This is a genomic window from Gluconobacter oxydans DSM 3504, from assembly GCF_000583855.1.
GTDB lineage: Bacteria > Pseudomonadota > Alphaproteobacteria > Acetobacterales > Acetobacteraceae > Gluconobacter > Gluconobacter oxydans.
The window spans coordinates 270001-383344 of sequence record NZ_CP004373.1; the positions used below are offsets into that span (position 1 = coordinate 270001).

The window sequence follows — 113344 nt, forward strand, 5'->3', positions numbered from 1 at the left end:
TTCACGCCCGCTACGCCCGATAATGTCGCCAAGAAACAGCAGTCTCAACAGTCAGTCTTTCATAGTGATTTTGGAAGGATCGGTCCTGATGATCCCGCGCTCGGTCACGATCGCCGGGATCGGAATATCGTAAGGACCTCTGGGAACACGATCGATCTGCTGTCCGGCGAAGCCGAAACCGATTGCCGGTACATCCAACATGGCCAGAGTACGATCGTAGTAGCCACCGCCATATCCGAGCCGATAGCCGGAAGCATCGAAGGCCAGAAACGGCACCAGAACCAGATCCGGAATATCGATTTCACCCTCGGGATGCGATGTCCCAAAGCGGCCGGCCGTCATGAGGCTGGCAGGCGTCCATCGCCGGAAGATCAGGGGAGAGCCTTTGGGCGTGGTTTCCGGCAGCAGAACCTGCCGTCCGGACGCCGAAAGAGCGTGGCAGAGAGGTCGGAGATCCACTTCTCCGGCCAGTGGCCAGACCGCAGCGATCCTGTGAGCCGGTCGTGCCAGAATTTCTTTCAGGAGAAATTTTCGCAACGCCGCCTCGTCATCAGGAGAAGCGGCCTGCCGCAGCTGGGCCATTTTCAGGCGCAGGTCTTTTTTCAGAAGGTCGAGGTCGGAAATCTGTGGAGCCGCCAAAGCCGTTGGTCTTTTCAGCCCTCCTAGACCTGCAAGTGCAGGTGGGCACCGGTTAACGTGACCAGGGCCACGACAGAGCCAGTTCCCTAAGGAATGCTTATCGGCCCGGGGGATGATTTGCCTGACGCACCAGGCAGCTCCATGACCTATATTAGACTGTCCGGCCCGATGTTCAATGTAAACGTTGCAGAATCAGGACGCGCGCTCGAGTTCCGCAGCCAGAAGCTCCGCCTGCCCCGCCAGACGCGCCAGGCGGTCCTGCCGTGCACCCTCAAGCCGAAGGAGCTGCTCGGCCTGCTGGATCTGCGTTTCGGCCTGGGGTGAGATCTGCCGGCGTTTCAGCTCGAAAATCTCATCGGCCATCAGCAGGGCGGCCATCATGAGCGTCTTGGATTCGCTTGCGGCCCCACCCAGGGTCCGCGCCCGCTGGAGCCAGCCTTCCACATGACGGGCCATGTCATAGAGATGGGCTTCTTCGCCATCCTGACACCCGACATTGTAGACGTAACCATTGAGACGAATGGATACCTGTCCCATCGGTCAGCCCTCCTTCCTGTCAAGAACGCCCTGAATGCGGGCGCACAGCGCGTCGATATTGGCCGCGAATTCCGAAAGATCAGGAGCGGAATGGAGCGCACGCTCGCAGGCTTCCTTCGCCAGCAGATGACGCTCGGACGCAGCAGCAATCCGCATCATCGCTTCCTCAAGACGTTCAACCGCCTTATCGTCCTGCCCATTACCTGTCTCGTTTACCGCCACGATCTTTCCGTTCATGCACTCATTCTGCCAGTAAATGCCCGATTAAAATGCCCAATACAGACCCGCTCCGGCAAGACCATCAGGAAAGACCCGATCCCGGCATGGGGTCAAGGACATCCCTGCCCGTTCACTACCCTGTTTTTATGATTCCGTCCCGTCAGGAGATGGATCAGCTGCTTCTGTCCTGGGATAAACCGTTTCTTGCCCTCTCCGCCGAAAGTGCGGGAAACGCGTTCGGCGTCCCATGGTGGCTCGAAGTCGTGGGATCACGAGCAGGACAATCCATTCTGGACTGCGGCGCATCGCCCGCAATCGCCCGGCAGGCGCTGGACGCCGGGATCGGCTGGGCCATCTGCCGGGTCAACCCTGCCCAGTTCCGCGCCCTGGAAACATATAACGATTATCGCGGACGTATCCTGACTTTCCGTCCGCCTAGCTCCCGCCGCCACAATCTGCGAGAACGTCCCCATGACAGCCTGTGATCTCTACCCCGTTCTGCCCGCCGGTTTTAAGACGGACGCTGCCCTTGAGGTGCTCCGCGACATCCTCGTACTGCCCGAAATAACGGCTCTTCGCATCCCCGCCGGATGGACCCCGGAGGCAACGCAGCTTTCACAGCTCGTGGACCTGCTGCATGCCAATGGTGTCGCCATGATCCTGGAAGTCGCAGGATCGCTGGCTGACACGCCGAAATCCCTTCTGGGGATCTGTGACGGACTTCACGTGGCCAACGTCGAGGACCTTGTAAGCCTGCGCAAAACGGTTGGAAGCGACATGCCGGTCGGCTGTCTGTGCACCAATCGCGACGACGCCATGAAGTCTGGCGAATCGGGTGCCGATTACGTCGCGTTTCCGCCCGGCGATCTGGAGCTCGTGAAATGGTGGAGTTCCGTCATGGAACTGCCAGGCGTCGCCGAAAACATCCGGAACACGGAAGACGCCTCGTCCGCCATCACGGCAGGCGCCGACTTCCTTGCCATCCCACTTCAGTTCGATGGCAAGGATGCGGAGCGGTTTTCAGCGATGGCCGTTCTTGCTGCCGGCTGACCCCGGTTTCAGCACCGGCACGGGCAGAAGCGTATCCTGCGTGAAGTAGAGAACGCCGTTGGACTGGGGGAAAGACCTGCTCCCCAGACGATTGGTCTGACCCGCCGTATTCTCCAGGATCAGTTCGCCCGTCTGCGGGGAAAGCTGCACACCCAGAAGATCCCCGTACAGGGTCTTCAGCCCGATGGCGCGACCATGATTGCGCTGGATGGCCTTGCGCAGAGCCGCCTCATCCCATTTCCCGTATGCAATCGTGTAGCCCAGAATATGAGTGAGCTGCCCGCGATTGGCCGGAGCGAGAAGTCCACCCGGCCAGCGGGCGCTCAGGCGCTCCATGGCGGCATTGGGAATGGCAAAGAGCGTATAGGGACCCGGACCACTGATCCAGGGATCCAGTTTCGCAACCTGAATGGCTTTGACGTAATCGGCGAGTTCCAGCGATCCCGCAATGTTCTCATTGAGCGGATGGTCTTCGTAAGACAGCATCGGCGGCGCATGATAGGCCACCGGACTGTTGGGCGTGCCGTCCGGGCTGGGCTGATAGGCCTGGTCGGTGCTTCCGGGCATGAGGGCTGCGCGGGCGCTGATCTGGGTCTCGAAGTTGTCCTGGTAGTTCTTCGTCCAGTCGGTGCCCTGCCAGTCAGGATCGCCACAGGCGGAGAGCGAGGCCCCCAGAAGAAGCCCCACGCCGAGTTTCAGTCCCTTCCCCCAGCGTGGAAACCGTCCTGAAGAGAAAACATCGAGTCGCACATCCATGCCTGATCGCACCATCCTGTGAGCGGGAGAAACGACCATAGAGCAGGTTGACCGAATCAGCACCCGTCCCCGCGCATGGTCCATCCGACGACCTTGCCGCTGACCAGCTCGAATGTCGTCTGACAGCTGGTGTTGTAATAGGTCGACGGGAAACCGCCACCCCATCCACCCATGCCGCCCCAGCCGCCACCCCAGCCGCCCATACCACCCCAGCCGCCGCCCCAGCCGCCCATACCGCCGCCCCAGCCATCCCAGCCCCAGCCACCGCCGGGAGAATACTGCGTTTCGTTATCGATATAGGCGAGGAACGTATGGCCCTGGGCATCGTAGTTACGGGTCGGAACGCCGAACTGACGCAGCACGTCCACTTCGGACTTGCCAACCATGGAATCCAGAACCTTGCGCTGCTGAAGGGTGGGGACTTCGCAGGCTGAAAGGCCCAGCAGCGCCAGGACAGACAGCAATCCAACTTTTTTCATCATCATCTTCCCCGACTGTGCCGCGGCAATGCGGTCATGTTCCTCTTTCGACACGTTCTAGCCCTTCTGACGCAAAAGAAGGATTAAAACTCCTGCAAGTTCCGAAAAGATCAGGCCAACCACAAAATGTCACTGATCCGCGGTGCTCCGGTTGCCAGCATGACCAGCCGGTCGAACCCGAGCGCAATTCCTGAACAGAGCGGCAGATCCGGCAAAGCCGCCAGAAACGCCTCGTCCACTGCCCAGTCCTGATCCGGCGACAGTTCCATACGACGCTTACGATCCGTTGCAAAACGCTCGCGTTGCTCCACCGGATCGGTGAGCTCTTCAAAGGCGTTCGCCAATTCCAGCCCGCCCACATACAGCTCGAACCGCAGCGCCGCGCGCCCGTCTTCGGGGTCCCGGCGTGCGAGTGCCGCCTGTTCCGCCGGCCAGTGCGTCAGGAATGTGGGACGCTCACGCCCGATTACGGGCTCGACACGCTCCAGAAGAAGCCGGAAAAACAGATCCTCCCAGCTCTCCCCGTTCCGCAGGCCAACATGCGCCTGCCTGGCGAGGGCTTCGGCATTTCCCGCCGTCCCCAGCAGATCTGCCCCCACATAGCGCGCAAATGCAGCCTGCATCGTCAGCCGCTCGAAGGGTAGTGACAGATCAATGACATCCATCCCCCGATGCACCACAGGCGGCAGAAGCGCGCGCAGGAAGGCTTCGGTTTCATCCATGAGCGACGACAGATCCGCGCCCGGACGATACCATTCGAGCATCGTGAACTCCGGGGCATGCGTATTGCTGGCCTCACCATTGCGCCAGACACGCGCCATCTGGAACACCGGCCGCCCCGTCGCCGCGACAATCCGCTTCATCGCGAATTCCGGACTCGTATGCAGGAAACGCGCCTCACGGGAGCCGTCCGGCCGCTCAAGCTCCGTCCTGAAACAGCGCAGATGGACTTCTTCACCCGGAACAGGAACCGCGAATGGCGTTTCGACTTCCAGATATCCGCGCTCTTCAAAGAAGGTCCGGACCGATCGGACCATCTGCGTACGCCGCTCAAGCAGAGGCAGGCGCTCGGCGATCCGGCCCGGATCAGCAGACAATACGGTCATGACGTCTCTCGCTCCTGTTGCAAAACCGGGACCCGCACCGCTAGAGGCATCACATGGATGATATGGTCAAGACAGCCCCGCAACATTCCGCGGGACCTTCTGCAAAACGTCACACGCTTCGTACACCGTCCGACCTGATCGACGCAGGTCTGGCGACGGAAGCCGACCGCGCAACGCTCGAAGCGGTGGGCGAGCGCTTCACGATGGCCATTCCCCCCGCCTTCCGGGATCTGATCACACATCCGGACGACCCCATCGCCCGACAGGTCATTCCCGATAGCCGCGAACTGGTCACGCTGCCCCACGAAGATGCGGACCCGATCGGCGATGATGCCCTGTCCCCCGTCCCCGGCATCGTGCACCGCTATGCAGATCGTGCCCTGCTCAAGCCGTTGCTGGTCTGCCCGCTTTACTGTCGGTTCTGTTTCAGGCGCGAACATGTCGGCCCGGGTGGTGGTCTTCTCAGCGATGCACAGCTTGAAACCGCGCTCGGCTGGGTGCGACAGCATCCGGATATCCGCGAAATCATCCTGACAGGTGGCGATCCCCTCATGCTGGCTCCGCGCCGGCTGAAGCATATCGTGCAGTCCCTGTCCGGCATCCCGCATATCGAGACCATCCGCATCCATTCCCGCGTGCCGGTCGCCGACCCGGCCCGTATGACGGAAGAGCTTCTGGATGCCATGGAAACGGACCGAGCCATGTGGTTGGTCGTTCACGCCAACCATGCCAGCGAACTGACCCCGCAGGCCACAAAAGCCATCCGCGCCGTTCTGTCCCGCGCCATTCCGGTGCTCTCGCAGTCCGTCCTGCTGCGCGGGGTCAATGATACGGTTGAAAGTCTGGAAGCCCTGCTGCGGGCGCTCATCAAGGCACGGGTCAAACCCTATTACCTGCACCATCTCGATGCCGCCGCCGGAACGGGGCATTTCCACGTCCCGGTCGCGGAGGGTCAGGCCCTGCTGAGACAGCTACGCGGGCGCGTCACGGGACTGGCCTGGCCGACCTATGTTCTTGATATCCCGGGCGGTCGGGGCAAAGTCCCGATCGGGCCGGAATATCTGGACCCTGCGTCTCCTGGCACCGTCTCAACGCCCGACGGAGAGGCGTGCAGCTTCACCTGACACGCCCCATAAAACTGAAGCCGCTTTATTTGGCGTCGAACATGTGAGTGGCATGGGTGATGGCCCCGCCCGCACGGATGGCGGCGGCCACAAGGGCGATCTCGGAGAGCTGCGCATCCGTCGCGCCGGCCTCGCGGGCAGCCTTGACGTGAAGCTCGATACAGTACGGGCACTGCGTCGTCAGCGCGACAGCCACGGCGGCGAGCTGCTTGGTCAGGGCGCTGACTTCGCCTTCCTCGAATGCGGCACGGTCGAACTGCCAGAAGGCGTCCATGCCCTTGGAGGCATTGGCTTCAAGATGGGAAATGCGCGAGAGGTTCTTCATATCGTACATGCGGCTTCTCCTTGCGGTTCGCCCTGACCTTCAGGACAGACACACACTCTGACATGACCTGTCCGCCGTCATGTCCCAAGCCCCCTGCCCTTCACAGTTTCCTGAAGCTGCAAAGCGTCACGCGCCCCTTGGCCTTGCTTCCAGCCCCTGTGCGGCGCTAGAAGCCCACAAGACGTGACAGAAAATCCCTACCCCAGGGTCATCAGGACACAAGCATGAAACAGCAAGCCAACCTTATCCGGGCCGGCCAGGTCATCGAGCACGATGGCCGCCGCTGGACGGTTCTCAAGCAGCAGATCATCACCCCGGGCAAGGGTGGCGCCTTCATCCAGGTCGAAATGCGCGACCTCAAGACGGGCAACAAGACCAACGAGCGCTGGAGAACGGCGGATTCCGTCGAGCGTCTGGTCACGGAAGACAAGGACTACACCTATTCCTACATGGACGGTGACAATGTCGTCCTGATGGACCCGGAAACGTTCGAACAGCTGATCCTCGCCAAGGACATCTTCGGCGACCAGTTCGCCTTCCTGCAGGACAACATGCCGCTGAACGTCAAGCTGGTCGAAGGCGACCCGGTGGGCGTGGAACTGCCGCCGCACGTGACGCTGGAAGTCACGGAAGCCGACCCGGTGGTCAAGGGCCAGACGGCCAGCTCCTCCTACAAGCCCGCCATGCTGTCCAATGGCGTCAAAACGCTGGTCCCGCCGTTCATCGAAGCCGGTGAGCGCATCGTTGTCCGCACGGAAGACGGATCCTACGTCGAACGCGCGAAGGACTGATCCAGCATGCGTCTTTCCCCGCACATGGCCGTCATGCAGGGCGCGGCACAGAAGGCCTCACGCCGTCTGCTCCGTGACTTTGCAGAGGTCGAACAGCTTCAGGTCAGCATCAAGGGGCCCGGAGATTTCGTTTCCCAGGCAGACCTGCGCGCCGAAACCATCCTTCGCGAGGAACTGAGCCGCGCCCGTCCCGGCTACGCCTTCCTGATGGAAGAAAGCGGTGCTTCGGGCGGGGACAACTGGACCTGGCGCTGGATCGTCGATCCGCTGGACGGCACGACGAACTTCCTGCACGGCATCCCGCACTGGGCCATTTCCATCGGCCTTCAGCGCAAACTGCCGGACGGAACGATCGAAATGGCTGCCGCGGTTGTCTACAACCCCGCTGCCAACGAGATGTTCTGGGCCGAAAAAGGCGTGGGCGCATTCCTCAACGAACGCCGCCTTCGTGTCTCCGGTCGCCGCAACATGCACGAAGCCCTGTTCGCAACCGGCATTCCGTTTGCGAAGGTGCCGAGCAGCAGCCGTCTGCCGTTCGCGCGCGTCCTCGGCGCCCTGATGCCTCAGGTTGCCGGGATTCGCCGCTTCGGTGCCGCAGCCCTGGATCTCGCCTGGGTCGCAGCCGGCCGTTACGACGGTTACTGGGAATTCGGCATCAAGCCCTGGGACTGCGCAGCCGGTCTGCTTCTCGTCCGCGAAGCCGGTGGTTATGCGACCGATCCGGACGGAACCGAACTCCATGACCTTCCCGACGACGTCAATGTCGTTGCCGGAAACACCAACCTTCACGGCCCCCTGCGCGCCCTTGTGCACGAGGCCCTGAACCGGAGCTGACGAAACTGCCCTCACTTCCCATTGCGGGAGTCGTGAGGCCTCGTCTAGGATCGGCCTGACATGTACAGGCCGATCCCCTTCTCCCTTCCTCTGGCGGCCTTTCTGGCCTGCCTTCCGCTGTCCGCCGCACAGGCGCAGGTCACCAGCAATCTGGATGATCTGCCTCAGGCCAAGACCGCCCCCTCCGCGAAAAAACCAGCCCCGACGCCGCATCCGGCAGGACACGCCGTCCAGAAATCCGCGGCAAAGGCCCCGGCCCCCGTGGCAGCACCGCTCGCCGCGGCAACATCCTCTCCGGCAGAGCCCGTCCGGAGCACGCCGACGCACACGACCGTTCCCGGTGTTCCTCCCGCTCCACCGCCGCCGGTCGTCCTGCCCCCACCTTTCGTCCCCGTCCAGATTCATCCCCCCGTCCCGCCTGCCGAAGTCACGGCCGTTGCCGACGCGGCCAGCCACACAGCGCCGCTTCCTGAGGGCGGGATGCGGATCCTGTTCCCGAGCGGAAGCGAAGCGCTGAACGCAGACAGCCTCAAGGCGCTTCAGGACTACGGGACCGGGCTTTCCCACCATCCCGAGCAGCGCGTCGTGCTGATGGCTTACGCGGCGCTGCCCGGCGATGACGTGTCCATGCCGCGCCGCATCGCCCTGGCACGGGCGCTCGCTGTCCGCTCGATCTTCATTCACGCAGGTGTCGCCACGACCCGCCTCTACCCCCGCGCGCTGGGGCGTCCGGATGCGGGAGACACTGCACCTGCTGACCGGCTGGATGTTGTCATCGAGACAAATCCCACCGACACCCCCGCCTCTTCCGCAAACGGCATGCCATAATAAAATCAGGAAAGACACGCCGTGACACGTCCTACGACCTACCTGCTGCGAATGGCCGTTTTCCTTGTCGCGGTCGGCCTTCTGGCCGCGACAATGGGCACGACCCTGCTCCATGCTTTCAACGCGAACCCCAAGCTCGACGCCATCATCCTGGGCGTGCTCCTGCTGGGGATCCTGTGGAACCTTCATGTCGTCCAGCGCCTGATGCCGGAAGTACAGTGGGTTGAACTCCTGCGTCAGCCCCGCGCCGGTCTGGCCGCGCCCAAGGCCCCGCGCCTTCTCGCTCCCATGGCCAGTATGCTGGCGGCCCGCAACCGCACGGATCGCCTGACGCTCTCGACCCAGACGACACAGGCCATGCTCGACAGCCTGTCCTCGCGTCTGGATGAAAGCCGGGAAATCTCCCGCTACATGACGCAGCTCCTGATCTTCCTGGGTCTGCTGGGCACGTTCTACGGGCTTCTGCTGACGGTCAGTTCCATTGCGTCCGTCATCGGCGGCATGTCCGCAGGCGGCGGAGACATGGACGTCATGTTCAACCAGCTCAAGACCGGACTGGCCGGACCGCTGGCTGGCATGTCCACGGCGTTCTCTGGCTCGATGTTCGGTCTGGCCGGCGCACTGGTTCTCGGCTTTCTGGATCTCACAGCTGGACAGGCCCAGACCCGTTTCTTCAACGAACTCGAAGAATGGCTGGCTGGTGTCACGCGTGTCAGCGGCAGCACGTCCATCGACAGCGACGGCGCACCCGTTCCGGCCTATGTTCAGGCCCTGCTCGAACAGACGGCCGAAAATCTGGAAACGCTACAGAACGCCGTCTCCCGCAGTGAGGAAAACCGCGTCCGCGAACTGCACATGCTCGACAGCCTTCAGGAGCGCCTGCGTGGCATGACGGATCTGCTTGCCGCCAACCAGACGCTCATGACCCGCACGGCCGAAACCCAGACCGCTCTTCTGCGTCACATGGGCGATGAAGGCCCGGGTTCGCAGGGCACGGCGCTTCTGCGGATCGAGACGCATCTCAGCCGCCTGATCCAGGAACTGCATGAAGGCCGCGCCCAGACGATCGGAGAGCTTCGCAACGATCTCCGCGTTCTGGCCCGCACGATTGCGGCGGCCTCCGGCAGCACGACGCCCCCTCCCGGCAGGCAGGGCTGATCCATGGCCCGGCGCAGACGCGGATCCCACAACGCCCTCGATGCCTGGCCCGGCTATGTGGACGCCCTGTCCACCCTGCTGATGGTCGTCACCTTCGTCCTGCTGGTGTTCGTCGTGGGGCAGCAGTTCCTCTCGGTGTCGCTGTCCCGACGCGAGCATACGCTCGATGCCCTGCAAAAGCAGCTGGCCGAACTGTCGCACATGCTGTCGATGACGGAAGACAAGAACAAAAGCCTGTCTTCCACCGTGGCCACACTGGCAGACGAAAAGCAGCATAACCAGGCCCAGCTCCAGACCCTTTCGACCCAGATCGCCGCCCTGACAGGGCAGCTTCAGTCAAAGGATCAGGCTCTGGCTTCGGCTGATGACACCCGCAAACAGCAGAACAGCAAGATCTCGGACCTTCAGGCCCAGATCGAGGAACTGACCCGCCAGCTTCAGGCGATCAGCAACGCCCTCGACATTGAAAAGAAGGCCGAACAGGGCAAGGACGCCCAGATTGCGGACCTTGGCAGCAAGCTCAATCTGGCGCTGGCGGACAAGGTCAATCAGCTCAAACGCTATCGCTCGGAGTTCTTCGGACGCCTGCGCGACCTGCTGAAAGACCAGAAGGGGGTAAACGTCGTGGGAGACCGCTTCGTCTTCCAGTCGGAAATCCTGTTCCCGCAGGGGAGTGCCGACCTGACACCGGAAGGCCGCAAGGAAATCACGACCCTTGCGCATACCTTCAAGCAGGTCGCCTCAACGATCCCGACGGATCTTCCATGGATCCTTCGGGTGGATGGCCATGCTGACCGCCAGCCCATCCACAGCGCCTTTCCCAGCAACTGGGAACTGTCATCCGAACGTGCCATCACCGTGGTCAAGCTGCTCATTGCCGAAGGTGTGGACCCGCACCATCTGGCGGCGACAGGCTTTGCCGACTACCAGCCTCTGGACGCTGCCAGCACACCGGCGGCCTATGCCAGAAACCGCAGGATCGAGTTCCGTCTGACGGACCGCTGATCCTTCTTCCGCCTGCCTTTTCACAAAGGCAGGCTTTTGCGCAGATCTACTGACATTTCTGCGATAATCCCTTATGTAGCAGCCATGACCGATACCCCGCTCTCCCTTATCCGCAATTTCTCGATCATCGCTCATATCGATCACGGCAAATCGACGCTGGCCGATCGCCTGATCCAGGCCTGTGGCGCGCTGACCGCGCGTGAGATGAAAAACCAGGTCCTCGATTCGATGGAGCTCGAGCAGGAGCGCGGGATCACCATCAAGGCGCAGACCGTCCGCCTGACCTATCCGGCCAAGGACGGCAAGGTTTACACGCTGAACCTGATGGACACGCCGGGCCATGTCGACTTCGCCTATGAAGTCAGCCGCTCACTCGCCGCCTGTGAAGGCTCGCTGCTGGTGGTGGACGCCTCGCAGGGTGTGGAAGCCCAGACGCTGGCAAACGTCTATCAGGCGCTCGATGCCAATCACGAGATCGTCCCGGTCCTGAACAAGATCGATCTGCCGGCTGCCGAACCCGAGCGCGTCCGCGCCCAGATCGAAGACGTGGTCGGCATTCCGGCCGATGACGCCGTCGAGATCAGCGCCAAGACCGGCATCAATATCGAAGGCGTGCTCGAAGCCCTCGTCCAGCGTCTCCCCGCTCCCACCGGCGATGCCGAAGCCCCACTTCAGGCCCTGCTGGTAGACAGCTGGTACGATGCCTATCTCGGCGTCATTATTCTCGTCCGCATCAAGGACGGCCGTCTCAAGCGCGGTGACCGCATCCGCATGATGCAGACCGGCGCGACCTATCATGTCGATCAGGTCGGCGTGTTCCTGCCCAAGATGCAGTCGGTCGAGAGCCTCGGCCCGGGCGAGATGGGCTACATCAACGCCGCCATCAAGACCGTCGCGGACTGCAATGTCGGTGACACCGTCACGCTCGACAAGCGCCCTGCCGAGAAGGCCCTGCCGGGCTTCAAACCCTCCATTCCCGTGGTGTGGTGCGGCCTCTTCCCGATCGACGCCGACGATTTTGAAAAGCTGCGTGACAGCCTTGGCAAGCTGCGCCTGAACGACGCCTCGTTCCACTTCGAGGCCGAGACTTCCGCTGCGCTGGGTTTCGGTTTCCGCTGCGGCTTCCTCGGCCTGCTGCATCTGGAAATCATTCAGGAGCGTCTGTCCCGCGAGTTCAATCTGGACCTGATCGCAACCGCACCGTCCGTGGTCTACAAGATGCACATGACGGACGGCACGGTCGAGGAGCTGCACAACCCGGCCGACATGCCCGAGCTCAGCAAGATCGAGATGATCGAAGAGCCGTGGATCAAGGCCACGATCATGGTGCAGGACGAGTATCTCGGCCCTGTTCTCACGTTGTGCTCCGAGCGTCGCGGCATTCAGGTCGATCTGACCTATGTCGGCAACCGCGCGATGGCTGTCTACCGCCTGCCGCTGAACGAAGTGGTGTTCGATTTCTACGACCGCCTGAAATCCATCAGCCGCGGCTACGCCTCGTTCGACTACCAGATGGACGGCTACGAAGAGAGCGATCTCGTCCGCATCTCCATTCTCGTGAATCACGAGCCAGTCGATGCGCTGTCCTTCATCTCGCACCGCACCGTCGCCGAACAGCGGGGCCGCTCGATCTGTGCCAAGCTCAAGGACCTGATCCCCAAGCAGCTGTTCAAGATCGCCATTCAGGCGGCCATCGGCTCCAAGGTCATCGCCCGTGAAACGATCGGCGCGCTGTCCAAGGACGTGACGGCCAAGTGTTATGGCGGTGACATTTCCCGCAAGCGCAAGCTTCTGGACAAGCAGAAGGAAGGCAAGAAGCGCATGCGGCAGTTCGGCAAGGTCGAAATCCCCCAGAGCGCCTTCCTCGCTGCCCTGAAGATGGACTGATCCCTGCCTTATGTCGAAAAGCGCTGCCATCCTGTTCGTTCACAATGAAGTCGACACGATCGGATGGTGGCTCGCGCATCATGCGACCATCGGGTTTTCAACCCTGATCGTCTGTGATGATCATTCGACTGACGGAACAGCCGCGGTTCTCTCCAACGCGGCCACGCTTTACGACATCCGCGTCCACTCTTCCGATACGACCCTGACCGAACGGCTGGACCGTCAGACCCGCTTCCACGAAATGGCTCTGGAGCAGGGCAAAAACGAATTCGACTGGATGATGATCCTGGCAGTAGATGAGTATCTGCATTTTGAATCCGCCCGGTCCGTCGCCGAGTTCACTGCCGCCGCATCTGCCTCCATACTTCCGGTAAACTGGTGCCTGTTTGGCTCGTCAGGCCGCACGGTTCCGTCCCCCTTCTCTCCGGTCGAGACCTTCACGCGGCACGGTCTGCTGAGCCTGCCGGATCATCGCGTCGTCCGCCATCTCGTCCAGCCCCGCCGAATCGGCAGCACTCTGCCCGATCCGTTTTCCGCGCTTGAGAGAAACGCGACCTGGTCCGACAGCCGTATCCTTCATTTCGCCGCCGGCGATCATGAAAGCTTCCTGCGGCGCAACTCCAGCGCCACGCCGGACAAGGCCTGGCAGAACTTCGACCGCAACGACGCCGAATATACAGGCGCGAGCCGCTGGCTGCCCGAAAGCCGCCGGATTGCCTCTTCCATCGTACAGGCGTCGCTGACGGATCTGTACTGGCGCCTCAAGGCCACTGTCACCCATGCAGACCGGACCGTTCTGCAGGATCTCGACCTGACACCCGCACAGCTTTCCGCGCCGTCATCCCGCCGGACACCCCCGCAGTTCCATTTCTGCATGCTCGGCCAGACGAAGCAGCTGATGAGGGACATGCAGACGGGCTCTCTCGTGTCGGTCGGGGCGGGAGAGATGAACTTTGGCCGTTACAATCCCCTGATCATGGCACTCGAGGTGTCGGACGGGGATGTCTGGAACGCCTGCCTCTTCACGGAAAACCCCCTCCCAGGGCGCTACCTTTCCCTTCCCGGTTCGCCCACGCTTCTGCCGATGGTGCCGCTTCATGTCATGATCGCGGAAAATACGGTCCTGTCGCCCGTCAGTGGCGAAGAAATCCGGATCGCCATTCCCGACCATGCCCTGACCAAGATCGACGCCACTCCGGCACTCTACACGCGGATGACATCATTCATGGTACTGACGGCGGAAGGCCATGGTCTTGCCGATCTCCTGCGGGGGATCGACCGGCTGCCGGCGCCAGACGCCAGCGCACTGGGCTGTGCCATTGCGATGCTTGACCCCGAAGACGCAGAACGCCTTGCACAGACCTTTCCCGGCCTGATCCCGCGAAGCCTCATGCCGGTGCGTCCGCATCAGTCCTGACGTTCGGCACTCTTGCGGAACAGCGCAAACGTCGCGACCGCGCCCTCCGTCACAGCCTGCCGGCGCACCGCATCACTTTCATCCAGATACTGCCCGAGCCGCTCAAGAAACGCCGGCCATTCTCCCTTCTGGTGAAACGCCGACAGATAGGTCCGGGGCAGCCCTTCTGCCACGCGCGCGGACAGAACACGCCCGCCAAGCCGCGAGCCCTCCAGCACATACAGAACACCCATCGCCGTGCCCTCACGTCCCGGCAGGCACTCCGCATGCACGGCAGGGACAGGCAGCCCCATCTGAAGCAGATCATTCTTCAGAAGCGCCGCCCGCGGACGCCAGACCGGCAGTGACGCCGCATGTCGGCTAAGATACGCCTCCGCAGCCCCAAGCACACGCGCATGGGCCGTCAGAAAATCCCCATAGGATTGCGGATCCGCAAGCTCGAACCGGGAAAATGCCTCATCGACCGCCTCATGGGCCTTCCGGCTGACACGCCGCAGTTCCACCAGACCAGAGTTCTTCTGCTCATCGGCGCCTCCAACTGTCTCCATTCGTGCTGATCTTCCCATGCGCTGTGAAACCGTTCCCGGTTCTGTCCGTAATTAGAGTGACTTGCAACGACCAGATTCTTTCTGACACGCCCCCGGATTTCGGAGAATACCCCGTTGAGCAGCACCCCACCCCGACCCGCTTCCCCTCCAGATGGCCACGCTACCCGCCCGGGAAAGCGGCATCTGATCCTGAAAACCGTCGGGGGGGTGCTGGGAACACTGGTGGCTGCCATCGTCATCCTGATCCTGGTCTGGCAGTGGGACTGGTTCGTTCCCTATATCGATCGCAAGGGCACCGCAGCCCTGCACCGTCCCGTCAGCATCGCGCATCTGCATGTCGGCCTCGGTTTCAAAACCACCGTCACTGTCGATGACCTGAAAATCGGTCAGCCGGAAGGTTTCGAGAAAGAGAAGGACGATTTCGCCTCCGCCAAGGCGATCACAGTTACTGTCGATGTCTGGCGTTACCTGACGGGTGGTGGTCTCTCCCTGCCGCTGATCCGCGCCGACACCCCAAAAGGCGATATCGTCTCGCTGCTCAACGGCACGAACAACTACAGTTTCGCATCCTCTTCCGATCCATCGTCGCAGACATCCTCATCGTCCACCACGACCCTGCCGAAGCTCGGCAAGATCGAAATCAATGACGGCGATATCCGCCTGGCTCTGGCGAAGCTCAAGACGGACATGCATGTCCTCATCCATACCGAAGAGCCGAAAAACGGAGATGACGGACATCTCGTCATCGACCTCAAGGGCCGATACGCGCAGGCCCCGATCACAGGCCATATCGTCGGCGGTGCCCTGCTCGGCCTGACAGATGCAACACACCCCTATCCGATCGACGGACGCCTCGCCAACGGCCCGACCTATGTCACGCTGCGCGGCACGGTTGACGATCCGATCCACTTCCAGGGCACCAATCTGGCACTGCATTTTGCCGGCCCTGACATGGCGCTCCTCTACCCGCTGACAGGCGTCCCCATACCTCAAACCCCGGCCTACAGCGTGACCGGCAATCTGGCCTATTCCGACCGCGCAATCCGTTTCCAGAAATTTGAAGGGCACATGGGCTCTTCGGATATCGGCGGAGACATCAACGTCGATCCGCATCAGAAGCCGATCTTCGTGGAAGCAGCGCTTCATTCGCACTCAGTTGATCTGGCGGATCTGGGCGGCTTCATCGGTGCGCAGCCCGGCGAGGCAAAGAAAGCCGAACCGGCCAGCGCACGCGTCCTGCCTGACAAGAAGATCAATGTCCCCAAACTCAATGCCGCCAACGTCCATCTGACCTATCACGGCGATCACATCCGCAACAAAAACTGGCCGCTGGACAATATTGACGCGGAGCTGAACGTTCGCGACGGCGCCATTGACCTCAAACACCTGACCTTCGCAACCGGAACAGGCACCATCTCCGCGAATGCCACGCTGGAGCCAACGAAAAACGAGCAGTTCCACACCCGCTTCCGCCTCGATGTCTCGCGCCTGCCACTGTCCCGCGTCATGACGTCGAAGGACATGTTCCAGGGCGAAGGCACCATCGGCGGTCACGTGACCCTCACCTCGACCGGCAATTCGGTCGCAACCCTCGTCGAAAATGGCGACGGCGGCACGACCCTCGTTCTGGATCGCGGCGGCGATGTTACGGCACTGCTGCCAGATCTTCTGGGCCTCAAACTGGGCTCTGCCGTCCTCTCCGCCCTCGGCATCCCGGACCGCTCCAAGCTGGAATGCCTCGTGGCCGATCTGCCGCTGAAAGACGGCATCGTCCACACCAACTCCATGCTCCTGCAGACCGGCACCACCCGGACGATGGGCACGGGAACCGTCAATTTCCACAAGGACACGCTGGACTACGCGGTCACGACACGCTCGATCGGACCTCAGATCCTGTCCCTGCCCGGCGCCGTCCATATCTTTGGTTCCATGAAAAGCCCGACGATCCTGCCTGGCGCGGAACTGCTCGGGCGCGTCGCGGCCTCCGTGGGCCTGGGGATCGTCTTCCCGCCCGCAGCCCTGATCCCGACGATCCAGCTTGGCGTCGGCAAAGGCTCGGCTTGTGAAAAAGCCATTCTGGAAGCCAACGAGCATCCGGCTGCCGGTATTGCTCCCGGCAAAACCACAGGTGCTGGCCCTAGCAGCGTTCCGCACCCGGCACAGGCACAGGCACAGGCACAGGCACAGGCACAGGCACAGGCACGGAGTGGAACCCACACCGCTGGAAAAGCTGCAAAAACCCCGCACCGCCGCCTGTCACCAGCTGAAGTCCGCAAGGCCTGGGAGAAAAAATCGAACCCGAAATGAAAAGATATGATCCGGCCCGTGGCAGGAACGGCTTTTTTGACTATAGCTTGGCCCAGCCATTCCCTGCCCCCGGAGCGTCCGCTTGCTGCTATCCAGACTCGACCGCTGGTTCCATATCACGGCCCGCGGTTCAACGATCCCGCGTGAGATCATTGCCGGACTGACGGTTTTCGGGGCCATGGCCTATATCGTGGCCGTCAATCCCGCCATTCTCTCGGCGGCGGGTCTGGACCGCCATGACATGGTCATGACGACCATCGCCGGTGCAGTCGCCGGCACATTGCTCATGGCGCTCTGGGCCAGACTACCCATCGCCTTGGCTCCCGCCATGAGCAGCAACGTCCTGTTCGCGCAGGTCGTCGTCCAGCAGGCCCATGTCAGCCCGCGCACGGCCTTCACGGTCGTTCTGTTCAGCGGCCTGTGCTTTACGGCTCTTTCCCTCAGCCAGATCCGCCAGCGCATCATCCGCGGCTTTCCGCCTTCGATCGTCCTCGGCATCCAGATCGCCCTCGGTGCCTTCATTGCCCGGATCGGCCTGACAACAGGCGGGATCGCCGTCCCCTCATCCGAAGGTCTGACGTTTGGATCCCTGAGCAACCCGTCCGTTCTGCTCAGCATGGCAGGTGTCGTCCTGAGCGCCATCCTCGTGGTGCTACGCGTCCCCGCAGGTCTGCTCATCGCCATTCTGGCCATCACCATGGCCGGCCTTTTCATCCAGACGCCTTCCGGCCCGATCACGCATCTGCCCGCGCAGCTTCTGGACTGGCCGCACTACCCGACCAACCTCTTCCTGCCCTTCGATTTCCACGAATATTTTTCCCATCTCGGACTGCTCGTCCCCATCACCCTGTACTTCCTGCTAAGTGATTTCTTCGACGCGACCGCAACAATGATGAGCGTCGCCCACCGTGCCGGTCTGGACGGAACGGTCGAGAAACCCGCTCTCGATCATCGTGCCTTCGGTTCCGACGGTGCCGCGAGCATCATTGGCGCCTCGCTCGGAACCTGCACGGTCTCCGCCTATGTCGAGAGCCTTGCAGGGGTTGAAGCCGGTGGTCGCACAGGCCTGAGCGCGCTGGTCGTCGCCGTCCTGTTCGCCCTGTCCTCGGTGTTCTGGCCGCTCATCACCGCCATTCCGGCCATTGCCACAGCCCCCGTGCTCATTCTCGTGGGACTGAACATGCTCGGCAGCCTCAGCCGGGTCGCGGAAACACCCGCAGAAGCCATCCCGCCCCTGACAATGCTGCTCATCGCAGGTGTAACGGGAAATTTCATGCTGAGCCTGTCGTGCGGCCTGCTGATCTACACCGCCATCGCCATCGCCATGCGCCAGTTCCAGCGCCTGACACCCATCGTTCTCGGTCTGGATGCCGCCTTCGTCTTTTACATGATCCTTCAGGCCCATATGGGCGCATGATTACTTTCCAGACGCAGTTTTAATCCTTTTTTCATGCCTTCCGGGCAGGCTGTCTTGCATGACTTCCTGCTCCGCCACACCCCGCCACGTCTTCATTGCCACGCCCTGCTTCGGTGGCACCGTCACACTGAGCTACATGCAGTCCCTCATCGGCTGCATGGCCGCCGCCCCGACCCATAACCTGCAACTGACGCTCTCGACCATCGGAAGCGATGCCCTCATCACCCGGGCACGGAACACGCTGCTGCATCAGTTCGTGACCATGACCGATGCGTCCCATCTTCTCTTCATCGACAGCGACATTGGCTTTTCCGTCACCGATATTCTCGCCCTTCTGGATGCAGATCGTCCCCTGATCGGCGGGACTTACCCTCTGAAATCCCATTATTGGGACCATGATACGGACCGTTTCATCGCCGCAGGCGAACCCGCCGCCACGGCCAGCCTGCGCTATGTCGGCGACTGCACCGCACTTCACGATGGCAGCGCACCGGGCGGAATCGCGACCGTCTCCTATATTGGCACCGGCTTCATGCTCATGACGCGCCAGATGGTGCTCGACATGATCGCCCATTATCCGGAAACGCGTTACAGCCGCATCGACGCCAGAACCGAAGGCAGCAGCCCAGGCGCCCCGTCCTCAGACGCCTACGCTCTTTTCGACTGCCTGATCGATCCCGAAACCCGTACCTATCTTTCCGAAGATTTCGCGTTCTGCCGCCGCTGGATCGCAATCGGCGGAAGCGTCTCGCTGCACCGCGGCCTCTCCCTGACACATACCGGCAGCACGACATTCAAAGGCGACCTGGCCATCCGGACCCTGCCCCTTTCCTGATCCCCAAACCGGCCCGATCCGATTTCCGACGCCACTTGCCACTATTCGGTCATATTGAAACGGTTTAAGCACTCATGCGGTGTCGGGAGCGTGATGCATACATTCCCCGACACCGCTCCCCCATATTCAGACCATGACCGCCTGCCGGAAATACGGAATATTACTTAACGGGTCCGCCGCACCCGCAGCCGTATTGTAATACTGCTTGTGAAAACGGCTGAGAGCGGCCGGATCACTCGTCGCCGGCAAGGGTGCCGAAACCCGGTAATACCGGATACGCGCCATCGCGGACGCATATCTCAGGTTTGAAACCAGCTGCGCGCTCCTGGGCAGATCCTGCGAAAGCATCCCCTGCAGAATCCGCTCAAACCGCTTTCCAACCGGATAACACAGAAAATTGACCCAGCAGTCGTCATGCGTCGCAGGCTCCATCTGCCACAGCCCCAGAGCCGGTCCCCCACCGATCTGCCTGACATAAGTCCCCCGGCTCTCCGCCAGAGCCGTTCCCGTCACCAGATTGACCGCAACATCCCCATCAAGTCCCAGCGCCGCCAGCGCCGGAGCAACCACCAGATGCTTGAGCTGGCCCGCATCAATTCCGCTCATGCCGCCCCCTCACTTCGTGCTCAGGGACAGGGCAAAATGCACCATTCCCGTCCCAAGAATGGATGTTGCCAGCGTGATGATCCCGGTAATGACCGCCCGCCCCCCGATCAGGCGATCCAGCTTGCCGTTGACGACACGATTCCCCTCGTCAACCTTCGCTTCCAGCAGCTTCATCTGATCCCGCAGAGACGAAATTTCCTGCCGCATCTCGGTACGCAGTTCCTCGTATCGATCAGACAGTCCACCTGCGATCGTCTCCAGCCGCAGAACCCGGTCCTCAAGCATCCGAAGCGTATAAGCGCGTCTCTCATTTCCATCAGCCAGACTGATTGTCAGGCCTTCCCTGTCCGACATGCCGTCCCCCAAATAAAAAAAGCGCTCCCCGAGGGGAACGCTTTTTGTGGCATTAAGCCATTAATATAGAAACAAACACGCCGTTTTTCAACGAAAACCTGAAAACCACCATCTGGCACAGGAAAACCCGCCTTGGCCCTCCTGCCGGATAGGCGCATAATAGTGCCCCATGAGCGCTCCCCCGACAGAAACACTCCTTGACCTGCGTGGCCTGGCCTGTCCGATGCCTGTTCTCAAAGCCAACCGCGCCCTTCGCGACATGCCGCCCGGTGCCAGACTGCGCATCCTCGCGACGGACCGCGCATCGGTGGCCGATTTCCAGTCTTACTGCCGCGAAACCGGCCATGCGCTCATTGCGTTTACGGACACCGCAGGCGTTCTTTCCTTCATGATCCGGCGACGTGCAGAAACGTCACCGTCCTGAAGAAACTCCAGCGTTCCCATGCTCGGGGCTGGCAAAACCTGTCTTCTGCCTGTAATCCCCTCGCTACCTTGTTCCAAAGTGTGCCTTGAGGCTTTTCATGCCCGAACCCATTGATGCCATGTCTTTCGAGGATGCCCTCTCCGAACTGGAGCGGATCGTCCGCGGCCTTGAAGGCGGCCAGATGAAGCTCGAGGACGCTATTTCCGCCTATGAACGCGGTGCTGCTCTGCGCAGGCACTGTGATGCGAAGCTGGGAGAGGCCGAGATGCGTGTCCGCGCCATCGTGCAGAACGATGACGGCACGACAGGCACGGAGCCTCTTGCCGATACCGGAGAGTCCGGCCGATGAATGCCCCTACCACGTCTGTTTCCCTGAAGGACGCGCTCGCCCGCGCCTGTTCCGAGATCGAAAACACGATCGACACCCTGCTGCCCATGGTGCCGGGAGACGAGTCCGTTCTTATTGAAGCCATGCGTTACGCAGCCCTCGGTGGCGGCAAGCGTCTGCGTGGCTTCCTGGCTGTCGAAGTGGCAACGCTGTTCGGCGCAGACCGCAAGGCCGCCCTGCGTGTCGCCGCATCGGTTGAACTGCTTCACGCCTATTCGCTGGTGCATGACGATCTGCCGTCCATGGATGATGACGATCTGCGGCGCGGCCAGCCGTCCACGCATAAGCAGTTTGACGAAGCCATCGCGATTCTGGCCGGTGACGCTCTTCAGACCCGCGCTTTCGAAATTCTCGTCGAGCCTGAAACCAGCCCCAACGCGACCGTCCGCGCCAATCTGGCCCTTGCGCTTGCACAGGCTTCCGGATCAGCCGGCATGGTCGGCGGTCAGGTCATCGACATTCGCGGCGAAGGCCGCGCCCTCCCGCTGGACCAGGTCCGTCGTCTGCACGCCCTGAAAACCGGTGCCCTCATCCGCTATGCCGCCGAGTCCGGCGCCATTCTCGCCGATGTGGACGACGCCCGCCGTGCCGCCATCGTCGCCTATGGCCGCGATCTCGGTACCGCCTTCCAGGTTGCGGACGACGTTCTGGACTCCACAGCAACCGCCGAGGAACTCGGCAAAACCGCAGGCAAAGATGAAGCCAGCGGTAAGTCAACCTATGTCTCCCTGCTTGGCATTGACGGTGCCCGCGCCGAAGCCCGTCGCCTGAGCGACCGGGCCCGGGAGGCCCTTTCATCTTTCGGTGCACAGGCCGACGCCCTCAGGGCTCTGGCAGATTATGTCGTCGAGCGCAGGAACTGATCCCATGAGCAAGAAGTCCTCCACGATTCCCACCTATGGCCGCTATCCGGAGCTGGATCGCGTCCGCTTCCCTGCCGACATGCGGAACCTGTCCGTCGACCAGCTCAAGCAGCTTGCCGACGAACTGCGCTCTGAAACCGTTGATGCCGTCTCCACCACGGGCGGCCATCTCGGCGCGTCTCTCGGCGTGGTCGAACTGACCGTCGCCCTGCACGCCGTCTTCAACACGCCGGATGACCGCATCATCTGGGACGTCGGACACCAGGCCTACCCGCACAAGATCCTGACGGGCCGCCGCGACCGCATCCGTACCCTGCGCCAGCCCGAAGGCCTGTCCGGCTTCACCCGCCGCGCAGAAAGCGAATACGACCCGTTCGGCGCTGCCCATTCCTCCACGTCGATCTCGGCTGGCCTCGGCATGGCCGTGGCGCACCACCTGCGCGCGGAAGAAGACCCGAGCTATCATGAGCGCAACGTCATCGCCGTGATCGGCGACGGCTCGATCTCTGCTGGCATGGCCTATGAAGCCATGAACAACGCGGCTGTCGCAGGCCCCGGCGCAAACCGCCTGATCGTGGTGCTGAACGACAACGAAATGTCGATCGCACCGCCGGTCGGTTCGATGTCGGACTACCTGTCCCGCCTGATGTCCTCGCGCCAGTTCTTCAGCCTGCGCGATCTGGCCGGCAAGGTCGCCAAGCGTCTTCCGGGCAAGATCGAGCGCACCGCCAAGCGCGCCGAGGAATATGCCCGCGGCATGATCACGGGCGGCACGCTGTTCGAAGAACTCGGCTTCTACTATGTCGGTCCGGTCAACGGTCACGACATGAGCCAGCTCGTGCCGATCCTGCGCAACCTGCGCGATGCCGACGATCAGGGCCCGATCCTGCTGCACATCATCACCGAGAAGGGCCGCGGCTACAAACCCGCAGAAGCCGCCGGTGACAAGTACCACGCCGTCAGCAAGTTCAACGTGGTTACGGGCGAGCAGAAGAAGGCTCCCGCCGGTCCGCCGAGCTACACGTCCATCTTCAGCCGCGAACTGATGCGTCGCGCCAAGACCGACGACAAGCTGATCACCATCACGGCCGCCATGCCGTCCGGCACGGGCCTGAACGCTTTCGCCAAGGCCTATCCGGACCGCTTCTTCGACGTCGGCATTGCCGAGCAGCACGCCGTCACCTTCGCCGCCGGTATCGCGTCCGAAGGTCTGCGCCCGTTCTGCGCGATCTATTCGACCTTCCTGCAGCGCGCCTACGACCAGGTCGTCCATGACGTTGCCCTGCAGAACCTGCCGGTCCGCTTCGCCATTGACCGTGCCGGTCTGGTCGGTGCCGATGGCGCCACCCATGCCGGTGCCTTCGACCTGAACTATCTGTGCTGCCTGCCGAACATGGTGGTCATGGCACCATCCGACGAAGTCGAACTGCTGCACGCCACAGCCACGGCCTGCGAATACGATGCTGGCCCGATCGCTTTCCGCTACCCGCGTGGCAGCGGCATTGGTCTGGATCTTCCGGAAAAAGGCGAAGTTCTGGAAATCGGCAAGGGCCGCATCGTGCGTGAAGCACGCCGGGCCCCGAATGCCCGCGGTGGCGTTGCCATCCTGTCGCTTGGCCCCCGCATGCACGAATCCCTGCGCGCAGCCGATCAGCTTGCCGCACAGGGCGTTCCTGTCACTGTTGCCGATGCCCGCTTTGCCAAGCCGATCGACAAGGCACTCGTCGAGGATCTCGCGCGCCAGCACGAAGTCTTCATCACGATTGAAGAAGGCGCCATTGGCGGCTTCAGCAGCCTCGTCGTGCAGCACCTCGCCGAGACCGGCCTGCTGGACAAGGTGAAGTTCCGTCCGATGGCCCTGCCGGATCGCTACATCGATCACAACACGCAGGACGCCCAGTACGAAGACGCAGGCCTGACCGCACCGCATATCGTACGCACCGCGGCAGACGCCCTTGGCGTCGAAGTCGCCCAGCAGTCCGCCTGAACGACTGATGGCCAAACGCCGTGCCGACCAGCTCCTCGTTGACCGGGGGCTGGTTGAAAGCCGGACACGGGCGCAGGCCCTGATCATGGCGGGCCTCGTCTATACGAGTGACCGCCGGATCGCGAAGGCCGGCGACCAGCTCCCCGAAGACGCGCCCCTCGCCCTCAAGGGGCAGGATCATCCCTGGGTGTCACGTGGCGGCCTCAAGCTGATCCACGCCATCGAGCATTTCGGGCTGGACCCGAAAGGCCGCATCGCAATCGATGTTGGCGCCTCAACAGGCGGCTTCACGGACGTCCTGCTGACCCATGGGGCCGAGAAGGTCTATGCCGTGGATGTCGGACACGGTCAGCTTGCCTGGAAAATCCGCTCGGACGAACGCGTCGTCGTCCTGGAAAAGACGAACGCCCGCGCCCTGACGGCCGAGCAGATCCCCGAACCCGCCGGGATCGTGGTCTGTGATGCCAGCTTCATCGGCCTGCGCACCGTCCTGCCTGCCGCCCTTGAACTCACGACGCCGGATGCCTGGACCGTCGCGCTCATCAAGCCCCAGTTCGAAGCAGGCCGTGGGGAAGTCGGCGCAAAAGGCGTCGTCCGGGACCCGGCCGTTCACGACCGTGTCTGCGAAGAAATCCGGGAATGGTTCGCAGCCCTCCCCGGCTGGGAGATCCTCGGGATCGAGGCCAGCCCCATTACTGGCCCCGAAGGCAATCGCGAGTTCCTGATCGCAGCCAGAAAAATCGGCACGGCACAGGCCACTGCGGAATAGTTTTCTAAAATAGTTTTACGGGGAAGACCGCGCTTTTCCTTTGGAACTGCGGGTCTTCCCCGTGCTATGGCTCCGCCGCCATGACAGCCGTAATCCATCCCGATATCCGCCCCCGAATCAATTCCGTCGCCTCTGACGACCTGAACGCTGCCGAGCGCGAGCGCATCCACGCGAAATCCGCCCTGTTCGCGCCGCCCGAGGCACGCCTTGCGGACGGACGGCGCGATCTGGTGGGCCTGTCACGCGAAGAGCTGGCCACACTCATGACGGAAATCGGCGAGAAGCCCTTCCGCGCCAAGCAGCTCTGGCACTGGATCTACCATCAGGGCGCGACCGATTTCTCGGCCATGACGACCATCGCCAAGCCCATGCAGGCCAAACTGGCCGAGCATTTCGTCGTCAGCCGCCCCACGACCGCGACCGAACAGACCTCCGTGGACGAGACGCGCAAGTTCCTCTTCCGCTTCCGCGACGGTCAGGAAGCCGAAACCGTCTACATCCCAGACCGTCGGGAAGACCGTGGCGCCGTCTGCATTTCCTCACAGGTCGGCTGCACGCTGTCCTGCACCTTCTGCCACACCGGGACGCAGAAGCTCGTCCGCAACCTCGGCCCGGCCGAGATCGTCGGCCAGTTCATGGCAGCCCGCGACAGCTACGGCGAATGGCCCAGCCCCAGCGCAGACATGCCGCGCTACCTGTCCACCATCGTCCTGATGGGTATGGGCGAACCGCTCTACAATTACGAAAATGTCGCCAAGGCCATGCGGATCATTATGGATGGCGAAGGCATCGCCCTGTCCCGCCGCCGCATCACGCTCTCGACGTCCGGTGTGGTCCCGATGATGGACCGTTGCGGCGATGAGCTTGGCATCAACCTCGCGATCTCGCTGCATGCCGTCACCAACGAATTGCGCGACCAGATCGTGCCGCTCAACCGCAAATACCCGATCGAAGAGCTGATTGCCGCCTGCCGCCGCTATCCGGCCGCGTCCAACTCCCGGCGCATCACCTTCGAATACATCATGCTCCGTGGCGTGAATGACAGCGAAGCCGATGCCCGCGAGCTCGTGCGTCTGATCCGTGACCTGCCTGCCAAGGTGAACCTGATCCCGTTCAACCCTTGGCCCGGCTCGGATTTCCAGCCTTCGACCCGCCAGCAGCTCGCGAAATTCGCCAACATCGTGATGGATGCCGGCTTCGCTTCTCCCATCCGCACGCCGCGCGGTCAGGACATCCTCGCGGCCTGCGGTCAGCTCAAGACCGAAAGCGAGCGCCAGCGCCGGTCCGCCACCCCCGACGCCTGACATTCGCCCGGTTTCCCTCTTCCCCCCGAGATGCTAGAAACGCTTCTCAAACGAAACACACCAAGGACCACGCAGTTATGAGCGCCCACCAGGACGTCAAGAAAGTTGTGCTCGCCTATTCTGGCGGCCTGGACACTTCGGTAATCCTCCGCTGGCTCCAGAAGACCTATAACTGCGAGGTCGTCACCTTCACCGCCGATCTCGGCCAGGGTGAAGAGCTCGAACCCGCCCGCAAGAAGGCTGAGATGTTCGGCGTCAAGGAGATCTTCGTTGAGGATCTGCGCGAGACCTTCGTCAAGGATTTCGTGTTCCCGATGTTCCGGGCCAATACGCTTTACGAAGGCCAGTACCTGCTGGGCACGTCCATCGCCCGCCCGCTGATCGCACAGCGCCAGATCGAGATCGCCGAAGCCGTCGGCGCCGATGCCGTGGCCCATGGCGCAACCGGCAAGGGCAACGATCAGGTCCGCTTCGAACTCGGCTATTATTCGCTCAAGCCGGATGTGAAGGTCATTGCCCCGTGGCGTGAGTGGGACCTGACGTCCCGCACAAAGCTGCTCGCCTTCGCCGAGGAGAACCAGATCCCGGTCACGAAGGACAAGCGCGGCGAAGCCCCGTTCTCCGTGGACGCGAACCTCCTGCACTCCTCCTCCGAAGGTAAGCTGCTCGAAGACCCGTCGATCGGTGCCGAGGAAATCGTCTTCCAGCGCACGATCTCGCCGGAAGCCGCACCCGACGTCGCAACCGAAATCACCATCGATTTCGTCAGCGGTGACCCGGTCGCCATCAACGGCGTCGAGATGACCCCGGCAACCCTGTTGACCCGTCTGAACGAACTGGGCCGTGACAACGGTATCGGCCGTCTCGACATCGTGGAGAACCGCTTCGTGGGCATGAAGTCCCGCGGCATCTACGAGACGCCGGGCGGCACGATCCTGCTGGCGGCCCACCGCTCGATCGAAAGCATCACGCTCGACCGCGAAGCTGCCCATCTGAAGGACAGCATCATGCCGCGCTATGCCGAGATCATCTATAACGGCTTCTGGTTCTCGCCCGAGCGCCGGATGCTTCAGGCCCTGATCGACACCAGCCAGCATTCCGTGACCGGCCGTGTCCGCATGCGCCTGTACAAGGGCAATGTGACCTGCGTGGGTCGTGAAAGCCCGCACAGCCTGTATGATACCCGCGTCGTGACTTTCGAGGACGACGAAGGCGCCTATAATCAGCAGGACGCCCAGGGCTTCATCAAGCTCAACGCCCTGCGCCTGCGGCTTGGCGGCCAGATCGGCCGTCGCGGCGGTACGCTCTGATTTCTCAACAGACTCCCCGGGGGACCATGACCAGTCTGATCCGTCTTACATCCGCTTTCGCCCTGTGTGGCGCCCTCGCCCTGACAGGGTGCGCCGGTGGCCACAAGCAGGTGGATGATTCCGACCTGACGCCCGAGCAGTTCATGGCGAAAATCCATGCTGAACCCGGCGTCAAGACCCTGCCGGACGGCCTGTCCTACAAGGTTCTCCAGTCGGGTCCCAAGGATGGTGAAAGCCCGCATCATGGCTCCACCATCATGGTCATCTACGAAGGCCGCCTCCCCGATGGCGGCATCTTCGACAGCTCTGACCAGCATGGCAGCGGCGCCTATATGGAAATGCCGCTCGACGGCCTCGTGCAGGGCTGGCTCGAAGCGCTGCCCATGATGCATGTCGGTGACGAATGGATGCTCTACCTTCCGCCGAATCTCGGCTACGGCAAGCGCTCCATGGGCATTATCCCGCCCAACAGCCCGCTGATCTTCAAGATCCGTCTCCTGGGCGTCAATAACGGCGGCCAGCAGTAACAGCCGTCTTCCTTCCGGATCAGGCCTCAGGGTCTGTCCGGAAGGGTCCAGTGCGCATCACAACGCGCCTCATAAAGTTCCTGATCGCCCGTCTCCAGCAGATGCCCGGTCTCGTGGGTCTTCGCGGTCCAGGCCGCAGGCGCTCCACAGACATGGCAGCGCGCCGTCAGGGCAATGACCTCATCCGCCTCATCCATCAGGCGTGTCATGACGTCGAACGGCACACGCCGGTAATCGGTATCCAGTCCCCCGACCGTCACATCCGCACCCCGCGCACGCGCAGCCCGGATATCCTCAACGATATCGCCATGATAGTGCGGCGCCACCCAGAACTGCCCCTCATCCAGAACGATATGACTGTAGCGGTCCGCATCCTCGGGCCAGGCATTCGCGGAAACAGCCGCAAGATGCGACCCGTCCCGACTCACCAGTTCCGAACCATCGCGCGTATCAAACCCGGGCTTGAGCGCCAGAACATCCGTCTGCCGCTTTGCCGCGGCAATCAGATGCGCGGATTTGCCCGCAAACATGGGCCCCACATACAGTACAAGACGTCCTCTGACGGTCATGATTGCTCCTTCCGATAGCGCCATGAGCCCTATTCCGACCGTTTTGCCAAGCCCGCCCTTGCTGAAACGCCTCTGAAAATGCCACAACGACAGTGTGATCAGAATTGACCCCGCTGTCCGGCTTCCCCTGTTTCTCGCCATTTCCATGGTGATAGTCTTCGTGATCGGCCATGCCTGGGAAAATCGTATCCAGGCCCCGCGCGAATACTCCAATGAATGCAGTATCTGCCATCATGGCGGCCATGGTCAGGTCTCTGAAATCGCCCCAATTTTCGGACGCGTCGGCCCGATTGCGCAAACGCCTGCGGGTCATCACTATCTCGTCGATGTCCTGCTTTACGGACTGGATGGCTCCATCACAGCCGGTGGCGGCCATTACAACGGTGCCATGCCGTCTTTCCAGCGCCTGCCTGATGACGAAATCGCCCGTATCCTGACCTTCGTCGCGAGCCAGGAAATGTCCGGCAGTGCTCCAACATTCACTGCTGCGGACATTGCCTCCGCCCGCACACATCCGATGTCGGCATCCGAGGTTCTGCAGGAACGCCAGAAGCTGGACCTGCAGACGCCCGTTCGATGAAACGCATCACCCCTTCCCTGATTTTTTCAGAAACTGAAGACTGAATTCATGCAGCGCGTATTTTCCGGCATCCAGCCAACCGGCATTCCCCATCTGGGCAACTATCTCGGAGCGATCCGCAACTGGGTCACGCTGCAGGCAGATCATGACTGCGTCTTCTGTCTGGTGGACCTGCATTCCATCACCATGCCCTGGGACCCGCAGACCCTGCGCGAGCAGACGCTGGGTTCAACAGCCTGCCTTCTCGCCGCCGGCATCGAACCCACCCGTCTGTACAACCAGTCTGCCGTCAGTGCCCATGCCCGCCTCGGCTGGATCTTCAACTGCGTCTCCCGCCTCGGCTGGCTCAACCGCATGACGCAGTTCAAGGACAAGGCCGGCAAGAACCGCGAGAACCACTCGGCCGGACTGTATGTCTATCCGAACCTGATGGCTGCCGACATTCTGGCCTTCCACGCGACCCGCGTGCCCGTGGGCGAAGACCAGCGTCAGCATATCGAACTCACCAACGATATTGCCCAGAAATTCAATCACGACATGGGCGTGGAATTCTTCCCGCAGGTCGAGGCATTCATTCCTCCTGCCGCAGCCCGCGTCATGAGCCTGCGTGACGGCAGCAAGAAGATGTCCAAGTCTGACCCGTCTGAACAAAGCCGGATCGTCCTGACCGACACGGCGGACGACATTGCCCTGAAAATCCGCCGCGCCAAGACCGATTCCGAACCGCTTCCCAGCGAAATGGAAGGCCTGAGCGAGCGTCCGGAAGCCCGCAATCTCGTCTCGATCTATGCCGCAATGTCGGATGAAACGCCGGCTGCTGTTCTCAGCCGTTTCAGCGGTCAGGGTTTTGGCCCGTTCAAGAACGCCCTCGCCGATCTTCTGGTCGAACGTCTGGCGCCGGTTGCCAGCGAAACACAGCGCCTGCTTCAGGACGAGGCACATCTTCTGTCGGTTCTGCGCGCTGGCGCCGAACGCGCCAACAGCATCTCAGAACCGATCGTTCAGGAAGCCGAACGTCTCGTCGGCTTCCTGCGCTAAAATCTCAGCTTCTGGACGACCGGGAAACCGGTTCGTTCAGAAGGTCCATGATCTCGGCCGCCGCCGCATCCGCAGGCGTCCCCACAGGCGGCGAGAGCTTATCGAGCACATCGGCAAACGCCATACGCTGCTTTTCCACCATCTGCGGATCGCTCAGCAGCTTCGAGACCGTCTCGGCCAGTTTCTTTGGCGTACAGTTTTCCTGAAGCAGTTCAGGCACGACCTCCCGCCCTGCCAGCAGATTGACCATCGCCACATGCGGCACCTTGATCAGACGCCGCGCAATCGTCGCCGTCACCGGGTTGACGCGATACGTCACCGCCATCGGCACATTGCCCATCGCAAGCTCAAGCGTGGACGTCCCTGACTTGGTCAGGGCGCACTGTGCCGCTGCAAACGCATCATGCTTGTCATGAATGTCAGTGACGATATGCGGCTGGATCGGCCATTTGCGGATTAGCTGGCGGATCGTCGGCGCAATCACGGGCGCCACCGGAATAACCGGACAGATATCCGGATACTGCACCCGCAGGATATCCAGCATCTTGCGGAACACTGGCAGAAGCCGGGGCGCTTCCGAACGCCGGCTGCCTGGCATCAGGATCACGACCGGCGCATGAGCCGGAATATTGTGCCGCAGCCGGAAACGCTGGGCATTCCCCTGCCGCACACCGGACTGAAGCACCGGATGCCCGACAAACCGCCCTTCCAGCCCACGCTGTGCAAACCACTCCGGTTCGAACGGCAGGAGGCAAAGCAGCCTGTCCCAGAGCCCCGGAAACTCCTTGACCCGGTTTTCGCGCCAGGCCCAGACCTGCGGCGCGACATAGTGCACGCGCTTGATACCTGAGCGCTCGATTTTCTGAAGCAGACGCAGGGTAAAGCCCGGGCTGTCGATTGTTACAACCAGATCCGGCTTGCGCAGCTCGATATCCTGCACGGCTTCGAGCAGACGCTGAGAGAGCTGCCGCAGACGGGGCACGACCTCAACCAGTCCCATGACGGCCAGATCGCTCATGGGAAACAGGCTGTGCAGCCCGAGCGCTTCCATGCGCCCGCCCCCGACACCGGCAAACACCAGCGACGGGTCCTGCGCATGGAGTGCCTGCATGAGACGCGCGCCAATAACGTCCCCGCTGGCCTCACCCGCCAGAATCCAGATCACCCGCCCGTAACGGGGCAAAGGCGTGGCCTTTTGGGAAGGGTCCGCCGAGGACTGTCCGTCAGATCCGGATTCTGGAAGAGAGTTCATCGACGCAGCACAGCCCCTGTTGCCTTGAGAACCGCAGCTTCCACCGATTTGGAAACCGCTTCAAGCTGCGTATCCGTAAGACTCTCGCTCTGTGGCTGCAAGACCACTTCCACGCCGAGCGAACGATGTCCTTCCGGCAGACTGCCACCCTCGAACACGTCAAACAGTCGGACATCCTGCACCAGATTGCGATCCGCCATCCGCGCGGCCTTCAGAACCGCCTGGATTTCCACATCCGGCCCCGCCACGAAAGCGAAGTCACGCCGGACAGGCTGCAACGGCGACAGAACAGGCGCAGCTTTGCGCTTGGCCTTCGGCAGCGGCACCTGATCCAGATAGACCTCGAACGCCACCACGGTTCCGCTCAGTCCCAGCGCCCGCGCAACACGCGGATGCAGTTCGCCGAACGTCCCCAGAACCATCTTCGGCCCCTGCCGTACCTGACCCGAGCGGCCCGGATGATAGAATCGCGGGGCATCAGCCGTGACCGACAGCGCCGCTTCCGGCACTCCCAGTGCCACCAGAGCGGCGGTCAGATCCGCCTTCGCCTCCCAGAGCGTCGCTTCATGCGCCGCAACACCCGGCTCACGCGCCGTCAGACCGGCCCGCAGACCCGCCAGACGCAGATGCTGCCCGGTCGCATCGAAGCTCGGCCCAACCTCGAACAGCGCACCCTCGCCCGACAGACCCAGGCCACGGGCCAGATTGCGTGACAGGGCCCGTGCCAGATTGATCAGTGGCGTCGGACGGAGCTGATCCAGATCAGTGGCAATCGGGTTCAGCAGATGCTGCGTTTCCGGCACATCGCCGAACAGGGCCGCATCATCCTGCGCCACGAACGAGAACCCGACCGTCTCGGTCAGCCCGCGTGCCGCACAGACACGACGCAGCAGAGCCGCACGCGCCTGAAGCGGCGTGACGGCCGGAGCCGGCACAACCGTCGTCTGCGGCAACGCAACCGCCGGAACATTGTCCAGCCCGTAAAGCCGCAGCACTTCCTCAAGCAGATCGCATTCCGCTTCCATCGCCTGAACGTGGCTGGCAGCGCGAATGGCCACGTCTTCATCCAGCGTCGGGGCCTGCGCCAGCACCTGTCCCGAGGCAATGTCATTACGCCAGGACGGCACCAGGAACGTCGCGGCGTCTTCCGTCCGTTCCGTGACCTCAAAGCCCAGATGCTCAAGGGAGCGCACGGCAGCGTCAGCCGCGATATCCACACCACCCAGCGTCTTCAGGCGCTCGAACCGCAGCCTCGCCGTCCGTTTCCAGTCCGGCAGGGCGCCAGCCTCGGTGATCTCGCTGACTTCACCGCCACACAGATCGCGGATCATGACCGTCGCGGCTTCAAGTCCGTTGAGAACCTGCGCCGGATCAATCCCGCGCTCGAAACGCTGCCGCGCATCGGTGTGAATGGCCAGACGACGTCCCGTCAGGGCAATCCGCACAGGATCAAAGAGGGCTGATTCCACGAACACATCCGTCGTGTTCTCATCCACGCCACTGCTCTCGCCGCCGATCAGACCGGCAAGCGACTGCACACCGGCTTCATCGACAATGACCATGTCCTCGGTGCCGAGCACATATTCGCGCCCATCAAGCCCCGTAAAGGTCTCACGGGCCGCATGCGTCACCGTCAGTGTATCGCCTTTAAGTTTTGCAACATCAAAGACATGCAGCGGACGGCCGAGATCATAAGTGAGGTAGTTCGTCACATCGACAAGCGCCGAGATCGGCTTGACCCCGACCGATTCCAGACGACGCTGCAGCCAGTCCGGGCTCGGCCCGTTCTTCACACCCCGGATCACACGTCCGACGATATACGGGCAGGCCGGGTGCTCGGTCTTCCACGTCAGCGGCGAGGGGAAATCGCCTTCCACCGCTTCCGTCAGCCAGGGCTTCAGATGCCCGATCCCGCCAGCAGCCAGATCCCGCGCAATGCCCCGGATGCTGAGCGCGTCACCACGGTTGGGCGTAATGGCGATTTCGATGACCGGATCATCCAGCTCAGCATAAGCGGCGTAGGACTCTCCGATCGGCGCCGTTTCGGAAAGTTCGGCAATGCCATTGCTTTCCTCGCCGATCCCGAGCTCACGGAGCGAACACAGCATGCCGCCGCTGTCCTGCCCGCGGATCTTGCCCTTCTTGATGGTAATATCGAGCCCCGGAACATACGTCCCCGGCGTCGCAAAGATCACATGCAGACCGGCCCGCGCATTCGGCGCACCGCAAACGACCTGCACATCTTCAAAGCCGGCGCCCGCAGCAACCCGGCAGACCTGAAGCCGGTCCGCATCCGGATGGCGGTGCGCTTCGACGATCTTGGCGGTCCGGAAACCCACCAGACGGTCAGCAGGGTTCTCAACACCCTCGACCTCAAGCCCGATGACATTCAGCCGGGCACAGATTTCTTCAACAGAAGCCGTAAAATCAAGATGTTCGCGCAGCCAGGAAAGAGAGAACTTCATGTCACACGCCCTCCGTCAGCGTGGCAGGCGAGAACGCCGAAAATCCGTAATGACGCAGCCAGCGCAGATCGCTTTCATAGAAAGACCGCAGATCGGGAATGCCATTCTTCAGCATCGCCAGACGCTCAATGCCCATCCCGAACGCAAAACCCTGCCATTCGGCCGGATCAAGCCCACAGTTCGCCAGAACGCGCGGATGGATCATCCCCGATCCCAGAACTTCAAGCCAGTCGGACCCACCACCGATCTCGCCACTCGCCTTCGACCAGCCGATATCGACTTCCATGGAAGGCTCGGTGAACGGGAAATAGGACGCCCGGAAACGGACAGGCAGGTTCGGCTTGTCAAAATAGACGCGCAGGAACTCGATCAGACAGCCCTTGAGATGGCCAAGCGTAATATTGCGATCAACCACAAGACCTTCGCACTGATGGAACATCGGCGAATGGGTCGCGTCATGATCGGCACGATAGGTACGGCCCGGGGCGATGATCCGGATCGGCGGCTTTGAGCCGAGCATGGTGCGGATCTGCACACCAGAGGTCTGCGTGCGCAGAACCCGCGGCTCTCCGTCCTCATTCTTCGGCGGCAGATAGAACGTGTCGTGCTCGGTCCGGGCAGGATGATGCTCGGGCGTATTGAGGGCCGAGAAATTATGCCACTGGCTCTCGATGTCCGGCCCTTCGGCGACGGAGAACCCCATCGCGCCGAAAATGGCCGTCATTTCCTCAATGGTCCGGCTGATGGGATGGATGGTGCCCGTCACGACCGCAGGCGCCGGCATCGTCACGTCCACACGCTCGGAGCGCAGACGGGCCTGAAGCGCCTCTTCCTCGATATCGCGGCCACGGGCCTCGATAGCAGCCGTCAGCTCGTCGCGCAGACGGTTCAGCGCCTGACCGCGCTCCTTGCGCTCCTGCGGCTCCAGCCTGCCCAGCTGTTTGAGCAGACCGGTCAGCGCACCGGACTTGCCCAGCGTTCCGACGCGGATCGCATCCCACTGGGCGCGGTCCTGCGCTCCGGCCAGCGCAGCCAGCGTGTCATTCCTGAGTATATCGAGATCGTCAGCCATACCGCCCATCCCCTGCAGCACAAAACAAAACGGGCCGTCCTGATAACAGGACGGCCCGCCAGTCACCAGACCCCCGGAGGGATCAAGCCGGAAAAGCTCAGCCGAGAGCGGCCTGGGCCTTCTTCACGATTTCACCGAAAGCGGCGCTATCGTCAAAAGCGATGGCAGCGAGGACCTTACGGTCGATCTCGATGCCAGCCTTGTCCAGACCATTGATGAAGCGGCTGTACGTCAGACCATGCTCGCGGACGGCAGCGTTGATACGCTGGATCCACAGGGCGCGGAAATCACGCTTCTTGTTGCGACGGTCACGATACGCATAACGCAGCGCCTTCTCGACGCGCTCCAGGGCAATGCGATAGTTCGTGGACGAACGGCCGCGATAGCCCTTGGCGAGCTCGAGAACCTTCTTGTGACGGGCGTGCGACGTTACGCCCCGCTTGACACGTGCCATTTACCTTATCTCCTTACGAAAGCCCGTAGGGCGCCCACTGCTTGATTGTCTTCGCATCCATGTCCGTCATGGTCTGGGGACCACGGTTGGTGCGCTTCATCTTCTGCGGACGGTTGATAAGGCCATGGCGCTTGTTGCCCGGGCCGCACATCACTTTGCCGGTCGCGGTGATCTTGAACCGCTTCTTGACCGACGACTTGGTCTTCATCTTGGGCATTTCGGTCTCCCTCGCCGTAAACGATTGGTCCTGCATCCTGCAGAGACTCTGCACGGCCGGGCATGCCACTCGTGGCCCGGACGCGTGCGCGGAAGCGGTGTCCTTATCGTAAGCCCAAGTGGCCTGCAAGCGCATTATTTTCTTGAACGCTCAATCATAAGTCCTTCCTTTCCTCAAGTCACGACGACGTGAAAGTCCTCACAGTGACGTGAGCAAGATGAACCTTCTGACATCTTGACCCTTGACGCCCATCCATGTGCTTTGTCCGGAAGTCACCGTGATGCATCAGAACAACAGATCCAGGAACATCATGAGCACAACATCCCGGCCAGGGCTCTGGGCCCTGATAACGGCCGCGGTATTCGCGCTTTGCGGCGCGATCCTTACCGTAGGCGGCGCATGGGTCGCTGCCATCGGCGGCCCTCTCTATTATGTCATCCTTGGCTTGGCACTTCTCGCCACGGCTTTCCTCTCATTCCGGCGCAACCCGGCTGCCCTCTACCTGTTCGCAGTCGTCGTCTTCGGAACGGTCATCTGGGAACTCACCGTTGTCGGTCTCGACATCTGGGCCCTGATCCCGCGCTCGGACATCGTCATCATCCTCGGCATCTGGCTGCTGCTGCCGTTCGTCTCCCGCCAGATCGGCGGCACGCGGACGACCGTCCTGCCGCTCGCCGGCGCCGTTGGCGTTGCTGTACTCGCCCTGCTCGCCAGCCTCTTCACCGACCCGCATGACATCAGCGGCGAACTGCCGACGCAGATCGCAAATGCCTCCCCCGCCGACCCGGACAACGTCCCGGCCAGCGAGTGGCACGCCTATGGCCGTACGCAGGCCGGTGACCGCTGGTCCCCGCTGAACCAGATCAACGCGTCCAACGTCAGCAACCTCAAGGTCGCATGGCATATCCACACCAAGGATATGATGAACTCCAACGACCCCGGCGAAGCGACGAACGAAGCGACCCCGATCGAGTTCAACAACACGCTTTATATGTGCTCGCTGCACCAGAAGCTGTTTGCAGTTGATGGTGCCACCGGCAACGTCAAGTGGGTCTACGATCCGAAGCTCCAGATCAACCCCGGCTTCCAGCATCTGACCTGCCGTGGCGTCAGCTTCCACGAAACGCCGGCCAATGCCACGGATTCCGATGGCAATCCCGCTCCGACGGACTGCGCCAAGCGCATCATCCTGCCGGTCAACGATGGCCGTCTGGTTGAAGTCGATGCCGACACGGGCAAGACCTGCTCCGGCTTCGGCAACAATGGCGAGATCGACCTGCGCGTTCCGAACCAGCCTTACACGACGCCCGGCCAATATGAGCCGACGTCCCCGCCGGTCATCACGGACAAGCTGATCATCGCCAACAGCGCCATCACCGATAACGGTTCGGTCAAGCAGGCTTCGGGCGCCACGCAGGCATTCGACGTCTACACTGGCAAGCGCGTCTGGGTGTTCGATGCGTCCAACCCGGATCCGAACCAGCTTCCGGATGACAGCCACCCTGTCTTCCACCCGAACTCCCCGAACTCCTGGATCGTGTCGTCTTACGACAGGAATCTGAACCTCGTGTACATCCCGATGGGCGTGGGTACTCCCGACCAGTGGGGCGGTGACCGCACGAAGGATTCCGAGCGTTTCGCTCCGGGTATCGTTGCTCTGAACGCAGACACGGGCAAGCTCGCCTGGTTCTACCAGACCGTTCATCACGATCTGTGGGACATGGACGTTCCGTCCCAGCCGAGCCTCGTGGACGTAACGCAGAAGGACGGCACGCTTGTTCCGGCCATCTACGCTCCGACCAAGACCGGCGACATTTTCGTCCTCGACCGTCGTACCGGCAAGGAAATCGTCCCGGCTCCGGAAACCCCGGTTCCCCAGGGCGCCGCTCCGGGCGATCACACCAGCCCGACGCAGCCGATGTCGCAGTTGACCCTGCGTCCGAAGAACCCGCTGAACGACTCCGATATCTGGGGCGGCACGATCTTCGACCAGATGTTCTGCAGCATCTATTTCCACAGACTGCGCTACGAAGGCCCCTTCACGCCGCCGTCGCTCAATGGTTCGCTCATCTTCCCGGGCGATCTGGGAATGTTCGAATGGGGTGGTCTGGCCGTCGATCCGCAGCGTCAGGTGGCTTTTGCCAACCCGATCTCCCTGCCGTTCGTCTCCCAGCTTGTTCCCCGTGGACCGGGCAACCCGCTCTGGCCTGAAAAGGACGCCAAGGGCACGGGTGGTGAAACCGGCCTGCAGCACAACTATGGCATTCCGTATGCCGTCAACCTGCATCCGTTCCTGGATCCGGTGCTGCTGCCGTTCGGCATCAAGATGCCGTGCCGCACGCCGCCCTGGGGCTATGTCGCCGGTATTGACCTGAAGACCAACAAGGTCGTCTGGCAGCACCGTAACGGCACCCTGCGTGATTCGATGTATGGCAGCTCCCTGCCGATCCCGCTGCCGCCGATCAAGATCGGTGTCCCGAGCCTCGGTGGCCCGCTCTCCACGGCTGGCAACCTCGGCTTCCTGACGGCGTCCATGGATTACTACATCCGTGCGTACAACCTGACGACGGGCAAGGTGCTGTGGCAGGACCGTCTGCCGGCTGGTGCCCAGGCAACGCCGATCACCTATGCCATCAACGGCAAGCAGTACATCGTGACCTATGCAGGCGGACACAACTCGTTCCCGACCCGCATGGGCGACGACATCATCGCCTACGCCTTGCCCGATCAGAAATGATCTGACAGGACCCTCGGGGCCATGAAAAAGGGGAGATGCCATCAGGCATCTCCCCTTTTTTCGTTCCGGCAGACTGGCGGAAGATACAATCGTTACATAGGGTAACAAATTCATTTCCCGATGAGAGACACATCATGAGACGGTCCGTCATCCGCCCGCTTCTGGCCCTGACCCTTTTTCTTGCGGGCGGCAGCCTGTCCGCGCAGGCCGAAGACCATCCTCTCGGCGCGATGCTGGATCCCCATCATCACAGCCCTCTCATCTACCCGCCCGCTGAACTTGAGTTTCACAAAAGCGGAACGGCCCATGTCCGCTGCACCATCAGCGCTGCCGGAATAGCCACCGACTGCCAGTCTTCCGCCTCACAACCGGATTTCGGCCTCGCAGCCGAGCAGATGGCCTACAGCTCGACATTCCTGCCCGCCTACCAGAACAGCGTGGCCGTGCCCGGCACCTGGGAGAAGACCTACACCTTCCATGCCTCGCCCGACCTGACGACGCCGATGCTCGACAAGGCCCATACGCCCCCACCCCATTATCCCGAAGCCGCCGACGCTGCCGGAATTGGCGGTCACATCACTGTCCTCTGTCAGATCGACCCAATGGGCGCCGCGCATGACTGCACCGTCAGTGACGGTCCGCCCATCCTGCAACGCGCTTCGCTCGCCTATTTCAGCCTTGCCAGATACTACCCGGCTCTTAAGGACGGACAGCCCGTCGCGGCACAGTACCGGGGGAACATCACCTGGGACACGACCCATCCCGTGGACCAGCAGGGTTTCCGCTAGTCTCCAGCTACAAGACAGCTTGCACGCCGCTCACAACGTATTGCATTCTTTTCTGAAAGCCGGGACGCGTTCCCCGTAACCCGGCACCGCTCTGGAGATCATATCCCATGCCGTTCCGCCGCCTCTCCGTTGCCGCCCTCGCCGTTCTGGCGCTCGGTACCCAGATGGCCCACGCCAAGCCCTGTCGCGACGACAAGGGCAAGTTCACGAAATGCGAAGCTCCCCAGAAGCCGAAGCCCTGCCGGGACGCAAAAGGGAAGTTCACGAAGTGCCCGACAACCGCCAGCGGCACGACAGCTGCGACCAGCGCCACTCCGTCGGCAAGTCACCCGCAGTAAGATTATAATCTCTGCAATAAAAACCCCCGCCGGCTTTGAGCCTGCGGGGGTTTTTCATTTCTAGTGTGACGCACGCTTCTGAATGGCCTGCGCCATGGCCTCGACCCCGTTGCCACGGTTCGTCGAAAGCGCCTTGACCAGTCCCATGTCATGCAGAAACACAGGGCTTGTTCCCAGAATTTCCGATTTCGGACGGCCGGAATAAACCCTCAGCAGAAGCGCCACGAGCCCCTGGACGATCGCGGCATCCGACGCCCCGGCGAAAAACAGCTTTCCATCCCGTTCGACCGCTTCAAGCCAGACCTGGCTCTGACAGCCCGGAACCCGATGGGCATCATCCTGCCACTCTTCCGGAAATGGCGGCAGCTTGCGTCCCATCTCGATGATGTACTGATACCGCTCCATCCAGTCATCAAACAGACCCAGCTCGGCCTCGATCTCCTCGATAGCCGCAGCGGCCGTGTCCTCCTGGGGAACAAGATAGGCATCACTCACGTGTCACAATCTCCAATTCACAGGCCCAATGCCGCCAGCCGGCGCAGAACCGGCTTCTTATGACGCACCACCGTCAACAGAACGCATGGTTTCGGCAACGGCCCTCTGCAGGCTTTCCTGCGTAAAGGGCTTCGGCAGAAGAAGCCCGTTTCCAGGGGCCGGCATATCATCTGTGTGCCCACTGATAAACAGCACCCTCAATCCGGGTATGGCCTTCAGCAATGCTTCCGCACAGGCCAGACCATCATGATCCGGCATCCTCATATCAATGATCGCAAGCTCGAAGGGGGACGCCGGATCAACACGCTTCAGCGCATCTGCCAGTGAGGCCACAGCCGTCACCTCATGGCCATCCTGGGCCAGAAATCCGGCCGTCACCATCCGGACCGGCGCTTCATCATCCAGCACCAGAACCTTCAGGCGCCGTTCAAGCTTCGCACCCTGAAGCTCCGGCACAGCAACCCGTTCCTGACTGCCCCGCGCCACGGGAAGCAGCAGCGTCATACGCGTCCCCCTGCCCACGACACTGTCAACAACGATTTCGCCATAACTCCGGCTCAGAAAACCATATACGCTGGACAGACCCAACCCGGTCCCACGCCCGACATCCTTGGTCGTAAAGAAGGGATCAAAAATCCTTGCCGCCACCTCCGGCGGCATGCCTTCGCCTTCATCCACGACCTCCAGCGCCACGGCCCGGTCAGGACAGCACTCCGCGGGAAGACCCGTCCGCTTCTGCTCGACGACATGCGCGCTGATCCGCACCGTCCCACCATCCGCCATGGCATCCCGCGCATTCACACACAGGTTCAGGAGCGCCATTTCAAGCTGGTCCGCATCCGACCAGACCAGCGGCAGATCCGGCGGCACGTCTTCCACACACAGCGCGCACGGAGCCGCCGATGCCGGGACACCCCGCTTTTTGAGGCTCTGACGCAGAAGATCCGTCAGCCCCGGCAGCAACTGCCCCAGCGACACAGCCGACAGACGCGCCTCGCGCGGACGTCCGAACTGAAGCAGCCGCCGCGTCAGAACGGCCCCGCGCTGGGCGGAATCTGCTGCATTGCGAAGCAGCGCCAGAGAGGCCTCATCAAACTCCGCGATATCCTCCAGAAGCTCGAGAGACCCTGAAATCGCCGCCAGCAGATTATTGAAATCATGCGCGATACCGCCAGCCAGCGTCCCGAGCGACTGAAGCTTTTCAGCCTGACGCAGCCGTGATTCCATAACGACACGGGACGTCACATCCCGGTCCATGCTGACCTGCCAGGCATCTGCCCTGGAGGCGCCTTCCGGCCAGGCAAGAGCCAGCCGCGTCAGCTCATGCCAGCGCGTGACAGAACGGCCCTCTCCTTCCGTAAGAACTTCTCCGACCAGACGCTCTTCCTGCCCCGAAACGCGCACATCCTCGCGCATGGCCGTGATTTCGGGCCAGAGATTCTCGGGAAAATGGGCCTGCTCGTTCTCGGCCCCGCTTTCGGATTCATCCCGGACATTGCTGCGGATGCACCGCCCGTTCCGGTCCGAAAAGACGAGCCCGATCGGAAGCGCTTCCATCAGCCCCCGCAAAAGCGCCTGCTCCGTCCTCAGGGCACGCTGCGCCAGACAGTGCTGCGTGACTTCCCCGACCAGCGAACGCAGGGCATCCGAATCCCACGGTTTGTGCACATAGGCCTGCACCTGCCCCTGGTTCAGCGCGGAGACGACAGCCTCCAGATCGGCATATCCCGTGAGTAGAATACTGCGGGCATCCGAAAACGCCCGGGCTTGCATCAGCAACTGGTCTCCGGTCAGACCGGGCATCCGCTGATCGGAAATGATGGTCGCGACATCCCTGTGCGCCCGCAGCAGATCCAGCGCCTTCAGCGGGTCCGTGGTGGACAGGATTTCATACTGGTCTTCCAGCAAATCCGTCAGGGCGACGAGGATCTCCTCCTCATCGTCAACCAGCAGGATCAGCGGGCGCGACGGCCCCTTGGCACTCCAGAAAGTCATGCAGCACGACCAGTCGCCACCGGCCCCTCCTCGGTCATGCGAACGGGCAGACTCATCCGGAAACACGCTCCGATCCCGCGCCCGTCCGGCAGATTGGCGTCCGTTACCTCAATCACCCCGTCATGCGCCTCCATGACGCTATAGGCAATGGCCAGCCCCAGACCTGTCCCGGTTCCCACGGGCTTGGTCGTGAAAAACGGATCGAAGATCCGCGTCCGCAGGTCAGGCGGCAGCCCCGGTCCGTCGTCACTCACACTCATTTCGTAGCGCCCGTTTTCCAGACGCGAGGCAATGACGATCCTGCCGCGCACGATATCTCCGTCCGTGGACATGTCCGCCAGCGCATCGGCCGCATTGGAAATGATGTTCATGACAACCTGATTGAGAAACGCTGGCTGACAGACCAGTTCGGCCGGCGCTTGAAGATCCTTCTGCACGATGATCCCCGGCCCCAGCTTGTGCGCCAGAAGAGCCAGCGCCGTTTCCAGCGCTGCCGGAACATCAACCTTCTGGAACGAGCTCTCATCCAGTCGTGAAAACCGCCGCAGGCTCAGCACCAGATTCTGGATCCGCTGCAAACCGAGCTTCATGGACTCCAGCCGCGACATCCCTTTTTTCGTCAGAGACATCGCCTCGTCGGAGGCATTCACACCCTGCAACCGCTTGAGGGTCCGCGTCACCGTATCCGCATGTGCGATCGTAAAGGCCAGCGGGTTGTTGATTTCATGCGCAATGCCCGCCACCAGCTCACCCAGCGACGCCATTTTCGCCGTTTGCACGAGCTTGGACTGCGCCTGGAGAAGCCGCTCGTTCGTCCGCGCCAGCTCCATATTGGCCTGGGCCAGTGCCTCGGCCATTTCCGCCTTGGCGCGCGCGGCTTCAAGCGTCAAGGCATTCTGCTGACGCTCGATTTCCTGCTGACGGAACTCGTCCTGCGCCATCCTCCGCTGCGCCAGCGTCCGGATCCGCATGGCCAGCGCCTCAAGCGCAATATCGCTTGGCACAAGATCATCAATCCCGGCCTCGAAGAACTCACCGGAAGACTGCCTTCGGAAACGCGACGCCTCCACAATGCCCAGCGTCCGAAACGGAATCCCGCCCGCTTCCAGTACCGCCTGCCGACGCGCATCCAGAAGACGGCAGAATTTCAGATCCTCGTCCCCGCTGCCCAGTTCCAACACCAGACAGTCCGGACTGTCCGCCCCACGAAGCCAGCCGCCCTCGATCAGATCATCGGACCGCTCGATGGAGGTGACGGTATGCCCGTCACGCCAGAGCAGTTCTCCCAGAGTGGTTTCGGGGACATCCTCGACAACTTCTTCCTCGTCTTCATCCTCACGCGGAGAATTGACGATCACGATCCGGGCCCGGCGCAAACGGGATGCCTCATCGACCTGAAGGAGTTCCGGCCCTTCCCGCAGCAGAGCCCGCATCCGCAGCACCATGAGATCCGGATGGGCCGACTTGGAAATATAGGCGTCCGCGCCGCTCTCCAGCCCCTCACGCTCCACCCCCGGCGACGCATCCTCCGTCAGCATCAGGATCGGGATGTTCCGGGTCAGCGCATCCAGCCGCAGCCGCCGCGCCAGCTGGCCACCACTCATGCCCGGCAGTTCGGTACAGGCGACCACCAGATCCGGCATGGTCTCCTCGATCGTGCCCAGCGCCTCCTCGCCACTCGTGGCGCAGGTCAGGGCAAACCCCTCCTTGACCAGAACCTGGGCAATCTGCCGGGCATGGTCGCAATCGGGCTCCACAAGGACCACCCGGGGCATGTTGGACGTCACCATAGGCATCTCGAACTCAGGAAAAGGCATGACAGCACGGGAAAGTTTGCATTGGCGTTCTCTTGCAGCTAGTCCGAGGTGAACCATTCGTCCGTTTTCAGGGGCGAAGACTAACTCCCGTTGCCGGACCACTGGAAGCCATATCTATGGACATGCAGCCCCCATCCCATATCACGGACCGCCTTCTGGGCCGCAGCAGCCGCAGCGATTCATCGCTCACCACGTCCTCCATGATCCGGACGGGTATCTGGTCGGTCTGCTATTTCGCCTTCTATCTGGCCCAGCAGATCGCCGAGCTTCTGGCGCCTCTCCTGCTGATTCTGGGAGTAGGCTGGTACATCCTGCCACATATCGTCAACGCGATCACCACGAGCGCCGCCACGGCCGATCCGCAGGCCCGTGACATCATGAACCATGTTGCCGGGACTCTCCCGAACCATCTGCAGATCGGTTCTCACCTCATCACGCCGGGCTCCCTGATTTTCGACGGTATCCTGCTCATGGCCATCGCCGCGATCGGAGCCACGGTCTCGGCCCTCGCCGCCCGCAACATGTAAAATGCGCAGGGGTCAGGAGAAATGCCCGGCCCCAGGCAGAAACCCGAAAACGCCAGCGCCCTTGCAATACCACAGCGCGGCAACCCCGCCCCCCGCCAGAACCAGACTGGCGCCCCAAGCTGCAATCCAGGCTCCGGTAGACCCGATCATCGACGGACCAGCCGTATCTGCGGGCGCCTGTACCTCTCCGGCCGAGCGCGAATGCAGAACCGCGGAACGGCGGGCATTGCTGCGGCTGGCCATGGCCCCGGTCGCCCGGAACGCCCCTTCTGTTCCGGAAACCGGCGACTCCGCAACGACAGGCGCAGCCTCCTCTTCCGGGACCTCGAAAACTTCAGGCGTGGCGACAGCCCCCTCGGACGCCTCCTCCGGTTTCGAAGCTGCAGGCGCGCCCAGCTCCCAGCTGTCTCCGCAGTTGGCGCAGCGCAGACGCTTGACCCCTTTTGCCAACGCCTCCGGGACCTCAAAGACTGCATGACAGTGGGGGCATTCAATGCGCATTCAATCAATCCCTTCGACAGCCGGCTCCGATCCGGCCTAGCCTGATCCGTGTGCTTGCCTGTTATGACGAAATGATCGTTATTAAATGGTTAATAGATTGGCCGCCTTTTCAATGAAAGCCTCATGATCCGCCTCCTGAATGTCTCGATGATGCCCCCCGACGTGGGACAGCCCGTTCTGCGGAATCTGACGCTCACCGTCCCGCAGGGGGAGTTCCGCTGGCTGCTCGGCCCCTCCGGAGCCGGCAAATCGAGTCTGCTGCGCCTCCTGACGCTCGAAACACGTCCCTCGGCCGGTCAGATGGACCTGCTTGGCGTATCCGTCAGTCAGGCCAGCCGGGCCACGCTACGGAACCTGCGGCGAAGGATCGGGTTTGTTCCCCAGGACTATCGCCTGATCGGGGAATGGACTGTGTTCGACAATGTGGCTCTCCCGCTGAGACTGCGCGGCGCCTCCGAACGCGACACCAGACGTGAGGCCTTCGCCGTTCTGGAATGGCTGGACGTCGCGCATCTCGCTGACAAGCGCCCCGGAACCCTTTCCGGCGGTGAACAGCAGCGCGCCGCCATTGCCCGCGCCTTGATCGGCCGTCCGGAAGTCCTGCTGGCCGACGAACCCACCAACGCCCTCGAGGACGCTCAGGCCCGTCGCCTGCTGGCCACGTTTCAGGAACTGGTGGAAATGGGCACGACCGTCATCGTCGCCACCCATAATGAAGCGCTGGTTCGCGAAGCTCCGGCCGCGTCCATCGTCCTTCAGGACGGCACACTCTCGGGGGCCGATCCTCAGGACGGAATCGCCGCACGCGGGAGCAACAGAGCATGAGCGCGCCTGTCTCCCCCGGCCTGCGCTCCGGCAGCCTGCCGCTTCTGGTCGCACTCATGACCCTGCTGGCCGGGCTCTCGCTCGCCGGGCTGACAGGCGTTCAAACCCTGGCCGAAGGCTGGGCCGGTGCTGCACGCAACGCCACTACGATCGAGATCCCGTCCGACACGCCCCAGCTTGAAGACCGCACCCGCACGCTCATCCAGACGCTCCATAAAACGCCCGATGTCACCACCGTCCGGGAACTTTCCCCGCAGCAGGTACAGACCCTTCTCGCCCCCTGGCTCGGACAGGTCTCGGACAGCGGGCATCTCCCCGGCCTTTCCCTGCCCGTCGTTCTGATCGTCGCCCATACCGGAACACCTGATCTGGGCAAGGTCGTCCATGAAGCCCTGCCGGAAGCCGTCGTGGAAGAGGACCGCCGCTGGGGAGAGCGCCTCAACGGTCTGGGGAGCAGCCTCGTCGCCTGCGCCTGGCTTGCGGTCAGTCTTATCGCTGCCATCGCGGTCCTGTCGGTTGGCATGACCGTCCGCCGCTCCGTAATGGCCCAGCGCAAGGCCGTCGAGATCGTCCATTTCCTCGGTGCCGGAGATGTGACGATCTCCAGTCGCATTGCTAGCAGGGCCGCCCTTCTGAGCCTCGCCGGCGGCCTCGCCGGACTGTTCTTCCTGAGCCCGGTCATCACCATGCTCGCGCGGAAACTGGCACCCTTCTCACATGATGCAGGGCCGGCCGCACTGCCTGCGACCACATGGCAGACCATGCTGGCCAGCTGGTGGAACACCCTGCATGTCCTGCCCCGTCTCCTTCTCGAAGAGCTTGGCGCCCTGCCTCTGATTGCCGCCTGCCTGGGCTGGCTCACCGCACAGACCGTCGTGCTCGTTTGGCTCCGGCGGCTGCCATGAAGCGACTGTTCCTGACATCTCTGGCTCTGGGCGGGCTCTGGCTGGCGGGATTCGCATGGTTCATTCAGGACGCGAGCAAGGCTTCCGTCACGGCCCCCGTCTGCGACGGCATCGTCGCCCTGACCGGCGGAGAACAGCGCGTCGATACGGGCATCACGCTTCTGCGGGGCGGATACGGGCACCTGCTCCTGATCTCGGGGGTCGGCCCGCATGTCACGCTGCAGCACATCCTGCATCTCCAGCAGGAGTCCCTGTCCTCCCCCTTGGCAGAACGCATCACGCTCGGCCGACGCGCCACCAGCACGATCGGTAACGCCCACGAAACCGCCCAGTGGGCCCGTGACAATCACCTCCACCGCCTTCTGGTCGTCACAGCCGGCTACCATATCCGCCGGGCGGTTCTCGAAATCCATCGCGTGGCTCCGGATCTGGCTCTCGTCCCCTATCCGGTCGTGCCCCTCGCCCTTCAGGCGCCCCTTTCCCGCCGGACCCTGTTCCTGATGTTCCGCGAGTACAACAAGTTCCTCGGCGCGGAAATCTGCATCCTCACCGGCCTTCCGGATGGCCGGGAAGGACTAGACGGCGCCTGACAGCCCTTGTGTCCGGACCGCTTTTCTGGTGTGCAGAACAGCATGATGAGCATTCTGCGCGGCGTCCTTTTCAATCTCTATCTTTTCTGGATCACCCTGTTCATGGGCCTCGGAACCATTCCGATCCGCCTGATGAAAAACCAGGATCTGGCCCTGTCCTACGCGAAGCTCTGGGCACGGGCCGTCCTGGCCGGCTTCACCCGGATCTGCTCGGTCCGCATCGAAGTCACGGGGCGTGAGAACCTGCCTCCCGGTCCGCTGCTGATCGCCTCGCAGCACCAGTCCTTCTTCGACGGCTTCATCTGGATGACCCTCGTTGACCGGCCCGACTACATCATCAAGTCCGAACTGACCCGTATTCCCGTCGTCGGCCCGATGCTGCTCCTGACCGGCATGATCGCCATCGACAGGAAGGCCGGATCGAAAGCCCTGCGCAACATGATGCGGGACACCAAGGCGGCCCATGCCGATGATCGCCAGATCATCATTTTCCCCGAAGGCACCCGTACCCTTCCCGGAGAGCGCCACCCGATCCAGCCCGGCATCGTCGCCCTGGCACGACAGACAGACGTTCCCATCGTGCCCGTCGCCACCGATTCAGGCCTGTTCTGGGACCGCAATGCGTGGCTCAAACGTCCGGGAACCCTGCACGTCGTCATCGGCCAACCTCTGCCGCCCCAGCAGGAGCGCAAGGCCTTCACACAGGCTCTGGAGAGCGCGTGGGATGAACTGTGCACAACCCATACCCTTCCCCGCGATCCTGTGGATAACTCTGTGGACCCGGAAAACGCATGACCGGACTGCAAAAAACTGAAATCTTTCAGGACTATTCCAGACCCGACGTGTTCCTGACGTCCCACCTCTGACAGAATCTTCGTATCTCTTGGTTTTCTGCCATTTTCAGCGTTTCACACTTCCAGAAGCTCCACTTAAGATCACACGTTCGTGAGCGCTTTCCAACGTTTTGGAGCTTCTTTCAATGGCTGGGGATAAAACAGATGGGACTTGACCAATCCCGCAGCCACACCTGAAAAGACATGCTCAATGGCTCGTCCATTCTTTACTGTGCGTTACGGCCGATCTGCTCTGGTATTGATTGCCGTCCTCGCAATATCCACGGCGCTGGATACAGTCTTCTGGCTCCGCACAGTCCACAGGCTGGACGCCACGGCCCGAACCGCCCTCACCGCCGCGCACGAAAATGGCTGGAGGGTTGAGACGACTCCGCTGCACAAGGGCGGCTGGCCCTTCGGGGCCTGGGTGGAACTTGACCGCCTGAACGGCACACACCCTGCCTCGGCGGCGTCGCCTTATGATGCGGGATGGGCCGGCGAGAAAATCCGTCTGGGCGGATCATGGCTCTCCCTGCTCCAGGCAGGGCTTCCACTCTCCCTGACAGGACATCAAGCCACCCGCCTCGTCGTAAATGACAATGTTCTGACCATGCTGGCTTCCGGCGTGCAGATCCGCTTCCGCAATCCGGAAAACCTGGTCTTTTCGGCGCCCCGGCTTCAACTGGCTTTCTCCGGCAGATGGCCGAACAGACAGTTCTCCACCCAAACCCTGTCCGGACGCCTCATCCGTTTTCCCGCTGCCAGCCCGGACGCCACACGCCTCGGCCTCATCGCGCATGCCGCCACAGTCAATGGCTTTCCGCTGCCCTACGGCCTCTTCAGCGACCTGCGCAACGCACGCCTGGCAATCGCCCTGACAGCATCGCAGTCATCGCAGGGACTTTCGCTGCTCGACCCCACCTCCTACGGACGCCTCATTCTGCAGGATGCCTCAGCCACTCCTGTCCCGGCCTCTCCAGACAACCGGATCACCCTGACAGGCGCCCTCGCCCTGCCGGAACAGAACGGCACGCTCACCCTCACCATGACCCACTGGCAGGAACTGGCTTCCCGTCTGCTCGATCGTCCGGAAATAGAGTCGCATCTCGCTCCCGACCTTCAGGCCGCGCTGCAGAAACTGCTGCAGAAAGCATCCAGCATCCCGGCCATAAAGGAGCGCCCCTTTTCGCTCTCCATGCCCGTCGTCAATGGCCAGATCCTCCCGGATGCGCAGGCGGTTTCAGCACTTGTCAGCCAGGGTTTCAGAACCCCCTGAACGCCCGGAAAAATCCCGGATGCCGCATTGATTTTTGTCAAAATCATGTCCGGAGTATCAAACTTTTTCTGGCAAAATACGTTTAGAGGGTTCAAAAGACGGCAACACGCGAAGAGATCACAACTTCGTTACCCTGTTGTGCGTGCGTGAGGCCCCCGGGGAGCCGACATCCTTCCTGCCGGTCTCTGCGTTTCGCCATCTACCCAGAAGGCAATCGACATGTTTGGCTTGTCGGCTCTATTCTTGGCGCGTTTCCAGTTCGCGTTTACGGTCGGGTTCCACATCGTGTTCCCGGCATTCTCGATCGGTCTCGCAGCCTATCTCGCAGTCCTCGAAGGCCTGTGGCTCAAAACGGGTCGCAGCGCCTATCTCGACCTTTTCAAATACTGGCTGAAAGTTTTCTCCGTCGTCTTCGGCATGGGCGTGGTCTCCGGCCTCGTCATGTCCTACGAGTTCGGAACCAACTGGTCGTCGTTCTCCCAGAAAGCCGGTCCGATCCTCGGTCCGATGCTGGCCTACGAGGTCATGACGGCCTTCTTCCTGGAAGCCGGCTTCCTCGGCGTCATGATGTTCGGCCTCAACCGCGTCGGCAAAGGCCTGCACTTCGCAGCCACCTGCATGGTCTCGATCGGCACGCTGATCTCCATGAGCTGGATCCTGTCGTCCAATTCCTGGATGCAGACCCCGCGCGGCTACCGCATCGACGAGGCCACCGGTCGCTTCCTGCCGGTTGACTGGTGGCAGATCGTCTTCAACCCCTCCTTCCCGTACCGCATCGTGCACATGGGCCTCGCAGCCTTCCTGTGCGTGGCGTTCATCGTCGCGGGCGTTGCCGGATGGCATCTGCTCAAGGCCCGTCGTGAAGGCCGTCAGGCGTCCGAACAGGTCCGCCTGATGTTCTCCATGGCCATGTGGATGGCTGCCATCGTCTCCCCGATCCAGGTTCTGGCCGGCGATACGCAGGGCCTGAACACGCTGGAATACCAGCCGGCCAAGATCGCAGCCCTCGAAGGCGACTGGGAGTCCGAAAGCCGTGCGCCCGAGCTTCTGTTCGGTATTCCGGACATGAAGAACGAGACGACGCATTTCAAGATCGCCATCCCCTATCTGGGTTCGCTGATCCTGACGCACAGCCTCGATGGCAAGGTGCCGGGCCTGAAGGACTATCCAAAAGAAGACCGCCCCTACTCCCCGCTGCTGTTCTTCTCCTTCCGCATCATGATCGCACTTGGCATGCTGATGGTGCTGGTCGGACTGTGGTCGCTGTATCTGCGCTGGAAGGGCAAGCTTTACGATACGCCGCTTCTGCACCGTATCGCGCTGTTCATGTCGCCTGCGGGCTTCCTGGCCCTGCTCTGCGGCTGGATCACGACTGAAGTCGGCCGTCAGCCCTTCACGGTCTATGGCCTGCTGCGGACCTCCGACAGCGTCTCGCCGATCGCCCTGCCGAACATCGCGACGTCGATGATCGCTTTTGTCATCGTCTATTTCATCGTGTTCACGGGCGGCATCACCATCCTGCTGCGGACCTTCGCCGAAGAGCCCCATCCGGATCAGCATGGCCCGGCCGAAGATCAGCCCCAGCGCGCTGCGGGTACAACACAGGTCTCCCATCAGCCCCAGCCTGACGCTGGCATGGCGGAGTAAGAACCATGACAGAAACAGCCGGCTTCTGGCTCCCGGTGGTCTGGGCGCTGCTCGCAGCAACAGCCATCTTCCTCTATATCTGCCTCGATGGCTTCGACCTCGGGATCGGCATCCTCTTCCTCAAGGAAAAGGACCACGATCACCGCAACCTCATGGTCAACACCGTCGCCCCTGTCTGGGACGGCAACGAGACCTGGATGATCTTCGGTGGCGCCGCGCTCTACGGCGTCTTCCCCGTGGCTTACGGCACGATCCTTCCGGCGCTCTACCTGCCGGTCCTGTTCATGCTGCTGGCCCTGATCCTGCGTGGCGTGTCCTTCGAGTTCCGCTTCAAGTCGGAATCGCCCATGAGCCAGTTCTTCTGGGACACGGCCTTCTGCGGCGGCTCCTTCGTGGCGGCCTTCATGCAGGGCGTCATCCTCGGAACGCTCGTCCAGGGCATCAAGGTCGAGAACAACGTGTTCGTCGGGTCCAGCTTCGACTGGCTCTCCCCGTTCGCCCTGTTCTGTGGCCTTGCCGTGGTCATCGGTTACGCGCTTCTCGGCGCAACCTGGCTCCTGTGGCGCTGTGAGGGTGAACTGCACGACACGATGCGCAGGGTTTCCTTCGGTCTCGGCGCGCTGATGCTGATCACGATCGCACTGGTCTCCATCTGGACGCCCATGCTGCACACCACCTATATGCAGCACTGGCTCGCCATGCCGCAGTTTGCCCTGGTCGCTCCGGTGCCCGTCGCTGTCATCGTGCTGACGGGCGTCCTGTTCATGGGACTGCGCAACCCGCGCTCGCACCTGCTGCCGTTCGTCGCAACGCTGGGCCTGTTCTTCCTGTGCTTCAGCGGCCTTGGCATCAATGTGTGGCCCTACATCGTGCCCCCGACCATCACCATCTGGCAGGCTTCCTCTCCGCCGGAGAGCCAGACCTTCCTGCTGGTCGGCACGATGTTCCTGCTGCCGCTGATCCTCTCCTACACGGCCTATTCGTACTACGTGTTCCGCGGAAAGATGTCCGCCGGACATCACTACCACTGAGAACAGGGAGGCCGGCCCATGCGGATCGAATACGGACAGCCCGAACAGAAACCGGGTTTCCTGAACTGGATGAAACGTGTGGGCTGGTTCGTGGCGATTTGGGCCGGCGGCGTTGTCGTCGTCGGCCTCGGCGCCGAACTGCTCAAGAAGATCATCTTCGGTTGGTAACGGCCTGACGATCCTTCACAAGGAAAGCCCCGCCTCTTTCGAGCGGGGCTTTTTTTTGTGCCTTCAGAACGTATCCTTTTCCCTGCGCAGCCGCGCAAACGTCGCGACATCCGGCGCCAGCAGGAAAGGATTGGTCCTGCGCTCCACACCCAAGCTGACCGGGAGCGTCGGCCGCCCTGCTTCCAGCAACCGCTCGACTTCCCCGGCCCGAGCCTTCAAAGCCGCATTGTCCGGATCGACATGCAGCGCGAAAGCCAGATTGGAGCGGGTATATTCATGCCCCGCACAGACAAGCGTCTGGTCCGGCAGGCTGTCATAGCGATGCAGACTGTCGAACAGCTCCTGCGCCGTCCCTTCCAGCAGCCGCCCGCATCCCAGGCTGAATAGCACATCCCCGCAGAACAGCGCCGGAACCTCGGGCACGACATACGACACATGCCCTACCGCATGGCCCGGCGTGGACAGAACCCGGATCTGCGCGCTGCCCAGCGAGAAGCTGTCCCCGTCCTCGACGTCGTGATCCAGCCGGGGCAGCCATTCCCTTTTCTGCCGCGGTCCATACACCTTCGCGCCATAGCGCTCCCGCAGCGCATCCGTCCCTGCTGTATGATCGGCATGATGATGGGTCAGCAGGATCATGTCGAGCCGCCCTTCCCCGATTTCGTCCATGATCGGCCCCGCTTCACCGGGGTCCACGACGGCGCGCTGCCCCTCCGTCGCGGTCAGCAGCCAAGCATAATTGTCGGAGAGAACCGGAATCGGCTTGATATCGAGTGGCATGACTGTTCCCCTTGGAGTGTCCTGCTGATGAGGTAGCTGCATGCTGACGTCCCTGGCCCGCATCCGTTCCGATGATGCCGCCACTTTCTATGAAAGCCGACAGGGCCAGCGTACGGCGCTGCTTCTCAACGACCGCCTGCAGAGCATCATGCCCCCCATGCGCGGCCGAAGGATCCTCGGGATAGGCTATACAGCCCCCTATCTTCCGGAAAGTGCGGAATTCGCCGTTTCGGGCCGCCTCCTGCACCCACAGACGCAGCGAACCACCCGAAGCCAGACCCGGAACATCCCCTGGGCGGACTGCATCGTCAGCAGCGGACGCCTGCCCTTCGACGACCTCTCGATGAACGCCGTCCTCGTGGTCCACGGCCTCGAATTCACCCGTTTCGCTCCGGATTTCCTCCGCGCCATCTGGCGCACTCTCAGCGATGACGGCGTCCTGACGCTGGTCGTTCCCAACCGCTCCGGCTACTGGGCCCACACGGATGCCACACCCTTTGGCCACGGCATCCCCTACAGCAGCGGCCAGCTGACGCGCCTGCTCGATCAGGCCCTGTTCCGGATCGAACATCATTCCAGCGCCCTGATGACCCCACCCGCCGCGCTGTCAGTCACGCAGGGCCGCCTGATGGAACGGGCAGGCCGCACACTACGCCTGCCTTGCGGCGGAGTGCATGTCGTCACGGCCCGCAAGAACGTCTATGCAGGAACGCCCCTGATCGACGAAAAACTGTGCGTCCCGCTCCCCCGACAGGTGGCCGAGCCCGCCTGAAGGCGGCGGAAGCAGAAAACCTGCCCGAAAAACGCCTTCTTTGTGGCGAATTCTTGACCCTCCCGCCGTGTGCCGTAAGAGTGCGTTCCATGTCGCTGATCCAGTCCCTCAAGCTTGTCCTGTCGCCGCCGCATCGCGCCGCGACTCCCTTCCTCCTCGCGGGTTCGCTCGTCGGGCTGCTCGGACGGGCCACGCCCTGGCGTCCCACGCGCCTGCTGGGCAATGCGGGCATCGCCTTTACGGCGTTCTGCCTCTACTTCTTCCGCGACCCCAAGCGCGTCCCGCCGCCGCGCGCCGATCTGGTTCTGGCCTCCGCTGATGGCCGCGTGACCTCGGTCGCGCTCGTCACCCCACCTGCCGCTCTGGAAATGGGCCACACCCCGGTCTGGCGCGTCTCGACGTTCCTGTCCGTGCTGAACGTCCACATCAACCGCATGCCAGCGGCCGGTGAAGTGACGAAGATCGCCTATCACGCCGGCAAGTTCCTCAATGCCAGCCTCGACAAGGCCTCCGAGCATAACGAGCGCAACGAACTGCGTCTGACGCTGCCGGACGGTCGCAACATCGGCGTTGTCCAGATCGCCGGGCTGATCGCCCGCCGCATCCTGTGTTTCGTCGAGGAAGGCGACCGCGTGGAAGCCGGCGAGCGTTTCGGACTGATCCGCTTCGGCTCCCGCACCGATGTCTATCTGCCGCCCGGCGTTGAACCTCTGGTTGTGGAAGGGCAGACCATGGTTGGTGGCGAAACTGTCCTGGCGAAGCTCTGAGCCAGACGCCTTTCATGACCACACCGCCAACGGTTGAACCCATCCGCCCCGCCAAAAGACGCCGCATCCGACGCAGGCTCCGACGCATGGGGCGCAATCCCCGCACCCGCGTGCGGGGGCCGTCGTTCAACCGCCTCATCCCCAACATCATGACGATGCTCGGCCTCTGCGCTGGGCTCAGCGGCATGCGGTTTGCGCTCGAACACCAGTTCGAGCCCGCGGCCGTGGCCCTGCTGATCGCCGCCTGTATCGACGGCCTGGACGGGCGGATCGCCCGCCTGCTCAAGGGCGCCACCCGCTTCGGCGCGGAATTCGACAGCCTGTCGGACTTCGTGTGCTTCGGTGTGGCACCATCCTTCGTGCTGCTGATGTGGTCGCTCGAACATGCCGGCCGCTACGCGTTCGTCCCCTGCATCCTGTTCACGGTCTGCATGGCGCTGCGTCTCGCCCGCTTCAATGCGAGCCTCGATGACGACGACAAGCCGGAATATTCCTACAGCTTCTTCACGGGTGTTCCCGCCCCTGCCGGAGCTGGACTGGTCCTGTTCCCGGTTTTTCTGGGCCTTGAAGCCGACCGCCTTCATGCCGAGGGACTGGCTGCCTTCGCCCGTCTGCCCATCGTCTCGGCCGTCTGCCTGATCTTCACGGGCCTGCTTCTGGTCTCGACCCTGCCGGTCTGGTCCTTCAAGAACTTCAAGGTCCCGGCGCGCTACGTTCTGCCCCTGATGCTGGGAACCGGCCTCTACGCCGCCCTTATGGTCGCGGACCCCTGGGGCGCTCTTGCGGGAGCCGGACTGCTCTATATTGCGATCCTGCCCTTCTCCCGCCGCTCCTATCACCGCCTGAAACAGGCGGCGGAAGAAATGTCGGAAACGGTGGAAGAAGAGCCCGCCTGAACCAAAACGAACCAACAAAAAAGGCCGCCCGGTCATCCGGGCGGCCTTTTTCATATCCAGTGCGCGACGGACTTATTCCGTCACGTCCCACAGCCATGCCGCACCACGCACGCCGGAGCTGTCACCATGCTTGTTGCGCACGATCGGCGTCGTGCAGACCGGCGTGATGACATGCTTGGCCAGAAGCGGCGGCACGCGCTCATACAGCGTATGCAGGTTGGACACGCCACCACCGAGGACGATCACATCCGGGTCAAGGAAGTTGATGACCATCGCGCAGGCCCGGGCGAAACGCTCGGTATAACGGCCCAAAGCTGCGATGGCAGCCTGATCGCCATTGGCAGCCGCATCCTCGATCCCGGCCGTATTGCGATGCCCCGGACCTTTCCAGTCTGCCGCCAGCGCCGGACCGCACAGATAGCGCTCCATGCAGCCCTTGTTGCCACAGAAGCACTCACGCGCGGGCATATCTTCTTCCGTCGGCCAGGGCAGAGGCAGATGCCCCCACTCGCCCGCAATATGATGACGGCCTTCAAGGACGCGGCCGTTATTGACGATGCCCGCACCCATGCCCGTGCCGATGATGACACCAAAGACCGTCAGCATGCCCTTGGCCGCACCATCAGCCGCCTCGGACAGGGCAAAACAGTTCGCGTCATTTTCCGTCCGGACCGGACGCGCCAGCGCGGATTCCAGATCATGACCGAAAGGCTGGTTGTTCAGCCAGGTCGCATTGGCGTTCTTGATCAGCCCGGTCTCAGGGGAGATCGATCCCGGAATGCCGATGCCCAGCGTGGACGTATGCTGCCCCGCCGATACACGGTGGCTCGGCACCGCACCCAGACGGCGGTCCACATCCGTCACCAGATCACGAATGGCCAGAACGGCTTCATTATAGATACCGGGATTGGGAATGCGTTCACGCAGGACGAGATCGCCCGAACGGTTCAGAACGGCAATTTCGATCTTCGTGCCACCAAGATCAATTCCAAGGCGATAATCAGCCATCTCTAGCCCTGTGCTCTATACGGTGACCTGAAAGACAGGCGACCGAACCTCATGGAAAACGCATCCAGTGCGTCCATCTGCTTTAACGCGAAACCGTGTCACGGCAAGCCGTCGGGGGACAAAACTTCGTTGTTTCAGGAAAATTCCCACGCCCGGCCAAACCGTTCAGACCTGCGCCAGTTCCTGCAAGGCCCGCAGAATATCGTCCGGCGACGGCGGACATCCCGCAATCGAACGCCGCACCAGCGTCAGCGCCTCCAGCCCCCCCAGCATCGCATAACCGGCCGGAAAAGGCCCGCCATCCACCGCGCAGGCGCCCACAGCAATCAGGCTCCGGCCCGGCGGCATCGCCCGCCACACCCGGTCCACCATTTCGGCGCAGACCCGCGTCACCGCCCCGGTCAGCAGCAGCCAGTCCGCATCCGCCGGATCGCTCACACAGACAAAACCCGCCTGCTCCAGCGCGAACGCACTGCCATTGAGGGACTCGATCTCCATGAAGCATCCCTCACAACCACCGGTCTCAAGGACATACAGCCCGATCGGCCGCTCCCGGCGCGGAACTTCTCCTTCCACGAACGCCCGCCCGCGCGTTGCATCCATGAAAGCGTAAAGCAGGCTCAAAGGCCCCGTCCGTTGCACAGTCTTCACAGCGCAATCCCCGCCGGTGAAATCCCGATCGAGCCCAGAGCAGCCGGCACCCGGCTGACGGGATAGCCCCGCAGCATCGCGCCCAGAACCGGCAGAAGCGATACGCCCGGGTCCCGCACATGCAGGCTCTCGATCCGCCCGTCTTTCAAGCGCACCCAGTACCACACGTCTCCGCGCGCGCCCTCGGCCACGCCAATGCCCTCATCCGTCCGATCCGGCGCGGGCTCGTCGTCTTCCAGACCGATACTCCCCAGAATCCGCTCCAGCAGCTTCAGGGAGTCGCGGATTTCCGCAAGCCGCAGCCCTTCACGCGCCCGGGCATCGCCCTGACTCGATCCTGTCGCCCGCAACGCCTCCAGCCGCATCCCGGCCTCCCGCCGCCGCATGTCCATGCTGCGACCGCTCGCACGCCCGGTCACGCCGCCCACGGCAAAACGCTCGGCCAGCCGCACATCCAGAACCGCAAACCCGTCCAGACGCGGTGCAAAAACCCGGTGAAGCTCTTCCAGCGCCGCAAGACGCGGCTGCATCGCCGCATGAACGGCCTGAGCCAGCGGCACGATCTCGAGCCCATCCCGAAACCCGTCACAGGCCACCATATCCATCAGACGGCGCGAAACGCCCTGCTCCGCACAGGCCCGCGCGATGGCTTCCCGCGCATGATCGCAATGCGTCGCGAGCAGCTCCGCATCCACGCCCCGCGCCGTCCGGGCCATGTCGAACAGATGGAGCGACATCCGCTCGATCTCCAGCAGCACCATCCAGACATCCCGGATCCCGGGCCCCGGAACCAGTCCGCGCGCCTGCGCCACAGCACGCGCAAAAGCCAGCGGATGCGCCACGAACCCACCTGCCGTCATCCGCGACACCAGCGGCATGGCCTCTTCCGGCGTCTGTCCCAGCAGGCGCGACACGACCCCGCGATGCGCGCCGCCCGCACAGACCTCCACACTCCGGACCTTGCCCTTCAGAACCTCGAAGGAGAGTTCCAGCGGTCCGCTCAGCCCCGTCTGCTCGGGACGCAGCAGATGGCTTCCCGCCAGCGGCCGCAATCCTCCCGCCGCCGGCCCCGGACGGGACGACAGCGGCCAGGTGGACGTCCAGCCGCCCTCATCCAGCGCCGGTGCTCCGTTCCCGCGGGCATCCATCGCTTCCACGCCGTAGAGGTCATACGCCACGCGCTCACCCCACTCGGCCCCCGCAAAACGCGAGGACGGCGCAAGATAACGCCGCTCTTCCACTGCCGTACTCGCCAGAAGCGGACGATCCCCCTCCAGCAGGAGCACATAGGCACGGGCATCATCCGCCCAGCAGGATATCAGCGGCAGCGTCGCACCCGGCGCGGACAGCATCGCGCTCCACTGTTCGGCATCGAGATGATAATGCGACAGAGCAACCCGCTCGCCGCTGCGGATGATCCGACCCATCCCCATCATGGCCGCCATCCCGTCACCGGATGCCAGGCCAGAAACAGCGGACCACACAGCCCACCCAGCAGCAGAACCGCCTGCATCACGGCCACCATGCCCCGCTCTCCCCGCGCAAACGCCGGCAGAAGCGTCCTGTGCCGCACAGACCACAGAGCAGGCAGCAGACACACCACCAGCAGAACAAGCTGCCCGGTTTCAAGCGAACGCCCGATCCCGACAAGCGCACAGAACACCGGCCAGGGCGCGACTCCGGCCGCGATCCCGTCCTCGCCCTCTGCGCCGCGCAGGTCCAGAACCGCAAGCCCGAGCGCCGCAAGTAGCAGCAGCACCAGCGCCGTGCCCTCACCGGTCGCAGCCGCCAGGGCCCCGAAGGCAGACAGCATCGGCAGCGACATGCTCCGGCCCGAAGAACGTGACGAGACGAGCATGATGATCGTCCCGAACCCCGCAATCAGCATCAGCAGATGAACCAGCGGATACGCACTCAGCCGGAACATCAGCATGAGCGCCGAAAACCGCAGCCCCGTATCCAGAAGTGCTGCCTCAGGCGCCGGAGCCGGCGAAGGCCCAAGCCCCGCCACCATGCACAGCCCCACCGTCAGCAGCACCGCACCAAGCGACGACTGCTGCATCGGCAGAAGCGACGCCCCCAGAAGCCCCAGCACCACACCGCCCAGCCGGCTGCGCGCCATATCCCAGACAACAAGCGCCTTGCGCGGCCCACGCCCTTCGCGCCAGGCCAGCAGAACCGTTCCCGCGCCACACAGGACCGTCACGGCAAAAGCCGAGTGAATGTTCAGCGCCAGAAGCGCACAGCCCGTGACCAGAAACGGCAGGATCCGCCCGGTCCGGTCCTGAGCCTGCGGCAGAAGCAGCGGAATGGCCGTCACGATACACGAGCACGCTGCCGCCAGCGCATCCGTTCCCGGCATGAGCCAGACAGCCAGCGGCGTAATGACGAGCCCCGCCACAGCGAAGGTCAGACTGCTGGCGGACTGGCGGTTTTCCGGCGTCAGAAGAAGCAGGAATGCCGCCAGAAGCGGCCACACCGTCACCGCAAACAGCGTTCCAACAGGAGCAAGCGGATGCATCAGACGTCCTCCACCCTGCGCCACGCCAGACGCGGCAGAAGCGTCACGCCGAGCGCCGCCAGAACGCCCCACAGGCTCAGCGCCGCCGCAAAAAGCGGCCATGAATGCAGCACGCAGGCCACGACAACCAGCCCATCCGCGGCCCTTAGAAGCCCCGTGAACTGAACCAGCGGCGTCCCCCACGCAGCACCGCAAAGACCAGCCAAAACCGCTCCGGCCCCCAGAACAGGCGCGAGACCCAGCCCCGCACCGGACAGTCCGAGCGCGAGCAGCAGCACAAGCGTCCCGACAACCGGCAGAACAGCCGCACGGTCCGGCGCTTCAGGCGCAAACCGCCGCAGCCAGGCCCAGGCCAGTACATTCAGCCCGACCAGAGCCGCGGACGTCAGCAGCGCCATCAGCCCCGAACAGACCGTCGCTCCCGCAAAGGCACAGACCGCCCCGTAAAGCGGCAGCCCGCGCCCGTCCTTGCCCAGCCCAGCAAGCGCCAGAAGCAGCAGTAATCCAAATCCGACGATCATGTGCCGAACCTCCCCGCCAGAGCCAGAAGAAGCGCCACACCCGCAAACAGCGCCGTCAGCCGTGCGCTCCGTTCCTGCGCCATCAGACGCAGCCCGACCGCCACAGCCACGGTCAGCGCCAGCCGTCCGCCCAGCGCCAGCAGCCCGAGCCACCAGCCCTGCACACCACCCTGCGCCAGACCGACACTCACCGGCAGCGCCAGGTCCCCCAGCAGCAACAGCCAGCCACAGTTCAGCACATCGGCAATACTACGCGCGGCCTCACGTTCATGCCGGTCCCGCAGTCCGGACAGCATCTGCGTCACATCATCCGAGCGCAAAGGCGGACAGGCAATTCCCAGTGCCAGCGCACAGGCCGCAAGCGCACCCTCCAGGCCCGGTTCCGGCTCGATATGCAGCATCGCGCACAGACCAGACAGCCCGTCCGTTCCCGGCGCGGCCAGGGCAATCAGGGCCTCGGTCAGACACAGGAGCAGCACCGCAGGCACCAGACGCGCTGCCTCACCCGGCACCAGGCCCGGCCCCAGAAATCCGCGCCCCAGCAGCACGACCAGTCCGATAACAAGCGGATCAGCCAGCGACGACAGCACCGATCCCGTCGTAACCGCCGGCAGACACACAAGCGTCAGCACACCCGCCGTCAGCGCCAGCGCCGGACGCCCGCCCAGCGGCACCTGAACCAGCGATCTCCAGAAACGAGCCGTCTGCAACAGACGGAACCGCACTGTCCCGACCGAGCGTCCCGCCAGCCAGAACGGCAGACTGTCCAGACACCAGCCCATTACGGACGCCAGAACGAGCAGCAGCCCGAGCTGAAACAGCGATTCCAGCACGGACATCAGGATCAGCCCGATCTCATGCCCCATCACGCCATCACTCCCAGCACCGCCAGAACGAGACCTAGAAGCACAAGCCAGAGCCCCACCGCGCCCTGACGCAGATCGGGAAGAACAGGAGCCTTCATGCCTTGGAGCACTCTGAGACGACGACGCCCCGCCACAATAACGCAGCGCATTTTCCATCCCAGAGACGGCGCTTCCTCAAACAGGCCGTTCCCGACCGAAAGCAGGTTTCCCAGTGCGGGAAGAAGCGTGGAGGCCGTCTGCACGATCCCTCCGACAATCCGCCATGGACGCACCAGCACACACCACAGAACCGCCCCCGTCAGTACGAAAGCCGGCAACCGCAGAGAGGCACCATCGCCGCCGCCCATACGCCAGACAGGCCAGACCCACTCTCCACCCACGAAATGCAGGACCGGACTGACCATTCCGAACACCAGAGCGGGCAGCAGCAGACTTCCAGCCCCCACCAACAGGACGGAAACGCCCGAGACACGTCCCTGCCACGCACGGAACAGCCGCCCCACGACAAGAATATCCGACAGACCCAGCAGGCCGAGCAGCAGGGCAACCGCCACCCCAAGCACGCTCCACCCCTCAACGCCCGCCGCCATACCAAGCGCAGCATGAATCCCGAGCCACAGGACAACCAGCCCCGGCAAGGACGGAAACGGCAGCCGCAACACCGACAGCACCGGAAACACGCGTCCCAGTGCGGCCGTCAGAACCAGCAGTGACAGATCGAGAAGTGTGGCTTCCAGTGCAATCCGGGCACAGACCGCAAGGCCTTCCGCCTGCGCCGCCACGACCAGAACCATCAGAAGAACAGGCCGCAAAAGCCCCAGATCTCCCGGACGGCAGGCCCCGAGAACAGACCGGCCCAGCAGCCCGATCACAGCGGCCCCAAGCCCCGCAACGAGTTCTGCTGAAACCGCCGTCGGCGCATGCCAGACCAGCGATACGCCCAGAATACCCATCACGGCGGAAAATGCCCCGCCCTCCTGCCCCCCGTCAGGCCGGCGCACCAGCGCGGACCAGAACAGGACCGGCAGCACTGCCAGCACAACGAATGTCTGGGCAGGAAACAGCACGGACAACAGCAGAGCCGGAACGCTCCAGACTGCCGGACAGGCCTCCCGGTCCTGCGCCGCAATCACGCCCAGCGCGACAGCCTGAACGGCTGGCGACAGGCCCAGAACCGCAGCCAGAGCCGCCACACAGAGAACCATGGCTCTCCCTGCCTGCCCCGGCTGCATCGCCTGCACACAGGCAGGAACGACCAGAAACGCCAGGCAGAGAGAAACCGGATCAACGTGGAAAAGGGAGGCGAAAATATGCAGGGCGCGGTCCGGACAAGAGGTGGAAACGGACCGCAATCATCACGACCGTCAGATCATGGCGAGAGATACCTTGCGTTTCGGCGGAGGGAAAGCACTGTCCAGCGTTTTGAGATCCGCATCCGTCAGACTGATCTCCAGACTGGCCAGATTTCCGGCAACATGCTTCGGAGAACCCGCCTTCGGAATGGCCATCACATTCGGCCGGCGCAGCACCCAAGCCAGCGCGATCTGTGCCGGATCAGCAGGCCCCTGCGACGTCTCATGCCGCGACGCGACGTCTTTAAGGGCCGGATGTTCCAGAAGCTCCCCGCCCTGTCCGAGCGGCGAATACGCCATCGTGACCGTGTCGGTGCTCAGATCATGATCCAGAAGATCGAATTCTGTCCCACGATGCTCAAGATTATACAGAACCTGATTGACCAGACAGTTTCCGGACAGGCTTTCAATTTCTTCCATGTCATCGACATCAAAGTTCGAAACACCCCAGCCCCGGATCAGCCCGTCATCCTTCAGATCCTCGAACGCGCGGATCGTCTCCTCAAGCGGCGTACCCCCGCGCCAGTGCAGCAGGTACAGATCAAGCCAGTCCGTATCGAGATGCTTCAGTGAACGCCGGCACGCCTTGCGCACCCCATCATACGACGCATTGGACGGCACGACCTTGCTGACAAGATAAACGTCATCGCGCACATCCGCGATGGCTTCCCCCACCAGTTCTTCCGACCGGCCGTTGCCATACATCTCGGCAGTATCAACAACCCGCAGTCCGGCCTCCAGCCCCTGACGCAGGCTCTCGATCTCGTCAGAACGCCGCGCGGCACTGTCGCCGATATTCCAGGTTCCCATGCCCAGCGCGGGAACCGTGACACCATTCCTGAGTGTGACTGTTTTCATGACCGTTTCCTGTCTGTGTCTTCAGACAACGACAGGATCAGCCGGCTGTTCCCTCGAAACTTCAGTCTGCGCCACCGTATCCGTCCCCGGCGCGACACCGTTCTGCGCCAGAAGATCCCGCAGTTTGCGCACGATCGGGAAGACCTCGACGTTATGATCGCCGCCCAGTTCGCGCCAGGCGTTCTGCTCCAGTTCCATGATTTCGCGGTCTTCTTCAAATATCCGGTGCGTGAAGATACCCAGCGCAGGCCAGATCATGTCGATCAGGAACGGCGTCTTGGGCCGCAGCACCGACAGCAGGCCGAAGCACTGCGTACTCATGCCATCCGCCGTATTCGGCACATAAACGCTGAACAGTTCCATGATCAGATCGCCGTCCTTGTCATGGATTTTCAGGCTCTGATACGGATAGGTCGTGCGGATGCTGACGATTTCCTCGACCGGCTGCTCCCGGTTCGGATCATCATGATGCTTGCCGAAGATCAGACGTTCCGCCAGCGGCTGCTGGTTTCCCGTCCGCGCGAAGCTGTAGCGCGCCTCGATGAAGTTATCGCCCGCGTCCTGCCCCAGAAAACGCGCCCTGATCTGCCCCATCTGGCGGCGGTGCAGGAACTGATGGTTCATGTCCATCAGGTTCTCATGCATGAACGTGTAGTGGCACTTCACGACCGGGCTGAAACGCCGCGTCTTGAACGCCGGATTGTCCACCTGGGCCAGAGGCGGCAGCGGCACGCTCTCCGCTTTTTCCGCATCGCCGGGGAAAATGAAGATCATCCCGCCCGCCTCACGACAGGGATACGTCTTCACACCATTCGGCAGCTTGCCCTTGCCCAGATACGGCACATCAATGCACCGCCCGGACCGGCCATAAGCCCAGCCGTGATAGCAGCACTGCACTGCCTCACCGCTGACCTTCCCCAGACTGAGCGGAACCTGACGGTGCGCACAACGGTCTTCGAGCGCAAAGACACTTCCTTCTTCAGGCCGCACCAGAGCAATGGGAAAGCGCCCGAACCGTCGCCCGATCGTCTTGCCGCGCTTGAGATCCTTCGACCAGGCCAGCGGATACCAGAAGTCGGGATTGATATCGACGCGGCGAAGATCAGTTTTCAAAGGCGCGGGGGAAGAATTCGTGGGCTCTGGCACAGTCAGGCGTCCTCTCCAGTGGAATGAACGGCACCCCGGTTACGGAGCGTCTTCCATCAAGGGTCTCAGACACAATTTGAAACCTTACCCCGCCTTTTTCCAGCCCCGCTCTTCCTGTTTCCAGTACACGAGATTGTGACCGGAAGATTTCATCGCGACCCAGCGTTCTCTTGCCCGCTGAACGGATTGCGGATTTCCGCCATCGAACAGATCGAAAATCCGCGTAAAGGGCGCGAACTCATCGCTTCCCGCGCCATCCACGCGGAAGAGAAACCGCGCCTCGTTCGGCACGTCCTCGCCCTCGGTCAGCCAGATCGGCTGCCGGGCCGCATGGCCGCTCTTTGCAGTGCCATGCGGCAGCCAGACCGGGTCCCGGCACGCCCATAGCGCCGCATCCAGCGCCATGACCGCAGCCGCATCGGGACAGCGCACGACCGCACGCTCCCCCGCATCCAGCGTCCGGCCCAGCAAGGCCGGAAGCGCTTCTTCAAGCGGCGTGCGCGTCAGATGATAGAACCCGACATCCACGGCGTGATTCCGCTCCTCAGGCGCTGGCTTCGTGCGCCTTCACGAAGCAGTCCAGCAGACGCACACCAAAGCCCGTCGCACCCTTCGGCGCGATAGCGGACGCCTTGGTCTTCCAGGCTGTTCCCGCGATATCCAGATGCGCCCAGTCCGTGTCGCCCACGAAGCGCTTGAGGAACTCCGCCGCCAGGATCGCACTGCCCGGACGACCGCCGATGTTCTTCATGTCGGCGATATCGGAGTCGAGTTCGCGGTTATAGGCCTCGCCCATCGGCATCCGCCACAGCCCTTCGCCAACCTGCGCACCGGCCTCGGCCAGCCCCTTGGCCAGCGTATCGCTGTTGCTGAACAGACCGGCATTCTCGTAGCCAAGGCTGACCACGATCGCGCCCGTCAGCGTCGCCAGATTGACCATCAGCTTCGGGCTGAAGCGCTTGCGCGTATAGGACAGCACATCTGCCAGAACGAGGCGGCCTTCCGCGTCGGTGTTCAGCACCTCGATCGTCTGACCGTCATAGGCCCGCACGATATCGCCCGGACGCTGGGCCCCCCCAGACACCATGTTCTCGACAAGACCAACCACACCGATCGCATTGACCGGCGCCTTCCGACGGGCCAGCGCACTCATCAGGCCGATCACGGTCGCCGCACCGCCCATATCGGTCTTCATCTCGTCCATGCCAGCCGCAGGCTTGATGGAAATGCCGCCGCTATCGAAGGTCACGCCCTTGCCGATGAACGCCAGAGGAGCCTCGCTGCCACCACCATTATGACGAACGATCACCGTCCGCGGCTTGTGCACACTGCCCTGGGCCACGCCCAGAAGCGCGCCAAAGCCCAGCTCTGTCATGGCACTTTCGTCGAGCACTTCAACCGTCAGGCCAAGCTCACGCAGTTCTTCGATACGCTGCGTAAAGGTCTGAGGATAAAGCACATTCGGCGGCTCGCTCACCAGGTTCCGCGTCAAGATCACACCCTGCGAGACCGCATCCAGAGCCGCCCACCGCGTCTGCGCTGCCGCAACATCGGAAACCGCAACATGCAGCGTTTTCAGAACCGGACGGGTGTCGGATTTTTTCGTGCGGTACACATCGAAATCATAGGACGCCAGACGCGCGCCCAGAGCCGCCTCCGGAGCAAACTGCTCCAGCCCTTCGGAAAACGCCAGAACCGCGCTCTCAACACCATCCACCAGACGAACCGCCCGACCGGCCGCGTTCTCGATGGCCACGGCATCTACAGCAGCCCCACCCTTGGGTTTCACGCCGGCAAGCACGACCTGCGACAGCCCTTCGGCCGGTGCCGGAAGCACCACGCTCTGCCCGGCCTCACCCTTGAAGCCCTTCAGCGCAACGGCGCGCGAAACGGCCCCGGCGGAAGCCTTGTCCAGCGCGGCAAATGTCTCGCCGGACGCCGCATCGCACAGCAGGACAACAGCCCTGGGCGCATCCGCAGAAAAGGCTGGAAAGGAATCGAAAATCACTGAAAGCATGATGGTCCTGCCGTCTGGAACATGAAGTCGTTGCCTCCGTTATCGGGAACACCGACCGCCCCGGCAAGTCCTCCCCTCATCCGGCATGAAGAAAGACCGCCCGATGCGCCGTTCTCTTCTGACGCTTCTGCTCTGCTCCGGCCTCACCTGCACTGCCCCGCACGCACAGACCACCTCACGGCTCACCGACATCAAGCCTATCCCGCTCGGCAACAGCCCCGTCACGTTTCATCCATCGGGCTTCCCGGACGTGACCATCACCCCTCTGTGGCGTGAAAACGGAAACGCATGGAGCCATCATCTTTATGCCGTCACCACCCGCGACCCAGAGCAGCCCGGCCGCACAAACCTCGTCGATACGGAAAACCCGGACCATGCCGGCCAGCTTCTCGATATGCTGCAGGACAGTCCCCACACCGGCGAAGACGCGGTCCAGACCATCCATTTCGCCTCCGGCCGCGTAAACGGCGCCCCGGCTCTTCTGCTGTTCGTAACAACCCGCGACACCGGCACCAACCCAGTCCCGCAGCCCAACCCCGCACATATCCGCGTGTACCAGCTGACCCAAGGGGACGGAGAACCGGGCAGCACACCGTTCTATTTCGCGCTTCGCACCACGCTCGCATCTCCGGTCACGACCTGCCACGCGGACATCGCCCTGAGCGCTGCGACAAAGATCCCGTTTGCCCGGTGGAACGCAGATCAGGCGCCTGTCCCGACCTGCCCGCAATAACGGGCGCATCAGCACATGACGCAAAAGCCATCTTGGAGTAGTCTGGGCGAATGACTTCTGCCTCCCCCATCACCGTCCCTGCGGACGATGACCGCGCCCTTCTGGCCCTGGCGTTCCGGCTCGCGTCCGAAGCCTCGGACATCATCAACGCCATCCGCGAACGCGGCTTCCGGACGGACATCAAGGACGATGCCTCCCCCGTCACGGAAGCGGACCACGCCTCCGAACAGCACATCCTGTCGGGCCTGCGCGCGGCCTGCCCGTCCATTCCCGCCATCGGCGAGGAAGAAATGTCGGCCGGGATCCGGGTGAACGCGGAAGACGCCTACTGGCTGGTCGATCCCCTCGACGGGACACGTGGCTTTGCCTCGGGCGGAAAAGACTTCACCGTCAATATCGGCCTGGTCCGCCATGACCGTCCGGTTCTGGGCGTGGTTGCCCTGCCAGGTTACGGCCTGATCTACAGCGGCGGACAGGGCCTCGGCGCCCACCGCTCGGACGGCACAAACAGCACACCGATCCATACCGCCACGCCTCCTGCAGAAGGCCTGCGCGTTCTGGCCTCGAGCCATCACGGCAACCCCGAACTTCTGGAACGCTGGCTCGCCGGCCGACAGGTCGCCTCTGTCGAGAAGCTGTCATCCTCGGTCAAATTCATGCGGGTGGCCGAAGGTGCTGCGGATTTCTATCCCCGTTTCGGACCTACGATGGAATGGGACACGGCCGCCCCCCAGGCCATTCTGGAAGCCGCAGGTGGCGCCCTGCTCGACGAGACCGGCGCGCCCCTGCGCTATGGCAAGCCGGACCGGCTAAACGGCTCATTCTACTGCACCGGAGGCGCATCTTGAGCGACACGCTTCACACCGAGCGTCTGACAGCCACCCCCGAAGGCATCCGCCGCGCCGCCGAACTCCTCAAGGCCGGAAAGCTGGTCGCATTCGGAACCGAGACCGTCTACGGCCTTGGCGCAATCGCCTCGTCCGATACGGCTGTTGCAAAGATCTTCGCCGCCAAGGGGCGCCCGCGCTTCAACCCGCTCATCAGCCATCTCCCCGATGCCGAAAGCGCCTTCGCGCAGGCATCGCTGAGCGGCAGGATGGAAGAAATCGCCCATGCGCTGGCCGAGCGTTTCTGGCCCGGCCCGCTGACAATGGTGCTGCCCCGCTCCCCGAATTCAACCGTCTCCGACCTCGCGGCGGCCGGCCTCTCCACGCTGGCGCTGCGTGTTCCGCGCGGCAAGACGGCCCTGGCCCTGCTCCGCGAAGTCGGTGCTCCCGTCGCCGCGCCGTCTGCGAATGTCTCAGGCACGGTCAGCCCGTCAGATGCGTTCCACGTCCTGCGCTCACTGGATGGACGGATCGACGCGGTTCTGGATTCCGGCCCCTGCTCGATCGGCGTGGAAAGCACCGTGCTCGACCTGACCCGGGAGGTGCCCGTTCTCCTGCGCCCCGGCGGTGTAACGCTTGAAGACCTCACCGAACTGTGCGGCCCCATCCGCCATCCGGACGATTTTTCCGAAATCGCCCCGGCCTCGCCCGGTCGGCTGGCCTCGCATTATGCCCCGAGCCTGCCTGTCAGGCTGGACGCGACCTCCATCGCGCCCGACGAAGCCCAGCTTGCCTTCGGCACGCCCCTGCCCGGCGCCGGACTGACATGGAACCTGAGCGAAAGCGGCAATCTTGAAGAAGCCGCGGCCCGTCTCTTCGCCGGACTGCGCTTTCTGGATGCGGAAGGCACCCGTCGCGGCCTGAAGACCATCGCCGCACAGCCGATCCCCCGCCACGGGCTCGGCCTCGCCATCCGGGACCGTCTTCGCCGCGCCGCCGAACCGCGCACCCATGCCGCGACCCTGACCTGAGCATGGCCCGCGCCCCGGACCCCAGGGAAATCAAGATCCTGTCGGACATTCTGGCGCTGGTGCTGGATGAACAGCCGGGGCATGCAGCGACCGCTCTGGAACGGATCCGCCAAATGGCCCGGCGCGACGGCGTCACGGGTGGCGCGCTGAAAAACCTCTTCACCACCCGCATCGGAACCATATCCGGCAAAGACGAGACCGAGCGCGAAAAACGTCTCCGGGAGCAGATCTCCGGACTGGAGCGCCGCCTCGGCCAGAGCGAGTCCGACACCCGCACGGCACAGACGCGCCTGGGACGTTGCCAGACGGATCTGGGGCTGATCCAGCTGGAACTGGCAACCCTGCGCATGCAGAGACCCTGGCGCTACATCGCCATCGTCTTCGCCGCCGGTGCGGGTCTTCTGGTCGGCATTGCCGGAACACAATTCTATCACAGCCTGTCCGTCACAAGGGCGCCCATCGACCGGGCCTCCTATCTGCGATAGAAACTGTTTCGTTTTTTCGCCTTCCTCCCGCCACGCGCTAGGGATAGATGAAGGGCCATGGCCTCATCCTCCGGAACCTCCGGGCGGCAGATCCTGCCTCTGCTCGACCGCTACATTCTCCGCCAGCTTCTCATCGCCCTGCTGGCGCTGACGGGAGGGGCGACGGCACTGATCTGGCTGACCCAGTCGCTGCACTTCGTCTCGATGGTGGTCCAGCACGGCCTTTCACTGCGGGTTTTCATCCAGCTCACCTCGCTGATGCTGCCATCCTTCATCGCCGTGATTTTGCCGATCACGACGTTTCTTGTGGTACTTTTCACCTATCAGCGGATGGTCGGCGACCGGGAACTCACGGTCATGCGCGCAGCCGGCCGCTCCCCGCTGGAACTTGCGAGGCCAGGGCTGCTCTGCGCGTTTTTCTCGGTGATCCTGTGCTACGTCCTGACCCTGTGGCTCGCGCCCGTTTCGTACCATGCGTTCCATCGCTACGAGTTCCAGATCCGCAACCGCATGGCGGCCTTCCTGCTTCAGGACGGCGTGTTCACCAGCCTGTCCAATGACATGACGGTCTATGTGCGCGGCCGCACCAGTGACGGCCAGTTGCACGGCGTGCTGGTCGAAGACGACCGCGACCCCGATTCCCACACCACCATCCTGGCGGAACGCGGCACCATGGTCGTGGTCAACGACCAGCCGCGCGTCGTGCTGTATGATGGTTCCCGCGAGGAAATCGACCGCCATACCGGACGGCTGAATGTCCTGACATTCGGACGCAACACGATCGATCTCACCTCGTCGCGCCAGCACAACCACGAAGACCGGGACCCGGACGAAATGTCCCTGCGCGAGCTGTTCCATCCCGATCCCCACGAAGTCTCAGAGCGCGACCGCGGCAAGAACATCGTGGTGGGATGGCGCCGGCTCACCTCACCGCTGACGGCCCTGTCCTTTGCAATGATCGGTCTGGTCACCGTGCTCCGGGGGGCCTTCTCCCGTCACGGCAATATCACACGCCCCCTGATCGCCATCCTTACGGTCGTCGGACTGCTGGCCATCTCGCTCATGCTCCAGAACCTCGCCGGGCGGCACCTCGCCCTGGTGCCTCTCATCTGGCTTGAGGCCATTCTCCCGGCCGTCGTCTGCGCCGCCATGCTGTTCCTTGAACAATGGACCGGAACCGTGCGCCAGACCGCCCCGGCCTCCGTGCCCTCCGCAGGGGCCGCCCGATGAGAGCCATCCCGTCCCCCCGCCTGGGCCCCTGGCTGACATCCCTGTTCCAGGCGATCAGCACCCGCGACGAACATGCCGGGTTCTCCACGACCCTGGCGATCTACATCGCGCGGCAGTTCATGCTCAGCACCCTGTCCATGGTGCTGGCCCTGACCGGACTTGTCTCCCTGTTCGACTTCATCGACCTGCTGCGCCGCGCGGCAACACGGCCCAACGTCCCGGCCAGCCTCATCGTCAAGATCGCGGCCCTGCATGTTCCCTATTACATCATCTACGTCCTGCCCTTCGGCATCCTGCTGGGCGGGATCGTATGCTTCTCCCGCCTGACACGCTCCTCCGAACTCATCGTGGCGCGTGCTGCCGGCATTTCCGCCTGGCAGTTCCTCGCCAGCCCGCTGGCCTGCGCCCTGCTGACCGGCCTGCTGACGACAACCGGCATCTCGGCCCTGTCCTCGACCATGTTCCGCAGCGCCGAAATGCTCGACCAGACCTATCTGCGCACCGGCGGCGGTCCCCTGACGCTCAATGGAGGTGCGCTCTGGCTCAGACAGTCCGATGACGGTCTGGTTCCGCACGGCGTTGCGATCCTGCATGCCCAGGACGTTCATCTCATTGACGGCGCGCTGAAGGTTTCGGGCGTCTCGATCTTCCGCCTCGATGACCGGGACCGCCTGATCGTCCGCGTCGAAGCCCCCCAGGGCGCGCTGGGCGATCACCAGTGGATCCTGCACGGAACCTCGGTGCTCCACCCCGACCACCTGCCGCAGCAGATTGGGGACATGACCCTGCCATCCGATCTGACGGTCGGCCGCGTGCAGGAAAGTTTCGCATCGCCGGATACGCTGTCCGTCTTCGCTCTTCCGGGCTTCATCAGCCTTCTAGAGCGCTCGGGATTCCCCTCGATCCGGCACAGACTTCATTTCCAGTCGCTACTGGCCCTTCCCATTCTGGCCGGGACCATGGCATTGGTATCCGCAGGCTTCTCGATGCGCCCCACACGGCGCGGCGGCGTAGCCCGGATGCTGGGATCGGGAATCGCCGCAGGCTTTGCGCTGTTCACCATCTCGAAAGTGGCCGAACAGTTTGGTGAATCCGGCGCCCTGCCGCCGGTTCTTGCCGCATGGGCGCCGACAGGTGCGGGGCTCTGCCTCGCGGTGGCCCTTTTGCTGCACATGGAGGATGGTTGATGACGGTGCCCCTGTGGCTCCCAACACGCGCCCGCAGACGCGCTTCGTTCGTCGGTGCCACGCTGATGGCTGGAACCGCGCTCGTGGCGCCGCAGAAGATGTCTGCCAACACGATGCAGCGCGACAATTCCCACGTCATCGTCATCGGAAAGCCAACATCCCAGACCGATCCCCTGACCTATCTTGCGGATAGCGAAAGCTATGCCAAGAACGGCCTGATCACATGGGAAGGGAATGTCCGCGTCTGGCAGGGCGATCACGCCATGCGCGCCGACCGCGTGACCTATGACCGCAGCACCGGCATCCTGTCGGCCAAGGGCCATGTCGCCGTCGTGGAACCCGATGGCAGCACGACCTATGCCGATTACGTTGAGTTCAGCCATGGCATGCATGACGGCATCGGCAGCGGCATCTACATCCGCATGGAAGACAACGCCAAGCTTGCCGGCAACGGCATGCGCCGCACGAACGGGATGCTCAACGACCTGACGCACGCCGTCTATACGGCCTGCAAGATCTGCGAGAAAAATCCCGACCTGCCCCCCTTCTGGCAGTTCCAGGCTTTTGATGCGACGCAGGACGTGCAGCACAAGCGCCTCGAATTCGATCATGCCTGGCTGAAAATGCTCGGCCTGCCGGTTTTCTATTTCCCGTTCTTCTCCATGACCGATCCGTCCGTCAAACGGCAGAGCGGCTTCCTGATGCCCGGCATCAGCCCGCATGACCGCTATCTCGGCACCTATTTCACCCTCCCCTATTTCTGGGCCATTGACGAGCAGCAGGACCTGACGGTCCGCGGCCTCGTCTCCACCAAGACCGGCCCCGAACTGACGGCGCAGTACCGCAACCGCATGAACTTCGGCTCCGTCGATGTCACGGGCGGCGTGGCCTACGACACCCATAACGAAAGCGAGTACACCAACACCTTCGGTAACAATGTGGGCTCATCCAGCGAATATGGCGTGCAGGGCTATGTGTTCGGTCGCGCCAATTTCGCCCTGGACCGCAACTGGCAGCTTGGCGCCAACATCAACGTCGCCAGTTCCGCCAACTACATGCGTGACTACCGCGTCCCCGGCTACGGTCAGGAAATGCTGAATTCCAACCTGTTCCTCGAAGGATACGGCATTGGCTCCTATATGCGTCTCGACGGACAGGCCTATCAGGGCCTGAACCAGGGCACCATCCGCAACTCGGACCTGCCCTGGGCGCTTCCGCGGCTGACCTATGCCTTCCAGGGACAGCCCGACATGTTCGGCGGCCGTCTCAGCGTCCAGACGACAGACTTCAACCTGTACCGCAAGAACGGCATCAACGATCAGCGCGGCGAAGCGGCCATCCAGTGGGACCGCCCGTTCCACAACAAGCTTGGCCAGCAGTTCCTGCTGACGGCCCGGCTTGATTCCATGGTCTATCACGCCACCCAGGCCTACCAGCAGCCGACCTACTACACGAACGCCGGCGGCAACCATCTCGTCGGGCAGGTCCAGCCGACCATCGCCCTGAAGATGAACTGGCCGTTCCTGCGCAGCTTCGCCAAGGGACACGGCTCGCAGATCCTGGAGCCGATCGCCCAGATCATTGCTGCCCCCAACACCGGCAACTCGCAGAACCGCAACATCCCCAACGAAGACAGCCTGTCCTACGAGTTCACCGACACCACGCTGTTTTCCCTCAACCGCTATCTCGGCACCGATCGTCTCGACGGCGGCCTCCGCGCGAATGTGGGTATCCATCAGAACTGGTCCTGGAACGGCCACGCCATCGACATGCTCGTCGGCGAAAGCTTCCAGGAACATATCGACCACAACCGCCTGCCCTATTCCGGCCTCGACCATCACCTGTCGGACCCGGTGGGCCGCCTGCGCGTCAGCCCGAACCAGTATGTGGATGTCACGGCGCGCGGCCGTTTCAACCCGTGGACCCATCAGTTCGATTACGGCGAAGGCCTCATCAGCACCGGCGTCCCCATGTTCCGCCTGACCGGTGGCTACATCTATGCGCCCGTGACACCGTATTATTACTATGCGACGAACTTCCGCGAATCCGGCCCGAACGCGCCGTATCTGGTCAAGACCAGCGAAGTGACAGGCGGATTTTCAGCCCACTGGCGCAATTACCATGCGTCCGGCTTCTTCCGTCGCAGCCTGTCCAGGAAACAGTTCGTCGCAAACGGTGGCACGATCGGCTATTCCAATGACTGTTTCGGGCTGGATATCATGTATATCAAGCAATACACCCGTATCGGCGGCGAACAGCGTAACGAGACCGTCCTGTTCAACTTCACGTTCAAGACGATCGGCACCTTCGGAATCAACGGTTGAGCATGTCCAAGACCCACTGCATCGCCTCTACGGCCCTGGCTGCCCTTCTCGCCTTCTCGGCAGCCCTCCCCGCCACGGCCGCCCCGCATCACAAGGCGGACCCGAAAGCGGCTTCGAAAACTGCGGCGACCAAGCAGGACGCTCCTCCGGCCAAGCCGCCCGAGGACCAGATCCTGGCTGTCATCAACGGACAGGTCCTCACGCAGCGTGACGTGGACAACCGCGCAAAGCTCTTCGTGCTCTCGACCGGCCTGCCCATCAGCCCGGAAATCATGAACCGCATGCGTGGCCAGATCATCCACCAGCTGATCGACGAGCGCCTGAAAACGCAGGAAATCCTGAAGCTCCACATCAACGTGGAGCCGGACCAGATCGCCGGCGCCATCTCGAATATCGAACAGCGCAACGGCATGCCCAAGAACGCCCTGCGGGACCGTCTGGCCTCGGATGGCGTGTCACTGACGACGCTGATCGACCAGATCCGCGTGCAGATCGGCTGGATGCAGGTCCTGCGTGAAAAGCTGGGCGAAGAAGGCCGGATCACCGCCACCCAGATCAGCCAGCGCGAGCAGGCCCTTCAGGCCGAGCAGGGTCGCCCCCAGTATTTCATGAGCGAGATCTTCGTCCCCGTGGCCGACCCGCGTCATGACGAAAACGAACTCGCCTTCACCAAGACGATCATTTCCCAGCTCCGCGAAGGCGCGCCCTTCCCGATCGTGGCCGCCCAGTTCTCGCAGGCCCAGTCGGCCCTCGATGGCGGCTCCATGGGCTGGGTGCAGGAAGACAACCTCGATCCGCAGGTCGTCAACATCGTCCGCCAGATGCCGATCGGCGCCATTTCCAACCCGATCCAGGTTGCAGGTGGCTTCGTGATCGCCACCGTTCAGTCAAAGCGCGTGGTCGGCAAGCAGATGGGCACCCTGCTCGACCTGCGACAGGCCTTCTTCCCGTTCGATGCGCCCCTGAACCCGCAGAACCCGACCGAACAGCAGCGTGCCGCCCTGCAGAAGGCCACGACGGCCGTGCAGACGGTCCATAGCTGTGACGCCATGGAAGCGCTCAACAAATCCCTTGGGGAAAAGCGTCCCAGCAATCCGGGCTCGCAGATCCTCGAGCGCTTGATGCCCCAGATGAAGGCCGTTCTCGAAGCCCTCCCTCCCAACAAGGTCAGCCGTCCGCTGGTCTCGATGGACGGTATTGCCCTGCTCATGGTCTGCAACCGCCAGCAGAAAAACCTGGCCCAGCAGAGCCCGAGCGAAATCGCCGATCAGCTTATGAACGAGCGTGTCGAGCAGGCCTCCCGCCAGCTTCAGCGCGACCTTCAGCGCCGCGCGATCATCGAAATGCGTCCCGCCGCCAAGACGGCCTTCAACTGACGTGTCCCTTCCCTCACTGCGTGACACCATCCAGGCCCATGGTCTGGATGCGAAAAAATCCCTCGGCCAGCACTTCCTTCTCGATCCGGGCATCTGCGCCCGGATCGCAGCCCTTGGCGGCGATCTGACAGGACGCAGCGTCGTCGAAATCGGCCCTGGCCCTGGCGGCCTGACCCGCGCCCTGCTGGACACCCCTGCCAGCCGCGTCGATGTCGTGGAAATCGACGAACGTGCCTGGCCCCTGCTGGACGAACTGGCCACTTACTACCCGGACCGCCTGCACGTCGTCCGTCAGGACGCCCTGAAACTGGACGCGGCCACTCTGGCTCCTGCCCCACGCCAGATCATTGCGAACCTGCCCTATAACGTCGCCACCCCCCTGCTCGTGGGCTGGTTGCGTCAGGCATCGCAGTGGGAACGCCTGTCGCTGATGTTCCAGCTGGAAGTCGCGGAACGTATCTGCGCGGCTCCGGGAAGCTCGGCTTACGGACGCCTCGCGGTGCTCTCGCAATGGTGCGCCTCATGCTCGGTTGCCCTGCGCATCCCGCCGGCCGCGTTCTCACCGCCACCCAAGGTCCATTCCGCAGTGGCCGTCATCATCCCCCATGCCGAACAGCCTTCTCCGCAGCTGTTCCGCGCCATGGAGCAGGTCACCGCAGCCGCCTTCGGCCAACGCCGCAAGATGCTGCGCTCCTCGCTGAAATCCATCGGCGGCGAGCGTCTGCTGGAACAGGCTGAAATCGAGCCGACCCGCCGGGCCGAAACACTGTCGGTCGCCGAATTCGCGCGGCTGGCGGAATTGAATCTCGCCAGCCGCTGAGGCCCCTTACGACGTCGCGCTTTCCCGTTCACGCTCGAACATGTAGTCGCGCGTGAACGGCACAGCGTCGATCGACCGCGTCAGCTGAAGCTGGAAGTTCATGTGCCCCTGCACGCGGAACGCCAGCTCGGCCCCCACGAGATAGAACTCAAACATCCGGACAAACCGCTCATCATAAAGCGCCCGGATCTTGTCGCGATTGGCGTCGAAACGCTTGCGCCATTCCGCCAGCGTGCGCGCGTAATGAAGACGCAGCACTTCGCAGTCCGTCATCCACAGCCCCGACCTCTCAATCGCCGTCAGCGTCTCGCTCAGCGCAGGGGAGTATCCACCCGGGAAAATATATTTCTGGATCCAGGGATTGGTCGTCCCCGGCCCGTCCATACGCCCGATGGAATGGATCAGCGCTACGCCATCAGGCTTGAGGCAGGCTTTCAGCTGCTTGAAAAATGCCTCGAACTGTGGCGGCCCGACATGCTCGAACATGCCCACAGAGACGATCCGGTCGAACTGCTGATGCAGGTTGCGGTAGTCGATCAGCTCGAAGCGCACCTGGCCTTCAAGCCCCTCCTCCTTCGCCCGCTTCCGAGCCACCTCAAGCTGCTCGCGTGACAGCGTGATACCAAGGACCTTCGCCCCATAATCCTTCGCCAGCGTCAGGGCCATGCCACCCCATCCACAGCCGATATCGAGTACCTCAAGCCCCGGACGATCCAGATTGAGCTTGGACGCAATATGCCGCTTCTTGGCGATCTGCGCTTCTTCCAGCGTCATGTCCTCGCGTGCGAAATAAGCGCAGGAATACTGCCGGTCCTTGTCCAGGAACAGATCGTACAGCGTGCCGTTCAGATCATAGTGATGGGCAACATTGCTGCGGGATTTCTTGAGGGAATTGAGTGTCTTCCACGCCCGCGTCACATAGCGCAGACGATCCTCGATCTCTTCGAAGACATGCCCATGCCCGTTGATGTTCTCCATCAGAACCGTCAGCAGCGTCTCGAGCGTACAGCCGTCGGGCACGATGCTGCCCGCCATGTATTCCTCGCCGAACGCCAGACCGGAATTGATGATCAGGGCCCGCTCTGCCTGTTTGTTGAGCAGATGAAGTCCGGCTTCCAGTCCCGGCTTGCGGCCACGATAGGTGCGCACAGTCCCATCACTGAACGTGACCCTCAGGCTTCCTGTCTGGATGAACTTCCTCAAGACAAAATCCAGAATCCGTTTCATTCCGATCTCCTGTTTCCAATACCGGGAAAAAGCCCGAACAGGTCTGGAGTTGTACTCCTCCGGAAGAACAGACACAAAAAAACCCGGCCGGGGATAATCCCGGCCGGGTTTTTCAGGACAAGGTCCTCGGTAAAAGCCTCAGGCTTCTTCCGATGCCTCGGCAGCTTCGGCAGCAGCCTCTTCGGCGGCGTTCTCAGCCTGCAGTTCGCCAAGGATGTTCTCATCCTCGTCCTGCACGCCGATGGCTTCGCCACGAGCCTGACGCTCTGCTTCTTCAGCGGAACGGGCAACGTTGACCGTCAGCGGGATGGACACTTCCGGATGCAGCACGATGCGTGCTTCCGTCAGGCCAAGCTGCTTGATCGGGTGTGCCAGGACAACCTGCTGACGCGAAATCGTCAGACCGGCTTCCGTAGCGGCAGCCGCGATGTCGCGGGTGCTGACGGAGCCGTACAGGCTTCCGCTGTCACCAGCCTGACGGATGATGACGACGGACAGTTCGTGCATGCGCTCGGCAAGACGCTCGGCCTCTTCACGCTTCTTGAGGTTCTGGGCCTCAAGCTGTGCGCGCTCGGTCTCGAAACGCTTCTTGTTGGCAGCCGTGGCGCGCATGGCCTTGGCCTGGGGCAGCAGGAAGTTACGGGCATAACCCGGCTTCACGTGCACCAGGTCGCCCATCTGGCCGAGATGCTCGACCCGCTGCAGCAGGATCAGTGCGGTCTGGGACATGATGCTCTCCTCAGTTCACGACGTAGGGGAGCAGGGCGAGGAAACGGGCGCGCTTGATCGCCTGTGCCAGCTCACGCTGCTTCTTGGCCGAAACGGCCGTGATGCGGCTCGGCACGATCTTGCCGCGCTCCGAAAGGAAGCGGCTCAGCAGACGCACGTCCTTGTAGTCGATCTTCGGCGCGTTGGGGCCGGAGAACGGGCAGGACTTGCGACGACGGTAGAACGGACGACGTGCGCCAACTGCCGTACGACGGGCAGCCGGGTTCACTTCGTTGACGTCGGGAGTGATGGTCTCGGACATGTTTCTTACTCCGCTCCGGCCGTCTCACGAGCATCGTCCTGCTCGCCACGTGCACGATATTCCTCACGGTCTTCGCTGCTGCGACGGGGACCGCCACGGCCGCTCTCGAAACGACCGGCCGGCTTGGAGCCGCCACGGAAGTTGCCGCGATCGCCACGGTCGTCGCTCTTGCGAGCCAGAACCGGAGACGGGTTCTCGTCAATCTCGTCAACGCGCAGCGTCAGAACGCGCAGCACGTCTTCGTTCAGGCCCAGCTGACGCTCCAGCTCGCGCAGCGTGTCAGGGGTGCAGTCAAGGCCCAGCAGGACGTAATGGCCCTTGCGGTTCTTCTTGATGCGGTATGCGAGCGAACGCAGGCCCCAGAACTCGCGCTTCTGGATGGAGCCGCCGTTGTCCTTGAGCAGGGTTTCGATGGTCTCGACCAGGGTTTCCACCTGAGCCTGCGACACATCATTACGTGCGATGAGCACGCTTTCATACAATGGCATGAATACTCCCTTCGGATGAGGTCAACCCGCGACTGGCTCCGGCCCATGCCGGAAACAGGGCCCATGTTTCAGGGCACGGGTATAGCCGGTGCGATGCCACATCGCCCGGCAGGGAAAGGCGGCATTAATCACACCATGCGCCTCAAGGCAAGTCCTGCCTCAGAGTCGCTTCAGCCTTTGCGGCACATATTCGTCGGGAACATCCCAGCTTTCCGGCACGACATAGCGGAGTTCAAATCCCGCCCGGCGGTAATTCGGCAACGCATGGGGATGATCGAGCGTGCAGGTATTGACCCGCAGGCGCCAGCTTCCGGCCCCGAAGGCCCGGGCCACCGCATGATCCAGAAGCGCACGCCCCAGACCGCGCCCCATCCCCTGCGACAGAAGGCCAAAATAGGCCAGATTGGCATCCCCGCCCTGCCTCAGATCCAGTTCGTAGAACCCGAGCGGCTCACCGGAGCCGTCACGCAGGACCATGAAATGAACGGCAGGATCATGAAGAATGCCCGCCAGTTCCGCATCCGGCATCGACCGGCGCATCCACCAGCAGTAGTCCTGCCCCACCCCCGCATACAGGAGGCGATAAAGCGGCACAGCCTCATCCCCCGTCACACGGGACAGGGAATATCCTTCCGGCAGAACGGGAAACGGACGGGGAGAGCGTGTCTCCAGAAAGATGACATCCACCGCAAGACGGGTGGATGCCCCTTTCGGCTTAAGCCAGTCCGGCAGCATCGCCCCGGTTCCGCGCCCGACGATCAGTTGTCGTCGAGGAAGGAACGCAGCTTGCGCGAGCGGCTCGGGTGCTTGAGCTTGCGCAGCGCCTTCGCCTCGATCTGACGGATACGCTCACGCGTGACGTTGAACTGCTGGCCCACTTCCTCAAGGGTGTGGTCCGTGTTCATGCCAATGCCAAAGCGCATCCGCAGCACGCGCTCTTCACGCGGCGTCAGAGACGCCAGAACGCGCGTCGTGGCTTCACGCAGGTTCGTCTGGATCGCGGCATCCAGCGGAATGACGGCCGTCTTGTCCTCGATGAAGTCACCGAGATGGCTGTCTTCCTCGTCACCGATCGGCGTTTCGAGCGAGATCGGCTCCTTGGCGATCTTCAGGACCTTGCGGACCTTCTCCAGCGGCATGCCGAGCTTCTCAGCCAGCTCTTCCGGAGCCGGCTCACGCCCGATCTCATGCAGCATCTGGCGCGACGTCCGGACGAGCTTGTTGATCGTCTCGATCATGTGGACCGGAATACGGATCGTCTTGGCCTGATCCGCGATGGAGCGCGTGATCGCCTGACGGATCCACCAGGTCGCATAGGTCGAGAACTTGTAACCGCGACGATACTCGAACTTGTCCACGGCCTTCATCAGACCGATATTGCCTTCCTGAATCAGATCCAGGAACTGCAGGCCACGGTTCGTGTATTTCTTGGCGATCGAAATCACCAGACGCAGGTTCGCCTCGATCATTTCCTTCTTGGCACGCGTGGAATCACGCTCGCCACGGGAAATGGTGGCATAGACCCGGCGGAACTCACCTACCGGCAGACCCGTCTCATGCGACAGGGCCGCAATCTCGCCACGCAGGTTGCGCAACTGGTCCATGTGCTTGGTCGTCAGGTTCTTCCAGCCCTTGCCCGGCAGCGCGGAAATGCTGTCCAGCCAGGTCGGGTCAAGTTCGCGGCTGCGATACTTGATGAGGAAGTCGTCACGCGAGATCTTGCAGCTCTCGGCCAGACGCATCATCCGGCCTTCGACATTGTTCAGCTTCTGAACCTGCATCTTGATCTGCGCAACCAGCTCTTCGATCCGGTTGTTGTGCAGATGCACCTGCTCGACAAGGCTGACCAGTTCATGGCGCAGCTTCTCGTAGGTCTGTTCGGACTTGTCCGAATGGTCCTCACCACCCGTCAGGGCCTCGATGCGCTTGATCTGGAGCTTGCGCAGCTTGTGATACAGCGGCTCGATGGCTTCGAAGCGTGCCAGGATTTCCGGCTTCAGCTTCTCTTCCAGAGCGGACAGGGACAGACCGCTGCCTTCCTGCTGGTCGCCTTCACCTTCTTCGTTCTCGTCCTCGGCAGAGTCATCTTCTTCGGACGCCTCGTCACCTTCCTCGCCTTCGACTGCCTCGGGGTCCGGACCACCGCCCTGACTGGCCTCGAGATCCACGATGTCACGCAGGAGCATCTCGCCGTCCTTGAGGCGCTCATGCCAGGAGATGATGGCGCGAATCGTCAGCGGGCTCTCGCACAGACCGCCGATCATCTCGTCGCGGCCAGCCTCGATCCGCTTGGCGATCGCAATCTCGCCCTCGCGCGACAGCAGCTCGACCGAGCCCATCTCGCGCAGATACATGCGGACCGGATCATCCGTACGGCTGGCAGCCTCGGCATCGACGTTACCGCCCTGCGGGCCCTCGGCTTCCTCGCCGTCGCCCTCGGCTTCCTTTTCCGCAGGAGCCTCGGCTTCGTCCTGGTCCTCGTTCTCGATGACCTGGATGCCCATTTCGGACAGCGCCGCCATCACGTCCTCGATCTGCTCCGAAGACATCTGGTCCTGCGGCAGGACAGCGTTCAGCTCGTCAAAGGTGATGTGTCCGCGTTCACGCCCTTTGGCGATCAGCCGCTTGACGGCAGCGGACTGCGTATCGAGGAGAGTGGTATCCCCCTCCTGTTCCTGCGCGTTCCGATCCGTTCCAGAGGCTGTTTTCGTCGCCATTCGTCTCTCCGTCAACTCCGCCGCGAGTTAGCAATCCGGCAGCGTGCAGGTGGTCGATCCTGCGCCCGAAGTCAAGATTGGCACCCCAAAGAATGCAACCTTTCGGGAATAAAATTCGTTCCGGAAGCATTTCTTCCGCTGTGGCGGAGCAATCTCCGCCACCCCTTACTCTCCGACCCTCTCTCCGCTTTTCAGGGCATCGCGAACCCGCAGACGGGTCATGAGTGCATTGGGAAAGCGAAGCCCGCTCTGCCCGTTCTCATCCACGAAAGGCTCCATGTCCCCTTCAATTACGGCCCGGGTCACGTCCTCTTCCAAGGTCCGCTCGAAGGTCTGGAAATTGACCAGGGCATAAAAATGCCACCAGCTTTCAATGACATCCACTTTCAGGATCTCATCCTTGACCTTCCCGTCGCCCACACTGCGCGGCAACGGGCCGCCTTTCACCCTTCCCGCCAGATCCGCCAGCCCATGCTCCTCGAGCCAGGCCATGCAGCTCTCTTCCGTCAGGCCATCCCGCTCCTCTTCCTGACAGGACCAGTCCAGCAGGGCCGAGCGCAGACGATCCAGTTCAGACGGCAGATGCAGACCACTATACGCCTGTTCCACCTCCGGAAGGATATCGGGATGGTGAAGCAGCATCGCCGTCATGATGTTAAGCCGCTCCAGATTTCCCGACTCCACATCGCGCATTGCCCCGGGCGCCTGCGTGGAGAGCGGCAGACTCTCGCCCCCCTTGCGCTGGAAGGTTTTCTTCCGCCGGAAGCGCGCAAAGAACATGTCCAGCAGCGTACTGCGATATTCCGATGCCAGAGCCTTGTCCGGAATAAGCCGCGACAGCGCCACCAGCTTTTCGCGCAAAGCCGCCCGCTGGTCCGGCCCCGGATCCACCAGCCCCGCCGTCAGCAGCCCGAACAGTTCTTCCGCCATCGACGTCGCGCCGGACAGTGCCTCCTGCATAGCCCGCGGCCCCCGGCTGCGGATCAGGCTGTCCGGATCATCTTTCGGATCCAGCCGGCAGAACCGGATCGTCCGCTCGGGCGACAGAAGCGGCAGCGAAACCTCACAGACCCGCAGGGCCGCCCGCGCACCTGCTGCGTCACCATCGAGACACAGGATCGGTGACGGTGACATGCGCCACAGCAGTTCAAGCTGCTCCTCGCCCATCGCCGTGCCCAGAGGCGCCACAGCTCCGCCGAACCCCGCCTGATCCATGGCGATGACGTCCATGTACCCTTCGACCACCACGAGATCCGCCCCGCGATGCACGGCCTCCCGCGCCAGGTCGAGATTGAACAGCGTCCGCCGCTTGGAGAACAGGGCCGTCTCCGGGCCATTGAGATATTTGGGCTGCCCGTCCCCGAGCGTCCGGGCGCCGAAGGACATCATGCGCCCCCGCCGGTCCCGGATCGGGAACGTCACGCGATTGAAGAACAGCTCCCCCTTCGGAGCGCCCTGCTCATCCACGCGCATGACCCCGGCGCGGATCAGCATCTCGACCGTCACGCCATGCGGCCGCAATTCGTCCAGCAGTTGCCGCCCATCGCCGGACCAGCCCAGACCGAACCGCTCGATCGTCTCTTCCGTCAGCCCCCGTCCCCGCAGATAGGCCAGCCCCTCGCGTCCCTCCGGACGGTAAAGTCGGCGGCGATAGCTCTCCTGCACGAGATTAAGCACGTCACCGAGCGACTGTGCTTCCCGGGCACGGGCTTCCGTCCGCGGGTCGGCTTTCGGAACCTCGAGTCCCGCCTCAGAGGCAAGCTGTTCGACGGCTTCAGGGAAGCTGCGCCCCTCGCTCTGCATCACATAGCTGATGGCATCGCCATGGACGCCGCAGCCGAAGCAGTGGAAATGGTCGTCATAAATGTAGAAGGATGGCGTTTTCTCGCCATGGAACGGACAGCAGGTTTTCCAGTTCCGACCGGACCTCACCAGCTTGTTACGCCGCCCGATCAGCGACGGTAACGGCGTCCGGTTCCGCAGTTCGTCGAGAAAAGCAGCATCAATTGCCATGGGCAGGAAGAGCCTTTCATGCGGGTTGGGAAACTGGTTTCCACGCAGGAACCAGATAAGCCCCTCTCTACAGGAACTTTTTTACCAGCGTCCATAACGACACGAGGCCATCCAGAAAATCCCGGGAAACTGACCGATCGGTCAGTGCTGTCACAGAATCATAATGACCGATCGGTCATTTCGAATAATTTCCATGCAGATATAATTTCTCCCTTTTGATATCCATCAATGGTTTCCACCCCGAAGAAGCGTCATGGTGGCGCTGAACGGGGCGCGGGTTCTCTTTGCTCAGCCTGCCCTTCGGCGACAGCCCGCGCCCGACGACAGACACAGGATCGCAGCCAATGACTGTCAAGATTTCAGTCCTGAAAGAACGCGACGAAGGCGGGGAACGCCGCGTCGCCCTCATCCCTCAGGTCGCCGAGAAACTGGCCCCGCTGGGGATCACCTTCGCCATGGAAACGGGCGCAGGCGTCGCATCGTCCTACCCCGACAGCACCTACAAGGACGTCACCTTCTCGCCGGACCGCAACGCCCTTGTCGCCGATGCCGACATCGTCCTCGCCGTCCAGCCGCCGACGCTGGAAACGGTGAAGGCCATGAAGCCCGGTGCCATCCTCATTGCCTTCATCTACGGCCGCAACAATCCGGATCTGGTGAAGGCCCTGCGGGACGGGAAGATCACCTGTTTCGCCATGGAGCTGGTGCCCCGCATTTCCCGCGCACAGGCCATGGACGCCCTCTCCAGCCAGGCCACGCTGGCCGGGTATTACGCCGTCCTGATGGGCGCGGTACACATGCCCAAGATCCTGCCCATGATGACCACCGCCGTCGGCTCCCTGCGCGCCGCACAGGTTTTGGTCATGGGCCTCGGCGTGGCCGGGCTTCAGTCCCTGGCCACCGCCAAGCGCCTCGGTGCCATCACCGAAGGCTATGACGTCCGCCCCGAGACCAAGGAAGAGGCGCAGTCGCTGGGTGCGAAATTCGTCGATACCGGCGTCGATGCCACCGGTCAGGGCGGCTATGCCCGCGAACTGACGGATGACGAAAAACAGAAGGTCCGCAAGGCACTGAGCGACCATATCGCCCGCTCGGACCTGATCGTCACAACGGCCGCCGTCCCCGGCAAGCGCGCACCGCGTCTGATCGACGCCGAACAGATCAAGGCCATGAAGCCCGGCGCCGTCATCATCGACCTCGGCGCCGAAGGCGGCGGCAACTGCGAAGGCACACAGGCCGGGCAGACCGTGCAGGTCGGCCCCACGACCATCGTCGGCCCCGTCAACGTCCCGTCCATGCTCGCCGAGCAGGCCAGCGAACTCTACTCCAAGAACATCATGCATCTGCTCCAGCAGATCATCACCAAGGACAAGGGTCTGGCGCCGGACTTCACGGACGAAGTCATCTCCGGCACCGCGCTCACGCATGACGGCTACATCACGAATGACGGCATCCGCAAAGCCGTGGATCCGAATTCGCCAGCCCCGCCCGCGCCAGCCCCTGCTCCCGCCGCCACTCCCGCGCCCCCAACTCCCGCCGCAAACGACGCGGGCAAGGAGACCGCAAAATGATTACCGCAATGACGTTCGTCATCGCCCTGTACATCTTCATGCTCGCGGCTTTCACGGGCTATGAGGTCATCAGCCGCGTCCCCTCCATCCTGCACACGCCGCTCATGTCCGGCTCGAACTTCGTGCACGGCATCGTGGTCGTCGGCGCTCTCGGCGCACTGTTCAACGCCTCCTCCGTTCTGGAGCAGGTCGTGGGCTTTCTGGGCGTCATGCTTGGCGCCGGTAACGTAGTCGGCGGCTATGTCGTGACCGACCGGATGCTGGCCATGTTCAAACCCAGCACAAAACCCGCAGCATCGGCTCCGGCATCAGGAGCCAAGTCATGATCCTGCTCGCCTATATCGTGGCCCTCAGCGGCCTGATCGCTTCCGGCCTGCTGGTCTATGGCCTCAAGCGCATGTCCTCCCCCGTCACGGCCGTCTCCGGCATCGTGACCGCAGGCTGGGGCATGCTGTTCGTCGTCGCGGCCAGCTTCCTGCAGATCTTCAGCGTTTCCGACGCGGCCCAGCCCCATATCGTCGTGAACGTCATCCTGGCCGTGCTCGCCCTGCTGATCGGTGGCGGCTGGGCCGGCTGGAAAGGCCGCAGCGTCGCCATGACGGCGATGCCGCAGATGGTCGCACTCTTCAACGGCATGGGCGGTGGTGCGGCCGCAGCCGTATCCGTCATCGCCCTCACCGGCCCGAAAGACACAGGCATCGGCCAGCTTCTCGTCACCGTCGCCGGCGGCCTGATCGGCAGCATGTCGCTTTCCGGCTCCCTGATTGCCTGGGCCAAGCTCGATGGCCGCATGAACAAGCCGATCCGCTTCGGCGGACAGCGCATCGTCAACGCCGCCGTGTTCATGCTGACGGTCCTGCTCGGCGTCATGGCCGTCGCCCTGTACCATCAGCCCGGCGGCGGACTGCTTGCCCTGCTGTTCTTCATCGGCGCGCTGCTCTGCGGCATCTGCATGACCGTTCCCATCGGCGGTGCGGACATGCCGGTCGTAATCTCGCTGTACAACGCCTTCACGGGCCTTGCCGTGGGTCTTGAAGGCTATGTCATGGCCGATCCGGCTCTGATGATCGCCGGCATGGTCGTGGGTTCGGCCGGTACGCTGCTGACGGTCATGATGGCCAAGGGCATGAACCGCTCCATCACCAACGTCCTGTTCAGCAATTTCGGTGAAGCCACCGCTGCCGCCGCCAGCGGCCCGCAGAAGGAAGCCAAATCCGTCAGCGCCAGCGATGCCGCGACCACGATGCGCTATGCCTCCACGGTCATCATCGTTCCGGGCTACGGCCTCGCCGTCGCACAGGCCCAGGGCAAGCTCTACGAGTTCGTCAAACTGCTCCAGGCCGCGGGCGTGGACGTGAAATTCGCGATCCACCCGGTCGCCGGTCGTATGCCGGGCCACATGAACGTGCTGCTCGCCGAAGCCGGCGTGCCGTACGACATGATCTACGACATGGACGACATCAACGACAGCTTCGCCGACACCGACGTCGCCCTCGTCATCGGCGCGAACGACGTGGTGAACCCCTCCGCCCGGACGGACAAGTCCTCCCCGATCTACGGCATGCCGATCCTGAATGCCGACAAGGCCCGTCAGGTCTTCGTCATCAAGCGCGGCATGGGCATGGGCTATTCGGCAGTCCAGAACCCGCTGTTCTTCCAGGACAACTGCGCCATGGTCTTCGGCGATGCGCAGGCCGTGCTCTCCAAGATGGTGGAGGCCGTCAAGGGCCTCTCCGCCTCCTAACACCCGCCAGAAGGAGCCTTTCCCATGGCTGATACAATGCTCGCCGCCGTCGTCCGTGAATTCGGCAAGCCGCTCTCCATCGAGCGGCTGCCCATCCCGGACATCCAGCCCCACCAGATCCTCGTGAAGGTCGATACCTGCGGCGTCTGCCACACCGACCTGCACGCCGCACGCGGGGACTGGCCCTCCAAGCCCAACCCCCCGTTCATTCCCGGCCATGAAGGCGTCGGACACATCGTCGCCGTCGGCAGTCAGGTCGGCGATTTCGTCAAGACCGGCGATGTTGTGGGTGTGCCCTGGCTCTATTCCGCCTGCGGTCACTGCGAACACTGTCTGGGCGGCTGGGAAACACTCTGCGAAAAGCAGGACGACACCGGCTACACCGTCAATGGCTGCTTCGCCGAATACGTCGTGGCAGACCCGAACTACGTCGCGCATCTGCCCTCGACCATCGACCCGCTTCAGGCCTCTCCGGTCCTGTGCGCGGGGCTGACGGTCTATAAGGGCCTGAAAATGACGGAGGCCCGCCCCGGCCAGTGGGTCGCAGTCTCGGGCGTTGGCGGCCTCGGCCAGATGGCCGTGCAGTACGCCGTCGCCATGGGCATGAATGTCGTCGCCGTGGACATCGACGACGAAAAACTCGCCACAGCCAAGAAGCTCGGCGCATCCCTGACCGTCAACGCCAAGGACACGGACCCGGCCGAATTCATCCAGCAGCAGATCGGCGGCGCACATGGCGCCCTCGTCACCGCTGTCGGACGGACGGCGTTTTCGCAGGCCATGGGCTATGCCCGGCGCGGCGGCACCATCGTCCTGAACGGATTACCGCCCGGAGATTTCCCGGTCTCGATCTTCGACATGGTCATGAACGGCACCACCATCCGCGGCTCCATTGTCGGAACACGGCTGGACATGATCGAGGCCATGGATTTCTTCGCCCGCGGCAAGGTCAAATCCGTCGTCACCCCCGGAAAACTTGAAAACATCAATACGATCTTCGACGATCTGCAGAATGGTCGCCTCGAAGGCCGGACAGTGCTCGACTTCCGGTCCTGAACCATAAGCCACAGGAGAACACGCCATGTTCGCCATGCAGCTCAAAGCCCATCACACCCCTCTGGAATGGGTCGAACTCCCCGATCCCGAACCCGGCCCCGATGAAATCCGCATCCGGATCGGCGCCTGCGGCGTGTGCCGGACAGACCTGCATGTCGTGGATGGCGAGCTCCCTCATGCCACTCTTCCCATCATCCCCGGCCATGAAATCGTTGGCCGGATCGACAAGCTCGGCAGCAATGTCACGGGCCTGTCGCTTGGCGAGAGGGTCGGCGTGCCCTGGCTCGGACATACCTGCGGGCACTGCTATTACTGCACGCACGGAATGGAAAATCTCTGCGACCACCCTCTCTTCACGGGCTTCACCCGCAATGGCGGCTACGCGACCATGACGGTCGCCGATGCCCGCTACGCTTTCCCGATGGGCGACAAGGGCGAGGACAAGGATCTCGCGCCCCTGCTCTGCGCCGGACTGATTGGCTGGCGCTGCCTGAACAAGGCCGGGGAGGGCAAGAAGATCGGCCTCTACGGTTTCGGCGCGGCCGCCCATATCATCACGCAGGTCCTGCGCTGGCAGGGCCGCGAGGTCTACGCCTTCACATCCCCCGGCGATACGCAGAAACAGGATTTCGCCCGCTCCCTCGGCGCCGTCTGGGCTGGTGGCTCGGACGAACTCCCGCCCGAACCACTGGACGCCGTGATCCTGTTTGCCCCCGTCGGCGCCCTGCTTCCTGCGGGTCTCAAGGCCATTCGCAAGGGTGGTAAAGTCGTGTGCGGCGGCATCCACATGAGCGAAATCCCGGCCTTTTCCTACGACACATTATGGGAAGAGCGCGAAATCGTTTCCGTCGCCAACCTGACCCGTCAGGACGGTCTGGAATTCCTGAAAATCGCCCCGGAAGTCGGCATCAAGGTCACCAACACGCCCTATGCCCTGAAGGACGCCAATCAGGCCCTCGATGACCTCCGGCACGGCCGTTTCGACGGTGCCGCCGTATTGCTGCCCTGATCCGCGCCAAAAGCAGGTTTCGGAAAGATGAATTTTCGGGATAAACATCTCAAAGCGCGACAGAAAGTATCGCGCATGGATCCTGAAACCATCGCAATACTGCGCGCTACCGTCAGAAAGAGATATGGGACAGACACAGACCGCCCCACCCGACATTTCCTGTCCCGCCTTCGACCTGCTGCCTGATCTGATCTGCATGGAGCCTGCCGGCAACGCAGGCGCCATGCACTTCAACACGGCCTGGAAGCAGCAGGCCGCAGCCCTTGGCGTCCCGCTCCCTTTTTCAGAGTGGCTCCCGATCATTGTCCCCGCCGATCAGGCCGAGATCACCCGTATCCTCCGCGACACCACACCCTCAGACCAGCTCCGGAGCACAAACTTCCGCATCCTGAACCCTGACGGCCACACCCGCTGGTTCCTCCTGCGCCTCGTCCAGCGCCCGGCCGCCAACGGCGAAAACACGGTCCGCCTCCTCATCCTGACCGACATTCATGAGCAGAAACGTCACGAGGAAGCCCTGCTTCAGAAGGCCGACATCCGCGACCGGATGCTCAATGTCAGCGTGGACTGCATCAAGGAAATCGCGAAAGACGGCACGCTGGTTCACATGAACACCGCAGGCTGCGAGGCCCTCGGCGTGGACAGCACCTCAGGCTTCGGCATGCGCTGGCTCGGCCTGCTCCCGCCGGAAGCGCATGTTCCCGGCGGCGAGGCCCTGAAGGACGCCGCCGAAGGACAGAACGCCCGCTTCATGGGTGTCAGCCAGCTCCCCGGTCAGCCCACCCGGCACTGGGACAACATGCTGACCCCGCTCCTGAACCCCGATCAGAGCGTCGAAGCCATTCTCTGCGTCTCGCGCGACGTGACGATCCAGCGCGAACACGAACAGCGGATCGCCCTGCTGCTCAACGAGCTGAACCACCGCTCCAAGAACATGCTCGCCATCTTCCAGGCCCTGATCCGGCGGACCGTCCCCGATCCCACGGCCCCCTTCGTCAAGGTTCTGGAAGAGCGCATCACCTCCATCGCCCGCAGTCAGGACCTTCTGATCCACGGCGAATGGACGGGCGCCACGGTCCACAATGTCGTCACATCCCAGACTGCCGTGGCCGGCGATTTCCCCGCCACGCGCCTGCGGATCGAAGGCGATCCGGAGCTTCAGTTCGTCCCCGACACTGCCGACCGCATCGGCCTGGCCATCTACGAGCTGACCACCAACGCCATCAAATACGGAGCCCTGTCGAACGACACCGGAACGGTAACCGTCACTTGGGATCTGCACGACGAAGAGGGCAAACCCGTCTTCCTGATGTGCTGGAAAGAGACCGGCGGCCCCACCGTCGCCAGACCCGAGCGGCGCGGCTTCGGATCGATCGTCATCGAACACAATCCCCGCTCGATCCCAGGCGCCAGCAGTTCCTGCTCCCATGAACCGGACGGCACCGTCTGGACTTTCAGCGCGCCGGCCGAAAACGTGGTCCGCTGCCCCTCCCGGTTGTTCTGAACGCCGGGTTGGGGCATGCTGGCAGCCGTCTCTGTGCTGCCGGGTGACCCGACAGCTTTGGAAAAACAGGAAGCACTCATGAAAAAGTACCTGATGCTTGCCGCCGCAGCCGGTCTGCTGGCAACGTCGATCACGACGGCCGAAGCAGAACCGGGTGGCTGCCTCAAATACGGCGCTGCCGGCGCTGTTGGTGGACATGTCGCCAACCATCATGGCGTCCTGGGCGCCATGGGCGGCTGTGCAACCGGCATGTATGTGCGTCACCGTTACCGCAAGGAAGCCCGCGCAAAGGCCGCCCTGTACGACAAGGAACATCCGGGCGCGAAGGGCACCTACATCGAGAAGGCCACCGCCTACGATGTCGAGCACTCCACCTCCCCCGGCCAGATGAACAGCACGACCCAGCCGGGCGCTGCCGCTCCGGCTCCGGGAGCACCTGCGGCTCCGGCCACTCAGCCGCAGCAGTAAGATCCTGCCAGTCCGTTACGGCTGACGGTGTCGGGCTCCCGAAAGGGGGCCCGATCTGCGTTCAGGGGTGCTGCACGGCAATATCCGGAGCACTGTCGCGCTTGTCCTGCGCCTCGACATACATCCGCAGCACCGACGGATACCGCGCCCGCGTCACCCGCTCCAACGCCGAAACTCCCTGCTCCACCTGCCCGGCCGTCAGCGTGTCGTCCCAGTCCAGCGACAGCAGGACGATGATGCTCCCCGGCCCCCGCGTCTCGGTCACAACCTCGTTGACCCCGACCACACCCGGCAGCTTCGCCGCCTGCGCCCGCACGAACGCATCGATTTCCGGGCTGCTCTCCCCGACCAGCAGAGAGCGCGTCTCATTCGTCAGCAGCACCGCAACAATCACCAGAACCACCCCGATGAGCAGCGACGCCACCCCATCGAGCACATGCCACCCCGTCACGACGGACAGCACGGTGAAGACCAGCGCGATCGTCAGACTGACCAGCGCCGCCCCATCTTCGAACAGCACGACAAACAGCCCCGGATCGGTACTGCGGCGGATCATGGTCCACAGGGAGCCTTTCCCGGACGGCAGGGACTTCATGGCCGCCAGAAACCCGTAGCCTTCCATGCTACCCGAAATCCCGAGAATGGCGACATTCAGCCACCAGCCGGGAAAGACATGCCCCAACACACGGACCTGATCCATCGCAGCGGGATGCCAGACCTTCTCCCAGCCCTCATGCAGGGATGCGACCCCGCCGCCAATGAACAGCGCCCCCGCCACCACCAGCGTCCAGAAATAAAGCTCCCGGTGATGCCCCAGCGGATGCTCCTTCGTCGCCGGAGCCGCCGCACGCTTCATGCCCACCAGCAGCAGAAGCTGATTGCCGCAGTCGACAAAGGAATGAACCGTCTCCGCCAGCATCGCGGCCGACCCGGTCAGCAGAGCCGCCACACCCTTCACGCAGGCAATCGCAAGATTGACCCCCAGCGCAATGAAAACGACCTTCGTTGAACCACCTGCCGACATTCTGGCCTCATCCACAAAACAGGATTTCAGAGTGAGGACCTCGCCGCCACGCTGTCAAACCCGGCCCCACCCTATTGCAGGCTTCCCAGCGCATCATCACCGTCATGACCCTGCTGGACACGCGTCAGTTCATCCACAAGACAGAGCCGCCCGTCCCGGAACTGATAGAACGCAACCACCCGGATCACGCTCCGCACTCCGGAAGGGCGGGTCGCCGAAGCCAGATGAACCGTCGCCGCCCGATCCGCCTCACAGACCAGATGCAGGATCTCGATTTCCAGAGACGAAAGCCCCTCACGCAGAGCCAGCGCATGAGCGCGAAAATCCGCCAGCGTCATTTCCCGCCCATCCACAAGCTGCCGATAATCAGGCGTCATGAATGCCGTCAGCGCGTCCAGATCGGACCCGAAATCCGTAAACATGGCGAACATGTCCCGAATGATCTTTTCCGGAGCACAGTTGGGCGCCTCAATATGTCCTGACATTATTCCAGCCCGCTGTCCTGCCGCGCCCGCTCCAGCAGCACGACAAAATCCCGCCCGGCATCCCCGGCACTGATCGCGCTCAGCAACCGGTCCCGCACCACCGAGGCATAAGGCAGCGGAACAGCATGCTCTCCCCCGGCCTTGAGGAACATCTCCATGTCCTTGAGTCCCAGCGTTACCGGCGCACCCGGATGGTCGTATTCATGATCGACCATCAGCTTTCCGTAATTCTTATGAACCGGCGCATTGTAGAAACTGCCCGTCATGATCTCGAAAATCTTATGCGGATCCGTCCCGGCCTTTTCATTCAGCGCAAAGACTTCCGCCATCTGCTCGATCGTCGAATAAATCATGAAGTTCAGAGACAGCTTGGCCAGATTGGCCTGAACCGGATCCTGCCCCACTTCAAAAATCTTCGACCCGAAACACTCCAGCAAAGGCCGCAGACGCGTCAGCGCCTCCTCCGCACCCGCCGTCACGACGAACAGCTCACCCGCCTTTGCGGCTGGCGGGCGCCCCAGCACATTCGCACTGACATAAACCTGCCCATGTTCCGCATGCCCGTCCCGCAGACGGCGCGCCTGCTCCAGGGACAGCGTACTGCTGCACGCATGAATACCGCCCGGCGCCAGAGCCTTGGCAATTCCGTGCTTTCCGAAAACAGCCTCTTCCGTGCTGGCATCATCGAACAACATGGAGAACACGACCTCCACCTGCCGCGCCACATCCGCAGGCGTTTCGGCAAAAACAGCACCCTGCGCCACCAGATCATCCGCCTTCGCGCGCGTCCTGTTGGTCACGACAAGCTCATGCCCTCCCTTGAGAAGACGCTCCGCCATCGCATGTCCCATGGCCCCAAGGCCCACAAAACCGACTTTCATGATCCTGATCTCCCGCTGAACACTCCGTTCAGGTTTCAAACCCGCCCGGACACCACAGTTCTAGCGAAAGTCATTTTGGCGTTCTCACGCTCTCAGGCCATAGTTCGACTCATGTGCGCCAATTCCTTCATGCCCCCCGCCGCCGCAGACCGCCCAGACGCCGGAACGCCATGGCTTCTCGGCGGCCACATGAAGCAGGACACACGCCGGATCGCCGAACGCCACGCCCATGCACGCGGCCAGATCTTCGGTATCGAAAGCGGCATCATGGCCATCCGCACCGAGCACGCCTATTGGCTGATCGGCCCCGGCCAGTGCCTCTGGCTCCCGCCACACATTCCGCACGACGCCCGCTCCCACGGCGCCGTCGCAGGCTGGAGCCTGTATGTCAGCGCAGCAAAATGCTCTGAACTCCCGGACAAACCCTTTCTCGCAGGCGGCACACGCCTCCTCACCGCCCTGGCGGACCGCCTCTCCCACGACGCAGACGAAGCACGATGGGACGCACATATCAGCCGCCTCGCGGAATGCTTCTGGCACGAATTCCTCGCGGCACCCCGCGCCGCCGTATCCCTGCCTTTTCCGAAAAGCGAACAGCTCTGCCGCGTCGCCAATACCCTGAGTGACAACCCCGCAGACCCACGGGACCAGAAAGACTGGGCCGAACTGGCCGCCATGTCGCTCCGCTCCTTCGTCCGCCATTTCACGCTTGAGACGGGCCTGCCGTTCTCCGTATGGCGGCAACGCCTGCGCATCCTGAACGCTCAGGAAAAACTGGCACGCGGTGAAAGCGTGGCCAGCGTGGCACTGGACGTCGGCTATGAAAGCCTCGGCGCCTTCGCCACGGTCTTCCACAAAAACACAGGCTATCGCCCCAGCGATTACGCCAGGCTCTGCCGGACACCCTGAAAACAGAAAAGCCGCCCCCGAAGGAGCGGCTTTCCATCGTGCGACTGATCGACGGATCAGGCCGAAAGATGCGCCTTCACCAGCGCACTGGCCTTCGCCGGGTCCAGATCCGCGCCAAAACGCTCCTTCAGCGCGGCCATGACCTTGCCCATGTCCTTCATGCCGGCCGCTTCCGTCTTCTTCACGGCGTCTTCAATCCCGGCCTTCAGCGTGGCTTCATCCAGCTCCGGCGGCAGGTAGGACTTGATCGTCGCGATCTCGCCCTCTTCCTTTTCCGCCAGCTCCGGACGGCCACCCTCACGATACATCGTGGCGGACTCAGTGCGGGACTTGATCATGGAGCGCAGGGCGGAAATGATGTCCGTATCCGTCACCTCGGCGCTCTTGGCGCGGGCGGCAACGTCCAGATCCTTGATCTTGGCCGTGATCCCACGGATCTGGGCCACCGTCTCGGACTGACCGGCCTTCATGGCTGTCTTGAGGTCGTCCATGATCTGCTTGCGAAGCGACATCGCCGTTCTCCTTCATCGGACAGCCCGCAGGAAACTCCCTCGGCGAGCCGTCCCTCATTCCTTGAATGGCGGCAAAATCGCACAAAAGCCGGTTTGCAACAATCCGGCACCCCCTGTGGCCACAAAACAAGCCATTCGGAAAAAATTTCCCACCATTGCCTGAAGCGTAAAACAGGCAGTGGGAAAAAACTTCCCATTCCGTTTCCGATCCCTTATTCAGAGGCCCCAGAAGTACATCCGGCAGCCAGCAACGGGGCGACCATGGACATCGACAGAATCATCGAAAAAGCCGGAGGCGCGGACGAGATCGCCGCTCTTGCCGGCGTCGGACTGGAAGCCGTCCGTAAATGGCGCCAGTCCCGCATGGTCCCGACCAAGCACTGGCCAGCCCTGCTGCGCGTGCCGGGAATCGCCCTTCAGGATCTGACAGCAGACCTCACCACGACTGAAACCCAGCAAGAACAAGAAAGAGAGACGGACGTGTCCAATCCCTGCCCTCCCGGCGCCAACGCCGCCCTTGTCCTTGCCGATGGGACGGTCCTGTGGGGCCGTGGCTTCGGTGCCCATACGGAAGGCGCCGTCGGAGAACTCTGCTTCTCCACCGGCATGACCGGCTATCAGGAAACCCTGACCGACCCGTCCTTCGCCGGACAGATCGTGACCTTCACCTTCCCGCATATCGGCAATGTCGGCACGAACGCCGATGACAACGAGGCCCCGAAAATGGCGGCCCTCGGCGCCGTCGTGAAGGAAGACATCACCGCCCCGGCAAGCTGGCGCTCCCACGAGCCCTTCGCTGCATGGCTCCGCGATCATGGCCGTGCCGGCATCAGTGGCATCGACACCCGCGCCATCACCCGTACCCTGCGCGACAACGGCCCGCAGACCGCCATCCTCGCCTTCCCGGAAAACGGCCGTATCGACACAGACAGCCTGCTGAACCGCGCCTGCCAGTGGCCCGGCCTCGAAGGCATGGACCTCGCCAAGGAAGTGACACGCCCCAAGCGCGTCTGGACCGAAGGCGTGTGGCACTCCACGAAGCCCGTGCGCGAAAACCGCCGCCGCGTCGTCGCCATGGATTACGGTGCCAAGGACAACATCCTGCGCTGCCTCGTGACCGCTGGCTGTGACGTTACCGTCCTGCCCGCCACGGCTACCGCAGAAGAGATCCTGGAACTCAAGCCCGAAGGCGTGTTCCTCTCCAACGGCCCCGGCGATCCGGCCGCAACCGGCACCTATGCCGTCCCCGCCATCCGCAAGGTTCTGGACGCGAACGTCCCCGTCTTCGGCATCTGCCTCGGCCACCAGCTTCTCGCACAGGCGCTGGGCGGCAAGACCTACAAGCTGGAGCGCGGCCATCGCGGCGCCAACCAGCCGGTCAAGGACGTCGAGACCGGCCGCGTGGAAATCACCAGCCAGAACCACGGTTTCGCCGTGGACGAAAAGTCCCTTCCGGCTGATGTAAAGGTGACGCATGTGAGCCTGTTCGACGGCTCCAACGAAGGCATCGCCTCGACCACGAAGGACGCCTTCTCCGTCCAGTACCATCCCGAGGCGAGCCCCGGCCCGTCCGACAGTTTCTATCTTTTCGAGCGTTTCGTCGCGGTCATGGACCGTCGCGCCAAAGCAGGAGCCTGAGCCATGCCAAAACGGACAGACATCTCGTCCATCCTGATCATCGGCGCTGGCCCGATCGTCATCGGACAGGCCTGCGAATTCGACTATTCCGGCGCACAGGCCTGCAAGGCCCTGCGTGAGGAAGGCTATCGCGTCATTCTGATCAACTCGAACCCCGCCACCATCATGACCGATCCCGGTCTGGCAGATGCGACCTATATCGAGCCGATCACCCCGGAATTCGTCGAGCGCATCATCCTCAAGGAAAAGCCCGACGCCGTCCTGCCGACGATGGGTGGCCAGACAGCCCTGAACGCCGCCATGGCGCTCGACAAGTCCGGCTTCCTCAAAAAGCACAATGTGGAACTGATCGGCGCGGACGCGGAAGTCATCGACCGCGCGGAAGACCGCCAGAAGTTCCGTGAAGCCATGGACGAGATCGGGATCGAAAGCCCCCGCAGCACCATCGCCCATACGCTGGAAGAAGCCCGCACGGCACTGGCCGATGTCGGCCTGCCCGCCATCATCCGCCCGTCCTTCACCATGGGCGGCGCTGGCGGCGGCATTGCCTATAACCGTGAAGAGTTCGACCAGATCGTCACGGGCGGCCTCGACGCCTCACCCACGACCGAAGTCCTGATCGAAGAGTCCGTTCTCGGCTGGAAAGAATACGAGATGGAAGTCGTCCGCGACACCGCGGATAACTGCATCATCATCTGCTCCATCGAGAACATCGACCCGATGGGTGTCCATACTGGTGACTCCATCACCGTCGCCCCTGCGCTCACGCTGACCGACAAGGAATACCAGCGCATGCGGGACGCCTCGATCGCGTGCCTGCGCAAGATCGGCGTCGAGACCGGCGGTTCCAACGTGCAGTTCGGCGTCAATCCGAAGGATGGCCGTCTGGTCGTCATCGAGATGAACCCGCGCGTGTCGCGTTCCTCCGCACTGGCCTCGAAGGCAACCGGCTTCCCGATCGCCAAGATCGCCGCCAAGCTGGCCGTCGGCTACACGCTGGACGAACTCAAGAACGACATCACCAAAACAACCCCGGCCTCCTTCGAGCCGACGATCGACTATGTTGTCGCCAAGATCCCCCGCTTCACCTTCGAGAAGTTCCCCGGCTCCCCGGCCCTGCTCTCGACGTCCATGAAGTCGGTCGGTGAAGCCATGTCGGTCGGCCGCTCCTTCGCCGAAGCCATCCAGAAGGGACTGCGCTCGATGGAAACGGGCCTCACCGGCCTCGATCCGGTCGAAGCTCCCGGCGATGGTTCGCACAACGCCTATCTCGCCGCTCTGGCCGAGCCGCGCCCCGAGCGCATCCTGATGGCCGCACAGGCCCTGCGCGCCGGGCTGAGCGTCGAGCAGATCAACGAAGCCTGCAAATTCGAGCCCTGGTTCCTCCGCCAGCTCGAAGACATCGTGACGTCCGAGCGCGACATCGAAAAGAACGGCCTGCCGCAGGACGCCTACAACCTGCGCCGCCTCAAGGCCCAGGGCTTCTCCGACGCCCAGCTCGCCCGTCTCTCGGGCCAGAACGTCAAGGATGTCGCAGCTCTGCGCGAAAAACTGGCTGTTACCCCGGTCTATCGCCGCATCGACACCTGCGCCGCCGAATTCGCCTCCGACACGCCCTATCTGTATTCCACCTATGAAGGTGGCTTCAGCACGCCGGACTGCGAAAGCCGTCCGACGAACCGCGACAAGATCGTCATCCTTGGCGGCGGCCCGAACCGTATCGGTCAGGGCATCGAGTTCGACTATTGCTGTGTTCACGCCGCCTACGCCCTGCGCGAAGCCGGTTTCGAGACGGTCATGGTCAACTGCAACCCGGAGACGGTCTCCACCGACTATGACACTTCGGACCGCCTGTATTTCGAGCCCCTGACTGCCGAGGACGTGATCGCCCTGATCCGCACCGAAGCAAAGGGCGGCAAGGTGCTGGGCTGCATCGTACAGTATGGCGGCCAGACCCCGCTCAAGCTGTCCCGCGCGCTTGAAGAAGCTGGCATCCCGCTGCTCGGCACCCCGGCCGACGCGATCGACCGCGCCGAAGATCGCGAGCGCTTCCAGGCCATGCTCCGCAAGCTCGGCCTGCGCCAGCCGCGCAACGGCATCGCCCGCAGCCCGGCGGAAGCCGAGAAGATCGCCGAAGAGGTCGGCTACCCGGTCGTCGCCCGTCCGTCCTACGTTCTGGGCGGCCGTGCGATGGAAATCGTCTATGACAAGCCCGGCCTCAAGCGCTACCTCAACGAAGTCCTGCGCGCCGCCGGTCCTGAAGTCTCGACCGGCCCCGTCCTGCTCGACCACTACCTTAACGACGCCATCGAAGCGGACGTGGACTGCATCTGCGACGGCGAGAACGTCTATGTCGCAGGCGTCATGGAGCACATCGAAGAAGCCGGCATCCATTCCGGTGACTCCGCCTGCTCCCTGCCGCCCTACACGCTCTCTCCCGCACTGGTAACGGAACTGCGCTCGCAGACCGAAGCCATGGCCCGCGAACTGGGCATCCGCGGCCTGATGAACGTCCAGTACGCCATCAAGGATCAGGAAGTCTTCGTGCTCGAAGTGAACCCGCGTGCTTCCCGGACCGTGCCGTTCGTCGCCAAGGCTACTGGCGTTCCGGTTGCCAAGATTGGTGCCCGCGTCATGGCCGGTGCGAAGCTGACCGAGTTCCAGCTCGATGGCGGTGCGGTCTCTCCGCATGTCGCGGTCAAGGAAGCCGTGTTCCCGTTCCATCGCTTTGCCAATGCCGACACGATCCTCGGTCCGGAAATGCGCTCCACGGGCGAAGTCATGGGGCTGGATTCCAGCTTCGAGCGCGCCTTTGCCAAGTCGCAGCTTGCAGCCGGCGTGACGCTGCCACTTTCGGGCACGGTGTTCCTCTCTGTTCGCGACAGCGACAAGGCGCATGTTCAGCCGCTCGCCCGCAAACTGGTCGCCATGGGCTTTACCATCCTTGCCACCAGCGGCACGGCGTCCCGTCTGGAAGCCGCGGACATTCCCGTCCGACGCGTGAACAAGGTGATGCAGGGCCGTCCAAACTGCGTGGATTCCATCCGCTCAGGGGACGTGCAGATGGTCATCAACACCTCGCAGGGTGGTCAGGCCGCACAGGACAGCTATGAGATCCGTCGTAGCGCCCTGACCATGGGCGTCCCGCACTACACCACGATCGCCGGTGCCCGTGCCGCGACCTATGCCATCGCAGTCCTGAAGGAAGACAATCTGGGCGTCGCCCCGCTCCAGTCCTACTTCAAGGGTAAGTTCTGACCGTATCGACACCCTTCCGGCCCGGCTGCCCCACAAGAGGATCACAGCCTTTCCGGAAGGGGGCATCGGGCTTGTCGCGCAAAGGAGGGAGCGGATAGTCTGGACGTCCCGAAACTCCACTCTCCATGCAGGACATCACGATGCTCAGGCGCGCCATCAGCGGTTTTCCGCTTCGGACCGATTTTATGGTCTATCTAGCGGTTGCGGCCCTGGCGGCCATCGAGATCGGGCTGTGGCTGACGCTGCCCACACCGATGCTCTGGATCTTCTTTATCGGCGTGCTCTTCATCCAGTTCAGACTGCTGAAGCGCTGCCTTGCAGGCGACCATTTCATCGCCGGTCCCGCCGGACTGTCATTTCTGGTCATCGTCCTGATCCTCGATCATTTTCATCAGGGCGTGATTTCGTCGCATGAACTGATGCGACACTACCTGTCCCATGGCGTCATCCACAGCAACAATCCCCATGCCTATGGCGTTCCCGACCTGTGGGATACCAATGAGACATCCGTGCATATCGGGATGGGACAGCGGTTTCTCATCAGCGTGAAAATGGCCATTTTCTTTGCAGCCGGGCTCACAGCCTGCTTTGGCTGGCTGGTCCTGAGCGAACGCCAGAAGAAAGCCTGATCTTACACAGACTGCCTCACACCGGGCCTGCACTTTCACGCAGTTCAGCCCATGAGCCACCCCGGCCTGTGGGAACAGCATCAGGCCTGACATACACAGGCATCATACCGCCCCACCTTGCAAAAAACCCCGGCAAACCCTAGGTTGTCTGGCTTCATCATAATTTCAGTCACGCTTTTTCGAGGATTTCAGAGTGCAGAAGATCCCCATGACCGCGAAGGGACAGCAGCGTCTCGAAGACGAGCTGCGGACCCTCAAGAGCGTTGACCGCCCGGCCGTCATCCGTGCCATTGCAGAAGCCCGCGAACATGGTGACCTGTCCGAAAACGCCGAGTACCACGCCGCCCGTGACCGCCAGTCCTTCATCGAAGGCCGGGTTCTGGAGCTGGAAGGCATCATCTCCAATGCCGAGGTAATCGACCCTTCGACGCTGACCGGAACGCGCGTCCGTTTTGGCGCGCATATCGAACTCGTCGACGAAGAGACCGACAAGGAAGCCCTGTACCAGATCGTTGGCGTTCATGAGGCCGACATCAAGCAGGGCCTGATCTCGATTTCCTCGCCTCTGGCCAAGGCCCTGATCGGCAAGGATGTCGGTGACTCCGTTTCCGTCCCCGCCCCTGGCGGAGACCGGACCTATGAAATCCTCAAGGTCACATATCGCTGATGTCTGACGTCCTGACGTCCACCACCCCTGTCGTGACCATCGCGGACATCGAGAGCGCGCATGAGCGCATCGCGTCCACGGTGGTCCGCACGCCGACCATCGCCTGCCCGGCCCTTTCCCGGCTGACAGGCGCGGAGATTACGCTCAAGCTCGAAAACCTTCAGGCGATCGGCTCCTTCAAGGAGCGCGGAGCGGCCAACAAGATGGCCCTCCTGACGCCGGAAGAGCGGGCGCGCGGCGTCATTACCGTCTCGGCAGGCAATCACGCACAGGGTGTGGCCCGTCAGGCCAGCCTTCTCGGCATTGATGCGACCATCGTTATGCCGCGCTTCACGCCGGCCACCAAGGTCGCGGCAACGCAGGCCTGGGGCGCGAATGTCGTGCTCGCGGGGGACGATTTCGCGCAGGCCAGCGAGACCGCTGCCGAGCTCCAGAAGCAGGACGGTCGTGTCCTCGTTCATCCGTTCAATGATCCGGCCGTCATCGCCGGTCAGGGCACTGCGGCGCTGGAGCTTCTGGAAGATGCTCCGGATATCGATACGGTTGTCGTGCCCGTGGGCGGCGGTGGCCTGATCGGTGGATTTGCGACCGTCATGGCCGCACTTCGCCCGGATGTCGAGGTCATTGGCGTGCAGGTCGAGGCCTATGCTTCGCTATCCAACTATCCGCAGGAAGACGGCCCGACGCAGGGCGGCTCGACCATCGCAGAAGGTATCGCCGTCACAAGGCTCGGCGATCACTGCCTGAACGCCTTTCGCAACAAGATCTCGAAGATCCTCGTTGTCAGCGAGCTTCAGGTCGAAAGCGCCATCACGACGCTGGCCGAAAAGGCCAAGCAGGTCTGTGAAGGTGCGGGCGCCACGGGTCTCGCGGCTGTTCTGGCCTATCCGGAGCTGTTCAAGGGACGCCGCGTTGCCCTGCCCCTGTCTGGCGGCAACATCAACGCCCGTATCCTTGCCAACACGATCCTGCGCTCCCTGCTCCGGGACGGACGGATCCTGCGTCTGATCTTCCAGATCCCCGACCGTCCAGGCATGCTGGCGGATATCTCGGCCCGCATCGGCAATTACGGCGGAAACATCATTGAAGTTTCCCATCACCGCCTGTTCGCGTCCCCGTCCGTTCAGACGGCCGAACTGCTGGTGATGGTGGAAGCCCGCGACACCGAACATGCCCACCAGATCGAGACCGATCTGGCACGGCATTACATCGTCCGGCGCGACTGATTTTCAGAGACCGTCCACGATAACGACGTTATAGGGCCCGGCCTTCCAGCGATGCTCGGCGGCCTTCTGGTAGGCCGGGCTTTCATACCAGGCCCGGGCCGAGGCCGCGTCCGGAAATTCGATGATCACGACCCCATCAGGCTCGGTGCCTTCGAGTTTTTCCTGCTTGCCGTAAGCAGCAAGGATCTTGGCCGGAAAACCCTTGAAGGTTTCACCCACCACTTCCGAATATTTCTGGAATTCGGCCGGGTCAGTCAGCTTTTCACGAATGAATACAGCATAGGCAGGCATGGAACGCTCCCTTCTGGATGAGCCTCCATACCCGCCACAAAACCGCGGAAGTTTCAGCACACAAGAGCGTGTGCCAAAGCCTCAGCGCGTGCCGAACAGACGGTCACCCGCATCACCGAGACCCGGGACGATATAGCCGTGCTCGTCCAGATGACTGTCGATCGAGCAGGTCACGATCTGAACATCCGGATGCAGTTCCGCCATGTGGGCAATGCCCTCGGGAACCGCCAGCAGGCAGGCGAAGATCGGGTTCGTTGCACCGGCCGCTTTTACACGCGTCAGCGCAGCAGCAGCGGAGTGCCCTGTTGCCAGCATCGGGTCGAGCACGATGCAGGTCCGTCCCGGAACGTCGCTCGGCATATTGAAATAGTATTCGCTGACTTCCAGCGTCTCGTGATCGCGGCGCAGACCGATATGGCCGACACGCGCGGACGGCACCAGATCCAGCATGCCATCCAGCAGACCATTACCAGCGCGCAGGATGGAGACGAAACACAGCTTCTTGCCGTCCAGTTCCTCGCCTTCCATCGGGCCGCTCGGCGCCTCGATATGCCGCGGCGCCAGCGACAGATTGCGCGTGGCTTCATAGGCCAGCAGCAGGCTGAGCTCGCGCGTCAGGCGGCGGAAACCGGCCGTGGAAGTATTGCGGTCACGCAGACGGGTCAGCTTGTGGCGCACCAGCGGGTGGTCGAGAACGATAGGCGGCAGCGCCTGACTCATGCTTTTTCTCCTTCGGTCGGGCGGAAATCGAGCGCCAGACCGTTCATGCAGTAACGAAGTCCCGTAGGCGGCGGACCATCGGGAAAGACATGCCCCAGATGGCCCTTGCAGTTCGCGCAGTGGACTTCGGTGCGGACCATGCCATAGCGGCTGTCCTGCGTGGTTTCGACGCCATCCGGCAGAGCCTGGAAGAACGAGGGCCAGCCACTGCCGCTATCATATTTCGTTTCCGAAGCAAAAAGCGGGCGCCCGCAGGCCGCACAGGCATAAATCCCCGTGCGCTTCTCGTCATTGAGAGGACTGGAGCCGGGACGTTCCGTTCCGTGTTCGTGAAGGATACGCCGCTGTTCCGGCGTCAGGCCAACACCGCAGCCACTGCCGGTCTGCCCGTTCGGGCCGCAACTCTGGGTCATGCAGGTTCTCCGGAAAATCTGAAAGGCGTCTTCTGACGATGTATGAAAGCGCGGCCGTATTTTGTCACGCATCTTAAGCTGTCATGACGCAACCCGACACGAAGACGCCCGTTAAGGATTGTACAACATCAAGACGGAAGGATCCGGTCATGAGTTCCATCGAAGACAAGATCAAGGGCGTTGCCAATCAGGTGACCGGCAAGGTCAAGGAAGAAGTCGGTCACATGACGAACGACAAGGAACTTGAAGGCGAAGGCGTGGCCCAGAACCTCAAGGGCAAGGTCCAGAAGACCACGGGCGACGCCAAGGATGCGGTCAAGAGCGGCATCGACAAGCTCTGAAGCCTGCCCTCCCGATCACAATGCAACGCCCGCCCTCATGGCGGGCGTTCGCATTTGTGGGGAATGATGGCATGATGGGCAACAGTCCCATTCCTCCTTTCCTGCAGGAGACATCCCATGTCCGCATCCTCGACACCCCGCCCCGTCATGCTCGTCATTCTCGACGGCTTCGGCTGGCGCGAGGATGAGTCCGACAATGCGGTCCGTCTCGCAAACACTCCGACTTTCGACACCCTCTGGGCCACAAGCCCTCACGCCTTCCTGAAAACCTCGGGCGAGGATGTCGGCCTGCCGGACGGGCAGATGGGCAATTCCGAAGTCGGACATCTGAATATCGGCGCCGGCCGTGTCGTGATGCAGGAACTCCCCCGCATCTCCCGCAGCGCCCGGGACGGCTCCCTGGCGCAGAACCCCGCTCTGCTGGAGTTCATCGCAGCCCTGAAGGCGTCAGGTGGCACCTGCCACCTCATGGGCCTGATCTCGCCCGGCGGTGTGCATGCCCATCAGGATCATGTGGTCGCACTGGCAAAAATCGTCAGCGCGGCGGGTGTGCCCGTGGCCGTCCACATCTTCAGCGATGGCCGCGATACGGCGCCGCGCTCGGGTGAGGACTTCATCGGGAAATTCCTAAAGGACCTGCCTGACAGCGTGCAGATCGCAACGCTGAGCGGCCGCTATTACGCCATGGACCGCGATCGCCGCTGGGAGCGCGTCGCCCTCGCCGTCGAGGCCATCCGGGACGCGAAAGGTCCCCACGCGAAGGATGCGCTCTCGGCCCTTCAGGACAGCTACGCCAGCGACAAGGGAGACGAGTTCGTTCTTCCCACCGTTCTGGGCGATTATGCCGGCATGAAGGACGGAGACGGTATTCTGGCCTGTAATTTCCGCGCAGACCGTATCCGCCAGCTGCTGGACGTCCTCGTCCTGCCGGATTTCGCGGAGTATGACAGCGGCCGGAAGGTGAAATTCGCAGCCGTCTGCGGCATGTCGCGCTATTCCGATCATCTGGCACCTTACATGAGCATCCTGTTTCCCAAGGTGCCGCTCGATGATCTGCTGGGAGACGTGGTCGCCAAGGCCGGCAGAACCCAGCTCCGTATGGCCGAAACGGAGAAATATCCGCACGTCACCTACTTCCTGAACGGTGGCCGCGAAGTCCAGTTCGATGGTGAAGAGCGCATTCTGGTCCCCTCCCCCAAAGTCGCGACCTACGATCTTCAGCCCGAAATGTCCGCCCCCGAACTGACGGACAAGGCCGTTGCCGCCATCGAAAGCGGCAAATTCGACATGATCGTCCTGAACTTCGCCAATCCGGACATGGTCGGTCATACCGGCTCCCTGTCCGCCGCCATCAAGGCCTGCGAGACAGTCGATCAGGGGCTGGGCCGCATCAATGACGCCATCGTCAAAGCAGGCGGCGTTCTGCTCGTCACCGCCGATCACGGCAACTGCGAAACCATGCGGGACCCCGTGACAGGCGGCGCACACACGTCCCACACGCTCAACGTGGTGCCCGTCATCCTGGCGCATGCGAACGGCCAGACCATCCATGACGGCCGTCTGGCCGATCTGGCACCGACCATGCTGGCACTGATGGGCGTGAAACAGCCTGACGCGATGACGGGTGTCTCCCTGCTTGAAAGCGCCTGATCCGCGATATCTCCTGCCGCTCGCCCTGCTCCTGTCGCCTGCCTGGGCGACAGCACGGCATGCGTCTCATCATCACCTCCAGCATACGGGAAAACCGGCGGCAGCCGCCCCCAGCGAGGGCCAGCGAGCCCTCGCCCGCGCCCAGGCCGCGCGACGCGCTCTGGAAAAACGGCAGGCGGATGAAGCAGCAGCCCTGAAGGCAAAACAGATTGCCTCGGCACAGGCTGAAGCAAAGGCGAAACAGGACAGTGCACGCACTCTCGCCTTCACGGCCCAGACCCACACGGCACAGTCTGCCGTAGACACGACCCAGAGCCGCATTCTTGCACTCAAGGCCAGTATTGCGGAACTGATGGACAAGCGGACGGCTGTCGAAGCGGATATCCGCCAGCAGAATGCCGCCCTGCAACCGCTGCTTCCCGTCGCAGCACGCCTGTCCATCGCACCGGATGCCGCACTGCTGGCCTCTCCGGAAACAGCGTCGGAAAGCGTCACCGCGCTCTCCGTCCTCGGTGGCTTCTCCCGCCTGACGCAGCAACGTGCCCAGGCGCTTCAGTCCCGCGAAGACGAACTCCATGCAATCGGCATCGATCTGGACAACCGGCAAAAGGAACTCGCGGACCTGCTCACGCAACAGACCCGGGAGCGCAATGCCGCCGCCGCCCGGACCCGGATTGCAGCACGGCAGGAAGCCGTCGCGGATCAGGGCGCCCAGAAGGCCCGCAAGGCCGTGGCCGACGCCATGCAGGCCGCAGCCGATCTGTCTGCCGAAATCGACGCGCTTGTCCGGCAGGAAGCCCAGGCCCGCGCCGAGCTGGAAAAGGAAGCCGCCGCCCTGACACGTCAGCACCAGCTCGAACGCGCCCGCCATGCACGGTCGCAGGCCCAGGCGCTCTCTTCGGCCGGACAGGGCGTTTCCAGCGGCAGTGGTCACGCCCCCGTCTCAGGCCGTGTTGCCGTCCGCTGGGGCCAGACGACCGAAGCCGGTCCCGCAACCGGCATCACCTACGCCGCCTTCTCTTCTGCGCCCGTACAGGCCCCCTGCACGGGTCGAGTCGAATTTGCCGGCCCCTTCCGCTCCTTCGGACAGATGCTGATCCTCGACTGCGGACGGAATTACCGCTTCGTGCTTTCCGGACTGGGACAGCTGAATGTTTCGGGTGGCCAAAGCATCAGGAAAGCTGCCACACTGGGCCAGATGCCTGCTTCCGACGGAATGCTTTTTGTCCAGCTCCGGCATGGTACGCAGGTTGTCAGTCCCGCTCCTTTCCTCTGATCCGGTTTGCCGAGCGCGTCTGACCTTGTAGGATCGTTTCTTAATAATTTGGCAACCCGAACCGGCCTAGTCTGCCTCCGAGGCGACGACGGTCAGTACGTTCCTTCGTTCCCGAGGATGGAGATCACATGAAGTTTCGCAGTGGCCTGTTGCTGGGCACCGCCTTTCTGGCCGGACTGGCCGTCGGACCGGGAGCCCTGCGTCTTGCTGGCTCCGGCGACTTTCCGGGCGCAGCCCTCGCCCGTGAAATCTCCCATGACAACAGCGCGGAAACCGTCCGTCTGCTGACGCTGCTGGGAACGGTCATGGACGTGGTGAAGGCGGAATATGTCCACCCCGTCTCCGACAAGGACCTGATCAATAACGCGCTTGATGGAATGGTGGGCAATCTCGATCCCCATTCGTCCTACATGACGGCGGCCCAGTTCCACGACATGCAGACCGAAATTTCGGGCAAGTTCGGCGGTCTGGGCCTTCAGGTTCAGGGTGAGTCCGGGCATGTCCGCGTGGTCTCCCCGATCGACGGCACCCCCGCCGCGCGCGCTGGCATCCAGCCCGGCGACTTCATCACGATGGTGGACCACAAGAGCATCGATGACCTGACGCTCGATCAGGCCGTCCGCAAGATGCGTGGTGATCCGGGGACGAAAATCAGCCTGACGATCGTCCGCCCCAAAACCGGCAAGACCCTCACCTTCGACATGACGCGTGAGATCGTGCACGTCCAGATCGTGAAGTCCGCGCTGTATGGCAGCACGGGCTATATCCGCCTGACCGAGTTCGATGATGATCTCGAAAGCGCCATGCATGCCGCCTTTGACAAGCTCAAGGCACAGGCCACCAAAGCGCCGGGCGGCAAGCTGACCGGTATCATCCTTGACCTGCGCTCCAATCCGGGCGGCAAGCTCGATCAGGCCATTGCCGTTTCGGACGACTTCATCAAGGACGGTGAAATCGTCTCGATCCGTGGCCGTCATGCCGAGAACAACCAGCGCTGGGATGCCAAGGGCACGGACATCACCAATGGCCTGCCGATCGTCGTCCTGACGAATGGCGGTTCGGCCTCGGCCAGTGAAATCGTGGCTGGGGCCCTGAAGGATCATCACCGCGCCATCATTCTTGGCGAAAAGACCTTCGGCAAAGGCTCGGTCCAAACTCTCATCCCCATCGGCGACCAGGGTGCCGTACGTCTGACGACAGCGCGCTATTACACGCCGTCCGGCCGCTCCATTCAGGGACTTGGTATCACGCCGGATATCCCTGTGGCCGAGACCAAGGACGACGATGCCTATGGTTATCGTGAGGCCGACCTGTCCCACATCCTGACGAATATCGGCGGTAACCGGACCAACGAAACCCCGCGCACCGATATTCCGCCGATCGCGAAATCCATTCCAAAGATGCCGGATGCCAGCTGGCCCGCATTCGATGCCACGAAGCCTGCAACCGATTTCCAGCTTCAGCAGGCGATCAAAGTGATCAATGCCATGGCGGGCCTCTCAAATCCTGCACCAGCCACCGCACCGGCAACAGAGGTCAAGGCTGCCACGCCGACCGCCCCCAAACCGCCTGAAGCCCACCACTGACAAGGACATCCCGGATCGTGCAGAACCGTCCCGCCTCCAGCCGACCAGGGCTCTGGCAACGACTTCCCGTTATTGGACGCCTTCTGATCGCGTTCTGGGCCGTTCTTCTGGCCGGTGGAGCCGGGGCGGCGGCGTTTCTGTGGCACCAGCAGAAACCCGCTGTCCTCGCCAAGGTCACTCCGCAGTCCAAACCGCTTCTGCCTGCGCAGCCCACCTCCCCGGCCAATTCTTCGATTGTTTCCACTCCGGCCCCAAAAGAAACAACCGTGGCAGCCGCTGGAGCGCAGGCATCCGCCGCGCTGGTTGTGGCAAAGCCGGCTGACATGGCGTTGCCGACGGCGGCGCCCACCATTCCGGCCAAGGCTGTCCCGCCTTCACCAGCGGGATCTTCGACCGCTGTGACACAACAGGCCCTGCCCCCGGTAGGGTCGTCTATCGCTTCCCCTTCTCCACAAGCATCGGCCCCCCTCCCGACCGACAAAACCGCCATCGCAATCGTGCTGCAGGGGTTTGGCTATTCCGATGCCCTGACCTACGACCTTCTTTCGCGTATTCCCGCGCCTGTGGCAGTTGGGATTTCGCCTTATGTCAGCAATATCAGGGACATCATTGCGCGGGCTCATGCCAGCCACAGGGAAGTCTATGTCACCCTTCCCATGCAGAGCGCCCATCCCGAGCGGGTCGATGAAGGCCCACATGCGTTGGGATATGGAAACTCCGCTGCTGATGATCAGCGCGAACTGGAATGGTGCCTCTCCCGTGCCGCAGGCGCGGAAGGACTGACGGATGCGTCTGAAAACGGAGACGATCAGCCGGGCGGAGGCTATGCGACTTCGCCCGATTTCTCCCCGATTGCCAGTGCCATCAGCAGCAAGGGCCTGCTCTATCTGGCGGGATCCGCGCAGGATGGCCGTCGCACGCGCGGGATGACGGCAACTGCCTGGATCGACGGGGATACGGACGCCGCCACTCTGGACAGCCGTCTGGCCGCACTGCTGCCTCAGGACGGAAAGCCGGCAAAGATCCTGCTGATGGTCGGGCCGATCACACCTGTCATGATCGACCGTCTCGCAAACTGGCTTAAAGCTCCGGCCGCGCAGAACTTCGTCGTTGTACCGCCATCGGCTTTCGCGGATAGCGGCATCAGCAACGATCAGGCCGCCAATCTTTCACCTTCCAATCCGGTAGCGCCGCTATGACCGACCCCATGACCCTTCCCTACCGCCCGAATGTGGGAATTGCGCTCTTCAACCGTGACGGCAAGCTGTTCATCGCCCGGCGCACAGACCTTCCGGGAGACGTCTGGCAGTGCCCACAGGGCGGTATTGATGAAGGTGAGACACCACAGGTCGCTGCCCTGCGGGAAATGGGAGAAGAAATCGGAACCCAGAACGCGCGCATTCTGGCCGAACGGAGTGGCTGGCTTTCCTATGATCTGCCGTCCGATCTGATCGGAAAGGCCCTGGGAGGACGTTTCCGGGGGCAGACCCAGAAATGGTTCGTGATGGGTTACGAAGGACAGGATTCCGATATCCGTCTGGACCTTCAGGACCCGCCTGAATTCGACGCCTGGGAGTGGGTCGAGCCGCAGGCGGTTCTGAAACGCAATCTGGGCTTCAAGAAAGCCCTCTATACCGATCTGATTCCTGAGCTGGCAGCGCTTTTTCAGGCTGCTGCCAGGGACTGGGTCCGCACCAGCCGCGCATAAAGGCCGTCCTTGCGGAGAAGTTCGGCATGGGTGCCCGCTTCGGCAACGGCACCCTGATCCATCACAACGATCAGATCGGCAGCCTGCACGGTGGAAAGCCGGTGCGCGACAATCACTGTCGTGCGGCCTGAACGCAGGTTTGCCAGAGCATTCTGCACCCGCGCCTCGCTTTCGGAATCAAGCGCACTCGTCGCTTCATCCAGCAGCAGAATGCGCGGGTTACGAAGCAGGGCGCGGGCCAGAGCCACGCGCTGACGCTGGCCACCGGACAGTCGGCGTCCACCCGGCCCGACGCGTGTTTCCAGACCCGCCGGCAGGTTATCGAGGAAATCGACCGCCGCCATGGCGCAGGCCTTTTCGACCTCGCTGCGTGAGGCGGAAGGCCGCCCGATCCAGATATTTTCAAGCACGGACATGTCAAACAGGGTCGTATCCTGACTGACATACGCGATGGCGTCCCGAAGGGAGGACAGGGTCAGATCCCGCAGATCCACGCCTTCAAGACGGATGCTGCCCGCGCTGACATCGTGCAGACGCGGGATCAGGGAAAGCGCCGTAGATTTTCCGGCGCCGCTCGGCCCTACGAGCGCAACGGTTTTCCCAGGCTGAACCTCGAAGGTCAGGTTCTGCAGACCGACCCTCCCATCCTCGTAACGATAACTGGCCTGCTGGAACGCCAGATGGCCTTTTCCGGACGGCAGGGGTTTCGCGTTCGGGCGCTCCACAACAGCCGGAGGTTCATCGATCACGGCAAAAACCCGCGACAGACCGGCCAGCCCTTCCTGAAGAGCCGTATTGAGCGAACCCAGCGCCCGGATCGGCCGGGCGGCAGTCAGGAGAGCGGCAATAAAGGCGGTGAAGTCCCCCAGTGTCGCACCGCCCTGGGCCGCACGCCAGCCCGCGAAGCCCAGCACGGCAGCCACAGCGGCACCGCCCAGAACCTCCAGAACCGGATCAACACGCGCACGCCCTTTTGCAATCCGCAGGAAGGCCGAGTGCAGCAGATCAAGCGAGTGATCGACGCGCGTACTTTCCCGCTCTTCCATCCGGTAGATGCGGACCTGCCGGGCCAGGGCAAAACTTTCGTTGAGCAGGGCCGAGGTCTCGCCGATCTGCTCCTGCATGCCGCCCGAGGCCCGGCGCACTTTTTTGCCCAGCTTCTGGATAGGCACGGCCGCGACCGGGTAGAGCACGAGCGCAATCAGGCTCAGTTCCCAGTCCGTGACGATCATGGAAATGACGAGCCCCACCACCGTCACCGCATCACCGAGCGCGTTGACCACACGGATCATGGCCTCGCGGATCGAAATGGCATCCGTGGTGAAACGGGCAGCCCATTTGGCGGGGGCATCCTTTTCGATGGTCGAGACGTCCGCCTGAAGTGCATGGGCGAACATGCGCGACTGCAACCCGCGGATTACGGCCAGAACCAGTCCCTGCACGGCGATCGTCTGCCCGTACTGGGACGCGGCTTTCAGTCCAGTCACGATCACGACCAGAGCCGGCACCTGATAGAGGATCCTAGAATCATGCGCCGCGAACATGTCCACGGCGCGCTTGATGACCGCGGGGTAAAGCGCGGTCAGCCCTGCCATCAGGACCGTCAGAACAATGACGGAGATGATCCGTCCCACATGCTGGCGCATTTCCTCACGCCAGATGCGTTTCATCAGGACGCGGCTGTCCGTATCAAGAGCTGTCGTTTTCGTCATATCGGGGGGTTTAGCAGGCCTTGCGAAAAGGGCGAAACCGCCGCTTCATTTCTGCGTGGCAAGATAGGCCAGACACGCGCTCCGGTCCGGCAGGCATCCCTGCGCCATCCACCAGTCCCGGCCCGTTTTCAGCCATTGCCCCATACCCGGCCCCGGGCGAACCCCCTGCGTGATGGCATCCTTGCCCGATAGCGGGAATTCGGGCTGCGGCATGGCCTGCAACCGTGAACGGAACTGCTCCCATGCGCTGTCAGGCGCGCCCACAAGACGGGCCTGCAGCAACCAGCTCCGCTCTACAAGCCGTTCCAGATCCTGCAGTACCCGCAGACGACGAAGGTCGTCATCGGACAGTTCCGGGTGCAAGGCCGGTTGAGCTGACGCCCAGGCCTCGATTTTCGCGCTATCCGCGTTGGACAGTTTCAGGCGCCTAGCCAGCTCCGGACTGTTCCGGTGACACAGCGCAAACAACCTGAGCAAGGAAGATACCGGCGCCTCACAGGCCAGCAGACGGTTCAGGAAATGCTGGTCCGGCTCTGGCAGAAGTACCTGAAGCAGGCCGACCGATGCCATTGCCCCTATCGTTTCGTTTAGGCGCGGACCAGACAGAATTCTCAGCAGTTCCGAGGCCACCCGTTCAGCCGAGAGCGTGCCAATCAGTCCAAGCTGCTCCGAAACGGCCTGACATGCCTCCCGGTCAGGAACGCCATGCCCGTATCGCGCATCGAACCGGAAGAAACGAAGGGCTCTCAGCGCATCTTCCGCGATCCGGCGCGAGGCGTCTCCGACGAACCGCACGCGGTGGTTCTGAAGATCCTCCCGGCCACCGAAATAATCATGGAGCCGGTCGTAACGGTCCAGCGACATGGCATTGATCGTAAAATCCCGCCGGGCCGCGTCTTCCGCCCAGTCCTGCGTCCAGGCCACGATCGCGTGGCGCCCGTCCGTTTCCTCGTCGCGACGCAGCGTCGTGATTTCGTAGGGCACATTATCCAGCAAAGCCGTGACGGTCCCATGAGCAAGCCCGGTGGGAATCACGCGAATGCCGGCCTGTTCCAGCCGGCGCTGCACATCGTCTGGCGGTTCCGGAGTCGCGAGATCCAGATCATGGACGGCAACACTGGCGAGCAGATCTCGCACCGATCCGCCGACGAGGCGAGCCTCAGGCAGAACCGACCAGATGCGATCCAGTCCCGTACGATCTGGCAGCCGCTCCAGCAGGGCGGAGGTCTGCGTCATGCAGGACGCGAAAGCGGGAAGAAACAGTCCTGGCTCCAGACACCGAGACAGGGCTCACCCTTCACATGTCCGGGAACCGCAAGGGCCGCGAGTTCGTAATGAACCGCACGTGTCACCCGCGCGAGGATGGGGAAAGCCCCCTCGCCGTCACGGATATGGACATAGGGTACGCTGGCGCACTCGTCCGACGGGCGGTCCCAGTCACAGGAGAGCGGATGTTCGGGGCCGACACAGATCAACTCATCCATGTTGGTGCGGAAACAGAGATTCTGC

General features: G+C 62.7%; 116 protein-coding genes and 1 other RNA gene (2 of these 117 running past the window's edge). 66 read left to right on the plus strand and 51 right to left on the minus strand.

Annotation, left to right across the window (positions count from 1 at the left end; translation table 11 throughout):
- The 5 genes from GLS_RS01240 to GLS_RS01255 form a co-directional block, all read right to left on the minus strand.
- On the minus strand, positions 1-48 hold the 5' end (the start) of the coding sequence (locus GLS_RS01240; protein ID WP_011251811.1) for a TIGR00282 family metallophosphoesterase. Its footprint begins 768 nt before the window's first position; only the first 48 of its 816 coding nucleotides appear in the window; its start codon is at positions 46-48; the stop codon falls past the left edge of the window.
- Positions 49-51: 3 nt separating this feature from the next.
- Positions 52-639, minus strand: coding sequence for a 5-formyltetrahydrofolate cyclo-ligase (locus GLS_RS01245; RefSeq protein WP_052327410.1), 588 nt, complete (start codon positions 637-639; stop codon positions 52-54).
- Positions 626-782, minus strand: a non-coding RNA gene (gene ssrS / locus GLS_RS13050) — 6S RNA. The genes GLS_RS01245 and ssrS overlap by 14 nt, the downstream gene beginning before the upstream one ends.
- A gap of 49 nt (positions 783-831) precedes the next feature.
- Complete coding sequence (locus GLS_RS01250; RefSeq protein WP_011251813.1) at positions 832-1176, minus strand: cell division protein ZapA; 345 nt, start codon at positions 1174-1176, stop codon at positions 832-834.
- A gap of 3 nt (positions 1177-1179) precedes the next feature.
- Positions 1180-1413 (minus strand): hypothetical protein, encoded by a 234-nt coding sequence (locus GLS_RS01255; RefSeq protein ID WP_049750714.1) that lies wholly within the window; start codon positions 1411-1413, stop codon positions 1180-1182.
- A 149-nt stretch (positions 1414-1562) separates the two neighbouring features.
- Here GLS_RS01255 and GLS_RS01260 point away from each other — a divergent pair, with 149 nt between their 5' ends.
- Both GLS_RS01260 and GLS_RS01265 read left to right on the plus strand, forming a co-directional pair.
- Positions 1563-1880 (plus strand): hypothetical protein, encoded by a 318-nt coding sequence (locus GLS_RS01260; protein WP_131973774.1) that lies wholly within the window; start codon positions 1563-1565, stop codon positions 1878-1880.
- The gene (locus GLS_RS01265) at positions 1867-2445 is read left to right on the plus strand and encodes a thiamine phosphate synthase (RefSeq protein ID WP_011251815.1); all 579 of its coding nucleotides are present in this window, start codon (positions 1867-1869) and stop codon (positions 2443-2445) included. The genes GLS_RS01260 and GLS_RS01265 overlap by 14 nt, the downstream gene beginning before the upstream one ends.
- Here GLS_RS01265 and GLS_RS01270 read toward each other — a convergent pair.
- The 3 genes from GLS_RS01270 to epmA all read right to left on the minus strand — a co-directional run bounded on the left by GLS_RS01270 (position 2416) and on the right by epmA (position 4786).
- Positions 2416-3201, minus strand: a complete 786-nt coding sequence (locus GLS_RS01270) for a fasciclin domain-containing protein (protein WP_052327412.1) — start codon at positions 3199-3201, stop codon at positions 2416-2418. The genes GLS_RS01265 and GLS_RS01270 overlap by 30 nt on opposite strands.
- A gap of 56 nt (positions 3202-3257) precedes the next feature.
- A complete protein-coding gene (locus GLS_RS01275; RefSeq protein ID WP_024717203.1) occupies positions 3258-3686 on the minus strand; it encodes a hypothetical protein in 429 nt (142 codons plus the stop codon).
- Between the two features lie 104 nt (positions 3687-3790).
- Positions 3791-4786: an EF-P lysine aminoacylase EpmA gene (gene epmA / locus GLS_RS01280; protein WP_041110692.1), complete on the minus strand. Its 996-nt coding sequence runs from the start codon at positions 4784-4786 to the stop codon at positions 3791-3793.
- A gap of 53 nt (positions 4787-4839) precedes the next feature.
- Between epmA and GLS_RS01285 the strand changes: the two genes are divergently transcribed.
- Positions 4840-5910 carry a lysine-2,3-aminomutase-like protein gene (locus tag GLS_RS01285; protein WP_041110693.1) on the plus strand — a complete coding sequence of 357 codons (1071 nt, stop codon included), beginning with the start codon at positions 4840-4842 and terminating at the stop codon, positions 5908-5910.
- A 25-nt stretch (positions 5911-5935) separates the two neighbouring features.
- Here GLS_RS01285 and GLS_RS01290 read toward each other — a convergent pair whose 3' ends face one another.
- The gene (locus GLS_RS01290) at positions 5936-6244 is read right to left on the minus strand and encodes a carboxymuconolactone decarboxylase family protein (RefSeq protein ID WP_011251821.1); all 309 of its coding nucleotides are present in this window, start codon (positions 6242-6244) and stop codon (positions 5936-5938) included.
- Positions 6245-6459: 215 nt separating this feature from the next.
- On the opposite strand from GLS_RS01290, the gene efp reads away from it, so the two are divergent.
- The 7 genes from efp to GLS_RS01325 all read left to right on the plus strand — a co-directional run bounded on the left by efp (position 6460) and on the right by GLS_RS01325 (position 14155).
- Positions 6460-7026 (plus strand): elongation factor P, encoded by a 567-nt coding sequence (efp, locus tag GLS_RS01295; protein WP_011251822.1) that lies wholly within the window; start codon positions 6460-6462, stop codon positions 7024-7026.
- A 6-nt stretch (positions 7027-7032) separates the two neighbouring features.
- On the plus strand, positions 7033-7860 hold the full coding sequence (locus tag GLS_RS01300; RefSeq protein WP_011251823.1) for an inositol monophosphatase family protein: 828 nt from the start codon (positions 7033-7035) through the stop codon (positions 7858-7860).
- Between the two features lie 60 nt (positions 7861-7920).
- Positions 7921-8688 carry an OmpA family protein gene (locus GLS_RS01305; RefSeq protein ID WP_193363832.1) on the plus strand — a complete coding sequence of 256 codons (768 nt, stop codon included), beginning with the start codon at positions 7921-7923 and terminating at the stop codon, positions 8686-8688.
- Positions 8689-8709: 21 nt separating this feature from the next.
- On the plus strand, positions 8710-9846 hold the full coding sequence (locus GLS_RS01310; RefSeq protein ID WP_041110695.1) for a hypothetical protein: 1137 nt from the start codon (positions 8710-8712) through the stop codon (positions 9844-9846).
- A gap of 3 nt (positions 9847-9849) precedes the next feature.
- Positions 9850-10851 (plus strand): peptidoglycan -binding protein, encoded by a 1002-nt coding sequence (locus tag GLS_RS01315; RefSeq protein ID WP_041110696.1) that lies wholly within the window; start codon positions 9850-9852, stop codon positions 10849-10851.
- 84 nt (positions 10852-10935) lie between these two features.
- Complete coding sequence (gene lepA / locus GLS_RS01320) at positions 10936-12738, plus strand: translation elongation factor 4 (protein ID WP_024717204.1); 1803 nt, start codon at positions 10936-10938, stop codon at positions 12736-12738.
- A gap of 10 nt (positions 12739-12748) precedes the next feature.
- Positions 12749-14155 carry a glycosyltransferase family 2 protein gene (locus GLS_RS01325; RefSeq protein ID WP_041110698.1) on the plus strand — a complete coding sequence of 469 codons (1407 nt, stop codon included), beginning with the start codon at positions 12749-12751 and terminating at the stop codon, positions 14153-14155.
- Here GLS_RS01325 and GLS_RS01330 read toward each other — a convergent pair.
- Positions 14146-14703 (minus strand): biliverdin-producing heme oxygenase, encoded by a 558-nt coding sequence (locus tag GLS_RS01330; protein ID WP_052327413.1) that lies wholly within the window; start codon positions 14701-14703, stop codon positions 14146-14148. The two genes, GLS_RS01325 and GLS_RS01330, sit on opposite strands and share 10 nt — an antisense overlap.
- 114 nt (positions 14704-14817) lie before the next feature.
- Here GLS_RS01330 and GLS_RS01335 point away from each other — a divergent pair, with 114 nt between their 5' ends.
- The 3 genes from GLS_RS01335 to GLS_RS01345 all read left to right on the plus strand — a co-directional run bounded on the left by GLS_RS01335 (position 14818) and on the right by GLS_RS01345 (position 19262).
- Complete coding sequence (locus GLS_RS01335; RefSeq protein ID WP_041110700.1) at positions 14818-17010, plus strand: AsmA family protein; 2193 nt, start codon at positions 14818-14820, stop codon at positions 17008-17010.
- Positions 17011-17095: 85 nt separating this feature from the next.
- The gene (locus tag GLS_RS01340) at positions 17096-18427 is read left to right on the plus strand and encodes an NCS2 family permease (protein WP_041112541.1); all 1332 of its coding nucleotides are present in this window, start codon (positions 17096-17098) and stop codon (positions 18425-18427) included.
- A gap of 58 nt (positions 18428-18485) precedes the next feature.
- A complete protein-coding gene (locus GLS_RS01345) occupies positions 18486-19262 on the plus strand; it encodes a hypothetical protein (protein ID WP_041110701.1) in 777 nt (258 codons plus the stop codon).
- 126 nt (positions 19263-19388) lie between these two features.
- On the opposite strand, the gene GLS_RS01350 is transcribed toward GLS_RS01345, so the two are convergent.
- A complete protein-coding gene (locus GLS_RS01350) occupies positions 19389-19868 on the minus strand; it encodes a hypothetical protein (protein ID WP_011251833.1) in 480 nt (159 codons plus the stop codon).
- A 9-nt stretch (positions 19869-19877) separates the two neighbouring features.
- Positions 19878-20222 (minus strand): hypothetical protein, encoded by a 345-nt coding sequence (locus GLS_RS01355; protein ID WP_041110702.1) that lies wholly within the window; start codon positions 20220-20222, stop codon positions 19878-19880.
- Between the two features lie 169 nt (positions 20223-20391).
- Here GLS_RS01355 and GLS_RS01360 point away from each other — a divergent pair, with 169 nt between their 5' ends.
- The 8 genes from GLS_RS01360 (at position 20392) to GLS_RS01395 (ending at position 27794) form a co-directional block, all read left to right on the plus strand.
- Positions 20392-20646 (plus strand): sulfurtransferase TusA family protein, encoded by a 255-nt coding sequence (locus GLS_RS01360; protein WP_011251835.1) that lies wholly within the window; start codon positions 20392-20394, stop codon positions 20644-20646.
- A 97-nt stretch (positions 20647-20743) separates the two neighbouring features.
- Positions 20744-20995, plus strand: a complete 252-nt coding sequence (locus GLS_RS01365) for an exodeoxyribonuclease VII small subunit (RefSeq protein ID WP_011251836.1) — start codon at positions 20744-20746, stop codon at positions 20993-20995.
- Positions 20992-21897 (plus strand): polyprenyl synthetase family protein, encoded by a 906-nt coding sequence (locus GLS_RS01370; RefSeq protein ID WP_041110704.1) that lies wholly within the window; start codon positions 20992-20994, stop codon positions 21895-21897. Before GLS_RS01365 ends, GLS_RS01370 begins: the two co-directional genes overlap by 4 nt.
- Positions 21898-21901: 4 nt before the next feature.
- Positions 21902-23884 (plus strand): 1-deoxy-D-xylulose-5-phosphate synthase, encoded by a 1983-nt coding sequence (gene dxs / locus GLS_RS01375; protein ID WP_041110706.1) that lies wholly within the window; start codon positions 21902-21904, stop codon positions 23882-23884.
- A gap of 7 nt (positions 23885-23891) precedes the next feature.
- The gene (locus GLS_RS01380) at positions 23892-24653 is read left to right on the plus strand and encodes a TlyA family RNA methyltransferase (RefSeq protein WP_041110708.1); all 762 of its coding nucleotides are present in this window, start codon (positions 23892-23894) and stop codon (positions 24651-24653) included.
- A gap of 80 nt (positions 24654-24733) precedes the next feature.
- A complete protein-coding gene (gene rlmN / locus GLS_RS01385) occupies positions 24734-25957 on the plus strand; it encodes a 23S rRNA (adenine(2503)-C(2))-methyltransferase RlmN (protein WP_041110710.1) in 1224 nt (407 codons plus the stop codon).
- A gap of 77 nt (positions 25958-26034) precedes the next feature.
- Entirely contained in the window at positions 26035-27267 is a 1233-nt protein-coding gene (locus GLS_RS01390) for an argininosuccinate synthase (RefSeq protein WP_011251841.1), read from the plus strand.
- 26 nt (positions 27268-27293) lie between these two features.
- Positions 27294-27794 (plus strand): FKBP-type peptidyl-prolyl cis-trans isomerase, encoded by a 501-nt coding sequence (locus tag GLS_RS01395; protein WP_011251842.1) that lies wholly within the window; start codon positions 27294-27296, stop codon positions 27792-27794.
- Between the two features lie 26 nt (positions 27795-27820).
- Here the strand turns inward: GLS_RS01395 and GLS_RS01400 are convergent, their stop codons facing one another.
- The gene (locus GLS_RS01400) at positions 27821-28363 is read right to left on the minus strand and encodes a thymidine kinase (RefSeq protein ID WP_011251843.1); all 543 of its coding nucleotides are present in this window, start codon (positions 28361-28363) and stop codon (positions 27821-27823) included.
- 94 nt (positions 28364-28457) lie between these two features.
- Between GLS_RS01400 and GLS_RS01405 the strand changes: the two genes are divergently transcribed.
- A complete protein-coding gene (locus tag GLS_RS01405; protein WP_041110712.1) occupies positions 28458-28943 on the plus strand; it encodes a c-type cytochrome in 486 nt (161 codons plus the stop codon).
- Positions 28944-28991: 48 nt separating this feature from the next.
- Positions 28992-29981, plus strand: coding sequence for a tryptophan--tRNA ligase (gene trpS, locus GLS_RS01410; protein ID WP_041110714.1), 990 nt, complete (start codon positions 28992-28994; stop codon positions 29979-29981).
- Between the two features lie 4 nt (positions 29982-29985).
- Here the strand turns inward: trpS and lpxB are convergent, their stop codons facing one another.
- From lpxB to rpmI, 5 genes are all read right to left on the minus strand, one after another.
- The gene (lpxB, locus tag GLS_RS01415; protein ID WP_041110716.1) at positions 29986-31233 is read right to left on the minus strand and encodes a lipid-A-disaccharide synthase; all 1248 of its coding nucleotides are present in this window, start codon (positions 31231-31233) and stop codon (positions 29986-29988) included.
- Positions 31230-33698 (minus strand): phenylalanine--tRNA ligase subunit beta, encoded by a 2469-nt coding sequence (pheT, locus tag GLS_RS01420; RefSeq protein ID WP_041110717.1) that lies wholly within the window; start codon positions 33696-33698, stop codon positions 31230-31232. Before pheT ends, lpxB begins: the two co-directional genes overlap by 4 nt.
- Before the next feature lies 1 nt (position 33699).
- Positions 33700-34770, minus strand: coding sequence for a phenylalanine--tRNA ligase subunit alpha (pheS, locus tag GLS_RS01425; protein ID WP_041112542.1), 1071 nt, complete (start codon positions 34768-34770; stop codon positions 33700-33702).
- A gap of 97 nt (positions 34771-34867) precedes the next feature.
- Positions 34868-35224 (minus strand): 50S ribosomal protein L20, encoded by a 357-nt coding sequence (gene rplT / locus GLS_RS01430; RefSeq protein ID WP_011251849.1) that lies wholly within the window; start codon positions 35222-35224, stop codon positions 34868-34870.
- A 13-nt stretch (positions 35225-35237) separates the two neighbouring features.
- Entirely contained in the window at positions 35238-35441 is a 204-nt protein-coding gene (gene rpmI / locus GLS_RS01435; protein WP_011251850.1) for a 50S ribosomal protein L35, read from the minus strand.
- A 310-nt stretch (positions 35442-35751) separates the two neighbouring features.
- Here rpmI and GLS_RS01440 point away from each other — a divergent pair, with 310 nt between their 5' ends.
- From GLS_RS01440 to GLS_RS01450, 3 genes are all read left to right on the plus strand, one after another.
- Positions 35752-38178: a glucose/quinate/shikimate family membrane-bound PQQ-dependent dehydrogenase gene (locus GLS_RS01440; protein ID WP_041112543.1), complete on the plus strand. Its 2427-nt coding sequence runs from the start codon at positions 35752-35754 to the stop codon at positions 38176-38178.
- Between the two features lie 134 nt (positions 38179-38312).
- A complete protein-coding gene (locus GLS_RS01445; RefSeq protein WP_226986603.1) occupies positions 38313-38966 on the plus strand; it encodes an energy transducer TonB in 654 nt (217 codons plus the stop codon).
- Positions 38967-39073: 107 nt separating this feature from the next.
- A complete protein-coding gene (locus tag GLS_RS01450) occupies positions 39074-39304 on the plus strand; it encodes a hypothetical protein (protein WP_011251853.1) in 231 nt (76 codons plus the stop codon).
- Positions 39305-39364: 60 nt separating this feature from the next.
- Here the strand turns inward: GLS_RS01450 and GLS_RS01455 are convergent, their stop codons facing one another.
- From GLS_RS01455 to GLS_RS01465, 3 genes are read right to left on the minus strand one after another with little or no spacing between them, the layout of a single operon-like run.
- The gene (locus GLS_RS01455) at positions 39365-39799 is read right to left on the minus strand and encodes a SufE family protein (protein WP_011251854.1); all 435 of its coding nucleotides are present in this window, start codon (positions 39797-39799) and stop codon (positions 39365-39367) included.
- 57 nt (positions 39800-39856) lie between these two features.
- Positions 39857-41794 carry an ATP-binding response regulator gene (locus GLS_RS01460; RefSeq protein WP_041110718.1) on the minus strand — a complete coding sequence of 646 codons (1938 nt, stop codon included), beginning with the start codon at positions 41792-41794 and terminating at the stop codon, positions 39857-39859.
- Positions 41791-43569 (minus strand): ATP-binding protein, encoded by a 1779-nt coding sequence (locus tag GLS_RS01465; RefSeq protein WP_172491740.1) that lies wholly within the window; start codon positions 43567-43569, stop codon positions 41791-41793. The genes GLS_RS01460 and GLS_RS01465 overlap by 4 nt, the downstream gene beginning before the upstream one ends.
- 158 nt (positions 43570-43727) lie before the next feature.
- On the opposite strand from GLS_RS01465, the gene GLS_RS01470 reads away from it, so the two are divergent.
- Positions 43728-44138 (plus strand): hypothetical protein, encoded by a 411-nt coding sequence (locus GLS_RS01470; protein WP_011251857.1) that lies wholly within the window; start codon positions 43728-43730, stop codon positions 44136-44138.
- Between the two features lie 12 nt (positions 44139-44150).
- Here the strand turns inward: GLS_RS01470 and GLS_RS01475 are convergent, their stop codons facing one another.
- A complete protein-coding gene (locus tag GLS_RS01475; RefSeq protein ID WP_041110720.1) occupies positions 44151-44639 on the minus strand; it encodes a zinc-ribbon domain-containing protein in 489 nt (162 codons plus the stop codon).
- Between the two features lie 123 nt (positions 44640-44762).
- Here GLS_RS01475 and GLS_RS01480 point away from each other — a divergent pair, with 123 nt between their 5' ends.
- From GLS_RS01480 to GLS_RS13220, 8 genes are all read left to right on the plus strand, one after another.
- On the plus strand, positions 44763-45464 hold the full coding sequence (locus GLS_RS01480) for a cell division ATP-binding protein FtsE (RefSeq protein WP_041110722.1): 702 nt from the start codon (positions 44763-44765) through the stop codon (positions 45462-45464).
- On the plus strand, positions 45461-46369 hold the full coding sequence (locus tag GLS_RS01485; RefSeq protein WP_041110723.1) for a cell division protein FtsX: 909 nt from the start codon (positions 45461-45463) through the stop codon (positions 46367-46369). The genes GLS_RS01480 and GLS_RS01485 overlap by 4 nt, the downstream gene beginning before the upstream one ends.
- Complete coding sequence (locus tag GLS_RS01490) at positions 46366-46959, plus strand: YdcF family protein (protein ID WP_041110724.1); 594 nt, start codon at positions 46366-46368, stop codon at positions 46957-46959. Before GLS_RS01485 ends, GLS_RS01490 begins: the two co-directional genes overlap by 4 nt.
- A 45-nt stretch (positions 46960-47004) precedes the next feature.
- Positions 47005-47754: a lysophospholipid acyltransferase family protein gene (locus GLS_RS01495; protein ID WP_024717215.1), complete on the plus strand. Its 750-nt coding sequence runs from the start codon at positions 47005-47007 to the stop codon at positions 47752-47754.
- A gap of 249 nt (positions 47755-48003) precedes the next feature.
- Positions 48004-49068 carry a DUF2125 domain-containing protein gene (locus tag GLS_RS01500; protein WP_148295875.1) on the plus strand — a complete coding sequence of 355 codons (1065 nt, stop codon included), beginning with the start codon at positions 48004-48006 and terminating at the stop codon, positions 49066-49068.
- A gap of 219 nt (positions 49069-49287) precedes the next feature.
- The gene (locus tag GLS_RS01505; protein WP_041110728.1) at positions 49288-50715 is read left to right on the plus strand and encodes a cytochrome ubiquinol oxidase subunit I; all 1428 of its coding nucleotides are present in this window, start codon (positions 49288-49290) and stop codon (positions 50713-50715) included.
- Positions 50716-50720: 5 nt separating this feature from the next.
- On the plus strand, positions 50721-51746 hold the full coding sequence (cydB, locus tag GLS_RS01510; protein WP_041110730.1) for a cytochrome d ubiquinol oxidase subunit II: 1026 nt from the start codon (positions 50721-50723) through the stop codon (positions 51744-51746).
- A gap of 18 nt (positions 51747-51764) precedes the next feature.
- Entirely contained in the window at positions 51765-51914 is a 150-nt protein-coding gene (locus GLS_RS13220) for a DUF2474 domain-containing protein (protein ID WP_098049509.1), read from the plus strand.
- A 63-nt stretch (positions 51915-51977) separates the two neighbouring features.
- Here GLS_RS13220 and gloB read toward each other — a convergent pair whose 3' ends face one another.
- Complete coding sequence (gene gloB / locus GLS_RS01515; RefSeq protein WP_041110731.1) at positions 51978-52694, minus strand: hydroxyacylglutathione hydrolase; 717 nt, start codon at positions 52692-52694, stop codon at positions 51978-51980.
- A 40-nt stretch (positions 52695-52734) separates the two neighbouring features.
- Here gloB and GLS_RS01520 point away from each other — a divergent pair, with 40 nt between their 5' ends.
- The 3 genes from GLS_RS01520 to GLS_RS01530 all read left to right on the plus strand — a co-directional run bounded on the left by GLS_RS01520 (position 52735) and on the right by GLS_RS01530 (position 55129).
- Entirely contained in the window at positions 52735-53466 is a 732-nt protein-coding gene (locus GLS_RS01520; protein WP_041110732.1) for a methyltransferase, read from the plus strand.
- Positions 53467-53555: 89 nt separating this feature from the next.
- Positions 53556-54233 carry a phosphatidylserine decarboxylase gene (locus GLS_RS01525; RefSeq protein WP_041110733.1) on the plus strand — a complete coding sequence of 226 codons (678 nt, stop codon included), beginning with the start codon at positions 53556-53558 and terminating at the stop codon, positions 54231-54233.
- 14 nt (positions 54234-54247) lie between these two features.
- The gene (locus GLS_RS01530; protein WP_041110735.1) at positions 54248-55129 is read left to right on the plus strand and encodes a CDP-alcohol phosphatidyltransferase family protein; all 882 of its coding nucleotides are present in this window, start codon (positions 54248-54250) and stop codon (positions 55127-55129) included.
- A gap of 72 nt (positions 55130-55201) precedes the next feature.
- On the opposite strand, the gene GLS_RS01535 is transcribed toward GLS_RS01530, so the two are convergent.
- The 11 genes from GLS_RS01535 to GLS_RS01585 form a co-directional block, all read right to left on the minus strand.
- A complete protein-coding gene (locus GLS_RS01535) occupies positions 55202-56137 on the minus strand; it encodes an ROK family protein (protein WP_041110737.1) in 936 nt (311 codons plus the stop codon).
- A gap of 165 nt (positions 56138-56302) precedes the next feature.
- Entirely contained in the window at positions 56303-56761 is a 459-nt protein-coding gene (locus GLS_RS01540; RefSeq protein ID WP_041110738.1) for an NADH-quinone oxidoreductase subunit B family protein, read from the minus strand.
- 23 nt (positions 56762-56784) lie between these two features.
- Positions 56785-58224, minus strand: a complete 1440-nt coding sequence (locus GLS_RS01545) for an NADH-quinone oxidoreductase subunit D-related protein (RefSeq protein WP_193363834.1) — start codon at positions 58222-58224, stop codon at positions 56785-56787.
- Entirely contained in the window at positions 58221-59309 is a 1089-nt protein-coding gene (locus GLS_RS01550) for a hypothetical protein (RefSeq protein WP_041110741.1), read from the minus strand. Before GLS_RS01550 ends, GLS_RS01545 begins: the two co-directional genes overlap by 4 nt.
- Entirely contained in the window at positions 59309-59830 is a 522-nt protein-coding gene (locus tag GLS_RS01555) for a hypothetical protein (protein WP_041110742.1), read from the minus strand. The genes GLS_RS01550 and GLS_RS01555 overlap by 1 nt, the downstream gene beginning before the upstream one ends.
- Positions 59827-60696 carry a hypothetical protein gene (locus GLS_RS01560; RefSeq protein ID WP_041110743.1) on the minus strand — a complete coding sequence of 290 codons (870 nt, stop codon included), beginning with the start codon at positions 60694-60696 and terminating at the stop codon, positions 59827-59829. The genes GLS_RS01555 and GLS_RS01560 overlap by 4 nt, the downstream gene beginning before the upstream one ends.
- Positions 60696-61901 carry a hypothetical protein gene (locus GLS_RS01565; RefSeq protein WP_226986604.1) on the minus strand — a complete coding sequence of 402 codons (1206 nt, stop codon included), beginning with the start codon at positions 61899-61901 and terminating at the stop codon, positions 60696-60698. Before GLS_RS01565 ends, GLS_RS01560 begins: the two co-directional genes overlap by 1 nt.
- A gap of 159 nt (positions 61902-62060) precedes the next feature.
- Positions 62061-62906, minus strand: coding sequence for an aldo/keto reductase (locus tag GLS_RS01570; protein WP_041110745.1), 846 nt, complete (start codon positions 62904-62906; stop codon positions 62061-62063).
- A gap of 21 nt (positions 62907-62927) precedes the next feature.
- Complete coding sequence (locus GLS_RS01575; RefSeq protein ID WP_041110747.1) at positions 62928-64052, minus strand: aromatic ring-hydroxylating oxygenase subunit alpha; 1125 nt, start codon at positions 64050-64052, stop codon at positions 62928-62930.
- Between the two features lie 84 nt (positions 64053-64136).
- On the minus strand, positions 64137-64580 hold the full coding sequence (locus GLS_RS01580; protein ID WP_041110749.1) for a DNA polymerase III subunit chi: 444 nt from the start codon (positions 64578-64580) through the stop codon (positions 64137-64139).
- Positions 64581-64596: 16 nt separating this feature from the next.
- On the minus strand, positions 64597-66069 hold the full coding sequence (locus tag GLS_RS01585) for a leucyl aminopeptidase (RefSeq protein WP_041110751.1): 1473 nt from the start codon (positions 66067-66069) through the stop codon (positions 64597-64599).
- A gap of 103 nt (positions 66070-66172) precedes the next feature.
- Here GLS_RS01585 and GLS_RS01590 point away from each other — a divergent pair, with 103 nt between their 5' ends.
- Genes GLS_RS01590 through rsmA form a run of 9 tightly spaced genes read left to right on the plus strand, consistent with a single transcriptional unit; the run spans position 66173 to position 76082 of the window.
- Positions 66173-66802, plus strand: coding sequence for a hypothetical protein (locus GLS_RS01590; RefSeq protein ID WP_052327415.1), 630 nt, complete (start codon positions 66173-66175; stop codon positions 66800-66802).
- A gap of 50 nt (positions 66803-66852) precedes the next feature.
- On the plus strand, positions 66853-67650 hold the full coding sequence (locus GLS_RS01595; RefSeq protein WP_041110755.1) for a 3'(2'),5'-bisphosphate nucleotidase CysQ family protein: 798 nt from the start codon (positions 66853-66855) through the stop codon (positions 67648-67650).
- Positions 67647-68660, plus strand: coding sequence for an L-threonylcarbamoyladenylate synthase (locus GLS_RS01600; protein WP_041110757.1), 1014 nt, complete (start codon positions 67647-67649; stop codon positions 68658-68660). The genes GLS_RS01595 and GLS_RS01600 overlap by 4 nt, the downstream gene beginning before the upstream one ends.
- Positions 68661-68662: 2 nt before the next feature.
- Positions 68663-69145 (plus strand): hypothetical protein, encoded by a 483-nt coding sequence (locus tag GLS_RS01605; RefSeq protein WP_011251883.1) that lies wholly within the window; start codon positions 68663-68665, stop codon positions 69143-69145.
- A 57-nt stretch (positions 69146-69202) separates the two neighbouring features.
- Entirely contained in the window at positions 69203-70375 is a 1173-nt protein-coding gene (lptF, locus tag GLS_RS01610) for an LPS export ABC transporter permease LptF (protein ID WP_041110759.1), read from the plus strand.
- Entirely contained in the window at positions 70372-71562 is a 1191-nt protein-coding gene (lptG, locus tag GLS_RS01615) for an LPS export ABC transporter permease LptG (protein ID WP_011251885.1), read from the plus strand. The genes lptF and lptG overlap by 4 nt, the downstream gene beginning before the upstream one ends.
- Positions 71562-73886, plus strand: a complete 2325-nt coding sequence (locus GLS_RS01620; protein WP_041110761.1) for an LPS-assembly protein LptD — start codon at positions 71562-71564, stop codon at positions 73884-73886. Before lptG ends, GLS_RS01620 begins: the two co-directional genes overlap by 1 nt.
- A gap of 2 nt (positions 73887-73888) precedes the next feature.
- Positions 73889-75262 (plus strand): peptidylprolyl isomerase, encoded by a 1374-nt coding sequence (locus GLS_RS01625; protein WP_041110763.1) that lies wholly within the window; start codon positions 73889-73891, stop codon positions 75260-75262.
- Position 75263: 1 nt separating this feature from the next.
- Entirely contained in the window at positions 75264-76082 is an 819-nt protein-coding gene (gene rsmA, locus GLS_RS01630) for a 16S rRNA (adenine(1518)-N(6)/adenine(1519)-N(6))-dimethyltransferase RsmA (protein ID WP_024717225.1), read from the plus strand.
- Between the two features lie 6 nt (positions 76083-76088).
- Here the strand turns inward: rsmA and GLS_RS01635 are convergent, their stop codons facing one another.
- The 7 genes from GLS_RS01635 to dnaG form a co-directional block, all read right to left on the minus strand.
- Positions 76089-77309, minus strand: coding sequence for an SAM-dependent methyltransferase (locus GLS_RS01635; RefSeq protein WP_041110765.1), 1221 nt, complete (start codon positions 77307-77309; stop codon positions 76089-76091).
- Positions 77310-77447: 138 nt separating this feature from the next.
- Positions 77448-78038: a 50S ribosomal protein L9 gene (gene rplI, locus GLS_RS01640; RefSeq protein WP_011251890.1), complete on the minus strand. Its 591-nt coding sequence runs from the start codon at positions 78036-78038 to the stop codon at positions 77448-77450.
- 10 nt (positions 78039-78048) lie between these two features.
- Positions 78049-78339: a 30S ribosomal protein S18 gene (rpsR, locus tag GLS_RS01645; protein ID WP_041110768.1), complete on the minus strand. Its 291-nt coding sequence runs from the start codon at positions 78337-78339 to the stop codon at positions 78049-78051.
- A gap of 5 nt (positions 78340-78344) precedes the next feature.
- Entirely contained in the window at positions 78345-78827 is a 483-nt protein-coding gene (gene rpsF, locus GLS_RS01650; protein WP_041110770.1) for a 30S ribosomal protein S6, read from the minus strand.
- Positions 78828-78986: 159 nt separating this feature from the next.
- Positions 78987-79562, minus strand: coding sequence for a GNAT family N-acetyltransferase (locus GLS_RS01655; protein ID WP_041110771.1), 576 nt, complete (start codon positions 79560-79562; stop codon positions 78987-78989).
- Positions 79563-79585: 23 nt separating this feature from the next.
- Positions 79586-81544: an RNA polymerase sigma factor RpoD gene (gene rpoD, locus GLS_RS01660; protein ID WP_041110772.1), complete on the minus strand. Its 1959-nt coding sequence runs from the start codon at positions 81542-81544 to the stop codon at positions 79586-79588.
- A 165-nt stretch (positions 81545-81709) separates the two neighbouring features.
- Complete coding sequence (gene dnaG / locus GLS_RS01665; protein ID WP_041110774.1) at positions 81710-83557, minus strand: DNA primase; 1848 nt, start codon at positions 83555-83557, stop codon at positions 81710-81712.
- Between the two features lie 344 nt (positions 83558-83901).
- On the opposite strand from dnaG, the gene GLS_RS01670 reads away from it, so the two are divergent.
- The 7 genes from GLS_RS01670 to GLS_RS01700 all read left to right on the plus strand — a co-directional run bounded on the left by GLS_RS01670 (position 83902) and on the right by GLS_RS01700 (position 90909).
- Positions 83902-85128 (plus strand): NAD(P) transhydrogenase subunit alpha, encoded by a 1227-nt coding sequence (locus GLS_RS01670; RefSeq protein WP_041110776.1) that lies wholly within the window; start codon positions 83902-83904, stop codon positions 85126-85128.
- Positions 85125-85454, plus strand: a complete 330-nt coding sequence (locus GLS_RS01675) for an NAD(P) transhydrogenase subunit alpha (protein ID WP_041110778.1) — start codon at positions 85125-85127, stop codon at positions 85452-85454. The genes GLS_RS01670 and GLS_RS01675 overlap by 4 nt, the downstream gene beginning before the upstream one ends.
- Positions 85451-86872 (plus strand): NAD(P)(+) transhydrogenase (Re/Si-specific) subunit beta, encoded by a 1422-nt coding sequence (locus tag GLS_RS01680; RefSeq protein WP_041110780.1) that lies wholly within the window; start codon positions 85451-85453, stop codon positions 86870-86872. Before GLS_RS01675 ends, GLS_RS01680 begins: the two co-directional genes overlap by 4 nt.
- Before the next feature lie 24 nt (positions 86873-86896).
- The gene (adhP, locus tag GLS_RS01685; RefSeq protein WP_041110782.1) at positions 86897-87928 is read left to right on the plus strand and encodes an alcohol dehydrogenase AdhP; all 1032 of its coding nucleotides are present in this window, start codon (positions 86897-86899) and stop codon (positions 87926-87928) included.
- 25 nt (positions 87929-87953) lie between these two features.
- Positions 87954-88937 carry a zinc-dependent alcohol dehydrogenase family protein gene (locus tag GLS_RS01690; protein ID WP_041110783.1) on the plus strand — a complete coding sequence of 328 codons (984 nt, stop codon included), beginning with the start codon at positions 87954-87956 and terminating at the stop codon, positions 88935-88937.
- A gap of 124 nt (positions 88938-89061) precedes the next feature.
- On the plus strand, positions 89062-90441 hold the full coding sequence (locus GLS_RS12895) for a sensor histidine kinase (protein WP_052327416.1): 1380 nt from the start codon (positions 89062-89064) through the stop codon (positions 90439-90441).
- Positions 90442-90519: 78 nt separating this feature from the next.
- On the plus strand, positions 90520-90909 hold the full coding sequence (locus GLS_RS01700) for a hypothetical protein (protein WP_034954607.1): 390 nt from the start codon (positions 90520-90522) through the stop codon (positions 90907-90909).
- 61 nt (positions 90910-90970) lie between these two features.
- Here GLS_RS01700 and GLS_RS01705 read toward each other — a convergent pair whose 3' ends face one another.
- From GLS_RS01705 to GLS_RS01715, 3 genes are all read right to left on the minus strand, one after another.
- Positions 90971-91933 carry a cation diffusion facilitator family transporter gene (locus GLS_RS01705; protein ID WP_041110785.1) on the minus strand — a complete coding sequence of 321 codons (963 nt, stop codon included), beginning with the start codon at positions 91931-91933 and terminating at the stop codon, positions 90971-90973.
- Positions 91934-92004: 71 nt separating this feature from the next.
- Complete coding sequence (locus GLS_RS01710) at positions 92005-92418, minus strand: nuclear transport factor 2 family protein (protein ID WP_052327417.1); 414 nt, start codon at positions 92416-92418, stop codon at positions 92005-92007.
- The gene (locus GLS_RS01715; protein WP_319424403.1) at positions 92418-93338 is read right to left on the minus strand and encodes an NAD(P)-dependent oxidoreductase; all 921 of its coding nucleotides are present in this window, start codon (positions 93336-93338) and stop codon (positions 92418-92420) included. The genes GLS_RS01710 and GLS_RS01715 overlap by 1 nt, the downstream gene beginning before the upstream one ends.
- Before the next feature lie 150 nt (positions 93339-93488).
- Between GLS_RS01715 and GLS_RS01720 the strand changes: the two genes are divergently transcribed.
- A complete protein-coding gene (locus GLS_RS01720) occupies positions 93489-94208 on the plus strand; it encodes an AraC family transcriptional regulator (protein WP_226986605.1) in 720 nt (239 codons plus the stop codon).
- 56 nt (positions 94209-94264) lie between these two features.
- On the opposite strand, the gene GLS_RS01725 is transcribed toward GLS_RS01720, so the two are convergent.
- Complete coding sequence (locus tag GLS_RS01725; RefSeq protein WP_041110791.1) at positions 94265-94720, minus strand: GatB/YqeY domain-containing protein; 456 nt, start codon at positions 94718-94720, stop codon at positions 94265-94267.
- Positions 94721-94981: 261 nt separating this feature from the next.
- On the opposite strand from GLS_RS01725, the gene carA reads away from it, so the two are divergent.
- The 5 genes from carA to GLS_RS01750 all read left to right on the plus strand — a co-directional run bounded on the left by carA (position 94982) and on the right by GLS_RS01750 (position 102138).
- Positions 94982-96358 carry a glutamine-hydrolyzing carbamoyl-phosphate synthase small subunit gene (carA, locus tag GLS_RS01730; protein ID WP_041110793.1) on the plus strand — a complete coding sequence of 459 codons (1377 nt, stop codon included), beginning with the start codon at positions 94982-94984 and terminating at the stop codon, positions 96356-96358.
- 3 nt (positions 96359-96361) lie between these two features.
- The gene (carB, locus tag GLS_RS01735) at positions 96362-99616 is read left to right on the plus strand and encodes a carbamoyl-phosphate synthase large subunit (RefSeq protein ID WP_041110794.1); all 3255 of its coding nucleotides are present in this window, start codon (positions 96362-96364) and stop codon (positions 99614-99616) included.
- A 125-nt stretch (positions 99617-99741) separates the two neighbouring features.
- A complete protein-coding gene (locus tag GLS_RS01740; RefSeq protein WP_041110795.1) occupies positions 99742-100245 on the plus strand; it encodes a hypothetical protein in 504 nt (167 codons plus the stop codon).
- 193 nt (positions 100246-100438) lie between these two features.
- Positions 100439-100912 (plus strand): transcription elongation factor GreA, encoded by a 474-nt coding sequence (gene greA, locus GLS_RS01745; RefSeq protein ID WP_011251910.1) that lies wholly within the window; start codon positions 100439-100441, stop codon positions 100910-100912.
- A complete protein-coding gene (locus GLS_RS01750; protein ID WP_041110797.1) occupies positions 100912-102138 on the plus strand; it encodes a threonine ammonia-lyase in 1227 nt (408 codons plus the stop codon). The genes greA and GLS_RS01750 overlap by 1 nt, the downstream gene beginning before the upstream one ends.
- A gap of 3 nt (positions 102139-102141) precedes the next feature.
- Here the strand turns inward: GLS_RS01750 and GLS_RS01755 are convergent, their stop codons facing one another.
- The 3 genes from GLS_RS01755 to msrB all read right to left on the minus strand — a co-directional run bounded on the left by GLS_RS01755 (position 102142) and on the right by msrB (position 103562).
- Positions 102142-102429, minus strand: coding sequence for a DUF1330 domain-containing protein (locus tag GLS_RS01755; RefSeq protein ID WP_041110799.1), 288 nt, complete (start codon positions 102427-102429; stop codon positions 102142-102144).
- Positions 102430-102510: 81 nt separating this feature from the next.
- Complete coding sequence (gene upp / locus GLS_RS01760; RefSeq protein ID WP_041110801.1) at positions 102511-103149, minus strand: uracil phosphoribosyltransferase; 639 nt, start codon at positions 103147-103149, stop codon at positions 102511-102513.
- Positions 103146-103562 (minus strand): peptide-methionine (R)-S-oxide reductase MsrB, encoded by a 417-nt coding sequence (msrB, locus tag GLS_RS01765; protein WP_041110803.1) that lies wholly within the window; start codon positions 103560-103562, stop codon positions 103146-103148. The genes upp and msrB overlap by 4 nt, the downstream gene beginning before the upstream one ends.
- Before the next feature lie 149 nt (positions 103563-103711).
- Between msrB and GLS_RS01770 the strand changes: the two genes are divergently transcribed.
- The 6 genes from GLS_RS01770 to GLS_RS01795 all read left to right on the plus strand — a co-directional run bounded on the left by GLS_RS01770 (position 103712) and on the right by GLS_RS01795 (position 110123).
- The gene (locus GLS_RS01770; protein WP_041110804.1) at positions 103712-103903 is read left to right on the plus strand and encodes a CsbD family protein; all 192 of its coding nucleotides are present in this window, start codon (positions 103712-103714) and stop codon (positions 103901-103903) included.
- Positions 103904-104020: 117 nt separating this feature from the next.
- Positions 104021-105553: a 2,3-bisphosphoglycerate-independent phosphoglycerate mutase gene (gene gpmI, locus GLS_RS01775; RefSeq protein WP_041110806.1), complete on the plus strand. Its 1533-nt coding sequence runs from the start codon at positions 104021-104023 to the stop codon at positions 105551-105553.
- Positions 105540-106829, plus strand: a complete 1290-nt coding sequence (locus GLS_RS01780; protein WP_041110808.1) for a murein hydrolase activator EnvC family protein — start codon at positions 105540-105542, stop codon at positions 106827-106829. Before gpmI ends, GLS_RS01780 begins: the two co-directional genes overlap by 14 nt.
- A gap of 128 nt (positions 106830-106957) precedes the next feature.
- Entirely contained in the window at positions 106958-108415 is a 1458-nt protein-coding gene (locus tag GLS_RS01785) for a S41 family peptidase (RefSeq protein ID WP_041110810.1), read from the plus strand.
- Between the two features lie 17 nt (positions 108416-108432).
- On the plus strand, positions 108433-109614 hold the full coding sequence (locus GLS_RS01790) for a divergent polysaccharide deacetylase family protein (RefSeq protein ID WP_052327418.1): 1182 nt from the start codon (positions 108433-108435) through the stop codon (positions 109612-109614).
- Positions 109611-110123: an RNA pyrophosphohydrolase gene (locus tag GLS_RS01795; RefSeq protein WP_041110812.1), complete on the plus strand. Its 513-nt coding sequence runs from the start codon at positions 109611-109613 to the stop codon at positions 110121-110123. The genes GLS_RS01790 and GLS_RS01795 overlap by 4 nt, the downstream gene beginning before the upstream one ends.
- Here the strand turns inward: GLS_RS01795 and GLS_RS01800 are convergent.
- The 3 genes in view from GLS_RS01800 to GLS_RS01810 are tightly spaced (at most 45 nt apart) and all read right to left on the minus strand, a layout consistent with a single transcriptional unit that may run on beyond the window.
- A complete protein-coding gene (locus tag GLS_RS01800; RefSeq protein ID WP_041110813.1) occupies positions 110081-111835 on the minus strand; it encodes an ABC transporter ATP-binding protein in 1755 nt (584 codons plus the stop codon). The two genes, GLS_RS01795 and GLS_RS01800, sit on opposite strands and share 43 nt — an antisense overlap.
- Positions 111836-111880: 45 nt before the next feature.
- Complete coding sequence (locus tag GLS_RS01805) at positions 111881-113071, minus strand: CCA tRNA nucleotidyltransferase (protein WP_041110814.1); 1191 nt, start codon at positions 113069-113071, stop codon at positions 111881-111883.
- Positions 113068-113344: the 3' portion of a DUF1285 domain-containing protein gene (locus GLS_RS01810; RefSeq protein WP_052327602.1), read on the minus strand. It continues 260 nt past the right edge of the window; 277 of the gene's 537 nt are visible here — the last part of the coding sequence; its start codon lies beyond the right edge, outside the window; its stop codon occupies positions 113068-113070. The genes GLS_RS01805 and GLS_RS01810 overlap by 4 nt, the downstream gene beginning before the upstream one ends.

Coding starts and splice junctions, on each gene's coding strand:
- GLS_RS01290 (WP_011251821.1), bottom strand. CDS start 6,244: ATGTACGATATGAAGAACCTCTCGCGCATTTCCCATCTTGAAGCCAAT.
- GLS_RS01680 (WP_041110780.1), top strand. CDS start 85,451: ATGATCCTGCTCGCCTATATCGTGGCCCTCAGCGGCCTGATCGCTTCC.
- trpS (WP_041110714.1), top strand. CDS start 28,992: ATGCAGCGCGTATTTTCCGGCATCCAGCCAACCGGCATTCCCCATCTG.
- GLS_RS01300 (WP_011251823.1), top strand. CDS start 7,033: ATGCGTCTTTCCCCGCACATGGCCGTCATGCAGGGCGCGGCACAGAAG.
- GLS_RS01450 (WP_011251853.1), top strand. CDS start 39,074: ATGCCGTTCCGCCGCCTCTCCGTTGCCGCCCTCGCCGTTCTGGCGCTC.
- gpmI (WP_041110806.1), top strand. CDS start 104,021: ATGTCCGCATCCTCGACACCCCGCCCCGTCATGCTCGTCATTCTCGAC.
- GLS_RS01570 (WP_041110745.1), bottom strand. CDS start 62,906: ATGAAAACAGTCACACTCAGGAATGGTGTCACGGTTCCCGCGCTGGGC.
- cydB (WP_041110730.1), top strand. CDS start 50,721: ATGACAGAAACAGCCGGCTTCTGGCTCCCGGTGGTCTGGGCGCTGCTC.
- GLS_RS01480 (WP_041110722.1), top strand. CDS start 44,763: ATGATCCGCCTCCTGAATGTCTCGATGATGCCCCCCGACGTGGGACAG.
- GLS_RS01785 (WP_041110810.1), top strand. CDS start 106,958: ATGAAGTTTCGCAGTGGCCTGTTGCTGGGCACCGCCTTTCTGGCCGGA.
- GLS_RS01710 (WP_052327417.1), bottom strand. CDS start 92,418: ATGTCAGGACATATTGAGGCGCCCAACTGTGCTCCGGAAAAGATCATT.
- GLS_RS01445 (WP_226986603.1), top strand. CDS start 38,313: ATGAGACGGTCCGTCATCCGCCCGCTTCTGGCCCTGACCCTTTTTCTT.
- dnaG (WP_041110774.1), bottom strand. CDS start 83,557: ATGGCAATTGATGCTGCTTTTCTCGACGAACTGCGGAACCGGACGCCG.
- GLS_RS01565 (WP_226986604.1), bottom strand. CDS start 61,901: ATGGTTCTCTGTGTGGCGGCTCTGGCTGCGGTTCTGGGCCTGTCGCCA.
- rpmI (WP_011251850.1), bottom strand. CDS start 35,441: ATGCCCAAGATGAAGACCAAGTCGTCGGTCAAGAAGCGGTTCAAGATC.
- upp (WP_041110801.1), bottom strand. CDS start 103,149: ATGAGTCAGGCGCTGCCGCCTATCGTTCTCGACCACCCGCTGGTGCGC.
- GLS_RS01490 (WP_041110724.1), top strand. CDS start 46,366: ATGAAGCGACTGTTCCTGACATCTCTGGCTCTGGGCGGGCTCTGGCTG.
- GLS_RS01305 (WP_193363832.1), top strand. CDS start 7,921: ATGTACAGGCCGATCCCCTTCTCCCTTCCTCTGGCGGCCTTTCTGGCC.
- GLS_RS01520 (WP_041110732.1), top strand. CDS start 52,735: ATGCTGACGTCCCTGGCCCGCATCCGTTCCGATGATGCCGCCACTTTC.
- GLS_RS01590 (WP_052327415.1), top strand. CDS start 66,173: ATGCGCCGTTCTCTTCTGACGCTTCTGCTCTGCTCCGGCCTCACCTGC.
- GLS_RS01260 (WP_131973774.1), top strand. CDS start 1,563: ATGGATCAGCTGCTTCTGTCCTGGGATAAACCGTTTCTTGCCCTCTCC.
- GLS_RS01555 (WP_041110742.1), bottom strand. CDS start 59,830: ATGATCGTCGGATTTGGATTACTGCTGCTTCTGGCGCTTGCTGGGCTG.
- gloB (WP_041110731.1), bottom strand. CDS start 52,694: ATGCCACTCGATATCAAGCCGATTCCGGTTCTCTCCGACAATTATGCT.
- GLS_RS01315 (WP_041110696.1), top strand. CDS start 9,850: ATGGCCCGGCGCAGACGCGGATCCCACAACGCCCTCGATGCCTGGCCC.
- GLS_RS01800 (WP_041110813.1), bottom strand. CDS start 111,835: ATGACGAAAACGACAGCTCTTGATACGGACAGCCGCGTCCTGATGAAA.
- GLS_RS01675 (WP_041110778.1), top strand. CDS start 85,125: ATGATTACCGCAATGACGTTCGTCATCGCCCTGTACATCTTCATGCTC.
- GLS_RS01620 (WP_041110761.1), top strand. CDS start 71,562: ATGACGGTGCCCCTGTGGCTCCCAACACGCGCCCGCAGACGCGCTTCG.
- GLS_RS01770 (WP_041110804.1), top strand. CDS start 103,712: ATGAGTTCCATCGAAGACAAGATCAAGGGCGTTGCCAATCAGGTGACC.
- GLS_RS01740 (WP_041110795.1), top strand. CDS start 99,742: ATGCAGGACATCACGATGCTCAGGCGCGCCATCAGCGGTTTTCCGCTT.
- GLS_RS01285 (WP_041110693.1), top strand. CDS start 4,840: ATGGATGATATGGTCAAGACAGCCCCGCAACATTCCGCGGGACCTTCT.
- GLS_RS01255 (WP_049750714.1), bottom strand. CDS start 1,413: ATGAACGGAAAGATCGTGGCGGTAAACGAGACAGGTAATGGGCAGGAC.
- GLS_RS01530 (WP_041110735.1), top strand. CDS start 54,248: ATGACCACACCGCCAACGGTTGAACCCATCCGCCCCGCCAAAAGACGC.
- GLS_RS01265 (WP_011251815.1), top strand. CDS start 1,867: ATGACAGCCTGTGATCTCTACCCCGTTCTGCCCGCCGGTTTTAAGACG.
- GLS_RS01700 (WP_034954607.1), top strand. CDS start 90,520: ATGAAAAAGTACCTGATGCTTGCCGCCGCAGCCGGTCTGCTGGCAACG.
- GLS_RS01350 (WP_011251833.1), bottom strand. CDS start 19,868: ATGAGCGGAATTGATGCGGGCCAGCTCAAGCATCTGGTGGTTGCTCCG.
- GLS_RS01550 (WP_041110741.1), bottom strand. CDS start 59,309: ATGCATCCGCTTGCTCCTGTTGGAACGCTGTTTGCGGTGACGGTGTGG.
- GLS_RS01395 (WP_011251842.1), top strand. CDS start 27,294: ATGACCAGTCTGATCCGTCTTACATCCGCTTTCGCCCTGTGTGGCGCC.
- rpsF (WP_041110770.1), bottom strand. CDS start 78,827: ATGCCATTGTATGAAAGCGTGCTCATCGCACGTAATGATGTGTCGCAG.
- GLS_RS01470 (WP_011251857.1), top strand. CDS start 43,728: ATGGACATGCAGCCCCCATCCCATATCACGGACCGCCTTCTGGGCCGC.
- GLS_RS01720 (WP_226986605.1), top strand. CDS start 93,489: ATGAAGCAGGACACACGCCGGATCGCCGAACGCCACGCCCATGCACGC.
- GLS_RS01625 (WP_041110763.1), top strand. CDS start 73,889: ATGTCCAAGACCCACTGCATCGCCTCTACGGCCCTGGCTGCCCTTCTC.
- lptF (WP_041110759.1), top strand. CDS start 69,203: ATGGCCTCATCCTCCGGAACCTCCGGGCGGCAGATCCTGCCTCTGCTC.
- GLS_RS01360 (WP_011251835.1), top strand. CDS start 20,392: ATGAGCGCTCCCCCGACAGAAACACTCCTTGACCTGCGTGGCCTGGCC.
- GLS_RS01250 (WP_011251813.1), bottom strand. CDS start 1,176: ATGGGACAGGTATCCATTCGTCTCAATGGTTACGTCTACAATGTCGGG.
- GLS_RS01365 (WP_011251836.1), top strand. CDS start 20,744: ATGCCCGAACCCATTGATGCCATGTCTTTCGAGGATGCCCTCTCCGAA.
- GLS_RS01585 (WP_041110751.1), bottom strand. CDS start 66,069: ATGCTTTCAGTGATTTTCGATTCCTTTCCAGCCTTTTCTGCGGATGCG.
- msrB (WP_041110803.1), bottom strand. CDS start 103,562: ATGACCCAGAGTTGCGGCCCGAACGGGCAGACCGGCAGTGGCTGCGGT.
- GLS_RS01595 (WP_041110755.1), top strand. CDS start 66,853: ATGACTTCTGCCTCCCCCATCACCGTCCCTGCGGACGATGACCGCGCC.
- GLS_RS01655 (WP_041110771.1), bottom strand. CDS start 79,562: ATGCTGCCGGACTGGCTTAAGCCGAAAGGGGCATCCACCCGTCTTGCG.
- lptG (WP_011251885.1), top strand. CDS start 70,372: ATGAGAGCCATCCCGTCCCCCCGCCTGGGCCCCTGGCTGACATCCCTG.
- lpxB (WP_041110716.1), bottom strand. CDS start 31,233: ATGAACTCTCTTCCAGAATCCGGATCTGACGGACAGTCCTCGGCGGAC.
- carB (WP_041110794.1), top strand. CDS start 96,362: ATGCCAAAACGGACAGACATCTCGTCCATCCTGATCATCGGCGCTGGC.
- carA (WP_041110793.1), top strand. CDS start 94,982: ATGGACATCGACAGAATCATCGAAAAAGCCGGAGGCGCGGACGAGATC.
- GLS_RS01605 (WP_011251883.1), top strand. CDS start 68,663: ATGGCCCGCGCCCCGGACCCCAGGGAAATCAAGATCCTGTCGGACATT.
- rplT (WP_011251849.1), bottom strand. CDS start 35,224: ATGGCACGTGTCAAGCGGGGCGTAACGTCGCACGCCCGTCACAAGAAG.
- GLS_RS12895 (WP_052327416.1), top strand. CDS start 89,062: ATGGGACAGACACAGACCGCCCCACCCGACATTTCCTGTCCCGCCTTC.
- GLS_RS01505 (WP_041110728.1), top strand. CDS start 49,288: ATGTTTGGCTTGTCGGCTCTATTCTTGGCGCGTTTCCAGTTCGCGTTT.
- adhP (WP_041110782.1), top strand. CDS start 86,897: ATGGCTGATACAATGCTCGCCGCCGTCGTCCGTGAATTCGGCAAGCCG.
- rplI (WP_011251890.1), bottom strand. CDS start 78,038: ATGTCCCAGACCGCACTGATCCTGCTGCAGCGGGTCGAGCATCTCGGC.
- lepA (WP_024717204.1), top strand. CDS start 10,936: ATGACCGATACCCCGCTCTCCCTTATCCGCAATTTCTCGATCATCGCT.
- epmA (WP_041110692.1), bottom strand. CDS start 4,786: ATGACCGTATTGTCTGCTGATCCGGGCCGGATCGCCGAGCGCCTGCCT.
- pheT (WP_041110717.1), bottom strand. CDS start 33,698: ATGAAGTTCTCTCTTTCCTGGCTGCGCGAACATCTTGATTTTACGGCT.
- GLS_RS01560 (WP_041110743.1), bottom strand. CDS start 60,696: ATGGGGCATGAGATCGGGCTGATCCTGATGTCCGTGCTGGAATCGCTG.
- GLS_RS01465 (WP_172491740.1), bottom strand. CDS start 43,569: ATGCCCCGGGTGGTCCTTGTGGAGCCCGATTGCGACCATGCCCGGCAG.
- GLS_RS01475 (WP_041110720.1), bottom strand. CDS start 44,639: ATGCGCATTGAATGCCCCCACTGTCATGCAGTCTTTGAGGTCCCGGAG.
- GLS_RS01400 (WP_011251843.1), bottom strand. CDS start 28,363: ATGACCGTCAGAGGACGTCTTGTACTGTATGTGGGGCCCATGTTTGCG.
- GLS_RS01705 (WP_041110785.1), bottom strand. CDS start 91,933: ATGTCGGCAGGTGGTTCAACGAAGGTCGTTTTCATTGCGCTGGGGGTC.
- GLS_RS01670 (WP_041110776.1), top strand. CDS start 83,902: ATGACTGTCAAGATTTCAGTCCTGAAAGAACGCGACGAAGGCGGGGAA.
- GLS_RS01460 (WP_041110718.1), bottom strand. CDS start 41,794: ATGACTTTCTGGAGTGCCAAGGGGCCGTCGCGCCCGCTGATCCTGCTG.
- rpoD (WP_041110772.1), bottom strand. CDS start 81,544: ATGGCGACGAAAACAGCCTCTGGAACGGATCGGAACGCGCAGGAACAG.
- GLS_RS01545 (WP_193363834.1), bottom strand. CDS start 58,224: ATGATGGGGATGGGTCGGATCATCCGCAGCGGCGAGCGGGTTGCTCTG.
- GLS_RS01690 (WP_041110783.1), top strand. CDS start 87,954: ATGTTCGCCATGCAGCTCAAAGCCCATCACACCCCTCTGGAATGGGTC.
- dxs (WP_041110706.1), top strand. CDS start 21,902: ATGAGCAAGAAGTCCTCCACGATTCCCACCTATGGCCGCTATCCGGAG.
- GLS_RS01635 (WP_041110765.1), bottom strand. CDS start 77,309: ATGAAACGGATTCTGGATTTTGTCTTGAGGAAGTTCATCCAGACAGGA.
- GLS_RS01390 (WP_011251841.1), top strand. CDS start 26,035: ATGAGCGCCCACCAGGACGTCAAGAAAGTTGTGCTCGCCTATTCTGGC.
- GLS_RS01500 (WP_148295875.1), top strand. CDS start 48,004: ATGGCTCGTCCATTCTTTACTGTGCGTTACGGCCGATCTGCTCTGGTA.
- GLS_RS01355 (WP_041110702.1), bottom strand. CDS start 20,222: ATGTCGGACAGGGAAGGCCTGACAATCAGTCTGGCTGATGGAAATGAG.
- GLS_RS01440 (WP_041112543.1), top strand. CDS start 35,752: ATGAGCACAACATCCCGGCCAGGGCTCTGGGCCCTGATAACGGCCGCG.
- GLS_RS01795 (WP_041110812.1), top strand. CDS start 109,611: ATGACCGACCCCATGACCCTTCCCTACCGCCCGAATGTGGGAATTGCG.
- GLS_RS01805 (WP_041110814.1), bottom strand. CDS start 113,071: ATGACGCAGACCTCCGCCCTGCTGGAGCGGCTGCCAGATCGTACGGGA.
- GLS_RS01270 (WP_052327412.1), bottom strand. CDS start 3,201: ATGGATGTGCGACTCGATGTTTTCTCTTCAGGACGGTTTCCACGCTGG.
- GLS_RS01345 (WP_041110701.1), top strand. CDS start 18,486: ATGACTTCCTGCTCCGCCACACCCCGCCACGTCTTCATTGCCACGCCC.
- GLS_RS01535 (WP_041110737.1), bottom strand. CDS start 56,137: ATGGCTGATTATCGCCTTGGAATTGATCTTGGTGGCACGAAGATCGAA.
- GLS_RS01495 (WP_024717215.1), top strand. CDS start 47,005: ATGAGCATTCTGCGCGGCGTCCTTTTCAATCTCTATCTTTTCTGGATC.
- rpsR (WP_041110768.1), bottom strand. CDS start 78,339: ATGTCCGAGACCATCACTCCCGACGTCAACGAAGTGAACCCGGCTGCC.
- GLS_RS01755 (WP_041110799.1), bottom strand. CDS start 102,429: ATGCCTGCCTATGCTGTATTCATTCGTGAAAAGCTGACTGACCCGGCC.
- GLS_RS01725 (WP_041110791.1), bottom strand. CDS start 94,720: ATGTCGCTTCGCAAGCAGATCATGGACGACCTCAAGACAGCCATGAAG.
- GLS_RS01485 (WP_041110723.1), top strand. CDS start 45,461: ATGAGCGCGCCTGTCTCCCCCGGCCTGCGCTCCGGCAGCCTGCCGCTT.
- GLS_RS01275 (WP_024717203.1), bottom strand. CDS start 3,686: ATGATGATGAAAAAAGTTGGATTGCTGTCTGTCCTGGCGCTGCTGGGC.
- rlmN (WP_041110710.1), top strand. CDS start 24,734: ATGACAGCCGTAATCCATCCCGATATCCGCCCCCGAATCAATTCCGTC.
- GLS_RS01370 (WP_041110704.1), top strand. CDS start 20,992: ATGAATGCCCCTACCACGTCTGTTTCCCTGAAGGACGCGCTCGCCCGC.
- efp (WP_011251822.1), top strand. CDS start 6,460: ATGAAACAGCAAGCCAACCTTATCCGGGCCGGCCAGGTCATCGAGCAC.
- GLS_RS01330 (WP_052327413.1), bottom strand. CDS start 14,703: ATGGAGACAGTTGGAGGCGCCGATGAGCAGAAGAACTCTGGTCTGGTG.
- GLS_RS01380 (WP_041110708.1), top strand. CDS start 23,892: ATGGCCAAACGCCGTGCCGACCAGCTCCTCGTTGACCGGGGGCTGGTT.
- GLS_RS01325 (WP_041110698.1), top strand. CDS start 12,749: ATGTCGAAAAGCGCTGCCATCCTGTTCGTTCACAATGAAGTCGACACG.
- GLS_RS01750 (WP_041110797.1), top strand. CDS start 100,912: ATGTCTGACGTCCTGACGTCCACCACCCCTGTCGTGACCATCGCGGAC.
- GLS_RS13220 (WP_098049509.1), top strand. CDS start 51,765: ATGCGGATCGAATACGGACAGCCCGAACAGAAACCGGGTTTCCTGAAC.
- GLS_RS01525 (WP_041110733.1), top strand. CDS start 53,556: ATGTCGCTGATCCAGTCCCTCAAGCTTGTCCTGTCGCCGCCGCATCGC.
- pheS (WP_041112542.1), bottom strand. CDS start 34,770: ATGGCTGACGATCTCGATATACTCAGGAATGACACGCTGGCTGCGCTG.